The 115343-nt window shown below is 36.9% G+C and carries 115 protein-coding genes, 1 other RNA gene, 1 pseudogene and 1 riboswitch (1 of these 118 running past the window's edge); of the genes and pseudogenes, 63 read left to right on the top strand and 54 right to left on the bottom strand.

The genetic code is table 11. The features are described 5' to 3' along the window. A protein-coding gene (locus ODQ17_RS10070) for an aminotransferase-like domain-containing protein (protein ID WP_322903359.1) crosses the window boundary here: on the bottom strand, positions 1-933 show its 5' portion. It extends 459 nt beyond the left edge of the window; the window shows 933 of its 1392 coding nt (coding positions 1-933); the start codon lies at positions 931-933; the stop codon falls past the left edge of the window. A gap of 123 nt (positions 934-1056) precedes the next feature. Between ODQ17_RS10070 and ODQ17_RS10065 the strand changes: the two genes are divergently transcribed. After that, positions 1057-1920, top strand: coding sequence for a DMT family transporter (locus ODQ17_RS10065; protein ID WP_322903306.1), 864 nt, complete (start codon positions 1057-1059; stop codon positions 1918-1920). A 2-nt stretch (positions 1921-1922) separates the two neighbouring features. Here the strand turns inward: ODQ17_RS10065 and ODQ17_RS10060 are convergent, their stop codons facing one another. From ODQ17_RS10060 to tusD, 4 genes are read right to left on the bottom strand one after another with little or no spacing between them, the layout of a single operon-like run. Then, entirely contained in the window at positions 1923-2234 is a 312-nt protein-coding gene (locus tag ODQ17_RS10060) for a TusE/DsrC/DsvC family sulfur relay protein (protein WP_005306315.1), read from the bottom strand. 18 nt (positions 2235-2252) lie between these two features. Continuing rightward, complete coding sequence (locus ODQ17_RS10055; RefSeq protein WP_322903303.1) at positions 2253-2537, bottom strand: DsrH like protein; 285 nt, start codon at positions 2535-2537, stop codon at positions 2253-2255. Between the two features lie 17 nt (positions 2538-2554). Beyond that, a complete protein-coding gene (locus tag ODQ17_RS10050; protein ID WP_322903301.1) occupies positions 2555-2905 on the bottom strand; it encodes a hypothetical protein in 351 nt (116 codons plus the stop codon). A 44-nt stretch (positions 2906-2949) separates the two neighbouring features. Next, positions 2950-3318 carry a sulfurtransferase complex subunit TusD gene (gene tusD / locus ODQ17_RS10045; RefSeq protein ID WP_004791822.1) on the bottom strand — a complete coding sequence of 123 codons (369 nt, stop codon included), beginning with the start codon at positions 3316-3318 and terminating at the stop codon, positions 2950-2952. Positions 3319-3383: 65 nt separating this feature from the next. Here tusD and galE point away from each other — a divergent pair, with 65 nt between their 5' ends. The 7 genes from galE to ODQ17_RS10010 all read left to right on the top strand — a co-directional run bounded on the left by galE (position 3384) and on the right by ODQ17_RS10010 (position 10378). After that, complete coding sequence (gene galE, locus ODQ17_RS10040; protein ID WP_151821505.1) at positions 3384-4391, top strand: UDP-glucose 4-epimerase GalE; 1008 nt, start codon at positions 3384-3386, stop codon at positions 4389-4391. Between the two features lie 117 nt (positions 4392-4508). Then, positions 4509-5903, top strand: a complete 1395-nt coding sequence (fumC, locus tag ODQ17_RS10035; RefSeq protein ID WP_322903297.1) for a class II fumarate hydratase — start codon at positions 4509-4511, stop codon at positions 5901-5903. 203 nt (positions 5904-6106) lie between these two features. Beyond that, the gene (locus ODQ17_RS10030) at positions 6107-6424 is read left to right on the top strand and encodes a hypothetical protein (RefSeq protein WP_322903296.1); all 318 of its coding nucleotides are present in this window, start codon (positions 6107-6109) and stop codon (positions 6422-6424) included. A 416-nt stretch (positions 6425-6840) separates the two neighbouring features. Then, positions 6841-7071: a hypothetical protein gene (locus tag ODQ17_RS10025; RefSeq protein WP_199943991.1), complete on the top strand. Its 231-nt coding sequence runs from the start codon at positions 6841-6843 to the stop codon at positions 7069-7071. A 292-nt stretch (positions 7072-7363) separates the two neighbouring features. Next, entirely contained in the window at positions 7364-7915 is a 552-nt protein-coding gene (locus tag ODQ17_RS10020; protein ID WP_322903294.1) for a cysteine hydrolase family protein, read from the top strand. A 312-nt stretch (positions 7916-8227) separates the two neighbouring features. Beyond that, positions 8228-8719 carry a hypothetical protein gene (locus ODQ17_RS10015; RefSeq protein WP_009390283.1) on the top strand — a complete coding sequence of 164 codons (492 nt, stop codon included), beginning with the start codon at positions 8228-8230 and terminating at the stop codon, positions 8717-8719. 151 nt (positions 8720-8870) lie between these two features. Continuing rightward, a riboswitch (glycine riboswitch) is annotated at positions 8871-8958 on the top strand. A gap of 175 nt (positions 8959-9133) precedes the next feature. Beyond that, a complete protein-coding gene (locus tag ODQ17_RS10010; RefSeq protein ID WP_049836894.1) occupies positions 9134-10378 on the top strand; it encodes a D-amino acid dehydrogenase in 1245 nt (414 codons plus the stop codon). Positions 10379-10421: 43 nt separating this feature from the next. Here the strand turns inward: ODQ17_RS10010 and ODQ17_RS10005 are convergent, their stop codons facing one another. Next, on the bottom strand, positions 10422-11066 hold the full coding sequence (locus tag ODQ17_RS10005; RefSeq protein WP_199944479.1) for an A1S_1983 family putative colistin resistance protein: 645 nt from the start codon (positions 11064-11066) through the stop codon (positions 10422-10424). A 99-nt stretch (positions 11067-11165) separates the two neighbouring features. Here ODQ17_RS10005 and ispF point away from each other — a divergent pair, with 99 nt between their 5' ends. After that, the gene (gene ispF, locus ODQ17_RS10000; protein WP_004791837.1) at positions 11166-11657 is read left to right on the top strand and encodes a 2-C-methyl-D-erythritol 2,4-cyclodiphosphate synthase; all 492 of its coding nucleotides are present in this window, start codon (positions 11166-11168) and stop codon (positions 11655-11657) included. Here ispF and ODQ17_RS09995 read toward each other — a convergent pair. The 5 genes from ODQ17_RS09995 to glnL all read right to left on the bottom strand — a co-directional run bounded on the left by ODQ17_RS09995 (position 11645) and on the right by glnL (position 16901). Then, positions 11645-12169 carry a protein tyrosine phosphatase family protein gene (locus ODQ17_RS09995; protein WP_174743713.1) on the bottom strand — a complete coding sequence of 175 codons (525 nt, stop codon included), beginning with the start codon at positions 12167-12169 and terminating at the stop codon, positions 11645-11647. The two genes, ispF and ODQ17_RS09995, sit on opposite strands and share 13 nt — an antisense overlap. A 193-nt stretch (positions 12170-12362) precedes the next feature. Next, on the bottom strand, positions 12363-13280 hold the full coding sequence (gene argF, locus ODQ17_RS09990; protein ID WP_005306284.1) for an ornithine carbamoyltransferase: 918 nt from the start codon (positions 13278-13280) through the stop codon (positions 12363-12365). A 112-nt stretch (positions 13281-13392) separates the two neighbouring features. Continuing rightward, a complete protein-coding gene (locus ODQ17_RS09985; protein ID WP_192453979.1) occupies positions 13393-14046 on the bottom strand; it encodes a TetR/AcrR family transcriptional regulator in 654 nt (217 codons plus the stop codon). Between the two features lie 265 nt (positions 14047-14311). Next, positions 14312-15805 (bottom strand): nitrogen regulation protein NR(I), encoded by a 1494-nt coding sequence (gene glnG / locus ODQ17_RS09980; RefSeq protein WP_004791845.1) that lies wholly within the window; start codon positions 15803-15805, stop codon positions 14312-14314. Beyond that, the gene (glnL, locus tag ODQ17_RS09975; RefSeq protein ID WP_004791847.1) at positions 15792-16901 is read right to left on the bottom strand and encodes a nitrogen regulation protein NR(II); all 1110 of its coding nucleotides are present in this window, start codon (positions 16899-16901) and stop codon (positions 15792-15794) included. Before glnL ends, glnG begins: the two co-directional genes overlap by 14 nt. A gap of 342 nt (positions 16902-17243) precedes the next feature. On the opposite strand from glnL, the gene rimO reads away from it, so the two are divergent. From rimO to lpxA, 12 genes are all read left to right on the top strand, one after another. Further along, positions 17244-18587, top strand: coding sequence for a 30S ribosomal protein S12 methylthiotransferase RimO (gene rimO, locus ODQ17_RS09965; RefSeq protein ID WP_004791849.1), 1344 nt, complete (start codon positions 17244-17246; stop codon positions 18585-18587). A gap of 50 nt (positions 18588-18637) precedes the next feature. Then, the gene (gene pyrH / locus ODQ17_RS09960; protein ID WP_004791851.1) at positions 18638-19366 is read left to right on the top strand and encodes a UMP kinase; all 729 of its coding nucleotides are present in this window, start codon (positions 18638-18640) and stop codon (positions 19364-19366) included. An 85-nt stretch (positions 19367-19451) separates the two neighbouring features. Next, positions 19452-20006 (top strand): ribosome recycling factor, encoded by a 555-nt coding sequence (gene frr, locus ODQ17_RS09955; protein ID WP_004791853.1) that lies wholly within the window; start codon positions 19452-19454, stop codon positions 20004-20006. Positions 20007-20011: 5 nt separating this feature from the next. Next, positions 20012-20764, top strand: a complete 753-nt coding sequence (gene uppS, locus ODQ17_RS09950) for a polyprenyl diphosphate synthase (protein ID WP_004791854.1) — start codon at positions 20012-20014, stop codon at positions 20762-20764. After that, entirely contained in the window at positions 20764-21588 is an 825-nt protein-coding gene (locus tag ODQ17_RS09945) for a phosphatidate cytidylyltransferase (protein ID WP_004791856.1), read from the top strand. The genes uppS and ODQ17_RS09945 overlap by 1 nt, the downstream gene beginning before the upstream one ends. Next, positions 21589-22785 (top strand): 1-deoxy-D-xylulose-5-phosphate reductoisomerase, encoded by a 1197-nt coding sequence (ispC, locus tag ODQ17_RS09940; RefSeq protein ID WP_199943988.1) that lies wholly within the window; start codon positions 21589-21591, stop codon positions 22783-22785. A 1-nt stretch (position 22786) separates the two neighbouring features. Next, positions 22787-24142 (top strand): RIP metalloprotease RseP, encoded by a 1356-nt coding sequence (rseP, locus tag ODQ17_RS09935; protein WP_322903284.1) that lies wholly within the window; start codon positions 22787-22789, stop codon positions 24140-24142. Between the two features lie 36 nt (positions 24143-24178). Beyond that, entirely contained in the window at positions 24179-26701 is a 2523-nt protein-coding gene (gene bamA / locus ODQ17_RS09930) for an outer membrane protein assembly factor BamA (protein WP_322903281.1), read from the top strand. A gap of 40 nt (positions 26702-26741) precedes the next feature. Then, entirely contained in the window at positions 26742-27242 is a 501-nt protein-coding gene (locus ODQ17_RS09925; protein WP_322903279.1) for an OmpH family outer membrane protein, read from the top strand. Positions 27243-27246: 4 nt separating this feature from the next. Next, complete coding sequence (gene lpxD / locus ODQ17_RS09920) at positions 27247-28317, top strand: UDP-3-O-(3-hydroxymyristoyl)glucosamine N-acyltransferase (RefSeq protein ID WP_049836884.1); 1071 nt, start codon at positions 27247-27249, stop codon at positions 28315-28317. A gap of 6 nt (positions 28318-28323) precedes the next feature. Then, positions 28324-28809: a 3-hydroxyacyl-ACP dehydratase FabZ gene (fabZ, locus tag ODQ17_RS09915; protein WP_003652176.1), complete on the top strand. Its 486-nt coding sequence runs from the start codon at positions 28324-28326 to the stop codon at positions 28807-28809. Then, the gene (lpxA, locus tag ODQ17_RS09910; RefSeq protein ID WP_003652175.1) at positions 28806-29594 is read left to right on the top strand and encodes an acyl-ACP--UDP-N-acetylglucosamine O-acyltransferase; all 789 of its coding nucleotides are present in this window, start codon (positions 28806-28808) and stop codon (positions 29592-29594) included. Before fabZ ends, lpxA begins: the two co-directional genes overlap by 4 nt. Positions 29595-29650: 56 nt before the next feature. Here the strand turns inward: lpxA and ODQ17_RS09905 are convergent, their stop codons facing one another. Beyond that, positions 29651-30514 carry a YbgF trimerization domain-containing protein gene (locus tag ODQ17_RS09905; protein WP_322903275.1) on the bottom strand — a complete coding sequence of 288 codons (864 nt, stop codon included), beginning with the start codon at positions 30512-30514 and terminating at the stop codon, positions 29651-29653. A 317-nt stretch (positions 30515-30831) separates the two neighbouring features. Here ODQ17_RS09905 and ffs point away from each other — a divergent pair. Then, positions 30832-30928: signal recognition particle sRNA small type (gene ffs, locus ODQ17_RS09900), an RNA gene on the top strand. 14 nt (positions 30929-30942) lie between these two features. Here ffs and ODQ17_RS09895 read toward each other — a convergent pair. The 4 genes from ODQ17_RS09895 to ODQ17_RS09880 all read right to left on the bottom strand — a co-directional run bounded on the left by ODQ17_RS09895 (position 30943) and on the right by ODQ17_RS09880 (position 33775). Continuing rightward, entirely contained in the window at positions 30943-31425 is a 483-nt protein-coding gene (locus tag ODQ17_RS09895) for a regulatory protein RecX (protein ID WP_322903273.1), read from the bottom strand. Between the two features lie 59 nt (positions 31426-31484). Next, positions 31485-32531: a recombinase RecA gene (gene recA, locus ODQ17_RS09890; protein WP_049836882.1), complete on the bottom strand. Its 1047-nt coding sequence runs from the start codon at positions 32529-32531 to the stop codon at positions 31485-31487. Positions 32532-32676: 145 nt separating this feature from the next. After that, positions 32677-33105: an RNA-binding S4 domain-containing protein gene (locus ODQ17_RS09885; RefSeq protein WP_005306259.1), complete on the bottom strand. Its 429-nt coding sequence runs from the start codon at positions 33103-33105 to the stop codon at positions 32677-32679. Then, on the bottom strand, positions 33089-33775 hold the full coding sequence (locus ODQ17_RS09880) for an HAD-IA family hydrolase (protein WP_322903269.1): 687 nt from the start codon (positions 33773-33775) through the stop codon (positions 33089-33091). Before ODQ17_RS09880 ends, ODQ17_RS09885 begins: the two co-directional genes overlap by 17 nt. Positions 33776-34176: 401 nt before the next feature. Between ODQ17_RS09880 and ODQ17_RS09875 the strand changes: the two genes are divergently transcribed. Continuing rightward, positions 34177-34470, top strand: coding sequence for a hypothetical protein (locus tag ODQ17_RS09875; RefSeq protein ID WP_013197614.1), 294 nt, complete (start codon positions 34177-34179; stop codon positions 34468-34470). Here the strand turns inward: ODQ17_RS09875 and ODQ17_RS09870 are convergent. Both ODQ17_RS09870 and gigD read right to left on the bottom strand, forming a co-directional pair. Then, positions 34452-34991 carry a GNAT family N-acetyltransferase gene (locus tag ODQ17_RS09870; protein ID WP_322903265.1) on the bottom strand — a complete coding sequence of 180 codons (540 nt, stop codon included), beginning with the start codon at positions 34989-34991 and terminating at the stop codon, positions 34452-34454. The two genes, ODQ17_RS09875 and ODQ17_RS09870, sit on opposite strands and share 19 nt — an antisense overlap. 29 nt (positions 34992-35020) lie before the next feature. Continuing rightward, positions 35021-35470 carry an Lrp/AsnC family transcriptional regulator GigD gene (gigD, locus tag ODQ17_RS09865; RefSeq protein ID WP_004791887.1) on the bottom strand — a complete coding sequence of 150 codons (450 nt, stop codon included), beginning with the start codon at positions 35468-35470 and terminating at the stop codon, positions 35021-35023. Positions 35471-35617: 147 nt separating this feature from the next. On the opposite strand from gigD, the gene kynU reads away from it, so the two are divergent. From kynU to ODQ17_RS09835, 6 genes and pseudogenes are all read left to right on the top strand, one after another. After that, complete coding sequence (gene kynU / locus ODQ17_RS09860) at positions 35618-36868, top strand: kynureninase (protein ID WP_322903261.1); 1251 nt, start codon at positions 35618-35620, stop codon at positions 36866-36868. A gap of 40 nt (positions 36869-36908) precedes the next feature. After that, positions 36909-38315 (top strand): amino acid permease, encoded by a 1407-nt coding sequence (locus ODQ17_RS09855; protein WP_322903259.1) that lies wholly within the window; start codon positions 36909-36911, stop codon positions 38313-38315. 7 nt (positions 38316-38322) lie between these two features. Beyond that, positions 38323-39069, top strand: coding sequence for an alpha/beta hydrolase (locus ODQ17_RS09850; RefSeq protein ID WP_322903257.1), 747 nt, complete (start codon positions 38323-38325; stop codon positions 39067-39069). A gap of 561 nt (positions 39070-39630) precedes the next feature. Beyond that, complete coding sequence (locus tag ODQ17_RS09845; protein ID WP_174766655.1) at positions 39631-39915, top strand: DUF6527 family protein; 285 nt, start codon at positions 39631-39633, stop codon at positions 39913-39915. 194 nt (positions 39916-40109) lie between these two features. Beyond that, complete coding sequence (locus ODQ17_RS09840) at positions 40110-40223, top strand: hypothetical protein (protein ID WP_225623321.1); 114 nt, start codon at positions 40110-40112, stop codon at positions 40221-40223. A 239-nt stretch (positions 40224-40462) separates the two neighbouring features. Beyond that, positions 40463-40588, top strand: a pseudogene (locus ODQ17_RS09835) (S8 family peptidase); the annotation flags it as partial. 46 nt (positions 40589-40634) lie between these two features. On the opposite strand, the gene ODQ17_RS09830 reads toward ODQ17_RS09835, so the two are convergent. Both ODQ17_RS09830 and ODQ17_RS09825 read right to left on the bottom strand, forming a co-directional pair. Next, positions 40635-42089 carry a SulP family inorganic anion transporter gene (locus tag ODQ17_RS09830; RefSeq protein WP_322903254.1) on the bottom strand — a complete coding sequence of 485 codons (1455 nt, stop codon included), beginning with the start codon at positions 42087-42089 and terminating at the stop codon, positions 40635-40637. Between the two features lie 225 nt (positions 42090-42314). After that, positions 42315-42947, bottom strand: coding sequence for an SOS response-associated peptidase family protein (locus ODQ17_RS09825; protein WP_322903253.1), 633 nt, complete (start codon positions 42945-42947; stop codon positions 42315-42317). A gap of 393 nt (positions 42948-43340) precedes the next feature. Here ODQ17_RS09825 and ODQ17_RS09820 point away from each other — a divergent pair, with 393 nt between their 5' ends. Then, entirely contained in the window at positions 43341-44780 is a 1440-nt protein-coding gene (locus ODQ17_RS09820; protein ID WP_322903250.1) for a glucose/sorbosone family PQQ-dependent dehydrogenase, read from the top strand. Between the two features lie 56 nt (positions 44781-44836). Here ODQ17_RS09820 and ODQ17_RS09815 read toward each other — a convergent pair whose 3' ends face one another. From ODQ17_RS09815 to ODQ17_RS09780, 8 genes are all read right to left on the bottom strand, one after another. Continuing rightward, positions 44837-45280, bottom strand: a complete 444-nt coding sequence (locus ODQ17_RS09815; RefSeq protein ID WP_005046644.1) for a universal stress protein — start codon at positions 45278-45280, stop codon at positions 44837-44839. A gap of 140 nt (positions 45281-45420) precedes the next feature. Next, entirely contained in the window at positions 45421-47517 is a 2097-nt protein-coding gene (locus ODQ17_RS09810) for a sensor domain-containing protein (protein ID WP_322903248.1), read from the bottom strand. 601 nt (positions 47518-48118) lie between these two features. Further along, positions 48119-48334, bottom strand: a complete 216-nt coding sequence (locus ODQ17_RS09805; protein ID WP_003652142.1) for a hypothetical protein — start codon at positions 48332-48334, stop codon at positions 48119-48121. Between the two features lie 180 nt (positions 48335-48514). Beyond that, a complete protein-coding gene (locus tag ODQ17_RS09800; protein WP_004791909.1) occupies positions 48515-48979 on the bottom strand; it encodes a MarR family winged helix-turn-helix transcriptional regulator in 465 nt (154 codons plus the stop codon). Positions 48980-49831: 852 nt separating this feature from the next. Beyond that, positions 49832-51550 carry a fructose-specific PTS transporter subunit EIIC gene (locus tag ODQ17_RS09795; RefSeq protein WP_322903245.1) on the bottom strand — a complete coding sequence of 573 codons (1719 nt, stop codon included), beginning with the start codon at positions 51548-51550 and terminating at the stop codon, positions 49832-49834. Continuing rightward, positions 51537-52484, bottom strand: a complete 948-nt coding sequence (gene pfkB, locus ODQ17_RS09790; RefSeq protein WP_322903243.1) for a 1-phosphofructokinase — start codon at positions 52482-52484, stop codon at positions 51537-51539. The genes ODQ17_RS09795 and pfkB overlap by 14 nt, the downstream gene beginning before the upstream one ends. Positions 52485-52499: 15 nt before the next feature. Then, positions 52500-55352 (bottom strand): phosphoenolpyruvate--protein phosphotransferase, encoded by a 2853-nt coding sequence (ptsP, locus tag ODQ17_RS09785; protein ID WP_322903241.1) that lies wholly within the window; start codon positions 55350-55352, stop codon positions 52500-52502. Between the two features lie 322 nt (positions 55353-55674). Beyond that, positions 55675-56532, bottom strand: a complete 858-nt coding sequence (locus ODQ17_RS09780) for an alpha/beta hydrolase family protein (protein ID WP_322903239.1) — start codon at positions 56530-56532, stop codon at positions 55675-55677. A 140-nt stretch (positions 56533-56672) separates the two neighbouring features. Between ODQ17_RS09780 and ODQ17_RS09775 the strand changes: the two genes are divergently transcribed. Next, positions 56673-57128, top strand: coding sequence for a hypothetical protein (locus ODQ17_RS09775; RefSeq protein WP_322903237.1), 456 nt, complete (start codon positions 56673-56675; stop codon positions 57126-57128). A 25-nt stretch (positions 57129-57153) separates the two neighbouring features. On the opposite strand, the gene ODQ17_RS09770 is transcribed toward ODQ17_RS09775, so the two are convergent. The 3 genes from ODQ17_RS09770 to brnQ form a co-directional block, all read right to left on the bottom strand. Next, complete coding sequence (locus ODQ17_RS09770; protein WP_004791919.1) at positions 57154-57408, bottom strand: hypothetical protein; 255 nt, start codon at positions 57406-57408, stop codon at positions 57154-57156. Between the two features lie 273 nt (positions 57409-57681). Next, positions 57682-58095 (bottom strand): GlcG/HbpS family heme-binding protein, encoded by a 414-nt coding sequence (locus tag ODQ17_RS09765; RefSeq protein ID WP_151827509.1) that lies wholly within the window; start codon positions 58093-58095, stop codon positions 57682-57684. Between the two features lie 190 nt (positions 58096-58285). Then, positions 58286-59587 (bottom strand): branched-chain amino acid transport system II carrier protein, encoded by a 1302-nt coding sequence (gene brnQ / locus ODQ17_RS09760; RefSeq protein WP_322903234.1) that lies wholly within the window; start codon positions 59585-59587, stop codon positions 58286-58288. A 363-nt stretch (positions 59588-59950) separates the two neighbouring features. Here brnQ and map point away from each other — a divergent pair, with 363 nt between their 5' ends. Next, positions 59951-60745 (top strand): type I methionyl aminopeptidase, encoded by a 795-nt coding sequence (gene map, locus ODQ17_RS09755; RefSeq protein WP_013197635.1) that lies wholly within the window; start codon positions 59951-59953, stop codon positions 60743-60745. 42 nt (positions 60746-60787) lie between these two features. Here map and ODQ17_RS09750 read toward each other — a convergent pair whose 3' ends face one another. Continuing rightward, on the bottom strand, positions 60788-61687 hold the full coding sequence (locus ODQ17_RS09750) for a LysR family transcriptional regulator (RefSeq protein WP_005306196.1): 900 nt from the start codon (positions 61685-61687) through the stop codon (positions 60788-60790). A 243-nt stretch (positions 61688-61930) separates the two neighbouring features. Between ODQ17_RS09750 and ODQ17_RS09745 the strand changes: the two genes are divergently transcribed. After that, complete coding sequence (locus ODQ17_RS09745; RefSeq protein ID WP_322903355.1) at positions 61931-62254, top strand: hypothetical protein; 324 nt, start codon at positions 61931-61933, stop codon at positions 62252-62254. 47 nt (positions 62255-62301) lie between these two features. Here the strand turns inward: ODQ17_RS09745 and grxD are convergent, their stop codons facing one another. Next, the gene (gene grxD, locus ODQ17_RS09740; RefSeq protein WP_004643080.1) at positions 62302-62643 is read right to left on the bottom strand and encodes a Grx4 family monothiol glutaredoxin; all 342 of its coding nucleotides are present in this window, start codon (positions 62641-62643) and stop codon (positions 62302-62304) included. 227 nt (positions 62644-62870) lie between these two features. Here grxD and ODQ17_RS09735 point away from each other — a divergent pair, with 227 nt between their 5' ends. Continuing rightward, positions 62871-64079 (top strand): aspartate aminotransferase family protein, encoded by a 1209-nt coding sequence (locus ODQ17_RS09735; protein WP_322903231.1) that lies wholly within the window; start codon positions 62871-62873, stop codon positions 64077-64079. A gap of 51 nt (positions 64080-64130) precedes the next feature. Here ODQ17_RS09735 and ODQ17_RS09730 read toward each other — a convergent pair whose 3' ends face one another. The 3 genes from ODQ17_RS09730 to ODQ17_RS09720 all read right to left on the bottom strand — a co-directional run bounded on the left by ODQ17_RS09730 (position 64131) and on the right by ODQ17_RS09720 (position 65732). Next, on the bottom strand, positions 64131-64562 hold the full coding sequence (locus tag ODQ17_RS09730) for a CBS domain-containing protein (RefSeq protein ID WP_004791938.1): 432 nt from the start codon (positions 64560-64562) through the stop codon (positions 64131-64133). Positions 64563-64706: 144 nt separating this feature from the next. After that, positions 64707-65081 carry a DUF2750 domain-containing protein gene (locus ODQ17_RS09725; RefSeq protein WP_322903229.1) on the bottom strand — a complete coding sequence of 125 codons (375 nt, stop codon included), beginning with the start codon at positions 65079-65081 and terminating at the stop codon, positions 64707-64709. A 417-nt stretch (positions 65082-65498) separates the two neighbouring features. Beyond that, a complete protein-coding gene (locus ODQ17_RS09720) occupies positions 65499-65732 on the bottom strand; it encodes a hypothetical protein (RefSeq protein WP_002121063.1) in 234 nt (77 codons plus the stop codon). 217 nt (positions 65733-65949) lie between these two features. Here ODQ17_RS09720 and ODQ17_RS09715 point away from each other — a divergent pair, with 217 nt between their 5' ends. The 6 genes from ODQ17_RS09715 (at position 65950) to ODQ17_RS09690 (ending at position 70252) form a co-directional block, all read left to right on the top strand. Continuing rightward, positions 65950-66309, top strand: a complete 360-nt coding sequence (locus ODQ17_RS09715; RefSeq protein ID WP_322903227.1) for a hypothetical protein — start codon at positions 65950-65952, stop codon at positions 66307-66309. Positions 66310-66413: 104 nt separating this feature from the next. Continuing rightward, the gene (locus tag ODQ17_RS09710; protein ID WP_005306180.1) at positions 66414-66740 is read left to right on the top strand and encodes a hypothetical protein; all 327 of its coding nucleotides are present in this window, start codon (positions 66414-66416) and stop codon (positions 66738-66740) included. A 120-nt stretch (positions 66741-66860) separates the two neighbouring features. Further along, the gene (ftsY, locus tag ODQ17_RS09705) at positions 66861-67973 is read left to right on the top strand and encodes a signal recognition particle-docking protein FtsY (RefSeq protein WP_322903224.1); all 1113 of its coding nucleotides are present in this window, start codon (positions 66861-66863) and stop codon (positions 67971-67973) included. Between the two features lie 188 nt (positions 67974-68161). Continuing rightward, entirely contained in the window at positions 68162-68758 is a 597-nt protein-coding gene (locus tag ODQ17_RS09700) for a nitroreductase family protein (protein ID WP_009392698.1), read from the top strand. 219 nt (positions 68759-68977) lie between these two features. Further along, entirely contained in the window at positions 68978-69649 is a 672-nt protein-coding gene (locus tag ODQ17_RS09695) for a YccT family protein (protein ID WP_322903220.1), read from the top strand. Between the two features lie 78 nt (positions 69650-69727). Beyond that, complete coding sequence (locus ODQ17_RS09690) at positions 69728-70252, top strand: GNAT family N-acetyltransferase (RefSeq protein WP_322903219.1); 525 nt, start codon at positions 69728-69730, stop codon at positions 70250-70252. 12 nt (positions 70253-70264) lie between these two features. Here the strand turns inward: ODQ17_RS09690 and ODQ17_RS09685 are convergent, their stop codons facing one another. The 8 genes from ODQ17_RS09685 to ODQ17_RS09650 form a co-directional block, all read right to left on the bottom strand. Next, entirely contained in the window at positions 70265-70564 is a 300-nt protein-coding gene (locus ODQ17_RS09685; RefSeq protein WP_004791954.1) for a cyd operon YbgE family protein, read from the bottom strand. Next, entirely contained in the window at positions 70565-70666 is a 102-nt protein-coding gene (cydX, locus tag ODQ17_RS09680; RefSeq protein ID WP_000270276.1) for a cytochrome bd-I oxidase subunit CydX, read from the bottom strand. A 10-nt stretch (positions 70667-70676) separates the two neighbouring features. Next, a complete protein-coding gene (gene cydB, locus ODQ17_RS09675) occupies positions 70677-71822 on the bottom strand; it encodes a cytochrome d ubiquinol oxidase subunit II (protein WP_322903217.1) in 1146 nt (381 codons plus the stop codon). Further along, positions 71819-73405 carry a cytochrome ubiquinol oxidase subunit I gene (locus ODQ17_RS09670; protein WP_005306160.1) on the bottom strand — a complete coding sequence of 529 codons (1587 nt, stop codon included), beginning with the start codon at positions 73403-73405 and terminating at the stop codon, positions 71819-71821. The genes cydB and ODQ17_RS09670 overlap by 4 nt, the downstream gene beginning before the upstream one ends. Beyond that, complete coding sequence (gene cydP / locus ODQ17_RS09665; RefSeq protein WP_005306157.1) at positions 73405-73599, bottom strand: cytochrome oxidase putative small subunit CydP; 195 nt, start codon at positions 73597-73599, stop codon at positions 73405-73407. Before cydP ends, ODQ17_RS09670 begins: the two co-directional genes overlap by 1 nt. 378 nt (positions 73600-73977) lie before the next feature. After that, positions 73978-74586 carry an OB-fold-containig protein gene (locus ODQ17_RS09660; protein ID WP_005306154.1) on the bottom strand — a complete coding sequence of 203 codons (609 nt, stop codon included), beginning with the start codon at positions 74584-74586 and terminating at the stop codon, positions 73978-73980. A 25-nt stretch (positions 74587-74611) separates the two neighbouring features. Then, positions 74612-74920, bottom strand: a complete 309-nt coding sequence (locus ODQ17_RS09655) for a Rieske (2Fe-2S) protein (RefSeq protein WP_003652095.1) — start codon at positions 74918-74920, stop codon at positions 74612-74614. Between the two features lie 16 nt (positions 74921-74936). Then, positions 74937-75941 (bottom strand): adenosine kinase, encoded by a 1005-nt coding sequence (locus ODQ17_RS09650; protein WP_322903214.1) that lies wholly within the window; start codon positions 75939-75941, stop codon positions 74937-74939. Positions 75942-76178: 237 nt separating this feature from the next. Between ODQ17_RS09650 and ODQ17_RS09645 the strand changes: the two genes are divergently transcribed. The 3 genes from ODQ17_RS09645 (at position 76179) to ODQ17_RS09635 (ending at position 82635) form a co-directional block, all read left to right on the top strand. Continuing rightward, on the top strand, positions 76179-78272 hold the full coding sequence (locus ODQ17_RS09645; protein ID WP_322903212.1) for a TonB-dependent receptor: 2094 nt from the start codon (positions 76179-76181) through the stop codon (positions 78270-78272). A 251-nt stretch (positions 78273-78523) separates the two neighbouring features. Then, positions 78524-81463, top strand: a complete 2940-nt coding sequence (locus ODQ17_RS09640) for an insulinase family protein (protein ID WP_322903210.1) — start codon at positions 78524-78526, stop codon at positions 81461-81463. Between the two features lie 20 nt (positions 81464-81483). Next, the gene (locus ODQ17_RS09635; protein ID WP_322903208.1) at positions 81484-82635 is read left to right on the top strand and encodes a phospholipase A; all 1152 of its coding nucleotides are present in this window, start codon (positions 81484-81486) and stop codon (positions 82633-82635) included. Positions 82636-82677: 42 nt separating this feature from the next. Here the strand turns inward: ODQ17_RS09635 and ODQ17_RS09630 are convergent, their stop codons facing one another. The 3 genes from ODQ17_RS09630 to ilvA all read right to left on the bottom strand — a co-directional run bounded on the left by ODQ17_RS09630 (position 82678) and on the right by ilvA (position 86376). Next, the gene (locus ODQ17_RS09630) at positions 82678-84015 is read right to left on the bottom strand and encodes a TrkH family potassium uptake protein (protein WP_005306138.1); all 1338 of its coding nucleotides are present in this window, start codon (positions 84013-84015) and stop codon (positions 82678-82680) included. Positions 84016-84032: 17 nt separating this feature from the next. Then, entirely contained in the window at positions 84033-84683 is a 651-nt protein-coding gene (locus tag ODQ17_RS09625; protein WP_322903206.1) for a potassium channel family protein, read from the bottom strand. A 145-nt stretch (positions 84684-84828) separates the two neighbouring features. Next, positions 84829-86376 (bottom strand): threonine ammonia-lyase, biosynthetic, encoded by a 1548-nt coding sequence (gene ilvA, locus ODQ17_RS09620; protein WP_171056849.1) that lies wholly within the window; start codon positions 86374-86376, stop codon positions 84829-84831. Between the two features lie 101 nt (positions 86377-86477). Here ilvA and rpiA point away from each other — a divergent pair, with 101 nt between their 5' ends. Further along, a complete protein-coding gene (gene rpiA / locus ODQ17_RS09615; RefSeq protein WP_049836852.1) occupies positions 86478-87149 on the top strand; it encodes a ribose-5-phosphate isomerase RpiA in 672 nt (223 codons plus the stop codon). After that, on the top strand, positions 87149-87829 hold the full coding sequence (locus ODQ17_RS09610; RefSeq protein ID WP_322903203.1) for a YgjP family zinc-dependent metalloprotease: 681 nt from the start codon (positions 87149-87151) through the stop codon (positions 87827-87829). Before rpiA ends, ODQ17_RS09610 begins: the two co-directional genes overlap by 1 nt. Here the strand turns inward: ODQ17_RS09610 and ODQ17_RS09605 are convergent. Further along, positions 87826-89343 (bottom strand): hypothetical protein, encoded by a 1518-nt coding sequence (locus ODQ17_RS09605; RefSeq protein WP_322903201.1) that lies wholly within the window; start codon positions 89341-89343, stop codon positions 87826-87828. The genes ODQ17_RS09610 and ODQ17_RS09605 overlap by 4 nt on opposite strands. A gap of 184 nt (positions 89344-89527) precedes the next feature. Between ODQ17_RS09605 and argC the strand changes: the two genes are divergently transcribed. The 6 genes from argC to ODQ17_RS09575 all read left to right on the top strand — a co-directional run bounded on the left by argC (position 89528) and on the right by ODQ17_RS09575 (position 95972). Next, positions 89528-90583 carry an N-acetyl-gamma-glutamyl-phosphate reductase gene (argC, locus tag ODQ17_RS09600; RefSeq protein ID WP_322903198.1) on the top strand — a complete coding sequence of 352 codons (1056 nt, stop codon included), beginning with the start codon at positions 89528-89530 and terminating at the stop codon, positions 90581-90583. A gap of 75 nt (positions 90584-90658) precedes the next feature. Further along, positions 90659-91417, top strand: a complete 759-nt coding sequence (locus ODQ17_RS09595) for a DUF6776 family protein (RefSeq protein WP_080645537.1) — start codon at positions 90659-90661, stop codon at positions 91415-91417. A gap of 9 nt (positions 91418-91426) precedes the next feature. Next, positions 91427-91840 (top strand): ATP-dependent Clp protease adapter ClpS, encoded by a 414-nt coding sequence (clpS, locus tag ODQ17_RS09590; protein ID WP_002121129.1) that lies wholly within the window; start codon positions 91427-91429, stop codon positions 91838-91840. A gap of 9 nt (positions 91841-91849) precedes the next feature. Then, complete coding sequence (gene clpA / locus ODQ17_RS09585) at positions 91850-94126, top strand: ATP-dependent Clp protease ATP-binding subunit ClpA (protein ID WP_005306114.1); 2277 nt, start codon at positions 91850-91852, stop codon at positions 94124-94126. Between the two features lie 3 nt (positions 94127-94129). Continuing rightward, positions 94130-94492 carry a YnfA family protein gene (locus tag ODQ17_RS09580; protein ID WP_322903196.1) on the top strand — a complete coding sequence of 121 codons (363 nt, stop codon included), beginning with the start codon at positions 94130-94132 and terminating at the stop codon, positions 94490-94492. 424 nt (positions 94493-94916) lie between these two features. Then, complete coding sequence (locus ODQ17_RS09575) at positions 94917-95972, top strand: 3-deoxy-7-phosphoheptulonate synthase (protein WP_322903194.1); 1056 nt, start codon at positions 94917-94919, stop codon at positions 95970-95972. A gap of 46 nt (positions 95973-96018) precedes the next feature. Here ODQ17_RS09575 and ODQ17_RS09570 read toward each other — a convergent pair whose 3' ends face one another. Together ODQ17_RS09570 and ODQ17_RS09565 are read right to left on the bottom strand one after the other, a co-directional pair. Continuing rightward, positions 96019-96936, bottom strand: a complete 918-nt coding sequence (locus tag ODQ17_RS09570) for an alpha/beta fold hydrolase (protein WP_005306106.1) — start codon at positions 96934-96936, stop codon at positions 96019-96021. Between the two features lie 2 nt (positions 96937-96938). Beyond that, positions 96939-97499, bottom strand: coding sequence for a PadR family transcriptional regulator (locus tag ODQ17_RS09565; RefSeq protein ID WP_322903192.1), 561 nt, complete (start codon positions 97497-97499; stop codon positions 96939-96941). 135 nt (positions 97500-97634) lie between these two features. On the opposite strand from ODQ17_RS09565, the gene ODQ17_RS09560 reads away from it, so the two are divergent. The 4 genes from ODQ17_RS09560 to ODQ17_RS09545 all read left to right on the top strand — a co-directional run bounded on the left by ODQ17_RS09560 (position 97635) and on the right by ODQ17_RS09545 (position 102006). After that, positions 97635-99659, top strand: a complete 2025-nt coding sequence (locus tag ODQ17_RS09560) for an NADPH-dependent 2,4-dienoyl-CoA reductase (protein ID WP_192834579.1) — start codon at positions 97635-97637, stop codon at positions 99657-99659. Positions 99660-99729: 70 nt separating this feature from the next. After that, complete coding sequence (locus ODQ17_RS09555) at positions 99730-100137, top strand: nuclear transport factor 2 family protein (protein ID WP_013197653.1); 408 nt, start codon at positions 99730-99732, stop codon at positions 100135-100137. A gap of 38 nt (positions 100138-100175) precedes the next feature. Next, positions 100176-100892, top strand: a complete 717-nt coding sequence (locus ODQ17_RS09550) for an SGNH/GDSL hydrolase family protein (protein ID WP_322903190.1) — start codon at positions 100176-100178, stop codon at positions 100890-100892. 19 nt (positions 100893-100911) lie between these two features. After that, on the top strand, positions 100912-102006 hold the full coding sequence (locus ODQ17_RS09545; protein ID WP_252059355.1) for a YheT family hydrolase: 1095 nt from the start codon (positions 100912-100914) through the stop codon (positions 102004-102006). A gap of 63 nt (positions 102007-102069) precedes the next feature. Here the strand turns inward: ODQ17_RS09545 and ODQ17_RS09540 are convergent, their stop codons facing one another. Together ODQ17_RS09540 and ODQ17_RS09535 are read right to left on the bottom strand one after the other, a co-directional pair. Then, positions 102070-102915, bottom strand: a complete 846-nt coding sequence (locus ODQ17_RS09540) for a metal-dependent hydrolase (RefSeq protein WP_322903187.1) — start codon at positions 102913-102915, stop codon at positions 102070-102072. Between the two features lie 244 nt (positions 102916-103159). Further along, the gene (locus tag ODQ17_RS09535) at positions 103160-103633 is read right to left on the bottom strand and encodes an internalin (protein WP_322903184.1); all 474 of its coding nucleotides are present in this window, start codon (positions 103631-103633) and stop codon (positions 103160-103162) included. A gap of 223 nt (positions 103634-103856) precedes the next feature. Here ODQ17_RS09535 and ODQ17_RS09530 point away from each other — a divergent pair, with 223 nt between their 5' ends. The 3 genes from ODQ17_RS09530 (at position 103857) to eno (ending at position 107733) form a co-directional block, all read left to right on the top strand. Then, positions 103857-105494, top strand: coding sequence for a CTP synthase (locus ODQ17_RS09530; RefSeq protein ID WP_004792002.1), 1638 nt, complete (start codon positions 103857-103859; stop codon positions 105492-105494). 30 nt (positions 105495-105524) lie between these two features. Further along, a complete protein-coding gene (gene kdsA, locus ODQ17_RS09525) occupies positions 105525-106382 on the top strand; it encodes a 3-deoxy-8-phosphooctulonate synthase (RefSeq protein ID WP_003652054.1) in 858 nt (285 codons plus the stop codon). 61 nt (positions 106383-106443) lie between these two features. Beyond that, a complete protein-coding gene (gene eno, locus ODQ17_RS09520) occupies positions 106444-107733 on the top strand; it encodes a phosphopyruvate hydratase (protein WP_322903182.1) in 1290 nt (429 codons plus the stop codon). Between the two features lie 75 nt (positions 107734-107808). On the opposite strand, the gene ODQ17_RS09515 is transcribed toward eno, so the two are convergent. After that, positions 107809-108486 carry a DUF421 domain-containing protein gene (locus ODQ17_RS09515; RefSeq protein WP_322903351.1) on the bottom strand — a complete coding sequence of 226 codons (678 nt, stop codon included), beginning with the start codon at positions 108484-108486 and terminating at the stop codon, positions 107809-107811. Positions 108487-108825: 339 nt separating this feature from the next. Between ODQ17_RS09515 and ODQ17_RS09510 the strand changes: the two genes are divergently transcribed. Continuing rightward, positions 108826-109203 carry a hypothetical protein gene (locus ODQ17_RS09510; protein ID WP_322903349.1) on the top strand — a complete coding sequence of 126 codons (378 nt, stop codon included), beginning with the start codon at positions 108826-108828 and terminating at the stop codon, positions 109201-109203. Positions 109204-109226: 23 nt separating this feature from the next. Here the strand turns inward: ODQ17_RS09510 and ODQ17_RS09505 are convergent, their stop codons facing one another. Then, positions 109227-109907 carry a hypothetical protein gene (locus tag ODQ17_RS09505; RefSeq protein WP_322903180.1) on the bottom strand — a complete coding sequence of 227 codons (681 nt, stop codon included), beginning with the start codon at positions 109905-109907 and terminating at the stop codon, positions 109227-109229. Positions 109908-110331: 424 nt separating this feature from the next. Between ODQ17_RS09505 and ODQ17_RS09500 the strand changes: the two genes are divergently transcribed. The 4 genes from ODQ17_RS09500 to ispD all read left to right on the top strand — a co-directional run bounded on the left by ODQ17_RS09500 (position 110332) and on the right by ispD (position 114948). Then, the gene (locus tag ODQ17_RS09500; protein WP_336624781.1) at positions 110332-112509 is read left to right on the top strand and encodes a TonB-dependent siderophore receptor; all 2178 of its coding nucleotides are present in this window, start codon (positions 110332-110334) and stop codon (positions 112507-112509) included. Between the two features lie 146 nt (positions 112510-112655). Further along, positions 112656-113609: a bifunctional helix-turn-helix transcriptional regulator/GNAT family N-acetyltransferase gene (locus ODQ17_RS09495; protein WP_322903345.1), complete on the top strand. Its 954-nt coding sequence runs from the start codon at positions 112656-112658 to the stop codon at positions 113607-113609. 267 nt (positions 113610-113876) lie between these two features. Next, on the top strand, positions 113877-114266 hold the full coding sequence (ftsB, locus tag ODQ17_RS09490) for a cell division protein FtsB (RefSeq protein ID WP_004643028.1): 390 nt from the start codon (positions 113877-113879) through the stop codon (positions 114264-114266). After that, positions 114232-114948 (top strand): 2-C-methyl-D-erythritol 4-phosphate cytidylyltransferase, encoded by a 717-nt coding sequence (ispD, locus tag ODQ17_RS09485; protein WP_322903177.1) that lies wholly within the window; start codon positions 114232-114234, stop codon positions 114946-114948. The genes ftsB and ispD overlap by 35 nt, the downstream gene beginning before the upstream one ends. The last annotated feature ends 395 nt before the right edge of the window (positions 114949-115343 follow it).

The following is a 115343-nucleotide window of genomic DNA, read 5'->3' as shown; positions in this document are numbered from 1 at the left end:
CGTTTTAGAAAAACTTCCAATAAAAATTACACGTGACAGATTATCCAAAGCCGCAAGCCGAGGAGCAGCGTTATATTCAAAATCTGAAAAAATATCATCTTCAACGACAATCAAATTGGATTGTTCAATCAGTTTTAATAGTTGATGTGCTGTAGAAAGAGACAGCGTCGCACCAGTTGGGTTGTGAATTCCTGAGTTGGTGATATAAAGACGTGGATTGTAAGTCTCAATTGCTTCTTTAAATGCTTCTAAGTCAGGACCTGTTGGTGTGTAGGGAATACCAATAACTTTGACTTGATGGACTTTAAGTAATGCATGAAAGTTGAAATAACAAGGATCATCAATCAAAACAACATCATCGGGCTTTAATAAAAATCGGCAAACCAAATCAATCGCTTGAGTTCCCGAATCAGTTAAAAGTACCTGATTAAGATTCGCCTCTATACCTTTTGCTTGAGCACGTCTTGCCAGTAAATCACGTAGAGCTGGTAATCCCAATGGTGTTGAATAACCCATTAAACAATCATCTGGGCTTTTCGCGGCCGTCCTTAAAGCTTTACGAATACTGTCTAATGGCATCCAGTCATCAGGTAGCCAACCGCAACCGGGCTTAAAAACATCTGCTTTCGCTTCCAAAGATTGACGTGAAATCCATAATGGATCAACTGAACGATCTAATTTAGGGCCTAATTCACTTAAAGCTAAAGGTGCGAGCGGACCAACAATATAAAAACCAGATCCAGTTCTTGATTCGATTTTGCCTAAAGCAATTAATCTTTCATACGCTTCTACAACTGTTGATACTGAAAAGCCTAGATCATTTGCTAATTTACGAACAGAAGGCAAGCGTGCTCCCGGCATTAATGACCGATTTTTTATTTGTTGCTCAATTTCTGAAATGACAATTTCAATTTTTGTTTTGCTCTGGTTCACGCGCTCAAAATCCCAACTGTACTGGTTGTTAGTGCATAACAGTTCTTTTAAATTGTACTGCTCTGTATCTGGTTTAATCACCTTAGCACAGCTTAAATTCTTCGTATAGTGACGGAGAAAATTATGAATAGGTTTATGAATGGCTGGGTGAATGGTTTTATTGGCGTAGCTATTTTTGCGGGGTCATTACCAGCAACACGTGTAGCTGTAATGGGGTTTGAACCGGGCTTTCTAACCGCGGCACGAGCTGCGATAGCTGGTATTTTAGGGCTTATTCTTATATTAGTTTTAAAACAAAAGAAACCAGCCAAACAAGATTGGTGGCCTCTTGCCATTGTTGCTGTGGGGGTGGTGATTGGTTTTCCGTTGTTTACAGCACTTGCTTTGCAATACATGAATGCAGCGCATTCAATTGTCTTTGTTAGTCTTTTGCCGCTTGCAACTGCAATATTTGCTGTACTAAGGGGTGGAGAAAAACCGAATCATTTTTTCTGGATATTTGCAGTATTGGGGAGTGCGGTTGTTTTTACCTATATGTTCTTCCTTTCTGGTGATACATCACTTGGAATAGGGGACTTTTATATGTTAATGGCAATTATTTTCTGTGGCTTTGGCTATGCAGAAGGCGGTGTACTTTCAAGAAAAATAGGTGGGTGGCAGGTCATTTGTTGGGCGCTCATTTTGTCTTTGCCTTTTATGTTGTTGCTTACTATTTTCTATATGCCAGCTTCATTCCAAAGTGTGTCTCCATCTGCTTTAGTTGGTCTTATTTATGTGTCTTTGTTTAGTATGCTCATTGGCTTTTTCTTTTGGTACAAAGGACTGGCACAAGGCGGTATTGCTGCCATAAGCCAACTACAACTTTTACAGCCTTTAATGGGGCTAGCTATTGCAGCGGCTTTATTGCACGAACATGTGAGCTGGTCAATGTTAGTGGTCACAGCAGCAACTATTTTATGTGTCGCTGCTGCTAAAAAGTTTACTTAACTTTATAAACAATTTGCTGGTTTAGGAACACCTGCCAAACGACTTAAATGACGGGCAACTAAACCAGTATTAAATTGTTGCTGTAAAACAGCATTATTAATCTCTGGACTTACCGTTTTCATTAGAAACTTAATGAGAGGGCGAGTCGCAGGAGAGTGCCCAAACTGTTGATAAAACTGACGCACAGCAGCTAAAACTTCGAAATGCCACTCGGTCAATTCAATATCAAGTGACTTGGCAAGCTCTTGTGCAACTTCAGGATTCCAGATTGTATAATCAACCAAATGACCATCTTGGTCTAATTCTAAATTCATGAAACCAGCCTAAATATATTATTTAAAAGAAATACAGCGATTAAATGTTAAAACAAGATCTGCAAATTGATCATATTCCAATACATTTATCTGAGCTAAAGTATCCGCATCGATTAAATCTTTTTCGATGCTTAAGCATGAAACACTTCCAAACTGTTGAATCATTTCAGCTGAAAGTCGTGCAACAGAATCACCCATAAAAATAATCTGGTCACCTTTCTGATAAAGGTTACCTAATTCATCAATAACACTCGGTGTATTGTAATAAGTAGATTGCACGAGATAAAGTGTTGATGGATTCATTAAAATTACACCTTCATCTACCAATATAAGACATGGTCAAAAGACTGAATGAACTCATTATTCAACTCAATGAATTCGAGCTCTTGTTCAGTTTGCTGAACAAAAGGATTTTGCTGATTTTTGCTTTCGATCAGAATTGGGCTTAAGTCATAAAATTCAAAGCTTTCGACCATATTTGATGCGACTTTGAAAGCATGATGAAGTTGGCTAAAGCTTAAGTCATTTTGTAAAAGGCTAAGCGCAGCATCTTTCAATAATACTTTGACTGGTGAGCCAAAGGTTGCTAAAACCATAGTAGCGGAAAGGCTTTCATTGATTTGCAGATTGGTTAAGTTGGCTTGGCTTAAAATGACGAGTACAGATTTCACACAATATACCTTTTAAAAGCAACAATCTAAGCAAACAAAGTAACTTAAAATTGAATAAGACGAGATGCTGACTGTACCGCATCAGCAAGTTCACCTAACCCGACCAGTTGAAAGTCTTTGGCAAGGTTGTGATGAGTAAGGTGATGGCGACTGGCATTTTCTGCATCGGTAATACCACGAGCGAGGGCAGCACTCACACATACAGGAAGTCGAATCGCAAGCTTTTGCCATTCATGCGTTAAATTACGCTGGTCGTCAGGAACCCATTGAAAATCATTAGCAACCTGCACGCCATCTTGGTAAAAGAATACACGAAAGTCTTCATTTTTACTTTTGAGTGCCTGAGCAAGTCCTAAAGCATGCCAAGCATGAATGGAAGTAGGAGCAGAGGTAATTAGTAGTAATGTACTCATTGAGAATTCACTATGGTCATACGTCTAAATGGGCGTAGATGCATTAAGAGAAAGGTAAGTATACAATGATTTTAGTGACAGGTGGTTTAGGCTTTATCGGTTCACACATTGCGTTGAGTCTTATGGCTCAGGGTCAAGAAGTGGTAATTGTCGATAATTTGGCTAATTCAACCTTGCAAACGCTGGAACGCCTAGAATTTATTTCTGGCATGTACGTTCCATTTGTTAAACTTGATGTACGTAATACACCAGCATTGAATAAGGTCTTCGAGCAATATTCAATTGATGCGGTTATTCATACTGCTGGGTTTAAATCAATTGAAGAATCTAATCTTAAACCTCTTGAATATTATAATGATAATGTCAGTTGCATCATGAGTTTACTACGTGCCATGCAACGCACAGGTGTTCGTCACTTTATTCATTTGTCTAGCCTTGCAGCATATGGAAAATCTGGTCTGCAATTAAGCGAAACAGACGAATTCAATTATGCTTATCCTAATCCCTATATTAAGTCTCAACAGATGATTGAAGAAATTATCCGTGATACTTATAAAATTGATCATGAGTGGAAAATTGCGATCTTACGCTTATCTAATATCGTAGGTGCATTTGAACATGGGGTGCTCGGAGAGTATGTCGCACAGCTTCCTAAAAATATTGTACCGCTTGCCATGCAAGTCGCAGCAATGCAACGTGATTTGATTGAATTACAAGATCAAGCTGAAACATCGGACCATACAACTGAACGCAGTTTTCTACACGTTTTAGATGTGTGTGAAGCTGTAACTGCCAGCTTACATTGGCTACGTGATCAAACACATTGTTGTGAGGCATTTAATATTGCCCATGACCAAGTTCACTCTGTGCGTCAATTACTAGATGAAATTTCACAGGTAACGCAATCTGAAATTCCGACTCAACCTGCGATTTACAAACATGTTGAATTAAGTCAGGTTGCAGCAGACATAACGAAAGCAAAAACATTATTGAATTGGACACCTAAACGTCCGTTAAAACAAATGATTGAAGATGAATGGCGTTTTTATCAAAATACATTAAATGGAAGATAAGATAATGATTCTTATTTACAATAATGGGAATGCTTGAGTACGATACTAAAAATTAACTAGCCAGAGCAAATAATTGCTTCAGCCCGTAAGTTCTTTAACCAGACAACTGAGGTTTCTATGCAAACACGAATTGAACATGACACTATGGGTGAGATTGAAGTTCCAAATGAAGTATTGTGGGGGGCGCAGACTCAACGCAGCTTACAGAACTTTAAAATCGGGCAAGAACGATTACCCCGTGCCATGATTCGAGCAATGGGGCTGGTGAAAAAGGCTGCTGCAATAACTAATGCTGAACTTGAACAGTTACCACAAGATTTGAGCCAATATATTGTGGGCGCGGCTGAAGAAGTCATTGATGGTAAATGGGATTCACAGTTTCCTTTAGTGGTCTGGCAGACAGGTTCTGGTACGCAAAGTAACATGAACTGTAATGAAGTGATTGCCAATATTGCTAACCAAAAATTAGGTCAAGCATTGGGTGCGCAAAAACCTGTACATCCAAATGATCATGTCAACCGTGCTCAATCAACGAACGATTCATTTCCAACCGCTATTCACGTAGCAGCAAGTTTGCAAATTAATGAATTGCTTATTCCTGCGGTAGAACAGCTTAAAGCGACTTTGCAAAAAAAATCAGATGAGTTTCAGTCTATTGTTAAAATTGGTCGTACCCATTTACAAGATGCAACTCCATTAACACTAGGTCAAGAATTTAGTGGCTATGTGTCTCAGCTTGAGCATGGATTAGTTCGTTTGCAACAGGCATTGACAGGTTTATATGAATTACCATTAGGTGGTACTGCGGTAGGAACAGGGCTAAATGCACATCCTGACTATGCAGTGAAAGCAGCTGCTCAACTTGCATTGCTTACAGGCTTACCGTTTGTGACTGCTCCAAACAAATTTGAAGCACTTGCAGGACGTGATGCTGCTGTTTTTGCTTCTGGTGCATTAAAAACGCTTGCAGTTAGTTTAAATAAAATTGCGAATGATATTCGTTGGTTGGCCAGTGGCCCACGTTGTGGTTTCGGTGAAATCCGTATTCCAGAAAATGAACCTGGTTCAAGCATCATGCCGGGTAAAGTAAACCCGACACAAAGTGAAGCAATGACCATGGTTGTTGCGCAAGTGCTTGGAAATGATACGACCATTAATGTGGCTGGTGCGTCAGGTAACTTTGAATTAAACGTATTTATGCCTGTGATTGCTTATAATTTATTGCAATCTATTCAATTGCTTGGTGATGCATGTAATAGTTTTAATGATCACTGTGCGGTAGGAATTGAGCCTAATCAGGATAAAATTGATCACTTCTTACATAACTCTCTCATGTTGGTCACTGCTTTAAACCCGGTGATTGGCTACGAAAATTCTGCAAAGGTTGCCAAGACTGCCTATAAGGAAAATAAAACTTTGAAGCAGGTTGCCGTTGAGCTTGGTTTAGTTACAGCAGAGCAATTTGATGAAGTGGTTAAACCTGAAAAAATGGTTTCACCAAATAGTAAATAATCTCTCCTAATGGGCTTTTTTATTCTTAAATACTTCTGTAATATCCGCGAGTTGCTAAGTACAACAAAAGTCCTGAATGATCAGCGCAAAAAATCATAAGGGGAAGGCCTACTTGAAAAAGTAGGCTTTTTTTATACTTTGAAATATAAATGTCATATCTAGACTTTATTTTTGCTACGTTATTTTATTTTAAGTTCAAATAAATGAAAAAGACTAAATCAATAACTGTTTTAGCAGTAATAGCTTGTACCTTGTCGGGTTGTCTACAAATGTTTCCACCTACTGTAGCTGAGGTGAATCCTGGGGTTTATCAACTTCATGCTCAAAGTAATGCATTTGGTTCGAGAGAAGCCTTGAGGGCAAAGTTAATCAGTAAAGCAGAAGAAATATGTAAAGATAAGGGTTTTGATGAGTTGGATAGTAATAACAAAATCGTAAATCATCATACTGTTTATAATTCAGGAATGCTTATTCCCGTGAATACCAAAGCAGCTGTTTTAAAAGTTAAGTGTAAAGATTAATTTAAATAGTAGTGAACTCCATTCGAGAGTTAATTTTGTTAGACATATAGCAGTACAAGAAACCCGACTAACTATCGACTAATGGCGGGGTTTTTTATTATTAAGTATTTCTGTAATATCAGTATATAAGTTTAGCGCTGACTGATTGGTGTTAGAAATCAAAAGAAGGGGTAGATCTTTTCAAATTAGCATAAATTTATATTTTTTTGGTTTTAAATATTTGAATTATTTTATTTTTAATTCGATTTATATTGATGGAGTTTAGGTGTTATCAAATTGGAAAGTGACTGTATACATCTTTCCAATTCTAGTTTTAAGCAACTTTTTCGTTAGGCTTATTTTTGGGTGAAAAGAGAAAGCAGCCTTTTTTATTAATTAAGAAAAAACATAATTTTTTAGATGGAATTTAAATGGTGATGTATACAATTAGATATGTTCATCGGAACAATACTTACTATATCGCTTCGAATATCGAAGGAAATTTTATTATTCTTGAATCAATGGGTTCGGAATTTCGTATGGGTCATCAAATTTCTTATGATGGTGAGAAGGTATTTAACCTTACTTTGAATGATGAAACTGATGCAGTCATTAAATTAGAGAGTAATGAAAAAACAGCATACGAATACTTACTTTCAATTAAATAAATTAGTTTTTTATGATGAATTATTTCTTTAAGAACTAGGTACGCTTAAAAGATATTTCATACAATAAAAAGTTTTGTTTTTATTGAAAAAGCTATGGTATGGTTATTTAAGCTTTAATTTTGGGCAGTTAAAACAAATGAACTGTTTATTGAATAAAATCACTACTACCACGACCTATAAAGAAGGCTGTGTGTGATTTTTATTAAAGTGAATTAATAAGATAACTAAACCCAGCCAATAATGGCTGGGTTAATTTTTCTCTGTTCATTATTGGTTTTTACAGAGAGAAATTATGGAAAAACTCAATAGCAATTCAAAATCGGCTTTACTGGTCATTGATATGCAAAATGGCCTATTTAACGGCCAGTCTAAGCCACATAATGCTCAACTCGTACTTTCAAATATTCTTAGTCTTATTGAATATTACCGCTTGAATGAGAGACCAATTATCTTTATTCGGCATGTTAGTGAGAAAGGCACCCCATTAGATCCGAGTGGACTGAACACTCAGCTAATCACTGAGTTAGCTCTTAATCCACATAAAGATAGAGTCATTGAAAAAATGTACCCAAGTGGCTTTAAAAATACTATTTTAAAAGAATTGTTAGAGAAGCTTGATGTTGATGAAATCATCATTACTGGGATGAAAACTGAGTATTGCATTGATACTACTGTTAGGGCTGCCTCTGAGTACGGATATAAATTGATATTAATTTCAGATGCACATACAACAACTGATTCAGTAACTTTAAATGCTCAGCAAGCAATTGATCATCATAACCAAATTTTAAGTAATGCTTTTGCTAAGTTAAAAACGACAGAAGAGTTCATTTCTCAAATTTAATTTAGAAATGAACCGACAACTTTATTCAAAAAGTCTTATTAGCTGTATCACTAAAACATAAGAAAATCTTTTGATGACTAGTGGTTGCTCTGTTTTTAGCGGTAGCAAGAATTGAACTTGTATCAACAAAGAGCTCTTTTCGGAGGGCTTTTTATCAAGAGGGTATAAGTTTCACTAATTAATGGCGAATTAGCGTTGAATAAGCTGTCATAATTGTTAAAATGCCCACCTTGTCCTGTTTTTATTTTGCCTTTATTTTACGAGATTGAAGATAAAGTAATTGAAAACAGAAGCTTAGCTAAGGATTTTTGAATGCTCTCTATTTATTTGACAGATACTCAACAACATGTGCAATTTAATGATTATCCCGGTGATCAGCCTGTTAAGTTTCTGTTAAATCTTAAAAAGATTTTCCCAAGTACAGGTGACCTGTTATTGCCAGTTTTACCTGATGATAATGATTTAGAAAATGTAACATGGGAATCAACTTCAGAAGATTTTGATGTCTTTAAAAAGCTATTAGCTGGATGGGGTGTTATTGAACTCCGTTTAAATGCAATTACGGCTTATAAAGATAAAAACTTTGCGAATGAGTTAGTGAAACAAGCTCAAGCGAAACGTAAGAAAACAGCACAAAAAAATCATCAGCTCTCTTTGGTTGCACTTGATTATATTTTTATGCACGAAGTTCACGCATTGATTGATGCGGAATTGGTCACTATTGGTGAGAAATTTTATTTACCAACCTTGCGTGAGCAATGGAAGGGTATAGTTTCAGACCCAGTGCTCAATGGAAAATTCTAATTAAACACAAAAGGTGAATTAATAAAAAATTCACCTTTTTTATTTTTATAATTAAATTAATGATTTATAACTTGATAATTGCTGGTACAAAAGTTTACAAGAAAAGAATGCGTTTTTTCTAAAGTGGCAGATACATTGCTTATATAAATACAAAATTATTGCGGGAGAGAGGTTCGAAAGAACCCGCCGAAGGAGCAACAAGCCCGGAAACTCTCAGGCAGAAGGACTGTAATAATTAAAAAATCTGGAGAGAAGCTTAGATTTATAAGAATTGAAAATAATAACTTATAAATTATAAACTCACCGAAGGGGAAGATCTAAACGTTAAAAGGTAACGTTGGGGTCGAAACTCTCAGGTACCAATGACAGATGGGCTGTACTGATGAAATGTTTTGCATTTCTGAGGAGTCTGTTATGCCACATGTTATTGTGATAGGTGCGGGAATCACAGGGGTTACCTCTGCTTATGAATTATCGCAACTGGGTTATAAAGTCACAGTGATTGATCGACATCTATATCCTGCAATGGAAACATCATTTGCCAATGGAGGGCAATTATCGGCTTGTAATGCCGAAGTATGGAACCAAAAAGCCACTGTAGTTAAAGGCTTTAAGTGGATGAGGCAAAAAGACGCACCGCTACTGCTGAATCCTTCATTTAGTTTGCATAAATATAGCTGGCTAGTTGAGTTTTTATCCCATATTAAAAACTATGAAGCAAACACGATTGAGACGGTCCGTTTGGCATTACTTGCTCGTAAGCGTTTGTTTGAGGTTGCTGAAAAAGAGCAGCTCGAGTTTGATTTGGAGAAACGTGGAATTCTCCATATGTATCATAGTAAGGCTGACTACGAGATTGCTAAACAAGTAAACAATGTATTGAACAAAGGTACATTAGAGCGCTATTCAGTTTCACCTGATGAGATGAAAACCATAGAACCATCATTAACAGGTGAATATTTTGGTGGTTATTACACACCAAGTGATGCAACGGGGGATATTCATAAATATTCAACTTCTTTGGCTGAAAAGACTAAACAATACGGTGTTGAGTATAAATTCGGTTTGGAAGTTACAGATATTAAGTGTCATCCAGACAAAGTAATCGTAAGTTGTCAGCCAAGCGCAGAGCATCCTTATCTTGTTGAATCCGATAGTATCCAAATCGAAGGTGATGTGCTTGTAGTTTGCGGTGGTGTAGGAAGTTATCAACTCGCCGATATGATTGGAGAGCGAGTAAATGTCTACCCAGTAAAAGGTTATTCAATTACCGTGCAATTAAAAGATGAGCAAAGTGTAAAGAATGCGCCGTGGGTTAGTTTACTAGATGAGAGCGCCAAAATTGTCACTTCTCGTTTAGGTAAAGATCGGTTGCGCGTGGCGGGAACTGCTGAATTTAATGGTTACAACCGCGATATACGGGCTGATCGTATTCAACCTTTAGTAAATTGGGTAAACCGTAACTTTGATATTTCAACTGAGCATGTCGTACCTTGGGCTGGGTTAAGACCGATGATGCCTAATATGCTGCCTGTGGTGAAGCAATCTAGACAGCCTCGTATTTTTTACAATACAGGACATGGGCACTTAGGGTGGACTTTGTCTGCGGCAACAGCGGTTTTAGTTGGTCAGGATATTGCTCAAAAATATCCGATTTAGAAAGTAAAAAGCCAGTGTTCAACACTGGCTTTTATTTAACGCACTAATCATATAATCGGTAGATTCCGCTAAAACGTTCACAGCCTTTTTGCTGGGTTTTTACATTTAGTAAAGCTTTTTGGAAATTAAACTGATATTTACAGTTATGCTCATTGTCTAAGATTTCATTTTTTTGTTCAGGTGAACTATAGGCCATCAAAGAAATCGTTTGAGTTTCTTTACGGTTATTTGGATTTCGGTATGCTATTCCTTCAATCTTGATTTTATCCTTTGCGAGCTGATGGACCTGAATGTGAACAGGCTGTGCTGCTAGATGTCCATTCTCAAACTTAAGATAATGTTGGGTAAGCGTTTGCTTAAGTGATGCATAAAAATTTAGGTCGTCAGTTCGTAAATCAAACTGTTGTTGAAAGCATGAATTACTCTTGCATTGCTGAGTATGTTTAGACCATAACTTTTGTGTATCCTGCAAAAGCTGTAAGGGGGCATCAGTAACTAAATATGCAGAAAGATATTTATTATTGAGTTGCTTTCTCGATTCACTAAATGTTTTTGAACAGATTTTAAGCTCAGCTCCACGATTGGAACAGTCTATTGGTTCTGCAAAAACATGAGATGAACATAAACAACTCAGTGTCACGGCAAAACTTAATCTTTTCAATTGATTCATATCAGTATTAGACAGCATGATCGCTTATACTTTCAGTCTACTTTGCTAGGTGTACTATAGCGAAACAGAAAGGCTGAATACAAGATTTCTTAAGTTTTTATGGAAGGTAATAGTTATATGGTTGCTCAAATTCGCATTGGACAAGGAATGGATGTGCATGCCTTTGAAGAAGGGAACTTCGTTACATTAGCTGGCATTCAAATTCCACATACGCATGGCTTGAAAGCGCACTCTGATGGTGATGTTGTACTCCATGCTTTGTGTGATGCTTTGTTAGGTACTTTGGCACTTGGAGATATAGGGCAACATTTTCCTGACACTGACCCAGAATTTAAGGGTGCGGACAGTCGAGTACTATTAAAGCATGTTTACCAGTTAATCTTAGATCGCGGTTATCAGTTAAATAATGCGGATATTACGGTGGCTTGTGAGCGTCCAAAATTAGCTAAACATAATTTGGAAATGCGTCAAAGTATTGCTGATGTTTTAAATGTAGATGTTAATCAAATCAGTATTAAAGCAACGACAACCGAAAAACTTGGGTTTACCGGTCGTCAAGAAGGGATTTTAGCTACAGCAACTGTTTTAGTCTCTCATCACACCAAGTGATCTGCTTGTTGCAAAGACTGCTGAAGCTCAAGAGTTGCCTTACGGCCTTGTAGCTGTAAGGTAATACTATGAATAAGCCCTGTCCAAGTTTCATTGGGTTCCCAAATTTCATGAAGTAAATCTTGAGAAGTAGGCATATCCATATTCATATAAAACTGTCTATAGACATACATCAGGCAACTAGAGCGATCATTTTTAGAACAGTGAATCCAGATAATTTCATTCTGGACTAAATGATCAATAAGATCGAGTACCAATAAACATTGCTCGGCCGATGGAGTTTCCCAGTCAATTGGAATATGGATGTAATTTAAACCGAGGTCTAAACAAATACGATCTTCATTTTCAATATGATTTGGTGCGTTACTTAAAGCGAGATTAATGACTGTACTACAACCATATTCTTTAATTAGTTTCAGTTGTTCAGCAGAAGGCTGTGCTGAACTAAATAAATGTTCATGAATAATTGAAAATGCGGGAATTTGAGATAATGATTGTTCAAGGGTGGTCATGATCGCACTCTACGAGAGTAGGCTTGGCTTATTGTGTAGAATGTTATACACGATTCTAGGGAATAGTTGAAATACAGCCTGCTTATATATTCGACAACGTTATCAAAACTTTAAAAATAATTAACTGGAAAAGTACAAGTTTTATAAAATAAAAAAACAGCATCATAAAGATGCTGTTTTTTTGTCTAAATAATTATGATTTTAGATTTTCATTCAATAAAAATTCTACTAAAGCTTTTTGAGCATGAAGACGATTTTCTGCTTCATCCCAAACCACTGCATTTTTATGATCAAGCATAGTTTCAGAAATTTCTTCGCCACGATGAGCAGGTAAGCAGTGCATGAATAAACATTCAGGATGAGCAAGTCCCATTAATTTTTCATTGACTTGAAAAGCTGCAAAAGCTCTTTCACGAAGCTTCTGTTCTTCTTCTTGTCCCATGCTTGCCCATACATCTGTCACAATGAGATCAGCATTTACGGCAGCATCTTCTGCATTGTCAAAAACTTCAACACAATGACCAAACTCTGCTAAAAATTCAGGTTTAGGCTCATATCCTTTTGGCGATGCAATTTTAAGTTTAAAGCCCATCATGTGTGCAGCTTCAATATATGAGTTACACATATTATTGCCATCACCAATCCAAGCAACGGTTTTACCTTTAATGCTACCGCGGTGTTCATTATAAGTCTGTAAATCTGCAAGTAACTGACAAGGATGATGGTCATCTGTCAAACCGTTAATCACAGGAACTTTTGAATATGATGCAAAACGTTCAACAATGTCATGACCAAAAGTACGAATCATCACAATATCAAGCATACTAGAAATTACACGTGCTGAGTCTTCAATTGGTTCGCCGCGGCCTAATTGTGTGTCTCGAGGTGATAGGAAAATCGCGCTACCACCAAATTGGTTAATGCCTGCTTCAAAAGAGATACGTGTACGCGTGCTTGATTTCTCAAAAATCATTCCCAATACTTTACCAACAAAAGGTTGATATACCTTATTGTCATGCTGCATTTTTTTAAGTTCGCTTGCGCGTTCTAAAATGCGATTAAGTTCTAGAGTGGATAGATCACGTAAAGTCAGGAAATGTCTTAGAGCCATGTAGCTACTCCATAATAATCGTTATGAAATACAACAATTATCTGTTGTTGGCTGGGTGGAGGAGGGAAAAAAGAAGTCTACTATACTATAAGCATTTTAAAATGCAAAAGAATTAGACTTTATGATGGCCCTTTAAGAAAATATCTACGCAATATTCAATATAATCAGTGGCTTCCTGCTCATCTGGTAGGGCTGGCATACCCATAATCATGCGCCATTCAATATCGCGCAAAATCCCAAAATACATGAGTGAAGAATAATAAGGAGAAGGGCATGTAATTTCGCCTGATTTGTCTGCAAATTCTAATGCTTGGGTAAGTGTATTCTGTAAATTATGTACCCATTTGTCATATAGATATTGTATAAGGACCGTATTACACTCGGTCTGTTCAATAATTAGTCGTAAAAATGCAACATGCTCGGGTTGAATGATGTGAACATAAACACGATTGAGCGTTTGAATTAAGTATTCTCTTAAAGTAGTTTTCTCTGGTTGAAATGGAATGCAAACGTCCTTAAAAAACATTTCACGTTTATAGTCGCAAATTGCGGTAAACAAGCCTTCTTTATTACCAAAATATTTATAAATAGAAGTTTTTGAACCTCCAGCATGGTTAACAATGTCATCAAGAGAAACCGCATCATATCCTTTATCCAAAAACAGCTCGGTTGCACTTAGCAATAGAGCTAGGCGACGTTCTATACCTCTGCGTGTTTGTGGTTTTTCACATACTGAATGATGTGGGTCAAGGACGGAATCATGCATAAAATTTCATAACAACAGTTAACTTTGCTTATTTAGTATAGCAAAACTATCTTTAAGGATGGTCATCGCTATTTTTTTAGATCATCTGCTGAACAGTGAGTAGAAATTTTAAAAAATAAAAGAATAGAAAATATAAGCTTAGAGTGAGTTTTGAAATGATTTAATGATGTAACCTGATGTTCAATTTTAAATTTAATAAGAAATCTAATCAAAAATAAAGCGGCTAAGACACTCTTAGCCGCTTCTGATTTAGGCACTACACTTTTTAGGCCTCGGTTTGGCTAACCTTATGTTCATCTTCTTCATCATCGTCAGCAGAATCCATTCCAAGTTCTTTTAACTTGCGAGTTAAGGTGTTGCGTCCCCAACCTAGTAATTCTGCCGCATGGCGTTTGCGTCCACGTGTTTGTTGTAAAGCAGCGTTAATTAAGGTGCGTTCAAACATTGGTGTGGCAATATCCAAAATCTTCATTTCACCATTCTTAAGCTTTTGAATTGCCCATTGATTTAGTAACTCATCCCAATGGTGTAGAGAAATGCGTTCAAATGAAGGGGCAGGTTGCCCAGAATCACTATTCTTTTGCAATGGAACTTGTTTAAGTTCAGAAGGTAAATCTTCTGGATAAACTTCACGTCCAGTGATCATCACAGTTAACCAGCGACACGTGTTTTCAAGTTGTCGAACATTACCGGGCCACGGTAACTGTTGCATATAGTCTGTTGTTTCCGTACGTAAGATTTTTGGACTCACGCCAAGTTCTTTACCGGCACGTGCAAGAAAATGCTGAGCCAGCATTGGTATATCTTCGCTACGATGGGCAAGTTTAGGAATGTGAATACGAATTACATTTAAACGGTGATATAAGTCTTCGCGGAATCGGCCTTCATTCACCAGTTTTTCTAAATCCTGATGCGTTGCTGCCACAATTCGAACATCAACTTTAACTGGAATATGTCCACCTACACGATAAAATTCACCGTCGGCGAGCACACGAAGTAGTCGGGTCTGTGTTTCAAATGGCATGTCTCCAATTTCATCAAGGAATAGAGTTCCACCATTTGCTTGCTCAAAGCGACCTTGATGTTGAGTGTTTGCACCTGTAAATGCACCTTTCTCATGACCAAATAACTCGGTTTCAATCAAGTCTTTTGGAATTGCCGCCATATTTAAAGCAATAAAAGGCTTCGCACGGCGTGGTGAGTGCTTGTGTAAAGCATGCGCAACTAATTCTTTACCTGTACCAGATTCACCATTAATTAAAACAGTAATATGAGATTGAGATAAACGACCAATAGCGCGGAAAACCTCTTGCATGGCAGGAGATTCACCAATAATTTCTGTTGATTGAAGTGGTGAAGCTGTTTTTGTAGCTTCTTGTTGTTGTAGTTTATTGATATGCAGAATTGCACGATTGACTAAAGCTAAAGCTTCATCAATATCAAAAGGTTTTGGTAAATACTCAAATGCACCTGTTTGATAACTTGATACAGCAGACTCTAAGTCAGAGTGTGCTGTCATAATAATGACAGGTAAATCCGGATGGGTGTTTTTGACTTTAGATAAAAAAGTTAAACCATCAATTCCAGGCATTCGAATGTCAGTTAAGATGACATCGGGAGCATCATGATGCAAACGTTCAAGCGCAGTTTGAGCTTCTTCAAAATTGGTAACGTCAAAGCCTTCTTCTTTAAAGGTCTTTTCCAATACCCATCGCATGGCGCGATCATCATCAATAACCCATATTTTATTTCGCGACACGGTCTGACTCCCAAGGTAAATATAAGCTAAAAATAGTTTTTCCAGGAACAGATTGGCATTCAATCATTCCGTTATGTTGATGCATAATATTCTGTGCAATACTCAGGCCAAGCCCAGTACCTTTTGCTCGTCCAGTAACCAATGGGTAAAATACGGACTCTAAAATACTCTCAGGTATACCTGGCCCATTGTCTTCAATATCAACCCGCACGGTAGATCGATTCAGCACACCATTAATTGTGACAAGTCGTTGTATGCGAGTACGTAGAATTAGCTCTGGTTCATGATCGATAAAGAATGCTTTATTCTCTGTTATGGCTTGAATTGCATTTACACTAATGTTGAGCATGACTTGGATTAACTGATCACGATCGGCATTCACATCAGGTAAAGACAAATCATAGTCACGTATAATTTTAATTTTTTTCTTTGTTTGATTCGCAATAAGAGAGCGTACTCGTTCTAAAGGTTCGTGTACGTTAACATTTTCATAGCTTGGTAATTGTCTGGAACCTAACATGGTGTCAGCCAAGTTAGTTAAACGATCCACTTCATTAATGATGACATCGGTGAATTCAGCATAAGTCTTATCATTTAAACTGCGAGCGAGTAACTGGGTTGCTCCCCGAATACCTGCAAGTGGATTTTTAATTTCATGCGCAACGCCACGCACAAGCTGTCTAGCGACCTGATGTTGTTGAACAAGATTTTCTTCTTTTGAAATCTTTAACATACGGTCAATTGGGTTGAGCTCAATCAACAATAATGGATGATAGCTTTTACCGGCATTTAATTGAGAAACTGTGTAGTCCACATGTAGGTCTTTAAAGTTAACATTAATGACAGCTTCTCGACGTGTATAAGGTTGTCCGGTTTTTATGGTGTTTAATAAAGCTTCATGGGTATTAAAAGTATCATCTGGCGCATGAAGTAAATTTAAAACAGGCTGTCCTGAAGCACGGAGCAAACTAATGTCAAATAGTGCTTCACAGGCTGAATTTAAGTAAAAAATATTTAAGTTACTATCGATTAATAAAATCGCAGTAGTTAAATTGTCTACCAATAGGCGATAGTCGATAGGGTTGTGTTGATCCATTAGCGAATCGTTCCTGTCTTAAAATAGCGCAATGGCATCTTCATTGGTTATCGGATTTTCACCGTTATAGAACATGAACGATGCAAAATATACGCCAACTTTGTTTATGGGTTATTTTAAAGTTTTAAGGTACTTAAAAACGCGCTGAAATCGTTCTTTATATCTTTTGATCAAAACAGATAGCTCAAGTTTAGATAATAACATGATCTAAATTGGTGCAAAGGTGAGTTTTGGTGCAAATGTTGGTTGTATTTTGGTGCATTACACAAAGAGTAGGCTTTCCACCTATGCTTGAGACAAGAAAAGACATACAATACGCGCATTCAAGTGGAGCGCAGATTCATGAAGACCCCCAAAGTCGGTTTTGTTTCTTTAGGTTGTCCTAAGGCATTGGTAGATTCTGAACGAATTTTAACTCAGTTAAAGACTGAAGGTTATCAAGTTGCATCAGATTATGATGGTGCTGATTTAGTAGTTGTTAATACCTGTGGTTTTATTGAATCTGCGGTACAAGAGTCGCTAGATGCAATTGGCGAGGCCATGAGTGAAAATGGTCGAGTAATCGTTACAGGATGCTTAGGTAAAGACGAAGATAAAATTCGTCAAATGCATCCGAACGTTTTAAAGGTTACTGGTGCGGCAGCTTATCAAGATGTAATGGAAGCTGTACATGAATATGTACCAGCACCACCTAAACATAATCCGTTTATTGATTTGGTTCCTGAACAGGGAATTCGCTTAACACCAAAGCATTATGCCTATTTAAAAATATCTGAAGGATGCAACCATCGTTGTACCTTCTGTATTATCCCAAGTATGCGTGGTGACTTGGTTTCTCGTCCAGTTGGTAGTGTATTAGAAGAAGCTGCGGCACTTAAAAGAGCGGGTGTTAAAGAAATCTTGGTTATTTCTCAAGATACATCGGCTTATGGCGTAGACACCAAGTACAAACTTGACTTCTGGAATGGTCAGCCTGTTAAGACAAAATTCTTCGACATGTGTGAAGCACTAGGCCAATTGGGCATCTGGGTGCGTCTACACTATGTATATCCATATCCACATGTTGATGCAGTTATCGATTTAATGGCTCAAGGTAAAATCCTGCCATATCTTGATATTCCTTTCCAACATGCAAGCCCACGTGTTCTTAAACTAATGAAGCGTCCGGCACATAGTGAAAATACACTAGAAAAAATTAAGTTGTGGCGTGAGAAATGCCCTGATCTTGTGATCCGTTCTACTTTTGTGGTTGGTTTTCCAGGCGAAACTGAAGAAGACTTCCAGATTTTGTTAGATTGGTTAGTTGAAGCTCAACTTGATCGCGTAGGCTGCTTTACCTATTCACCAGTAGAAGGCGCTACGGCAAATGATTTACCCGATCATGTGCCAGAAGAAATTAAGCAAGAGCGTTACGAGCGCTTTATGCAAGTGCAGCAGCAAATATCTGCTGCCAAATTACAAAAACGTATTGGTCAAACGATGACTGTATTAGTCGATGGTTTAGAAGACGAATATCCTGTTGCCGTTGCACGTTCTTATGCAGATGCTCCGGAAATTGACGGTAATGTGTTTGTAGAAGATATCGATAAGAGCACTATTCAACCGGGCGATATATTGGAAGTCGAAATTACCGATGCAGATGAATACGATTTATTTGCAAAGTTAATTAAAATTAAATCGGTTTAATCGAAATATATTTAAAGAGCATTCAGTTTAAGAGGTTTTGGAGCAAAGTCATGGCGGAAACAATTAGCCCACGTTATTCACGTATTCTATTAAAATTATCTGGTGAGGCATTGTCAGGTAATAAAGATATGGGTATTGATGCCCAAGTTTTAGATCATATGTCACTTTCAATTGCGCATTTGGTTGGTTTGGGTGTGCAAGTGGGTATCGTTGTGGGTGGCGGTAATTTGTACCGTGGTAGTCAGTTGCAAAAAGATGGCTTGGTTGGTCGTGTAACAGGCGATCAAATGGGTATGCTTGCAACTGTGATGAATGGCTTAGCTATGCGTGATGCTCTAGTTCGCCGTAATATCAGAACTCGTCTTATGTCTGCATTACCAATTGGTACAGTGGTAGAGTCTTATTCAAGTCGTGATGCGATTCGTCATTTGAGTCAAGGTGAAGTTTGTGTTTTCGTTGCGGGTACAGGAAATCCATTTTTCACGACGGATACAGCAGCATGTTTACGCGGTATTGAAATTGAAGCGAATTTGATTTTAAAAGCGACTAAAGTTGATGGCGTTTATAATAAAGATCCAAGTAAATATGATGATGCTGTTAAATACGATCATTTAACTTTTGACCAAGTATTAGATGAAAAGCTTGGTGTTATGGATTTGACTGCTATTTGCTTATGTCGTGACCATAATGTGCCATTGCAAGTTTTTGATATGAATAAATCAGGTGCATTATTGTCAGTAGTAATGGGTGAAAAAGAAGGGACGCGCGTTACTAAGTAATGTACGTGTTACCGAAAGCTCTTTATACTAGCGCTAAATTAAATTTGTTAAATATATCTTTGAATAAATAAGTAAGGTAGATCATATGATTAACGATCTGAAAAAAGACAGCGAACAGCGTATGTTAAAAACTCTAGAGTCTTTAGAACTCGGGTTTGCTAAAGTTCGTACCGGCCGTGCACACCCATCAATCTTAAATGGTGTAATGGTTCCTTACTACGGTTCTGATGTGCCATTAAATCAAGTAGCAAACGTGGGTATTGAAGACTCTCGTACACTTATTGTTCAGCCATTTGAGCGTACAATGGTTTCAGCTATTGATAAGGCAATCCGTGAAAGTGATCTTGGTTTAAACCCGATTACAGCAGATGCAATTCGTGTACCTTTACCAGCATTAACTGAAGAAACACGTCGTGATATGCAAAAAGTTGCGCGTAACGAAGCTGAAAATGCAAAAGTTGCGATTCGCAATATTCGTCGTGACGTTTTAGGTGATATCAAAGCATTGTTGAAGGAAAAAGAGATTTCTGAAGATGATGAGCGCCGTGCAGGTGATGATATTCAGAAAATTACTGACAAATATGTTGCAGAAGTAGACAAGCGTCTTGCAGCGAAAGAAGCAGAATTGATGAAGGTCTAATTTTTATGACCGATTCTGAAGAGTATCATCTTCCCAAGCATGTTGCCATCATTATGGATGGCAACAACCGCTTTGCAAAAAAAAATCAAATGCAAAAAGGTGATGGGCATCGGGAAGGTAAAAATGTTCTTGATCCTATCGTTGAACATTGTAAAAAAACTGGTATTCGTGCTTTAACTGTTTTTGCATTTTCAAGTGAAAATTGGAATCGACCGCAGTATGAAGTCGATCTGCTTATGAAGCTTCTGGAAGAAAGTATTCATGAGCAAATACCTCGCATGAAGAAATTTAATATTGCTTTGCGTTTTATTGGTGATCGTTCTCGATTATCCTCACACTTAGTTGCCTTAATGGAAGATGCAGAGCAACAAACAGCACACCATGACACTATGACCTTAACCATTGCAATAAGCTATGGTGGGATGTGGGACATTGCTAATGCAGCAAAACAGGTTGCAGAGGCCGTTTCCCGTGGTGAATTTAGTGCTGATCAAATAAATGTTGATTTGTTCGAAAAATATGTCAGTCTAAACGATCTGCCAGCTGTGGACTTGCTAATCCGCACAGGCGGAGATTATCGCATATCTAATTTCTTGTTGTGGCAAGCAGCTTATGCGGAACTGTATTTTACCGAAGCGTTATGGCCAGAATTTACAGTAAAAGAGTTCGATCATGCATTGAATGTTTTTTCAGGGCGTGAACGTCGTTTTGGCAAAACATCTGAACAAATTCAGCAAGAGAAAATAGAGAATTTATAATGTTAGAGCGGATTGTTACCGCATTGGTACTTGTTGCAGTTGTTTTAGGCTGTATGTTTGCTACGCAATCACATTATCCAATGTTGGTTCTTATGATTGTTGCGGCAGGGGTAGCGGGGTATGAGTGGTATAAGTTAATGCCTCGCGAAACTGCAAATGCTGTAAAACCTAAAGCTTGGTGTTACGGTCTGCTTGTTGCATTTGTTTCAGGTGTCGCCCTATTTTTCCATGATATTGCATTACTTTTGTGGTCTGCTTCAATTTTGACTTGGATTGTCAGTGTATATTGGGTTAAGTCATTTCCTGAATTTGATGGTTGGTATAATGCAACCTTGTATGTGATTGGCATAATTTTAGTCTGCGCTGCGGTAACATCAATTTTTGTAGTGTGGCAAAGTTCACCATGGTGGTTAATGTATCTGTTCTTGCTCGTTTGGGGCGCGGATAGTGGTGCTTACTTTGTTGGTCGTAAATTTGGAAAAAGAAAACTAGCTCCGACTGTAAGCCCTAATAAATCAGTGGAAGGTTTGTATGGTGGTATTATTACGACCGTAGTAATAATGGTGGTTGTGCAATATCATTATCTAAATTTAACTTTAATTCAGCAAATTCTGTTTCTTATATTGTCATTAATTACGGTATTTGGTTCAGTTTTAGGTGACTTATTTGAATCAATGATTAAACGTCGTGCCGGTATTAAAGATTCTGGTCGTGTTTTACCAGGTCATGGTGGTGTGTTAGATCGTATTGATTCTTTACTTGCAGCAGCCCCGATTTTTGCAACGGGAATGTATATATTAAAACTTATTGGTGTAGATTTATAGATGACACAATCTGTTTGCATATTAGGTGTAACCGGTTCCATTGGTCAAAGTACCTTAAAAATTTTAAATCAACATCCTGATAAGTATTCAGTGTTTGCGGTTTCAGCTCATAGTCGAATTTCTGAGTTGGTTGAAATTTGCAAACATTTCCAACCAAAAGTTGTGGTCGTTCCTGAGCAGAAAGTTGCCGAATTAACAGCTCTATTTGCATATAATAAATTACAAAATATTGAAATTTTGGTTGGTGAGGAAGGCCTGATAAGCATTGCTTCACATCCAGATGTTGATATTGTTATGGCTGCAATTGTTGGTGCTGCAGGTTTGTTGCCAACTCTAGCTGCGGTGAAAGCTGGTAAACGCGTATTGCTTGCTAATAAAGAAGCTTTGGTTATGTCTGGTGAAATCATGATGCAAGCAGCACGTGATCATCAGGCATTATTATTACCGGTAGATTCAGAACACAACGCTATTTTTCAGTCATTGCCTCATAACTATTTAGAAGCTGAAAGAAATGGACAACCGCAACAGGGTGTATCAAGAATCTTATTGACAGCTTCAGGTGGACCATTTTTAAACCATTCGTTAGAACAATTAGAAAAAGTTACTCCTGCACAGGCTTGTAAGCATCCCAACTGGTCTATGGGACAGAAAATCTCAGTTGACTCAGCTACTTTGATGAACAAAGGGTTGGAGTTGATCGAGGCATGTCATTTGTTTTCAATATCTGAACATTTTGTTACAGTTGTTGTTCATCCACAAAGTATTATTCATTCTATGGTGCAATATGTGGATGGTTCAACGTTGGCGCAAATGGGTAACCCAGATATGTGTACGCCAATTGCACATGCTTTAGCATGGCCTGAGCGGTTACAGACGAGTGTTCCCGCTTTGGATTTGTTTGAATATTCTCAGCTTAATTTCCAAGCGCCAGATATTCAGAAATTCCCAGCACTTGATTTGGCTCGTCAGGCAATGCGTGCGGGAGGTTTGGCACCTACTATTTTAAATGCTGCAAATGAAGTTGCTGTTGCTGCATTTTTAAAGGAACAGATTGGATTTACAAATATCCCACAAGTGGTAGAGCATACTTTGCAAAAATTGGAAAATTCAGTTGCTGAAAATATTGAGTGTATTTTAGCTAAAGATGAAATAGCACGACATGTAGCACAGCAATATATATCAAGTATAGGAGGCTGAAATGAGTGCATTATTTATGATTGCAGCAGCGGCTCTTTTACTTGGTCCTTTAATTGCAATTCATGAGTTTGGTCATTATTGGGTAGCACGAAAACTGGGTGTTAAAGTTTTAGTGTATTCCATTGGTTTTGGGCCTACATTACTCAAGTGGACATCAAAAAAATCTGGAATCAAATATCAACTTTCAGCTTTACCATTAGGCGGCTATGTAAAAATGCTTGATGAGCGTGAAGGTAATGTTGCAGAGCAAGATTTACCATATGCATTTAACCGCCAAAAGCCATGGAAGCGTATAGCAATTGTTGCAGCTGGTCCATTAATTAATCTGATTTTTGCTGTCTTACTTTTCTGGATCTTATTTTTACCTGCACAAGAACAACTGAACACTAGAGTCGGTAAAGTCATACCAAACTCACCAGCAGCAATTGCACAAATGCAAGTCGGCGACAAGATTATTGCTGTTGATGGAAAAGAAACGCAAACTTGGGAAAAGCTTAACTTTGCTTTAATTGATCGTGTAGGTGAAACTGGCAGTGTAAATGTTGATGTGGACCGCGCAGGTACTGAAAAGAATATTGTTTTACCAATTAAAGACTTCTTAAAAAACCAGAATGAATCAGCTTTAGATGTGTTAGGTTTTTTACCATATCGTCCTGTTATTCCTGCTGTTGTTACTGAATTGACTCAAGATGGAGCTGCAATTCGTCAAGGAATGAAAGTAGGTGATCGTATTGTTTCAATTAATGGTCAAGCAATGAAAGACTGGTTTGATGTTGTCGAGGTCGTACAACATTCTCCAGAAAAATTACTCAATATTGATGTTTTGCGTAATAGTCAATTAGTCCATTTGCAAGTTATGCCTCAAGGGAAACGAGATAACATGGGGCAAGTGAGTGGTGTTTTGGGTGTGAAAAGTGATGCAGGAAAAATTACAATTCCTGACGAATATAAGCAAACAATTCAATATACTCCAATACAAGCTTTCGAGATGTCACTAGAGAAAACTGGTCAAATCTCTAGCATGATATTGAGTTCGATAGTAAAAATGGTTAAGGGATTAATTGGTTTAGAGAATCTTTCTGGACCAATTACAATCGCGAAAGTAGCGGGACAAAGTGCAGAAATGGGATGGAAGACTTTTATCTCATTTATGGCTTTAATGAGTGTAAGTCTTGGAATTTTAAATTTATTGCCAATTCCAATGCTAGATGGTGGACATCTCGTTTATTACATTATTGAAGCTATTCGTGGTAAGCCTGTTTCTGAACAAATACAAATGTTTGGTCTAAAAATTGGTATGGTACTGCTCGGTAGTATGATGCTTTTAGCTTTATTTAACGATTTTATGCGTTTGTAAACGTATATGGATTTATAACTTACTGGAAAAACTGGCATGCGGCACACACATTTTTTAATGCCTTTGGCACTTGTTAGCGCTATGGCAGCGGTACAACAAGCATATGCAGCTGATGATTTCGTCGTTCGAGATATTCGTGTAGATGGTTTAGTCCGTCTTACTCCTGCAAATGTTTCTACCATGTTGCCAATCAACAGTGGCGATCGCGTTAATGAACCGATGATCGCAGAAGCAATTCGAACATTGTATGCCACTGGACTTTTTGACGATATTAAAGCATCAAGAGACAACGATACTTTAGTTTTTAATGTCGTAGAGCGCCCAATTATTTCAAAACTTGAATTTAAGGGTAACAAACTTATTCCTAAAGAGGCTTTAGAGCAAGGCCTCAAAAAAATGGGCATTGCTGAAGGCGAAGTTTTTAAGAAGTCAGCTTTACAAACAATTGAAACTGAATTAGAGCAGCAATATACTCAGCAAGGCCGTTATGATGCTGATGTAACTGTTGATACGATAGCTCGCCCAAATAACCGTGTTGAACTTAAATTAAATTTTAATGAAGGTACGGCGGCTAAAGTTTTTAATATCAATATTATTGGTAATACTGTTTTTAAAGACAGCGAAATTAAACAAGCTTTCGCAGTTAAAGAAAGCGGTTGGGCTTCAGTTGTAACTCGTAATGACCGTTATGCTAGAGAGAAAATGGCAGCAAGCCTTGAAGCTTTGCGTGCGATGTATCTGAATAAGGGTTATATTAACTTTCATATCAATAATTCACAGCTTAATATTAGTGAAGATAAGAAGAACATCTTTATTGAAGTTGCTGTAGAGGAAGGTAGTCAATTTAAATTTGGACAAACCAAATTTTTAGGTGATGCACTTTATAAACCAGAAGAGTTACAAGCTTTAAAAATCTATAAAGATGGTGACACTTATTCGCAAGAAAAAGTAAATGCCGTTAAGCAATTATTATTGCGTAAATATGGTAATGCTGGTTATTACTTTGCAGATGTAAATATTGTTCCGCAAATTAATAATGAAACAGGTATTGTTGACTTAAATTACTATATAAACCCAGGTCAGCAAGTTACTGTGCGTCGTATTAATTTTACTGGTAACAGTAAAACTGCCGATGAAGTATTACGTCGTGAAATGCGTCAAATGGAAGGCGCTTTAGCGAGTAATGAAAAAATTGATTTGTCTAAGGTTCGTTTAGAGCGTACAGGATTCTTCAAAACAGTTGATATTAAGCCAGCTCGTATTCCAAACTCACCAGATCAGGTTGATTTAAACGTAAATGTTGAGGAGCAACACTCGGGAACTACTACATTAGCTGTAGGTTACTCACAAAGTGGTGGTATCACGTTCCAGGCAGGTTTGAGTCAAACTAACTTTATGGGAACGGGTAATCGTGTTGCGATCGATTTATCTCGTTCTGAAACTCAAGATTACTATAACTTAAGTGTTACCGACCCTTACTTTACAATTGATGGGGTAAGCCGAGGTTATAACGTTTACTACCGTAAAACCAAACTCAATGAGGACTATAACGTTAATAACTACGTTACCGATAGTTTCGGTGGTAGTTTAAGTTTTGGTTATCCAATTGATGAAAATCAAAGTTTAAGTGCGTCTGTCGGTATTGATAATACTAAAGTAACGACAGGTGCATATGTATCTACTTATGTACGTGACTACTTGAAGGCAAATGGTGGTAAAGCAACAAGTAAGGGTTCATATTGCCCATTACTAGATGGTAAATCTCAAATTGATAGTACAACTGGGGAATGTTCGGTAACCCCAGAAACATATGATAATGCGTTTGAAGGTGAATTCTTTACCTATAATCTGAATTTAGGTTGGTCATATAACACGTTAAATAGACCAATTTTCCCAACTTCAGGTATGTCACATCGTGTAGGCCTAGAAATTGGCTTGCCAGGTAGTGATGTTGATTATCAAAAAGTAACTTATGATGCTCAAGCGTTCTGGCCTATTAAAGACACAGGTTTTGTACTTCGTGGTTATGGTAAGTTGGGTTATGGTAATGATTTACCATTCTATAAAAACTTTTATGCGGGTGGTTATGGTTCAGTTCGAGGATACGATAACAGTACCTTGGGGCCTAAATATGCAAGCGTAAATTTACAAGAAACTCAATCTAATGATCCTTCACCAGAAGACGTTGGTGGTAATGCTTTAGTTCAGTTTGGTACAGAACTCGCTTTACCATTGCCATTCAAAGGAGATTGGACTCGCCAAGTACGTCCAGTTTTATTTGCTGAGGGTGGTCAAGTTTTTGATACTAAGTGTGACATTAATAACACTGCCTACGGTAAGAAAGGCATGATGATTAATGGTCAGCAAATTGATGATGTTAGAAAATACTGTGAAGATAACTATGGTTTTGATTTAGGGAACATACGTTATAGCGTAGGGGTTGGCTTCACATGGATCACTATGATTGGACCATTATCTCTTAGCTATGCATTCCCTCTAAATGATAAGCCTGGTGATGAAACTAAAGAGATCCAGTTTGAAATCGGTCGTACTTTCTAAGTACGACTTGACTAAACATGAAATAAGGACACAAATTTAAATGAAAAAATTAAATATATTAATGTTAGGACTAGGTCTGACAGTTTCTGCAATGACTAATGCTGCCGGTTATGGTGTCATTGATCTTGCTAAAGTTGTTGAAAGCAGTACTTATTTGAAACAACAAAACGCAAGTTTAAATCAATCAGTTAAGCCAACCACAACTCGTCTTGAGCAGTTAGGTAAAGAATTAGAAGGTCTTCAACGTCAAGCCCAAACTCAAGGGCAAAAAATGAAAGAAGATGATATCAAAAAGCTTCAGGCGCAATATCAAACAAAACTCAATGAATTTAATTCTACTCAACAAGGTTTGCAGTCTAAAGTTCAAACTAGTTTGCAAGGAATGAACTCAAATTTTGAGACTCGTGTGAAGCAAGCAGCTGAACAATTACGAAAAGAAAATAATCTTGACTTCATTTTGAATAAAAATTCAACTGTTGCCTATGACGCTAAATATGATTTAACTGATAAAATGATACAAAAGGTTAATTCAATGAAATAAATTAATGAAAGTGCAACATTATCGTTTAGATGAACTAGCTCACCTAGTAAATGGTGAGCTAGTAGGTACGGGTAGTCTTCAATTTATAAACTTAGCAAGTTTAGAAAATGCTGAAACTCATCAAATTGCTTTCGTGAATGGCGAAAAGTATATTGATCAAGCAAAGGCTAGCCGTGCGGGTGCGTACATTGTTACAAGCCTTATTAAAGAACAGCTTCCTGACAAACAAAATTTTATTATTGTTGATAATCCATATTTAGCATTTGCCATACTTACGCATGTTTTCGATAAAAAAATCACATCGGTAGGTATAGAAAGTACTGCTCAAATTCATCCTTCTGCGATCATTTCTGAAACAGCATATATTGGTCATTACGTCGTCATTGGCGAAAATTGTGTAGTTGGTGATAACACAATTATTCAGTCTCATACTCGACTGGATGATAATGTGGAAGTTGGAAAAGATTGTTTTATTGATGCTCATGTCACTATTACTGGTGGATCTAAATTATTTGATCGTGTGCGAGTTCATGCAAGCACTGTAATTGGTAGTGAAGGTTTTGGCTTTGCGCCATATCAAGGAAAGTGGCATCGTATTGCTCAATTGGGTTCAGTTGTTATTGGTAATGATGTTCGCATTGGTTCAAATTGTAGTATTGATCGAGGTGCACTCGACAACACCATTTTGGAAGATGGAGTAATTATTGATAACCTTGTGCAAATCGCGCATAACGTTCATATTGGTTCAAATACAGCTATCGCTGCTAAATGCGGAATTGCTGGTAGTGTTAAAATTGGCAAAAACTGTATTCTAGCTGGGGCTTGCGGTGTATCAGGCCACCTTTCTATTACCGATAACGTGACTTTGACCGGAATGTCAATGGTCACAAAAAATATTTCTGAACCTGGTACTTACTCTTCGGGAATTGGATTATTTGAAAATAGCCATTGGAAAAAGACAATTGTACGCTTGCGACAATTAGCAGATGTGCCATTGACCCAAATCACTAAACGACTTGATCATATACAAGCTCAAATAGAGTCTCTTGAATCAACCTTTAATTTGCGTAAATAGAATATTATGACCGAGTCAACTACACCTAAATTTGCCATCCCTGAATTACCAATGCAGATTCAAACGATTCGTCAATATTTGCCGCATCGTTATCCTTTCTTATTGGTTGATCGTGTGACTGAAGTTACTGACAATAGTATTGTTGGTTATAAAAATGTTTCTATCAATGAAGAGTTCTTACAGGGACATTTCCCAGAATATCCAATTATGCCTGGTGTTCTAATTGTAGAAGCATTAGCTCAAGTTTCAGGTGTTCTAGGGTTTATTATGAACAATGAAACGCCAAAACCTGGTTCTTTATTCCTTTTTGCTGGTGCGGAAAGAGTTAGATTTAAAAAACAAGTAGTTGCTGGTGACCAACTTGTATTAAAATCTGAATTAGTAATGCAAAAACGCGGTATCTACAAATATAACTGTACGGCTACCGTGGATGGTATTGTAGCAACAACCGCTGAAATTATGATTTCACACCAAAAAACAGAGCAGGCATGAGCAATCACGACTTAATTCATTCTACGGCCATTATTGATCCATCTGCAGTGATTGCTCCAGATGTCCAGATAGGACCTTATTGCGTTATCGGTCCAAATGTGACGATTGGTGCGGGTACTAAACTTCATTCTCATGTAGTAGTGGGTGGTTTTACCAAAATTGGTCAAAATAATGAGATTTTCCAGTTCGCAAGTGTTGGTGAGGTTTGCCAAGATTTGAAATATCAAGGTGAAGAAACTTGGTTAGAGATTGGTGATCATAATTTAATTCGTGAACATTGCAGTTTACATAGAGGAACTGTGCAAGATAATGCTTTAACTAAAATAGGAAGTCATAACCTATTGATGGTTAATACACATATTGCACATGATTGTATTGTTGGTGATCACAATATCTTCGCGAATAACGTTGGTGTTGCTGGGCACGTACACATAGGTGATCACATCATTATTGGTGGTAATTCTGGCATTCATCAATTCTGTAAAATTGATTCTTACAGTATGGTGGGTGGAGCATCACTAATTTTAAAAGATGTGCCAGCTTACGTTATGGCTTCTGGTAATCCAGCTCATGCATTCGGTATTAATATCGAAGGAATGCGTAGAAAGGGTTGGTCTAAGAATACAATTCAAGGTCTCAGAGAGGCTTATAAATTAATTTTTAAATCAGGTCTTACTTCTGTTCAAGCTGTTGAGCAGATTAAAAATGATATTCTTCCGAATGTTCCTGAAGCTCAATTACTAATTGACTCTGTTGAACAGTCAGAACGTGGTATTGTGCGTTAAGAAAATATATTAAAAAAAGACACTGCATTTGCAGTGTCTTTTTTTTCTTAAAATTATTATTTATTAAAAAATTTGGCTTCTTCAGATTTTGGATACTGACTTAAAATTTTAGTTTTATATTGGTTTGCTAAAGCTGTATTTTTATCGACATCTTTAGCAATGCTATAGAGCTGATAAAGGGCGCGAGGAGCTTTACTCGAATTTGGATATCGAGTTGCTACTACATTGTAGTTCTTTTTAGCTTCATTATAATTCACCGGATCAGTTGCTAAATTAAACTCAGCTAACCAAAAATATGCATTCCCTGTATAGACGCTATTAGGATGATTTTTGATAAAGTTCTGCATTGGAGCAATAGCTTTTTTTGCGCCACCTTGTTTATAGGCATCTAAAGCAACAGTGTAAGCTGCCTTTTCAAGCTCTATAGGATTTGATTGGTTTTGTGAAGGTGGTTGTGAGGCTTCCGGTTGAGGTGGAGGAGTAGTGGGTGGGGTGCTTGTTGGAGCAGTATTCACTACTTTGTTTTCAACTGCAGGAGTTTCTGTGCTTGCCGTAGCAGGAGTATCACTGTTTGTTGGATTATCTGATTGTGCACTTTCAGGATCAACTTTCTGATTAAGGAGTTCTAGGCGTTGATCTAGGTCTGTGTAGCGATTAGATAGATCTTTTTTTAATTGTTCAATATCATTTGATTGTTCTTCTAATTGCCCACGTAGGGTACGTATATCATTTTCTAATTGTTGATTTTTTTGCATTAATTCCCAGTTTAAATTACTAGGTACTGAAACATTATTAGAAGAAGAATTAGTTGCGCTACCACCGCTTTGGCTTAAACCGCGAGACTCAATTGGAATGTTGGCATAGAGAGAGGTAGTGCTCATTAAGGCAATAAATAAGAAAGAATGCTTCATCAATCGCATGAGTATAGGTCCATAATTTTATGTAAAAGCCAACTTAAAAAAGGAATATATAAACTATTCACTTAACTATCTAACTAAGATTTTAATTGGTCAATGCAATTAAAACAGCTAACAATATAAATGCAAGAATAGTTTACAATCTTCAAGCATATTTTATCCAAAATTAGATACAAGAAAAAATATAGGGGAGAGAAGTATAGGAGTTTAAGGCTTTTTGCTGATGAATTAATCAATTGAAACATAAACTTGCTTAAAACCGTGAAGAAGGCTTGCAACTATTTTAAAAATCTCTATACTCTGTTTTGCAATGGTAGCCCCGCTGGTGGCTTCGCAATTGTACTCTGTGAACCCCGCCAGGACCGGAAGGTAGCAACGGTAGCAGATCTATGATGTGCCGAAGTTTTGCTAGTGGGGCTGCCACCATTCTTTTAATCCACTCTCCGTTGGATTGCTTTCATAATTACATCTAAATCAAATCCTCTATATTGTAAGAACCTCATCTGTTTTGCTTTTAGTTTAGGATCTTTTTCTACTTCTTCACCGAATTTCTTCACTTTCAGTTGATAAGCCTGTTCTGCCCAATCAATATTATGAATTTCGTCTGCAATTAAATCATTTTCAATTTGTTTTGTTTTTAAAACTTGCTTAATACGTTTTGGACCTTTTCCTTTACGAATTTGGCTAGCTAATGTTAATTCTGCAACACGTTGATCACTTTGATAGTTTTGTTCAGATAGTTCTTCAACAAGTCGCTTAACCTCTTCGAGGTTTTGTGCATAACGAGTTAGTTTTTCGGTAAGCTCTGCTTTGGAGTAATCTCGACGAGTCAATAAAGCAAAAGCATAAGAGCGTAAACGTTGACCTGTAAGCAAAGCTCTTTGTTGAGACTGTTCTTCAGTTCTTTTGAACATAGTATTAGGGTTCCCTTGTAAAAAAACGCCCCGAAGGGCGTTTTAAGGCTCATGAATAATTAAGATTCTAGTAGAAGATCAGCTTCTTCTTCATCTTCAACTTGAGCAGTATTAGTACCTGTTGTTAACAACTGTTCACGGATATTACGTTCAATCTCTCCAGCCATTTGAGGATTTTCTTCAAAGTGGCGAATAACATTGTTCTTACCTTGACCAATTTTATTACCTTGATATGAATACCAAGCACCTGCTTTTTGTACGATATCTTGTTGTACAGCTAAATCTACAAGTTCGCCTAGCTGGTTTGTGCCTTTACCATATAGGATTTGGAAAATAGCCTCTCTGAAAGGAGGGGCCATTTTGTTTTTAACCACTTTAACTCGGGTTTCAGAGCCGACGATTTCATCACCTTCTTTTACTTGGCCAATACGGCGGATATCTAAACGTACAGAAGCGTAGAACTTCAATGCGTTACCACCAGTTGTAGTTTCCGGACTACCAAACATTACCCCAATCTTCATACGGATCTGGTTAATGAAGATAACCATACAGTTTGAACGTTTAGCATTACCCGTAATTTTACGAAGTGCCTGACTCATTAAACGAGCTTGCAAGCCCATATGAGAGTCACCCATCTCACCTTCAATTTCTGCTTTAGGAGTAAGTGCAGCGACTGAGTCGACAACGATTAAGTCAATTGCACCAGAACGAACGAGCATATCTGCAATTTCGAGTGCTTGTTCACCGTTATCAGGTTGCGATACAAGCAGATTATCAATGTCCACACCAAGCTTACGTGCATATTGTGGATCTAATGCGTGCTCTGCATCGATAAATGCGCAAGTACCACCAGTTTTTTGACATTGTGCAATTGCTTGTAGAGTCATTGTGGTTTTACCAGAAGATTCTGGACCATAAATCTCGACAATACGACCTTTTGGTAAACCGCCAATCCCTAATGCAATATCTAAAGTCAAAGAGCCTGTAGATACAGCTTCAACAGCTTGAACAGTGTTGTCACCGAGACGCATCACCGTATTTTTGCCAAATTGTTTCTCAATTTGACTTAGCGCGGCTTGTAATGCTTTGCTTTTATTCTCATCCATCTCAAAAACCTCAATACTCTATGTTCATCACGTTTAACCCAAGTGGATGCATTGAATCTCAACTTGTTTCACTAGGGTAATAGTGACAGATTTTTTCTATAGCTTCTATGTGTTGTATGTGTGTGTGCGACACAACTCGACGTTTTTATTCATCACCGTATGACCAATTTTGATCATTCTCCTGTTTAAACCGAATAATTTGACGACGATCCTTTTTACCTGGTCTATGGTCAGGTCGAGCTAGATTATGCAATTTTCGTTGGGATGCAATCAACTCCCGTCTAGCAATACTTACTTCGGTTTCTTCATAAAGTTGCTGTGCGATTGGAGCTGGACCACGTGTGTTCGAAAGAGCTTTTATCACAACAGTTTTTTTATCAAACCCTTGCTGAATAACAAGTTCCATTCCAACTCGAATTTCTTTGGAAACTTTTACCCGCTCATTATTGTGATGTACTTTACCTCCTTCAATCGCTCCTTTAGCAATTGAACGAGTTTTAAAAAAACGAGCAACCCATAACCATTTGTCGACACGCATGGTCTCTACAGCATCGTTTTCAGGCAATTTTGACATCATTATCCTTTCTATCAATTTCATTCAATATAGACAGCAATTCAGTAAGCCGATCTAGTGCTTTAAATTCTAAATCTTGATGCTGCTTTATATCCTTTAGACTTGAGGGCTGCGAGATAGTAAACAAGTGTTGAATACCAAATTTTTCTGCTGTCTTTAATACGGGAGCCGTATCATCAATAAAAATCGTTTCATCTGGATTGAATGGATGTAATCTTTGGAGTTCTTGCCAAAAATTAATATCTTCTTTGGCATAACCTACTTGTTCACTTGATATGATGACATCGAAGAAATGTTCAATTGCAATATTATCTAGTTTTAAACGTAAGCTCGCGCGGTCAGCATTTGTAACTAACCAACACGTGTATCCTTGCTCTTTAAGTTGTTGCAAAATCTCAATACAGCCAGAACGAGCTTGAATCTTAGATTGAAATTCTTGTTGTAATTTGAGTACATCAAGGCCTACAGTTTTAGTCCAATAGGTTGATGAATACCAAACAAGCGTATGGCGATGTGATTGATAAAATTGATATAGCTTTTCTTTGCTCTTGGAGAGGGGAAGTTGATGTATTTTTGCATGTCGTTCAGGAAGACATTCATTCCATATGAAATCATCAAAAGCGAGATCTAAGAGTGTTCCGTCCATGTCAAACATTATGGTTTTAGACATTTTTTTTAAGATCTCCAAAATCATTTAAATCAAAATTTTTAAAACACATCTACCATATAACCTTTTAAAATCATAAATTAAATAAACTTATAAATACTCAAACTAATTTAAAGCTCCATCCAATAATTTTCTAAAATTTACATAGCTTCATAGGATGGATAGGAGAGATCAATGGTTTGAAATTATAACGTGGAATTTGGTAAAACAAAAAATAGTAATGAGATAGTTTTAGTAGAAAATTTCTCTCTTAAATTAAAAATATTTAAAATTTATTTAAGGTTTTTAGCCGCTAGGATTAAGTTTGCTTACATAGGATACGTATTGACAAACATTTTATAAATTGAAGGATACTTATTTAAAGTTATATTTAAAATTATTCCTATAAGAACCTAGAGAAAGCAATGAAAATTGGATTTATTGGTGGAACCAATGACGGTATCGTAATCAATGCTGCTGATGGCCTTGATACTTATAAACTTGAGTGGCACTACAAAGCAGAAAAACATTGTGAGTCACAACTTAACTTAGGGCTGAATGGACCAGAGTATGATTATTACAATTTATTAATTCTAAGAAAAAATAAAGAGGCTAAACTTTTTTATGTGCTTACCACTATGGAAAAAGAAGAAATAGCAGATAAACTTAATGAATATTGGGAATGTTCAACCTCTGTCGGCTATGATTTTGATGAGTAAACATTCGTGATTTCATATAGCACATGTTCTCTTAATTCGTGATGAAGAGGAACTTTAGGATGTTCGAAGTTTTTAACTTTTTGCATTCCAAGTTTTTTCATGACAGCTTGAGAGGGTGTATTAATCGTAGCGGTAAATGAAACGATTTTATCTAAATTCAATATATTAAAACCATAATCTAAAACTGCTTTTGCACCTTCTGTTGCATAACCTTGTTTCCAAAATTCTTTTGCAAGTCGCCACCCAATTTCCACACATGGAGAAAAGTCAAATTGTTCAGGTTGGCTGTGTAGACCAATAAACCCGATAAATTGATGGGTTTCTTTTAATTCTACTGCCCAAAAGCCCCAACCTTTTTCTTGGATGAGAGATGAAATTTTTTGGATTAAATTAAGGCTTTCTTGAGGGGTTAAGAGATTTGGGAAAAATTGCATAACATCTTGATCTAAGCCCATTGTTATAAATGACTCAAAATCACTTTCTTTCCACTGTCTTAAAATTAAACGCTTTGTTTCGATCATGAGATGACTCTTTAATTAAAAATGAGGTGTCAAAGTGGTTTTTGCACAATCTTCTGTAAAATGATCTTGGAATTGATGCTCACTACACCTTTTATTTTATTTAAGGTGTTAATGACGAAATGAGAAAAAGAACTCAAATCTTTGGTCGCAACGTGTAAAACATAATTAGATTCACCAGTAATAATATATGCATTAATGACTTCATCAAAATTTTTGATCTGACTTAAAAAGAAGTTGTGATCATTTTCTGTTAGCTGGGCAAGTTTTATTTCGACGATTGCCTCAATTTTTATGCCTAATTTTTCATAATTAACTTTCGCTTGATATTTTTCAATTACACCATTGCTTTCTAAAATTTTAACACGCCGATGACAAGCTGAAGCCGAAAGGTTAACGAGATCGGCCAGTTCTTGGTTACTTAACCGAGCATTATCTTGTAAATACTTCAGAATTTTTAGGTCGATTGCATCCACATTCATTTTCGAATTTCATCCATGTTTTTTAATTTTAATTCGAATTTTATACGAAAATAGCAAGTTTTAATCAAATATTATCGAATAAATCGAAAGAATTGGCGTGATAAAATTCAAATACAAAGGAAATGTTGAAAATAGGTGAAATAACAAATGATTACTCGCGAACAATGCCTCTATTGGGATCAGGAAGATGAACTCAAAAAGTTTAAAGATGAATTTGCACTGCCAAAAAATGTCATTTATTTAGATGGTAATTCTTTAGGTGCAAGACCAAAGAAATCATTAGAGGTTGCTCAGCATATTATTTCAAAAGAGTGGGGTGAGGACCTCATTAATAGTTGGAATAAAGCAGATTGGTGGGGGCTACCAACTAGACTCGGAGATAAAGTCGCGCAGCTTATCAGTGCCGAAAAAGGGGAAGTCATTATTTCAGATTCAACGACCTTAAATTTATTCAAAGTTTTATCGGCAGCGGTAAAAATTCAAGCCGAAAAATTTCCGGAACGTAAAATTATTGTTGCAGAAAAAGATGCTTTCCCAACCGATATTTATATTATTGAAGGCTTTATAGACTTGATTAATCAAGGTTATCAAGTTGAGTTGATTGATGGGGCCGATGATTTGCATCGTGTTTTGGCAAAAGATGTGGCTGTAGTTGTTCTTTCTCATGTGAATTATCGGACTGGATATTTCTATGATATGGAATCTATTAATCAACAAATTCACTCTAAAGATGCTTTGATTATTTGGGATTTATGTCACTCGGTTGGTGCGGTGCCTATGGATCTTAATCAGAGCAATAGTGATTTTGCGATTGGCTGTACTTATAAATATTTAAATGGCGGCCCAGGTTCTCCAGCATTGTTATGGGTAAATCGAAAGCATCGTGATCAGTTCTGGCAACCTTTATCAGGCTGGTGGGGGCACAAAAAACCATTTGATATGGCTCAGCACTATGAACCTGCTAACAGTATTCGTCGTTATTTATGTGGAACTCAACCTATCATTTCGATGAGTCTAATCGAATGTGGTATCGATATTTTCTTACAAGCTGATATGCAACAAATACGCGAGAAATCCCTCAAATTAACTGATTTGTTTATTCAACTTGTTCAACAAGAATGTCCTCAGTTTGGTTTTGAGCTGATTACACCTTTAAACCATAAATATCGTGGCAGTCATGTCAGTTATAGACATGAGTTTGGTTATGAAATTATTCAGGCGCTTATTGCTCGTGGTGTGATTGGGGATTATCGAGAGCCGGAAGTATTACGTTTTGGAATTACACCTTTATATCTAGGTTTTGAAGATATCTGGAATGCTGTACAGCAACTTAAGCAAATTATGCTGAATAGTGAATGGAAAAATGAGCGTTATCTGGTACGTAGCGAAGTGACCTGATCGTTAAAGGTTAATATCAGAATAATGGCTAGGAGGGCCTATGAGCAGTTTTGATGAAATACAAAATCGAGAAGCGGGTTTACATAAGAAATTATCCGCAAAACAGATGGGAATGATTGCAATTGGTGGTGCGATTGGTACAGGACTGTTCATGGGAAGCAAGTTTGCAATTAGCTTTGCTGGCCCCGCTGTCATCGTGAGCTATGCCATTGGCGGCTTAATTGCATTTGCTATTATGGCTTGTTTGGCTGAGATGACAGTTCAACATCCTACGTCAGGCTCATTTGGAGCATATGCTGAGCATTATGTAAGTCCTCTTGCTGGGTTTTTAGTCCGTTATTGTTATTGGGCATGTATTGTATTAGCGGTCGGTACAGAAATTACAGCAGTTGCTGACTATATGAAATTATGGTTTCCAGATGTAGGCTCTTGGGTCTGGATCGCTTTTTTCTCGCTGACTTTGCTTGTGGTTAATGCATATAGCGTTAAAGCTTTTGGATTTGTTGAATATTGGTTTTCGACAATAAAAGTCTTTGCAATTATTGTATTTATTCTTTTAGCAATTGGCATTCTGACTCAAAGTCATGGAGGAACAGAACAGGTTCTCTCTAATTTAACCGAGCATGGTGGCTTTTTTCCTCATGGTTTTAGTGGGGTCTGGATCGGGGTAATCATTTCAATATTTAGTTATTTAAGTATTGAAATGATCGCTGTTGCAGCTGGTGAGGCTAAAGATCCGGAAAGAGCCGTTAAGAAAGCGTTTAAAAGTACTGCAATTCGCTTAATCCTATTTTATTTACTGTCTTTATTTCTCATTGTGGCGCTTGTTCCATGGACAACTTTAATTGGGGCCGAGGCGACCAGCCCATTTGTGATGGTAATGAAAATTGTAGGTATTCCATATGCAGACAGCATTTTAAATTTTATTGTAATTGTCGCGGCTTTATCAGCCATGAATAGTATGTTGTATATCTCAACACGTATGCTATTTAGCTTGTCACGCGCAGGTGATGCACCGAAACTATTTGGTCGTATTAGTCATAATGGCGTACCAATTAACGCGTTGCTATTGTCAGCGGTCGGTATTGGTATAGCAAGTATTGTTTATACGATTAACCCAGCTTCTGCTTTTCCGATCATGATTGCTTTATCTATGTTTGGTGCGTTGTTCACTTGGGGCAGTATTTTTGTTACGCATATGTTTTTTAGACGGAAAATGGCACAACAAGGTCAGCAGTTAAAGTTTAAGGTTCCAGCGAGCCAGTTAATTTCACTGTTGGGGTTAATCGCAATTTTAAGTATCACAGTCACCACATGGTTTACCAATGAATTCAAGTCAACTTTACAATTTGGAGTTCCATTAGTTGTTGTTCTTACGGTTTTCTACTATTTAAAGCGATCATCAAGCAAGCTTGCTTTAAATGCTCATGAAGAATCGTTGAAGTGAGAGACCTATGAGACTCTATGACAATGCTAGAACTGTGGCTAATGAACATGAGCTATTGGCAGAATTTCAAAGAAGCAGCTTGGCGGCCTATCAACAATGCACTCATATTGCAGATATTCAATATGGTCCGCACCCAAGGTCAACTTTAGATTTATTCCCATTAGAGCAAGCTAAAAAGACTGTTATTTTTATTCATGGCGGCTATTGGCAATGGTGTGATAAATCAGATTTTGGATTCATCGTACCGTATGTTCTAGCAAAAGGAGCCCAGTGTGTTCTTTTAGAATATGATCTAGCCCCACAAAGCAAAATTTCAGATATTGCTTCTCAAATTAATCAAGCTCTCGATTTTATTCGAGAGCAAGACTGGAGAACCGATGAGGTGGTTTTGGTTGGGCATTCAGCAGGGGCGCATCTGGCTGCTTTGTCATTAGGCCATCCATTCATATCTGAGATGGCGTTGCTAAGTGGAATTTATGACTTAAGGCCTATACAAAGCACTCATTTAAACCATGCTCTCTATCTTTCAAGCGAAGATATCTTAAAATATAGTCCTGTTCATCAGTTAAATCGAGTCACTATTCCATGTTCAATTTTCTGCGGTGAACTTGAGCTCGAAGAATTGAAATGGCAAAGCCAAAATTATTTTGATAATAAAAAAGAGCAAGATCAGGATTTTGTTTCTTTTAAGCTTATTCCTAAAATTAATCATTATTCTATTTTAGAACACTATTTTAAGTCGATATTAGTTTAAACAGTCGAATTACAATATATGCAATGTGATTGTATGAGTAGTTAATTTTATAAAAAGATAAAGTGTGAGGTGAATCACATCTTAACCTGTTTTTTTATAGAAATTATTTATTGTTGTTGACCTAACAGTGGAACTTAATTAGATTAAAAAGATAGTGCTTTCTCACTAGACAATAAATTGTTTAGCTGTTGTTTAGTTGAGTTTTTAAGTCCGTAGCTTCCCAAGATGCGGACTTTTTTATTTGACTTTTAAAAACAATAAGATAAAGGGTGATATAGCTATAATATCTATCCAAAGATTAATATGAATGAATAAGATAGACCTGTCATAAATAAGAAATAAACTAGGATTTTTTTAATGATTTAACTCGAATTATCATTTAATAAGTAGATTAATTAAAATATAAGCTGACTTATCATTCATGAATTTGTCATATAGGCTTGATAAATTATAAGAAAATAAAAAGCTATAAATAATAATTAAATAATATATATAGCATTTGAAAGTAATTAATTTAGTCGGCTCTCATGAGTTGATTTTTTTATTTATAAAGGAGCCTTTATGAAAGTACAATATTTTGAAGGTGGTATGTATAAACATATGTGCCCAGGTTGCGGGTATCTTCACTATATTCCTGTACTTTATCCTTTTTCTAATGGTAACCAATGGACTTTTAATAATAATTTGGAAAAACCAACTTTTGATCAGCTCATAATTATGTATGGGCATTGTAATTACTTTATTAAAGGTGGATTTATTGAATATAGCGTTAACTGTAGACATCATTTAGCCGGATGTACGGTTGAGTTGCCAGAACTAAAATTAAAAAATTATAGGTTTTATTAATTTTAGTTTTTGTCATATATATTTAAGATCATTTAAAAATTTATAGAATCGGTAAGTAATAGAGACTCTAGAAATATATCTTTACATATTTAATACTGAATATGTATAGTTAAAGAAATTGTAAATTTATTTTGGTTGAAGCTAGGATTGAAATTTGCAAAAATTTATATAACTCAACGTTTTATATTTTATTTATTGATATCTGGAAATTTTTAAGAAGTTTTAACACCATTGGAACATATCTCATTATTTCTACATTTATATTGTTTTTAATGATTATATATTTTTACATTATACATCCTAGCTAATCTAAATTATCAATAGAGTAAAATAATCTTCCATTTTTTAATTTATTTGAATTGGTTCTCACTTTTAATAGAAAAAGATAAGAGTATTGTATAGATCCAAGTTTTATGAAAATATGACTTGGTTATAATACATGGAGAATATAATAAAAATTCCTTTCTAAAAAATTTTAACCTCTAAATATAAAGACTGTACTGATCATAACAACGATGTCTGAAGTAAAAATATGGAGATTTTTTATGAAATGTTGAGTACACCTACAGCCACACCTGAGACAATCTCAATTAATCTTTTAAATAAAGCAAGTAGTAATGTGGTAAAAAATCCTTCTGGTAGCCCAAATCGATTGTTATATAAATCACCTTAATAAGAAGTATGTCTTGAAATTGGAAAAGGTCCCGAAGGACCCTTTTTTAGATTTTTGCATGAGTACCATATTTATCAATCATGATTGAACTGGCTTCATTTAAACCTCGAACCGTTACCTTAATACCGTTCTTTTGAAATTTATTTACTACTGAATCTAGCATGGCAACTGAAGTCACATCCCAAATATGAGAGTGCGTAAGATCAATAATGACCTCTTTAATTTCTTCTTTAAAGTTAAAACTTTGCATAAATTTTTCAGATGAACTGAAAAATATTTGACCTCTTAATTCATATAGACGAGCTTGATTCTCGAATGAAGTTTTTATACGAATATCATTTTCAAGTTTATTTGCTAAGAAAAGTGCCGAAAGTAATACACCCGTTAACACACCTAGCGCTAAGTTATGGGTAGCAACCACTACAATAACGGTAGCGATCATAACGACATTACTACTTTTAGGATTATTTTTAAATTGAGTTAGAGAGTTCCACTCAAAAGTACTGATCGATACCATAATCATGACTGCAACTAGAGCAGCCATAGGAATCACTTTTAACCAATCACTTAAAAATACAACTAAAATAAGTAAGAATATACCTGCACAGAAGGTGGATAAACGTGTACGACCACCCGATTTTACATTAATCATTGATTGACCAATCATGGCGCAACCAGCCATGCCGCCCATAAAACCTGAAGCAATATTTGCTATACCTTGACCTTTACATTCTTGAAATTTATCACTAGATGTATCTGTCATTTCATCAACGATTGTTGCAGTCATCATTGATTCAAGTAAGCCAACCGCGGCAAGGGCTAAAGAATATGGAAGAATAATAAGAAGGGTTTCTAAATTAAAAGGAATATCGGGAATTAGAAATATAGGTAAGGTATCTGGTAATGATCCCATATCACCCACTGTTCGAACGTCAAATCCTAAAAAAATAGTGAGTAATGTGACTACTACAATACAAATAAGAGGTGAGGGAAAGAACTTTCCAATTTTTGGAATATAGGGGAATAGATAAATAATTCCTAAGCCGATTGCTACTAATAAGTAGACATGCCACGTCACATTTACCAATTCTGGTAATTGAGCCATAAAGATGAGTATGGCGAGGGCATTAACGAATCCAATAACCACCGATTTAGAAACAAAACGCATGAGTTTGGCGAGTTTGAAATATCCTGCCAAAATCTGTAAGACGCCAGTTAATACTGTTGCTGCAAATAGGTATTGAAGCCCATGGTCCTTTACGAGCGTTGTCATAACCAAAGCCATTGCGCCTGTAGCCGCCGAAATCATAGCAGGACGACCACCTACGAAAGAAATAATAACGGCAATACAAAAGGATGCATATAAACCAATTTTTGGATCTACGCCTGCAATAATTGAAAATGCAATTGCTTCTGGAATTAAAGCAAGACCCACAACAAGACCGGAAAGAATATCTGCGTGGATATTAGAGAACCATTGTTCTCGGACATTCGATAACATGAGAAATAGCCTAAGTTCTAAATTTTGAAAGGCTAGTGATGTGATATACCAACACAAGCGACTACACCACATCACTAAACAGTGATGAGTTATTTACAATAGATACGGGTAAATAAACTTAAGGTGGCGTAAGTGTCATAGGTATAGAGAGTTTGAGGCATTTAAAAGTGCCCGAAGAATAGCATAAGTTTTTAAGGCTGACTAACCTAAGTCGACTAAACCGATTTAATCATAATTTTTCATTTCAGCTTTTGGCATTGAGGCAAATTCATTCGCAGGCATATCTAAGAAAAAGTCTTTTGCTTCAGAATGAGTGCAGTTGAGCCAATTATTTCTAAGATCATCCGGTATCACAATAACTGAGCGTTTTTCATCATCCGGTTTATGAAATTGTTTCATAAAAGGGTGATGATCAGCATTGATTGTTAATAGCGACATTGATCTCACTTTCTGTTCTTCAATAAGTGTTTCCTCAAAGATCGCAGCCAGTGTAAAAGGTTGCCCATCTTTCCGGAAAATACCATACCAATGTGCTTTTCCATTGATATATTTAGGTTCATAAATGGCTTCAACAGGAATAAGCGCAAATTGGTCATTTAACCAAGCATGTTTAAAAGAGCGCTTTTGTTGTACTGTCTCTGTTCTGGCATTATACGTTGCATATTTGAATGCAATTTCTTTGGCATAAGGGGGAAGCATTCCAAATTTAGCTTTTCGCCACTCAAGCTCATTTTCATTCGATAAAATGAGTGGGCAATCATCACTTGGAAAAATATCCATCTTATATTCAAAAGTGGGTTCAAATAACTCTAATTGATTGGCATGTGTTTTCTTAATAGGTTTAAAGTTTGCACACATAAGGCACCTTCGTTGTAGAAATAGCTCTCAATTACAGCTTCTAACTTTTAGTCTTTAGTGATGTATATTTTTATAATTAGAATTGTCTCTTTGAGTATTAATTTTTAACTATCAATTACTTCGTTAATAAATATTTATTTAAATAATGGCCATTTCAAAAAAGTTTCAGATATAAAATGAATAGAATAGATAAATCGTATAGTTAAGCTGCTCATCTTAAAGAGAGTTTGTTCATTTTTGATAGCTACTTTTATGCAACAGAGCCTTTCAGAAATTTAGATTTTAATAGATTCGTTATTCATCATAATACAAATCATATAGAGAACTCGTACAAACCCTTTATTAGAGGTTTAAAAATTCTCGGAAAATTTTGACAATTTATAAGGTGGACACATGAATAAACATTTATTGGCTAAAATTGCTTTATTTGGCGCTGCTCAGCTAGTTACACTCTCAGCATTTGCTGATGTTCCTCTAACTCCATCTCAATTTGCTAAAGCGAAATCAGAAAACTTTGACAAGAAAGTTATTCTATCTAATTTAAATAAACCACATGCTTTGTTGTGGGGACCTGATAATCAAATTTGGTTAACAGAGCGCGCAACAGGTAAGATTCTAAGAGTGAATCCGGAATCGGGCAGTGTAAAAAAAGTTTTTCAGGTGCCTGAGATTGTAAATGATGCTGATGGACAAAATGGTTTATTAGGCTTTGCTTTCCATCCTGATTTTAAAAATAATCCTTATATCTATATTTCAGGTACATTTAAAAATCCGAAATCTACAGATAGAGAACTCCCGAACCAAACGATTATTCGTCGATATACCTATAACAAGTCAACTGATACACTTGAGAAGCCTGTCGATTTATTAGCAGGATTACCTTCATCGAAAGACCATCAATCCGGTCGTCTTGTCATTGGTCCAGACCAAAAGATTTACTATACGATTGGTGACCAAGGTCGTAACCAGCTTGCTTATTTATTCTTGCCAAATCAGGCACAACATACGCCGACTCAACAAGAAGTGAGTAGCAAAGACTATCATACCTATATGGGTAAAGTACTACGCTTAAATCTTGATGGAAGTATTCCAAAAGATAATCCAAGTTTTAACGGGGTGGTTAGCCATATTTATACGCTCGGACACCGTAATCCACAGGGCTTAGCATTTACTCCAAATGGTAAATTGTTGCAATCTGAACAAGGTCCAAACTCTGACGATGAAATTAACCTCATAGTTAAAGGTGGTAACTATGGTTGGCCAAATGTAGCGGGTTACAAAGATGATAGTGGCTATGCCTATGCAAATTATTCAGCAGCAACCAATAAGTCACAAATTAAAGATTTAGGGCAAAACGGAGTAAAAGTAGCGGCAGGTGTACCTGTGACGAAAGAGTCTGAATGGACTGGTAAAAACTTTGTACCGCCGTTAAAAACTTTATATACCGTGCAGGATACCTATAACTATAATGACCCAACTTGTGGGGATATGACCTACATTTGCTGGCCAACCGTTGCGCCGTCATCTGCTTATGTCTATAAGGGCGGCAAAAAAGCAATTGCTGGTTGGGAAAATACATTGTTGGTTCCATCTTTAAAACGTGGTGTTATTTTCCGTATTAAGTTAGATCCAACGTATAGTGCGACTTATGATGATGCGGTACCAATGTTTAAAAGCAACAACCGTTATCGTGACGTGATTGCAAGTCCAGATGGAAATGTTTTGTACGTGTTGACTGATACAGCCGGAAATGTCCAAAAAGATGATGGCTCTGTAACGAACACATTAGAAAACCCTGGGTCTCTGATTAAATTTACATATAAAGCTCAGTAACCCAGGCCATTAAAAAACCGATCTACATAAGATCGGTTTTTTTAGCTTAATAAAAATTATTCAGTTACGACTAATACCGGTAAATGAATTTCTCCTAAAAGAGCTTGAGTCACACTTCCTAAGAAGAACTTTTTAAACCCTTTTCGACCATGAGAACCAATCACCAATAGGTCTGCTTTGAGTTCAGTAGCGGCTTTAATAATTTCTGTGTGAATTGTTTGACCTTCAACAATTTTTGTTTCAACAGAAATTCCATGTTGGCTAAATTGTTCTTTCGCTTGGTCTAAAATACCCTGAATAGATGCTCTAGCTTTATTAAAGTAATCCTGTGCTAATTCTGTACTATCAATGAATTCTACAGAAATAAAAGGATCTATAGTAAGCGCATATACTAGAGTCACTTTACTACCAAAGGCCTTAGCAAGTGCTGCTGCATGATTGACAGCAATGAGTGAGGTAGGAGAACCATCGACTGGAACCAAGATATGGTGATAACTCATATATTGCTCCTTATTGTCCTGTGACAATGTATGGTGCCAAAACACCGATTTATTATCTTTATGCTTATATTATGAACAATTTTTGAAAGATTATTGTTTATTTTTAGTATGGAGAAAGATGAGAGATTTTATTATAAATTTTATCTTAAAGCATGATAATGACTTTCTAAGTAGGGTTGATTCTGCTTAAGTATTGAAATGACTTGATTGGCATCTATAGCAGATTCAAACAAGAATCCTTGGCCTATACTATATCCAAATTGTCGAAGTAGTTCTTCTTGTTCAGGGGTTTCAATACCTTCTGCAATAAGCCCCAGTGATAAATTTGGAGCGAGTAACCCAATTGCTTGAACAATCGCATAAATTGATGGGTCATGCTGCATCTTTTGAATAAAACTACAGTCTACTTTTAAACTGTCAATTGGATAGTCACGAATATGGGTAAGTGATGAAAAACCTGTACCAAAATCATCTAGAGCAATATGTACGCCATGTTGTTTTAATTTATTAAGTGCACGGATCACATACTCTGAACCTCGATCGCCCAACATATGTTCAGTGACTTCTACTTCAATATAATGTGTTGGAATTTGAAATTGATTGATCTTTTTCAAAAGCCGTTCAGCATAGTTGTCTCTTAAAAACTCAACTGGAGCAGCATTGAGTGAAACAGGAAGGGGTTTAATACCAAGATCTATCCATTTTGCAATATCACGTAAAACTTGATGTTGCATCGTTTCACCGATTTTACTCGCTAAATTATAATCTTTAAAAGCTTCTGCAATTTGAGAAGGATAGCCTCTTTGAGCGGAAGTTGTATGCCATCGCAATAAAGCTTCAAAACCTACAACACGATGAGTTTTTAAATCTACTTTAGGTTGATAGTAGGGCTGAATAGTATGATGACGAATAAGCTGACGTGCTAAATTAAGCTGAGAAGCGACTGTTTCGGTCATTTGCATCATGCATGGATCATACATGCGAATACCACCACGACCACGTGCTTTTAAATCATGCAATGCCATATCTGCACAACTGAGTAAACCTGATTGGTCGACGGCATCTTGAGGATAAATCGCACAACCAATACTCATACCACCATTTAGAACATTGCCTAAATAGGTAATAGGTTGATTTAGCTGCTGAAGTAAAATTGCGGCTAGGTCACGCACATCGCTTTCAGATTTAAGGTTATTAATAATAACCGCAAATTCATCTCCACCCAGTCGTGCGACAAAGCATCTTTCATCATCAACACAATGACTAAAACGTTTGGATAAAACTTTTAAAAGATGGTCGCCTGCGCTATGCCCTAATGTGTCATTAATATGCTTAAAATGATCAAGGTCAATTAATAGCAACCCCACACTTGTTTGGCTATCTTTTGAATATGCAAGAGTCCGTTTAAGCTGAAATTTAAATGAACGCCGATTACATAATCCGGTCAGCTCATCTCTTTCACTCATATTTCTAAGTTGATTTTCTGTCAGATGCTGTTGAGTCACGTTACGAGATACACACAGTATTTGTATGATTTCACCATTTTCCCGATGAATCGGGGTCAACATATTATCCCAATATTCGGGGTCCTGATCTGGTAAACAGCTCATTCCAGCGAATCTTGCAATTTTGCCTTGAAGGGCTTTTTTTAAAGCGACACGTCCACGTTTACGAATATGAGGTGGCAATAGCTCAAGCCATTTCATTCCAAATTTTGTTTCATCAACAGGAACACCTAAAGCGAGGCATCCTGATTTATTCATATGAGAAACTGTGCCGTCTACATTCAACACTTTAATGCAATCTACACTGATGTCTAACATTTGATTTTGTATTTCAATATTCTTTTGCAAGTTTTGTTGCTCTTGAATATCGTGATCAATATCTAAAAAGCTGACATACCATTCGCTGGCTAGAGACGAGCCGCGATATTTGGATGCTTGAATGGAAAGTTTGCACCATCTATATTGATTGCCACTTTGTAAAAGTCGGCATTTTAATTCTATTCTTTTTTGCAGGCGAATTGCTTCGAGCCATCTATTTTTGACTTCGTCTAAATCGACAGGAGATATAAAATCTAACCATTGCTGAGGTAATGGAGAAAAAGTATCCTGCCAATATTCTGTACACTCTGCATTGCAATATAATATCAAGCCATTTTCATCACTGACCCAAGTCGGTAGTGGAATCTGCTCAACAATAAAATGCTTTTGGGTGTTGTTCGACATTGAAGTCATAACATGCCTAGAAAGATTGTATGGGCGGGTAATCTAATTATTAGTCGTTATTGTAATCTTTCTGTAGTAATCAAAACAGTAATAAATAAATTTCAATTGACTTTTTTTTGAACTAAAATTGAGATCTTAAATAAATTATATACTTAATATTTAATTTATGTTTTTGTTATTTATTAATTTTTATCTGTCTTAAGTTAAAAAAAGATTTATGCTTATTTTTGTAAAAAACTTATTAAAACAGAAGCTTATATTTGTCTCTGAAGAACTATTTTAATAAAAGCCATCAAAATAAATTATAAAAATGAGAAGGATTAAATTGCGAGAATTAAAATCTTAATAAGCCAAAATTTAACCATGATATATAAAGACGGAGAGGTTTTTAAAAGTCTAAACAAATACAATAACCACTACTAAGTTTACAAAAGTAATATAAAATAAAGGCTTATATTATCGTAAAATTCTTTCCATCAAGAAGGATATATATTTCCTTTTTGTGCATTTTATAGCCTACATTTTCCCCAAGATGTAGGTTTTTTTTATTCTTAATTTTTGTCCATATAATCTTTAAATATTAAAAATAAAAAAAAGCCAAATGGCTTTTTTATACAGTTTCAGGTTTTTTCAACTCTTGTTGAATATAAAGATTCATATAATATTGTTCAATATAATCATCAGCATAGTTGTTTGCTAAGGTCTTTGTTGCCACTTGTTCATGTTTTAAATAGCAGTTTGATTCAAGGTCTTTTTCAAGTACCCACCATTGACGGTTAATACGACGCACTTGAAACTTGTCACTTTTGTATTTTCTTTTAGCCATTTTCAAAAATTTGCTATGCAGTTGTTGAAAGAGAATTTCTACTGGAGTTAAGGACTCAAGTCAACAGATGAGAAGTTAATTGCTTATTTTATGTGAAGTGTTGTTTCTATCAATACCCAGACGAGAGCTTAAAATAGAAAAGCTCTCCTAAGAGAGCTTAATAATATGTCTATCCTATTTTTAACGAGAAAGATTCTTTAAAAGTAATTTCAAACTTTCCATCATTTTTTCTAATTGCAAAGGGGTGATACCTTCGAATGATTGTTCGAGTACTACGCTGGTTAGGTCATTAATCTTATTGATCATTTCAGTACCTTTGTCTGTAAGTACTACGCGGGTGATTCGACCATCGGTCTGACAAGAATAAGTCTCAACCAAACCTTCATCTTTTAAACGGTAAACAATCTTGGTAGTCGTCGACATTTTTGAAATAATCATATCTGAAAGTTCAGAAACACTCGCATGAGGCTTACTACTTAAAGCCAACATAATGCGTCGACGTGAGTTATCTAAACCATATTTTTTTAAAGCATTATCAATGTTTTGTACATACTGAGCATGTACTTGAGTAATCCAATAATATGGAAAATCTTCAAGAGTAAAAGATTCTGTTGTAGGTAAAAAACGCGCATACTTCTTTGTCATTGACTTTTCCCCATACCTTGGTGAATCGCATTTCTGGTGAACTATCTTTAATAGTTGAAAAATATAGTTTCATCAAGCAAGTTATATCAGGACTTTACTTGGTGAGCAAAATTTATATAGCTAAATTTAACAATGACATGGTTTAAAGGACCTTGTCTTGATAAGTTTTCCTATACTTTGCACAAACTAAAAATACTCTTCTACTATGGTCAAAGTTTGTTGAAAGTTAATGTGACTTGATAAGTCATAGCCATTAATTCCTTAAAATCTTTGAACAGATATACAAGATTGCATCTAGGCTTGATTGATCGTTAATTGAACGATATTGGCTTATAAGCGCATCGTAGAAAAAAAATTATGATTTGAACGTGGCATTGAACGAGAAAGTTTTTGTCTCTAAAGTCATAACTATGAAAAATTAAGATATTTAAATAAAAAATATTTATAAATATCAATTACTTGTATTGTTTTGGTGTTGGCGAAATTTACCATACATTTAACATGAAACATCTATTATTTAGTAAAATAAAATTCGATTTCTATATTAAATAACTGATTTTTATTAATAAATTAAAAAATTATTTTAGATAATAAGCTATTTGAAATAGAGGTATTTTTGTCTATAAATTATATTTTTAAGAGTTTTTGCTCATGTTGCATGCTACTCATCTTCTAAATCTCAGATAGGTTCACTTTAACAATAAAGTTGGAGAAGGGAGTGCTAGCGCAGCTTATAGCAACAGTTATTTAGATTAAATTATGCGAGGCGTAAAGCGGGTAATTGAAGAGTTTTATTTGTTGAAACATATGAAATCTAAAAAAAAGGGAGAATTTATATTCTCCCTTTTTTAATTATGCAGTGGTCACAATTTTTTCTTCTATCTTTTTCTTAACAATCGCATAGCTTATGCCTGTAACGATACTACCTGCTGCTATGGCAGCGAGATATAACCAAGCATGGTTAATTGCATTTGGAATTAAAAGAACAAATACGCCGCCGTGAGGAGTAACTAATTCACAATGGAATAATGCAACAAGTGCTCCAGTCACAGCTCCACCTAAAATGCAGGTTGGAATAACACGCATTGGGTCTTTAGCTGCAAAGGGAATAGCACCCTCGGAAATAAAACATAAACCTAATACGAAAGCAGCTTTTCCAGCATCTTTCTCTCCTGTACTAAATTTATTTTTAGCAATGAAAGTCGCGATAGCCATACCAATTGCAGGGACCATACCGCCGGCCATTGTTGCTGCCATTGGCATATAGGTATTTGTTGTCAACAATCCGACAGTAAAAGCGTAGGCTGCCTTATTGATTGGACCGCCTAAATCTATACACATCATGCTGGCTAATATAATTCCCATTAACACAGCATTTGTTGTACCCATGTTATTTAAGAAGTCTTTCATTAGCTCGAAAATATGTGCTACAGGTTGTCCAACCACGTAGAACATAATGAGACCAACAAATAATGTACCTAATAATGGAATAATTAAAATTGGTTTAAGTGCTTCTAAACTTGTAGGGAGTTTAAGTTTTTTAGCAATAAATAGTGCGATATAACCCGCAAGAAAACCTGAAACAATACCGCCTAAAAAACCTGCTTGTAGCTGAGAGGCGAGTAAGCCCCCAATTAAACCAGGTGCAAGACCAGGGCGATCAGCAATTGAGTAGGCAATATAGCCCGATAACATCGGGACCATGAGCATAAATGCCGCAGCACCAATTTGTTTTAATATGGCTGGTAAACTTCCAGCTTGCTCAGCAGCATTTAAGCCAAAGCATAAGGAGAGAGCAATTAACAGACCTCCAGCCACCACCATAGGCAGCATAAAAGAAACACCAGTTAAGAGATGTTTATATACGCCAACTTTTTCGGTTTTATCTTTATTTTCTGTCGATGCTTGTTGCTTACCTTGTTCTAAAACTTGCGCATTGCTGATTGCTTCAGCAAAGGCTTTATTTGTTTGCTTTAGAGCAAAACCTGTACCACACCGATAAACACGCTTACCTACAAAACGGTCTGTGTTAACTTCAATGTCAGTGGCAAGAATCACAATGTCTGCTTTAGCAATAGCTTGAGCTGATAAAATATTTTTTGCACCAACAGAACCTTGTGTTTCTACTTCAATCTCATACCCAAGCTTTTCTGCACCTTGTTGTAAAGCTTCGGCAGCCATAAAAGTATGGGCAACACCCGTAGGACACGCAGTGATTGCTACAAACTTTTTAGTAGTAGTTACTGCCAAGCTATTATCACTTATCCAATCTTGAGCTGGCTTAAAATGGTCTAAGGCAGTTTGGAAAGCTGTGTGAACATCATTTTTTATCTCTTCAATGCTAATGAAAGATAATGGATATGTACCAAAACTATTAAGATCTTTCGGGCGTTGTCCAACAACAATGACTTGATCAAAGTTTTCACTTATTTCAAATTCATCAAGCGAGATAATGTTGTTTGGATAACCCTGTTGAGATGCGACTTGTGCAAGTTTCCGAGCTAAAATCAAAGCATTGACTTGCTGTTGCGGACTATTAATGACAAATAATAAATGTTTAGCAGTTAGCATCAGATTCACTCAATGAATTGATTGTGGTTTGGGCTTTTAATTGGTTTAGCGTTTCAGCATTAGGAATACGAAAGCCAATTTGTGTGACAGCATGGCTTGCGATTGCGGTAGCAGTTTTTAATGTTTCTTCATCAGAGAAGTCATTTATTAAGCCATGAATCATGCCTGCTAAAAGAGAGTCACCTGCACCAACAGTACTTTTAACTACTACTTTAGGGGCTTTGGCATGAAGTGGGTGAGTGTTGTGTAGCCAGTTTACACCGTCTTCGCCCATTGAAATAACGACATGCTCAATTTTAGCTAAGTTTTCAAAAAGCTTTTTTTGTTCAGCATAAGTCGCGGCAGGAAGCTGATAACTTTCTACTAACTCATCTGTATTTGGTTTAATCATCCATGGTTGACATTCAATTGCAGCGACCAATGCTTTACCACTTGTATCAAGTGCAACTTTTTTCCCTTGCTGTTGAATGAGCTTAATAAGTTGCTGTAATTCATCAATACTAAAACCTTGTGGAAGGCTCCCGGCAATGGCAACTACATCTACTTGTGGCAAAATCATTTCGATTTTTTGAAAGAGGTTCTTTTTATCTAGTTCAGAAACTAGGAAACCTTTTCCATTTAAATCAGTCATACGCCCAGAATGTTCAGCAATTTTTATATTTTGACGAGTCTCGCCCTCAATATAAATAAACTCAGGTTGGAATTGAGCTTCTTTAAAATGATCATCAAAAATTTGTTTGTTCGTTGTTCCTAGAAAGCCAGAAACGATAACTTCATGCCCCAAATCTTTTAAAACTTGTGCAATATTTAATCCTTTGCCTGCTGCATGTATTTCTACAGATTCTTGGCGATTTACCTCGCCAACCTGTAACTCATTGAGTTGTATCGTTACATCAATTGCAGGATTTAAAGTAATTGTTAAAACTTTAGCCATTACTGTTCCTAATCTTTAGATTTCTTGTTCGGATAACTGACGTACAGCAGTGGCGCTTTCACATTCTAGTGCGCGTTTTGCAAGCGCTTGAGCTTGGCTGTAGTTAAGTGTACGAATTTGGGCTTTTACTAAAGGAATACTATTTGGAGACATGCTGAGCTCATCTACGCCTAATCCCATAATAATCGGTACAGCTTTTGGATCAGCTGCGAGTTCTCCGCATATACCCACCCATTTGCCATGTTTGTGTGCAGCTTTTACAGTGTGATCAATCAATTGCAAAATACTTGGGTGGAGGCCGTCTGCTTCAGCCGAGAGGATAGGGTGACCACGGTCAATAGCTAAAGTATATTGGGTTAAGTCATTTGTTCCTATGCTAAAAAAGTCCACTTCTTGAGCAAGAATAGGCGCAAGTAAAGCAGCAGAAGGAACTTCTATCATAATACCAACTTGTAAGTCAGCGCATGGATGTGCAGCTTTAACTTCATCAAGAATAGCTTTGGCAGCACGCCATTCTTCCACACGGCCAATCATTGGAAACATGATTCTTAAAGGACGATCATCTGCAGCTTTAAGCAAAGCGATAAGTTGTTGACGTAACAGCTCTGGCTGTCTTAGTGTCAAACGAATACCTCTTAAGCCTAAAAATGGATTTTCTTCTTCAGCAATTGGTAAGTAAGGAAGTGGTTTGTCACCACCTACATCAAGAGTACGTACTACAAGTGGGCGACCAGCGAGGGCATCTAGCACAACACGATAATCTGCTTCTTGGGTAGCTTCACTTGGAGCACTGCTATGAGCCATAAAAACAAGCTCTGTTCTAAGTAAGCCAATTGCTTCTGCGCCACATTCTACCGCGTGGGCTGTAGCTTGAACTTTTCCTAAATTTGCAGCAACTTCAATTTGATGTTGATCTAGGGTAATCGCAGGTTCTTGGCTGTGATGTTCAGCCTCTTCACGAATTTTTTGTTGAAGCTCTCGTTCTTGTTTTGCTTGTTCGATTTGCTGAGTGTTCGGGTTTAATACAAAAGTTCCTGTATCTCCATTAATTAAAAGAGAACTCTTTTGTTCAATCTCTAGTACTTGATTACCAGCACCAACAATTGCAGGAATACCTAAAGCACGAGCAACAATAGCGCTATGTGCACTTGCGCCGCCTACAGCTGTCAAAATACCTGCTACTCGATCTTTATTGAGGCGAGCCACATCACTAGGGCCCACATCATACATGATCAAAATATAAGGTTCTTTAGGCTCTTCGATAATAACTTCACCACAGAGCTGTGCTAAAACCCGATCGCCAATATCACGTAAGTCTGTAGCACGCTCAGCCAATAAGCGGTCTGGTAAAGCTGCTTGCTCTTTAGCTGCTGCTTCAATATGTTCATGCCAAGCAGCAGGAGCAGAAAGGTTTAAGTTGATCTTTTGATAAACACCATTGATAAGATCTGGGTCGTCTAGCATTTCCAAATGTGCTTGGAAAATTTGCTTAATTTCAGCTACTTCAGATTTTGCAATAACTTGGTGAATATTGTTTTTAACTGCGTGAAGAGCAATATCAAGTTTCTCTTTTTCTGCTTTAACGCTTAAACCCATACGTTCATATTGGTAAACCTTAGGTTTGATGACATGTACGGGGCCAAAAGCTAGACCACTAGAAGCTGGAATACCTGTATTTGTACTCAATGTTTTCGGCAATGACTTGACTGTTTGAGGCGATTGAGCTTGGGTATCTGAAGATTGAATAGGTTCAACTTCTTCTCCTAAGCCTTGTTGCACGGCCTGAATAACTTTATCTAAAGCTTCAACAGCATCTGTTTCTGGCTCGGCAATAAAACGTAAAGTTTGACCACGTTTACATCCTAAAGCCAAGAGGCGCGTCAAACTTTTGGCCGAAACAAAATTACCATCGTCCACCGCGACCTGAATATCACCTTGAAAACTTTTAGTTAAGTTCACCAAATGAGTCGCTGGTCGAGCATGTAATCCATGGGCATTGGCTAATACAACCGAACGATGAGGCCAATCTGGAATAACATCTGCACCAATAATTTTAGCAATTTCATTTGGTGCTTGTGTTTGATCTAGCTGTGCGACTTGTTCTGGGTTAAATAAAATATCAATAAGTCGGTTAAATCTTTGACTATCTAACTGCTCATTAGCAGCAATACAGACGAGAGTATTTAGTTTTTGTCCATTTACATCTAAAGCATGGCGTGGTTTTACAATACTGATTGCTGGCTGTTGAACAAACTTACTGCTAGAAATAGACCAGATCTGGTCTTGTAACTGGATAACTTGATCTGGCTCAAGTGAGCTTAAAAAACCACATTTTACGAAATTATGTTTTTTGAGAATTTGAGAGGCTGACCACAATAAGTCTTCGATATCTTGAGATTCAATTTCAGTTTGAATTAAATTTTCATGCAGTGTTAAGGATAGGGGTTGAGCTTGTAATAGTTCAATAATTTGCTCAGGTTGTGTCGCATTTTTTACTTGTTCACTTACATCCTGCATTAACGCTCTAGTTAATATTTGTAGTACTTGTAAATGCTCATCAGATTTTGCTGCAATAACAACAGCTAAATAAATCGTGTTTTCCTCATCCCAGACTATTCCTTCAGGAAAGTGAGCTAACCGAATACCTGTTTCTAAAATAAATTCACGAGATTGTGGCGTACCATGCGGAATAGCAATACCTTGGCCTAAATAGGTAGCGCTTTGTTGTTCACGATTGATGAGTCCTGTTATATATTCAGGCGTAACTAACCCATCTTTTACTAATATATCTACTAGACACTGTAATGCATGCTTTTTATCAACAGCATGTTGATTCATATGAATATGTCGAGGCTCGAGTGCTAGCATACTTATCCTTGAACAATTTCTTAGGTTTTAACTAAAACAGAAAAAAAGAAGCTGTTTGTATTAAAATAGGTTGGTTTACCTGTTTTTAAACAACAGCTTCAGACAAATTACCATAGCAGAACTTTAAGTTTATATCGACGTATTTACGTAAATAATGCTTATTAAAAATACAAAGGAATCACGACTTAATATATTTTAGTTTCTTATGGTAACTATAAATTTAATAAAGTTATTTTATAAAAAGGGGACTGCTAATAATAAAAAAACCTCTACACCGGATTACGGGCATAGAGGCAAAAACTAAATGATAGAATTTAAATTACTATTGAATTTCTTGCTCTAAGACTGACCACAGCTTTTGATGTGATTTTTTAAACATTAACATATGCCCAATTGATTTATAGCCGAGTTTTGTTGGATTCAATTCTAGCATTTTAGTAGATGCATTCGGATATAAACTTAATAAATCTGCAACGTTGTGTTGAGTGGCAATTTCATCATCACTTGCCCAAATAGAAGTAATAGGGCAAATAATTTCAGTGTGAAAGTCATGAAAAATAGTTTTACCAATAGCATTTTTCACATAGCCTGGGTGACTACAAAACTCTCTCCACTGTTGTGCGACTTTCTTAGGCAAATTTTCACCCATTCCAATAAATTGAGTAGCACCATAGCCTTTTAAAGTACTCGAAATTGGAAAGATAACGTTAAACATGACGGGGGCTAGAAATTTTGTTTTACCTTTAAGTCCTTTTACATGGCCTGTAGAACCTGCTACTGCAACAACTTTTGCGACTTTATGAAAATTTGGCACAATCCCTAGCAGTTGCCCACCCGCACTATGGCCAAGAAGAGTAACTTTTTCTGCTTCGGCTTTTTCTAATAAAGTTTCAATTGCGCAAGGGATATCAAGCGTTCCCCAATCATTAATACTCGCTGTACTTTGCTTTAACGGCCCATGCAATGAATCTCCAATTCCACGGAAATCAAAGCTTAATACATCATAGCCTTGCTGACTTAACCATGTAGCAAAAGAATGATAAAAGTTTTTGGTGATACCTGTTGCTGGACAAATCAAAACAGGATGTACCGATTTCTTTGATTGAGTTGGATAAAATTGTGCAGCAAGTTGATAACCATCTTCGCAGGTCATCCAAAATGATTCAAAAGTGTTATCCATGATATTACGTAATGATTAGCTTTTAATGACTTTAATTTACATGAGTTCCAAAACGATACTTGATTAAAATGTGACTATAAAGTCAAGATTTATGCTATACAGCTCATTAAATTTTAATAAAACGAATAATTGGAAAAAAGATGGATTTACCGAAAGCTGTACAGTTAGCAATTGTGTTTAGTGGCATATTTTTATGGGTAGGAATGTTCACAGGTGTGTGGAAGTATTGGCAAATACGCCGTTCAGAGTTACATCGTGCCCACTATTATGTTGACATTGCTCATCGCAGTAGCTTGCTATATGCGGCTGCTAGTCTCATTCTTGCTGTATTGAGCTATTTTACTGTTTTAAATGAAAATGTTGCTTTGTGGTGTGTGTTAGCGAATATTTTCTTTTTTAGCTTTTCAATATTGGTTTATATCATACATGGATGTTTACAGGACACGACAAATCAATTCAAAACTCCCCATCGATTGGGTAGATTTAATTTACCAACGTGGATGATGTCTTTAATGATGGTGGGATTAATTGTGACTGAATTATTGGCTACAGCTATTTTAGTTATTGGAACAATTTTTTTATTTGTAGGTGTATAAAAATGGATGATTACTCATCCATTTTTTAAGAATTCAAATTTTGTTGACTAAGACGTCTTTTAGCTAGTTTTCGCATCTTATGATCGACAAAGGCCCACACACAAAATATGAAAGAAACGACCATCGCATACATAAAGTATTCGGGCTTCAGATTTCCTTTAATCATACCTTGAAACAGTAAAGTCAGCATAAGAGCAAGCGGTGTTACTCCATAAACAACTGAATCTTTGCTGTTCAGAGTGTTAATGAAGACTTGTTTGTTGAAATGTAATGATAACATCTCCATCCCTCCTTGTGGTTGCGCTAAAACCTAATGTTTTAGTCAAGAATAAGTTTTAAGTTTAATGTTGTACTGCTATTTTTGATTCAGTTCAATAGCAAATAGAAAATTTTTTGAGCAGTTTTATAAAAACCTCTATATTTATAAAGGTTTAAGGTATTAAAAAAGTAAATGTTTAATATTTTTGTATGAAATACTTATTTTTTTAGAAAAGAGAAATTATTTAAATGAAAAGTGTATTAATTTCTCTTTCCTGTGGTTTTGCTTTAGCTATTATATTTTTTTTAAAAAACTATCGATCGCATGTTGAGCAATTTCTGCATCTTCAAAAGATTGAACACCAGATACACCAATAGCACCTAAAATTTCACCTTCATAAATAATCGGTATTCCACCTTCTAACATCCCTTGAGCACTAGGCATACTTAAGAAACCAAGACGCCCACTTTTTAGAAGTTCTTCGTAAAATTTTGACGGTCTACCTGATATTGAAGCGCATTTTGCTTTTTCTAGGCATAGATGTGTAGTGAGAGGAGAAGCACCATCTAATCGTTTCATGAATAATAGAGAGCTTGTTTCATCAACAATCGCAATGCTGACTTTAAAGTTGTGTTCAATTGCATATTTTTGAGCTTCTTCCATTAAAAACTCTGCATCTGCTAATGTTAGGTAATATTTAGTTTTCATTGTTGCTCTTCTTTCCTGAGTAGCTAAAAATTATTTTAGTGTAATTTTACAGTAAAAATTAATTATATCTATAGTTGATTTGTCATTAAAAACTAGCGGGGAAATAAAATGCTGGTTGGGTAAACACAGCATTCTATTCAATATATAAAATCATGTTTGGATAAAACTCGATTTCAAAAAAGTCACTAGATTAAATGCTTTTGAATTTAACTTTGTCGATAATTACGGTAACTGCAAGAACAACTAAAGATGGGATCAACCAAGCTAAGTTTTGTTCATTTAATGGTAAATGCTGAAGGAATTCAGGTAAATAATTGCTGAAGCCTGCAACTTTAAGACCATCGATAATACCAAAAATTAAAGCAATACTTGTTACTGAGCCGACAATGAAAGAAGGCTTATGCCAAAATTTCCAGAAGAAGCTCAGCATAATCACCACAATTGCTGGTGGATAGATTGCACTTAAGACAGGTACTGAAATAGCAATCAGTTTAGTTAGGCCAAGATTCGAAATAATGAAAGAGAAACCAACTAAAATAAATACTAAAAGCTTATATGGCAATTTCGTTAACTGAGCAAAGTACTCACCACACGCACAAGTTAAGCCAATTGCTGTAACCATACATGCTAAAAAGATTAGTCCAGTTAAGAATAATGAACCCATATTTCCAAAAGCATGTTGTACATATGCATGTAAAATTACTGCGCCATTTGCTGCATTTGGTGCTACTTCATGGCTACCTAAACCTAATTTGAATAAGCTTAAATAAACTAAAGTAAGGCCAACACCTGAAATGAGACTGGCAATAATTGCATATTTGGTGACTAACTTTTTATCAGTAACGCCGCGAGAGTAAATCGCTTGAATAATAACGATACCAAATACTAGTGCACCTAACGTATCCATAGTGAGATAACCGTTTACGAAGCCCTCTGAAACCGGAGATGTGACGTAATGGTTGATCGGAGCTGGTACGTAACCTGCTGGAATCATCACTGCTGCAATACCTAAAATTGCTAAAGCAATAATTTTTAGTGGAGCAAGTACATGTCCTACAGTATCCAATAACTTGTTTGGATAAAGTGAAACTACAGTTACAAATGAAAAATAAATTGCGCTATAGATTAAAAGACTGCTACTTGAGGTTCCAAAATAAGAAGAAAAACCAATTTCATAAGAAACAGTAGCTGTACGGGGGGTAGCAAATAGAGGGCCGACTGATAAATAACAAACAACAGTTAAAATCAGACTTGCTACTCGACCTAAGGGAGAGCTAATAATTTCAATGGAACCCTGCATACGAGAGAGTGCCATGATGGTAATTACAGGTAAGCCGACGGCCGTAATTAAGAAGCCTATTGCAGCTAACCATACATGCTCACCAGCTTGTTGAGCAACGATGGGAGGAAAGATAATATTGCCAGCCCCAATAAAAAGGGCAAAGGTCATAAAACCTAAGGCAATAATATCTCCAGTACGAAGATGTTGCATAAATTAAAGTTAATAAAAAAAGAAGGAATTTTAGAGCAAAAGTAATCATGATCAAGGGCTAATTTAAGTGAAAAAGCTTTTTTTCAGGTGGTTAAAACCATATATAGTGTTATAAGCGTTTGTTTGGTTAAAGTATGTACTTGAAAAGCCATAAAAAGGAGAAAAGAACTTCTTTTTAAGTTCTGACTTTTTATAAAAAATATGTAAGAATAAAAACATAAATTTTTATTGTGAATGCCGAATATTTAAGCATTTTAAGCATTTTAGGCTTTTGGTCTGACTTATATTCATCCTAAAATATTTTGAATTACCTTAGGTTTTTGTAGGGAAGGGCATGTTTCTTGTCTGCGAGGATAGAATTGAATGAGAGCTTCTACTGTTACCATTAAAACTGAACAAGATCTGGAAAAGTTAAGAGTTTCTGGACGCTTGGCTGCACAAGTTTTAGAAATGATAGAGGCCTATATAAAACCGGGCGTATCTACTGAGTATTTAGATAACCTCTGTAATGACTATATTGTAAATAATTTAAAAGTTATTCCTGCTAATGTGGGATATCACGGTTTTACAAAAACGATATGTACTTCAGTCAATGAAGTTGTTTGCCATGGCATACCATCGCCGAATAAAATTTTAAAAGATGGCGATATTATTAATATTGATGTCGCAATTATTAAAGATGGTTATTTTGGTGATACGAGTCGCATGTATTTTGTGGGTAATGTAAATCCACAAGCAAAAAAATTAGTTGATACAACTTATGAAGCGATGGTTGCAGGTATTCACACTGTTAAGCCAGGAGCTACATTAGGTGATATTGGTTATGCTATTCAGTCGGTTGCTCATCGAGAAGGCTATAGTATTGTTCGAGAATATTGTGGACATGGGATTGGTAAGGTCTATCATGAACAACCTAATGTTTTGCATTATGGGCAGCGTGGGCAAGGTTTGGTCTTAAAGAAAGGAATGGTTTTTACCATTGAGCCAATGGTAAATGCAGGTCGACCGCAAGTGAAAGAGTTAAATGATGGATGGACTGTCATTACTCAAGATCATTCATTATCTGCTCAATGGGAACATATGGTTGCAGTAACAGAAACTGGTTTTGAACTATTGACCCCATGGCCTGAAGGTGTGGGAAGCTATCCTGCAATTTGAAAAATATAAAAAAAGTTCGATAAATTATCGAACTTTTTTATTTTAACGCTCAGAAAGATTTTCTACTAAATAATCAATAAATACTCGAACAGCAGGTAGTAATCCTCGGCGTGATGGATATACGGCATGGAATATACCGTGAGCTGCTTTCCAATCTGGCAAGATTTGTACAAGCTGCCCCGATTTCACAAAATCTTCAGCCGCTGTGTCAGGTAACAATGCAATACCACAATTTTGACTCGCAAGTTGGGCGAGCATATAGATATTTGTTCCCATTACTGTTGGGCTAACTTTCACTTTTTTCTGTTGATTGTCAGGTCCATGCAGGATGAATTGTTGATCGAGATGCTCTTCAGACAAACTTAAAATACGGTGTTCACTGAGTTGCTCAGGATTTTTTATATCCCCAAACTCATTTAAATAGGCCTGACTTGCGAATAGGCTTTGTTCTATAAGCGCAAACTGTCTAAGAACTAAACTTGGATCGTCATCCAGTTTTGAGCGAACTCGTAACGCGATATCAATCCCTTCATTAATTACATCTACTCGACGGTTACTGACCATCAGTTGCAAACGAATTTCTGGATATTTTTTTAAGAAAGCAGGTAGGATTTTTGGAAGTTGATTTTGAGCAATATCAACAGGAACGCTAACCTTCACTACACCTCTAGGTTGAATACTTAAGTGATCAACCAAATCATGGGCAGCTTGAGCAGCATTCATCATGACTTGAGCATGTCTGTAAATATCCATCCCAATATCTGTAACAGCAAAATGACGAGAACTACGTTGGATTAAGCGGACCCCCAAGTTTTCCTCTAAGCTGTAAACGCGGCGACTTAATTTTGATTTTGGTATATCCGTGACACGCTCAGCAGCACTAAAGCCACCATGCTCAACAACAAGAGCAAAACAATAAAAATCATCAAGATCGGTGAGCATTAAAATATCCTATTTCTGCAACAACCATGATTTTACATTATTATTTTTGCAACGATAATTCTTATACTAAATTTTTTGTAAGTGGGGGGTAAATTCATTACTCATTGCTAGAAATGGCTTTTGAAATTGTATTGTAATTACGTTGTAATTTTAATGTATGCATTTCAAGTAGCTTTAGATATTGTCTATAGAAGTGTTCATCATTTTCTTCTACACTATATCTTTCTCTACTTTTCAAATCTAATGCCTTATCAACTGATAGAACTTAACGATGCCTCTGCAAATATTGAGTGTCCATTTTGCAAACAAGCGATAATTGACTGGGCACAAGAGCAATATGTTCAACCATGTGAACATACTTTATTTATTGCGATGGATTTGGGGTTCGAATTTGTTGCAGATCGATTTGAAGAGTGCATGAACCAGAGTGCGGATGAGTTACACGAAGATCCAAACATGAATATTTTTGAAGCTTTGACTACAACAGGTTATGAAAATTTGATTGTTCTAAAATCTGATTTAGGTGTGGAAGGTTTATTTCGCTATGTTGGGGTAAGCGATCTTTAAAATTAAGAGCATAAAAAAGCCAATCTATTGATTGGCTTTTTTATTATTTACGCTTCTGGTGCAGCGCTATATTGTTCAACTAATGGTTTTAATTCACCATTTTGGAACATTTCTAGCATAATATCGCTACCGCCAATAAGTTCGCCATTTACCCAAAGTTGCGGGAATGTAGGCCAATTCGCAATTGCTGGTAAGATTGCACGAATATCAGGATTTTCCAGAATATTTACATATGCAAATGGACGACCAATTTGACTGAGCGCCTCTACAGCACGTGCAGAGAAACCACATTGTGGAAACTGTGGAGTGCCTTTCATGTAAAGTAAAACGGGATGCTTCGCAATTTGATCGCGGATTAACGCTTCAGTATCACGTGCTTGTTCAGTCATAAATAGATCCTCAACTAATCTAGCAGCATTATAGGGGGTGTTTATGTTGCTTTGCAAACCACCTTAATGCTTAAAGTTGCATTGAATATTCAATATTTTATTGTATAAACCGAAGTGATAGCGAAAAGCGGACGAAATTTTAGATAAATGATTGATGAGACTTTTCATCAGAGCCAGTTTTTGTTTATATAAACCCTTCTAAAAACCTCATACAGACAGAGTTCGTTATGACTGATATTACCCTAGCTCCAATACAACCTGATCAACCATCACACTTAATGGCTACTTATGGTCGCCAAGCGATCAGTTTTGTACGAGGCCGAGGGGCATATCTATATACTGAGGATGGTACAGAATATCTAGATGCTTTAACGGGTATTGCTGTATGTGGTTTAGGTCATGCACACCCAGTTATTGCAGAAGCAATTGCTGAACAAGCTGCAACCCTTGTGCATACAAGTAATCTATTTGAAATTCCTTGGCAAACTGCTGCTGCTCAGAAGCTTGCAGAGGTTTCTGGTATGGAAGAAATCTTCTTTTCAAATAGTGGTGCTGAGTCAAATGAAGGTGCGATTAAAATTGCTCGTAAATTTGGTACTCAACAAGGCGTACGTTTACCAAAGATTATTGTGGCAGAACAATCTTTTCATGGTCGTACTTTAGCAACACTTTCAGCAACTGGTAATAAGAAAGTACAAGATGGTTTTGCTCCTTTAACCAATGATTTTATTCGTGTGCCATTTGGTGATGTAGAAGCAATTCAAGAAGCTGCATTGCAGCATCCAGATATTGTTGCAATTTTGATTGAACCAATTCAAGGTGAGGGTGGTATCAATACTGCTCCTCAAGGCTTTAGCTATCTTGAAGAAGTTCGTAATATTTGTAATCAGCACAACTGGCTAATGATGTTGGATGAAATTCAAACAGGTAATGGTCGTACAGGTAAATATTTTGCATATCAGCATACCAACATTGTGCCTGATGTTTTGACGACTGCGAAAGGACTTGGAAATGGCTTTCCAGTAGGAGCAGTAATGACACAAGGTAAAGCTGTTGGCTTATTAGGACCTGGTAGTCATGGTTCTACCTATGGCGGTACTGTATTAGGTTCTCGTGTGGTTTATACGGTAATCGATACAATTCAAAAAGAAAATGCTGTAGAAAATGCGGCAATAGTAGGGCGCTATATTGTTGATCAACTTCGCACACAGTTAGCTGACAAGAATGTTCAGGTGCGTGGTTTTGGTATGATGATTGGTATTCAATTACCTAAAGACTGTGCTGAACTCGTTGCTATTGCTCGTGATCAACACAAGCTTATTATCAACGTTACAGCAGGTTCTGTAGTTCGTCTTTTACCACCTATTAATATGACTCAAGCACAGGCTGATGACTTATTAGAACGTTTAGTCGCTTTGATTAATAATTATCTTTAAGTTTCAGTATTAAAAATGGGCATCTATATGCCCATTTTTTATTTCGAATGATTAACCAGAAATATACTGCTTTAACTGTTCAATTAAATTTTTCTGGTCTTCCATTGCTGCTTTTACCAAGTCGCCAATAGAGATAAAACCAACTAATTTTTCATTGTCTAATACAGGTAAGTGACGTAAGTGGCGATCTGTCATAAGCTGTAAGCACTCTTCAACTGTGTTGTTTAGACTTACTGTAAGCACCTTAGATGTCATAATTTCAGCAACTGTAGTGCTGTATGAAGAACGTTCCATCAGTGTCACTTTTCGCGTGTAGTCACGTTCAGATAAAATTCCGACAACTTTTTCACCTTCAGCTACCACTAACGCACCAATTCCTTTATCAGCCATGATCTTAATCGCTTCAAGGACAGTGGCTTCAGGAGAAATTGTAAAAATATCTTGCTCTGATTTGTTTTTGATTACTTGTGCAACGATTGTCATTTCTTCTGTCCTGTGTTTTATCATTTTGTTTTAAATTAGCTTGATTTTATAAAAATGCAAAGACTTGATAGTCATTCAAATACAAGTTTTACACTCAAGCGTTCAAAAAGCATTCTAATAGAGATTAAGAACCTAAAGAAAACTTTAGACTCCTTGCCAGTGCGGATGTTTAAAAAAGAAATGTTGCATTTGTTGTGTAGATAATTTCAATTTGCGATGAGAAGAATTAAACAAAGCTGGTGTAACGTTGAGTCGAGTTAAGGTTGGTAATAAAGACTCGTGAAAATCTTTAGGAGTAATTCTTCTCGGTTTGTAATGTGGCCAATGTTCTTTAGCGTAGCGGTGAGCTTGCAATCCATTGAGCCAAAAAGGAAAAATAAAGTCTTCTTGATCTGATTTAATTGCCCAGCCCTGATGAAATAATCCCCAGAGAACTCCGCAATACATCATCGTTCTTAAAATATAAATTTTAATCATCAAGTCTTTTGAAACCGGTTGCAGATTGCTTAAACTATTCATTGTAAATTTAATGGTTCTTAACTTATCTTGCTTATTATAGAAAAATCAGATGACATTTCAGTTTAAACAGGTATCAAATCGTAAACAAATATTCCCAGCTATAAAAATACCACTTAAAAACGTCAAAAAGATTAGGACTTTGACATTAGCGTTAGACAAAAGAAAAGAAGTGCGTAGTAAATTATATTTATAGAATGTTTTTACGGATATAAAAAAACGCCACCTGAGCAAGACAAAGCGACTAAAGCTTTGGTGAAGCGCAAGAAAAGATAAGGGATGAATTGGTTTATATCAAATTTTTACAGACATAAAAAAATGCCACCTGAGCCATGACTGAAGTGGCGAAGTAAGGCTTTAGATAAATTGATAACTTTGGGTCTTTACGGGTACAAAAAACGCCACCTAAGTGACGTCTCTTTATGCTTGCATTGTGGCTAACTTTTGCCAATATTGTGCTTTAAGTGAGTCACGTTCAACACGGAAACCTTGATAATACAATTCTGCTAAGAATAGAGCGGCTTTACCATGCCCAGCGCGAGCAACTTCTTCTAACTGTGCCACCGCATCTTGGAAATTCATTTGAGAGTGAATTGTGTTTACTGCAGTTGCATATACATGTTCTAAATCATGATGAGAGATACGTTGAATCATATAAAACTCCTTATTGTAATTATGATTACTTTTTTCTAAAGGCCACTGCCTTTAAATTAATTTAACTTAGAATTATTAAACTAATATTACAAATTGATGGATTTGTCAACTATTTGCGCATTTCACTTAGTTCACTATTAGGATACATGATTAAACATTATTCACAAATAATTTTGATTAAAATCAATATGAGAATAAAAGACAAGGAGAATAAAATATGACAAATACAATCGACGGCTTTGTTTTTGATACGCCTCCTAAAGAGGAACAAATCATAGAACTGGCCCATTATCACCGTAAATTATTAGATGAAGCTATCTTTCATGAGGAAATCCATTTAGGGGATTACTGTCTAGCACAGCGTAAAAGGGTGTTTGATTTTGCTGGTCATTTGGAACCCGCCCAAAAAAACTGGTTTTATCAAGTTTATGATGGGGAGCTTCGAAAAATTGCTGATGAAGATGAATTGCATCCAGCAGATGCAGAAGAAGGGTTAAGTATTTTTGCTATGTTTTTAGTCTTGGTGATTATTGCGGCAATTTTATACTTTTCCGTCATTCGTTCACTAATAGGTTAAGCAAACTCATACTATCCAGTAAGGTATGATTATTAACCTTACTGGATGTTTGATCTTGTACTTATGAGTATTGAACCCTACACTACACTAATTCGAGGTAGGTCATGCTCATATTCAAACAAAATTTTCTTAAATTAAAGTCTGAGTTAAAAGTTGATCAATGTTTTAACCTGTTTGTGGTTATTGTCATTGGCTGTATTTTTGTGCTGTCATATTTAGCATTACTTCGGCCTATTAGTCCGGATCAATATCAACGAATTATACAACTTTCTCATCAGGCTACTTATCCAAGAACTCAAGACATGGCTGAGTTGCTTATAGCTCAGTCAGAAATTCATCGGGCAGATTATTTAAAGTTAATGCATGCTTACCAATTTGAGGGTGCTCATATTAAGCAATATCCAGCACTCGCTCAGGAAGATACGCAGTAAATGGGTTAATCAGGCTAAATCTTGGTTTCCAAAGCTTTTTGAGCACTATTGTGGCAGGCAAAATTTTGAATTTATGCTAAACTTTATCTTTTTAAACGCGCTGCTTTTCAAGGAATCCGCATGGAGCAACAATCGAATATGCAAAATAAATTCTTGATAGATGCTGAGATCGGTGATGACGATGTCACATTACCTAATTTACCTGCTATCGATGTTCCCATCGTTGAATCTCCTGTTAAATCGCAAGAAAATATGGAAGCAGCCAAAGTTGAATTAGCTTCTACAGAAACTGCGGTTGAACAACCAAAAACTGGTTTTTTTGGCCGGATGAAAGAAGGGTTAACCAAAACTCGTCGTAATTTCGCTGATGGTATGGTCAATATCTTGATTGGCGGAAAAGAAATTGACGATGAGTTACTCGAAGAAGTAGAAGAGCAATTATTGGTTGCAGATATTGGTGTTGAAGCTACTAAAACGATCATTACCAATTTAACAGAGCGTACAGCTCGTGGTGATTTGATCTATTCCCACTCTTTATATAAAGCGTTGCAAGAAGAGTTGGTTGCTTTGTTGGCCCCACGTGTTAAACCTTTACATATTGACCCTAACAAATCGCCTTATGTAATTTTAATGGTTGGGGTAAATGGTGTTGGTAAAACCACAACTATTGGTAAATTAGCGAAACGTTTGCAAGGTGAAGGTAAAAAAGTGATGTTGGCTGCTGGGGATACGTTCCGTGCTGCAGCGACAGAACAATTACAGATCTGGGGTGAACGTAATGATATCTCTGTGGTAGCTCAAGGTCACGGAGCTGATAGTGCTTCTGTTATTTTTGATGCTTTTGAAAGTGCTCGTGCTAAAGGAATTGACGTATTAATCGCAGATACGGCAGGTCGTTTACATAATAAGAGTAACTTGATGGAAGAACTCAAAAAAGTTAAACGTGTGATGCAAAAAATTGATGCAACTGCACCTCATGAAATTATGTTGGTAGTAGATGCGGGTACAGGGCAAAACGCGATTAACCAAGTGCAAGAGTTTGACCAAGCTGTGGGTTTAACTGGTATTACTATTACCAAACTGGATGGGACTGCGAAAGGTGGCGTGCTCTTTAATATTGCAAGTCGTACCCATGTGCCAATTCGTTTTATTGGTGTTGGTGAAAAAATTGATGATTTAAGACCATTCTCGGCGAAATCATTTGTTGCTGCACTGTTTGAAACTGATAAGTAAAACGGTTGTTAGCATTCAAAAGCTTCACTAAAACGTGAAGCTTTTTTTATATGTATATCTTTTTTTATTGTTGCGAAAATAAAACGAACTGTCATATTTTTAATGCTGATTATGAAAAATGACTTTAATACACTGTATTCATTCCCAAACAACGGCCCTTGGTCAATCAATAGGTAGGAAATAACAAAATGTCTACTTTCTTAGATAAAATTAAAAATCGTCGTACTATTTATGCAATTGGTAAAAATGTTGCATTAGATCGCACAAAAATCGAAGAAACTATTCGTGAAGCGGTTAAACATAGTCCTTCAGCTTTTAACTCGCAATCTTCACGTGTGGTGACACTATACGGTGAATCACATGCTAAATTCTGGAATTTGGTTCGTGAAGCATTACGTAAAATTGTTCCTGCTGAAGCTTTTGCTGGTACAAACACAAAAATTGATAGCTTTGTAGCTGGCGTTGGTACGGTTTTATTTTATGAAGACCAAGCTGTTGTTAAAAGCTTACAAGAGCAATTCGAATTATATGCAGATAACTTCCCAGTATGGTCTGAACATTCAAGTGCGATTGCTCAATTCGCAACTTGGACTGCGCTTTCAGAGCTTGGTTTAGGTGCATCTTTACAGCACTATAACCCGATTGTTGATGCTGAAGCTGCTGAAGCTTTTGATGTTCCTGCAACTTGGAAACTACGTGCTCAATTAGTATTTGGTTCAGTTGAAGCACCAGCAGGCGAAAAAGCATTTATTAATGATGCTGATCGTTTCAAAACTTTCAACTAATTGAAAGTTAAAAAAGAGTACCTATTTAGGTACTCTTTTTTTATGTGTTTTTTGAATTAATAAAAAGGTTAAATCAACACAAATTGATAAAATTCAAATGTATATTTAATAATAATAAATCGAAAAATTAATGGGTCACTGCACTGTCATAAAATAGTCACAATCATATTGCATATTGCTCATGATTTCATAGCTTATCAAATATAGAGAAAGAGACAGATGACTTTAAGATTAGGTGTTGCTGCAATTGGTTTATTACTCAGTAGTTCGGTATTTTCAGCAGTTACAATTACAGCGCCAGAGGAAATTGTAATCCTTGCTGTGAATGGTCAAGAAGTCAATTCTGGGTTATTTCGTTCATCTAAAAATAATTATAAAGTTGATGCGGGTGAAACTAGCTTAAGCGTGCGCTATCAAGAATATTTTGAACATTTAAATGGTGAGCATGACATTGTTAAATCGGGTGTAGTCACAATTCAAACGCCTGCATTGCAAGATGGGAAAACTTATAAGCTTTCGATGGTAGATGTACCTAAAGATTATGAAAATGCGAAAAAATATGCTGAACAACCAACAGTTGCTTTATACAGTGCAAATAATGAATTAATTGTGAAACAAACGGGCGCAAACAATGAAGCAAAGCCATGGTTTGCAACCAGCTTGTTGGGTAAAGTAACTGACTTTACAACTAAATCATCTAAGCCACAGCCTGAAGCAGTGTATGCATCGGCTAAACCTGCTTCTGCTCAAGTTGTTGTCCCAACTGTAACGTCTATGGCAGTAACAGGTGGAGCACAAACGAATGATCAACGTTTAGTTGAAACTTGGCAGAAGGCTTCTAAAGTCGAGCGTCAAAAATTCATGGCGTGGTTAGCTGAACAATCAAATTAATTAATTGCTATTTAAAATAAAGCCGATTTAATATCGGCTTTATTTTTATAATTTTTATAAATAGCCTAAGTATACTTTATGAATAATTTAAAATTTCGTTTATTTTCATTTGCCGATATTCCACAGCTTGTAGATTTAATTAATAAGTCTTATCGGGAACAGCAGGGTCGAAGTTGGACAACAGAGCTAGAGTGGGTAAAAGGACTACGTATTACAGAGCATCAATTAGAAGAACAACTACAACTTAGGAATTCAACATTATTGATAGCGGAAACTGAATTTTCTAAAATTGTTGCGTGTATTGGGCTCACATTTGAAAATAGTCAGGTTGAGATTGGAACATTCTGTACGGATCCCCAAGTTCAAAATATGAGAGTAGGTCGGTCTGTTTTAGAATATGCAGAGCAATATGCATTGAAAGAAGATCCACATCTGACCAACGCTGTAATGTATGTACTTGATGTCCGTTCTGAGTTGATAGCTTATTATGAAAGACGTGGATATGTGAAAACGGGAAATGAACAGTCATATCCAGTTGATGCAAATGTAGGTGTGCCAAGGGTGCCTATTAAGTTGGTTGAAATGAAAAAAGACCTCATTTGAGGTCTTTTTGATTTAGGTTAGAAACCAGATGTAATAGCCTAAAAGCATGAGAGGCCAAGCCACCCATGGGCTAAATAGCCATTTCCATAGCCAGAAGTTGGGTACGAAACCCACTCCATAAATAAAGCCACCAGAAATACCAATCATCACCAGCATAAGCTGGCTATGATTGTAGTGTCCATTAGCATCTAGCATGAGTGAAGGATAAACCAACAAAATTGCAGCAAGAGGCAATGCCAACAGAAAAGAAAGGGCCATTGCAAATGCTTGAGCTTTTCGATGATTTGATGCTGTCATTGCTTTTGCCATCATTTATTCCTCATCTAAGTTTTGATGATGTTCGATATAAAGTGCACTGAGTACACCCGCAAAACATGCCATCAAAATGCCTAGGATCCATGCGAAATACCACATTGTGTTCTCCTTAATACAAGCTATGCGAGTTTGACTCGATGTGTTTGTTGGTAATGACTCCCCACATTTTGTAATAAGACCAACTGGTATAGATCAAAATAAGAGGAACAAAAATGCAGGCAGCAACCGTCATAACGCCTAAAGTAAGGTGACTTGAGACAGCATCCCACATCGTCAAGCTCGAGTTGGGATTAATACTAGATGGAAGCAGGAACGGAAATAAGGCAAAGCCAGCAGTTAAAATTGCTCCAACAATCATTAAACTTGTGCCAGTAAAACTTAAGCCCGCTTTTGCTTTTGAAGATGCAAAAATTGCAATGATGGCGCCTAATATTGCAAGAACTGGAGCAACTTTAGTCACTGGATAGGTGCTGTAATTATTCATCCAACCAAGATTGCTATTAGTCACCACTTCTTTAGCTAAAGGGTTGAGTGCAGCATTTGGATCTATGGCAACAGCATAGCTATAACCAGGAACTTGCCCGAAATAGAGCCACGCTCCAATCACAAGGAAACAAATTAAAAATATAATTGCCATAATTTGAGTAGCTTTGGCAGAGCGTTGTTTTAAAGCTTCATCTGTGCGCAACATGAGCCATGCACCACCATGTGCACAAAGCATAGATAAACTCACAACACCACAAACTAGGGCAAATGGGTTCAGAAGAGCAAAAAAGCTACCAGTATATTCAGAGCGTAAAGTATCGTCTAACCCGAATGGTAGTCCTAGAAATAAGTTGCCGAACGCTACACCAAACACAAGCGCTGGAACGGCACCACCAATGCACAGGCCCCAATCCCAAGAATTACGCCACTTTGTATTATCTAGTTTAGAACGATAATCGAAGCCGACTGGTCTTAGGAAAAGTGCGAATAAAACTAATAACAGTGCCCAGTACATTCCAGAGAAGGCAACTGAATAGACCATTGGCCAAGCAGCAAATAGTGCACCGCCCGCCGTAATAAACCAGACCTGATTCCCATCCCAGTGTGGTGCAATCGTGTTGATTGCAGCACGGCGTTCGCTATCGGTTTTTCCAACGAAAGGCATGAGAGCCATAGAACCCATATCGAAGCCATCAGTCAGAGCGAAGCCGATCAGAAGTACGCCAACTAACACCCACCAAATGATTTTTAATAATTCATATTCAATCATGATAAGGCCTCCCCATTAACAGCTGTTTTCGGTTCTTGCTTTTCAAAATGATATTTGCCAGTGTGCAGAGAACTTGGCCCTAAACGAGCAAACTTGATCATTAAATACATTTCAATAATTAAAAGAGCTGTATAGAACGCTGCTAAGGCAAGAATCGAACCCCATACGTCACCAGTACTTAAACTAGAAGTAGATAGGTGGGTTGGTAAGATTTCACCAATTGACCATGGTTGACGACCGCCTTCAGCTACATACCAACCAGTTTGTGCAGCAATCCAAGGAAGCGGCAGAGCAAACAATGCATATTTAAGTAACCAAGGTTTGTTTTCAGCATTTCTTTTTGCTACCGCCCAAGTCGCTAAAATGAAAAGTAATAGCATTAAGAAGCCAGAGGCAACCATGGCGCGGAAAGAGAAAAATAGCGCTGTAACATTTGGAACAGTATCTTTTACAGCAGCTTTAATATTTTGCTCGCTTGCATCAACTACATTTGGTGCATATTTCTTAAGAAGTAGGCCATAACCTAGATCTTTTTGATTTTTCTCAAAAGAAGCCAATAACTCTGGTGAGCGATCTCCTGCACGTAATTTTTCAAGTTCAGCATAGGCAAGCATACCGTTACGAATACGAACTTCATGTTGTTGCATGAGGTCTTTAAGACCAGTAACTTCTTTGGTTGTTGAGCGAGTTGCAATTAAACCTAATGCATATGGAATTTTAACTGCATAATCTGTCCGCATTTCTTCATGATTTGGTACGCCAAACAAGGTAAACGGAGCAGGAGCAGGGTGAGTATCCCATTCGGCTTCAATCGCAGCGAGTTTAGTTTTTTGAACATCACCTAGCTCATAGCCAGATTCATCGCCTAACAAAATCACTGAAAGTGTAGATGCAAGACCGAAAATTGCAGCAATTGCAAATGAACGACGTGCGAAAGGTAGATCACGTTTTTTAAGCAAGTAGTAGCTTGAGATAGCAAGAACAAAAATTGCACCAGTTACATAACCCGCAGATACAGTGTGGACGAATTTAACCTGAGCTACAGGGTTAAAGATAAGCGCGCCGAAATCAACTAATTCCATACGCATCGTTTCAAAGTTAAATGCAGCACCTACTGGGTTTTGCATCCAACCATTCGCCACTAAAATCCAGAGCGCTGACATGTTAGAACCTAGAGCGACTAACCACGTTACGCCTAGATGTTGAACCTTAGTTAACCGGTCCCATCCAAAGAAAAATAGACCTATAAATGTCGATTCAAGAAAGAATGCCATAAGGCCTTCAATTGCTAATGGTGCACCGAAAATATCACCTACATAGTGTGAGTAATAAGCCCAGTTTGTTCCAAACTGGAACTCCATTGTTAAGCCAGTCGTAACCCCTAAAGCAAAGTTAATACCAAATAATTTTCCCCAAAATTTAGTCATATCTTTGTAAATTTCTTTACCAGAAATGACATAAGTGGTTTCCATGATGGCAAGAATAAATGCCAAACCTAAAGTTAAAGGGACGAAAAGAAAGTGATACATTGCGGTCATTGCAAATTGAAACCGCGAAAGATCAACCACGCTTTCAGAAATCATCAACGTGTCTCCTTAATGTTGGAAATGTTATCGCCAGCAATATGCTCAGCGACCTGATTGTCGAAATTTTTGGGGATGGTGGGAGCATCAAACCAAATATGTTTAATCGTTAAAAGAAGCACTATTTTTATTATTAGAATAATAGTGATTTCTTTAATTAAACGACTATTAAGATTTTTAAAATAAAGGCTCATATATTAAACCTCATTTGATAATAATTTTATTATTAATCAAAACATAATAAAAATAAACATTAAATATATTTAAAATGAATATTTAAATAATTTTTTTATATAAAACAATGATTTATTGTTTTAAAATAAATATCATACTAAAATAGTTTGAATTAATTATTAATTCCTACTAAAACACTTGTAAATAAAAATATAAAGTTTATTAAAATAGTTTGTTTTAATTTAATACCAACTAAAATGGTTGTATATAATATTTATTAAATTTATTTCCAACTAAAGTGCTCGGGATAATAAATATTAATTAAGAAAGAAAATAACAAAATGCAGGCGTAATGAAGCCTGCAAAAAGTGATAAGAAACTACACGAATAATTAAGAGTTAATCGGGTGCAAAAAGATCGTTGGATACAGAAATTTTCTTAGCTACATAATGGCTTTTATGCACTCTGACAAGAATAACTTGAGAGTATAATTCGAGTTCGCCGTACTCTGGTTCTACTTGAACGTAGTGTAGCTGACCAAATTCATCACGCACGCGAGCTTGGGCAGAAAATCCAGGTCTGGCATTACCACTAGAAATGGTTGCTAATCGGCCTAAAAGGTTATAGTTAGTATGAGTGAGCTTTGGTTTAATCACTTGGTCAAGGCAGTGAATCATGAACACAGTAAAAAAGATTGCGATCACAAGTGCAGGGACGATTAAATAAAATGGGGAAATAAAATAATGTTGTATTGCGAAGAAAGAGAGTTGTAAAAAGTAGCCTGCATAACTGAAATTGATGAGTAAAAAAACGAAAATTAGAGCTTTAGAAAATTTAACATTAAGTAGCGGTGAATTAGAAAGCCAATCGGGTGCAATTTTTTTGAGTAATTGGCTTGGACGGAGTCCAATATACATACCAATGGTTTCTACCACGCTGAGCAATATCAAAGCCACTACACTTAAGTGAAATGGCATAAGATAATAATTGAAAAAGAAATCAGCCATGGCAGAAACTCTAATGTTTATAGCTTCAGTCTACGATATAGATACCGCCATCTGAATGAACTTTAAGCTCAACTTTATTCAAAAAATCGCCTAAACATGGTCCAGAAATACATTCACCTGTTTCCACGGTAAATAAAGCACCATGAGTAGAGCATTGGATGTACTCTTGATCTTGGTCAAGAAATTGATTTTCTAAATACTCAAGCTCAGTTTGCAAATGAGGGCATAAATTCTGATAAGCATAGAATGCGCCGTCACGTTGCGTAACGAAAATAGTCGTTCCTTGTAAAGTGTCAAAAGCTCTAGCTTCACGCTCAGGAACTTCTTCCGTCATACAGATCCTTTCCATTTCAAGCACATTCCTTCTGAAAATTTTCAAGAAGTTTAGCATAATCATTAATTGCTAAACGTGGACCAAATTGAGAAACAACCTCACTCGAAATTAAGACAGCTAACTGTGCAGCAGCATTTAAATCTTGATGATGGTTGAGGGCATAAAGGAATGCGCCTGCAAATGCATCACCTGCACCATTTGTATCAACTGCTTCTACATGTCGTCCTGCAACGTGGAAATGTTGGGTAGGGTTAGAAACTAAAGCACCTTTAGCACTTTGTGTAATGACTACTGTATGATTTTTAAAACGTAATTGAGCAAGAGCCTCTTCTACAGATGTTGTATTTGTATACATTAAGGCTTCTTGTTCATTACAAAATAGTAAATCTACGCCATCATCCATAAGTTCTTCCAAGCCTTCGCGAGCGTATTGCACCATCGCAGGATCTGAAAGAGACAGGGCAATTTTAACACCATTTGCTTTTGCAATTTCTCTTGCTTGTTTTACAGCTTTACGCGCTGTTTCACTTGTAGAAAGATAACCTTCAATATAAAGCCATTTTGCTGTTTTTAATGGTTCAAAATCAATTTGATCTTGAGAGAGTTCAGCAGTGATACCTAAATAGGTGTGCATCGTACGTTCAGAGTCCGGGCTAATGAGTACCATGCAAGTACCTGTCACACCTTCACTGATCGATTTTGGAGTAGTCTTAATGCCAGCTTCATTTAGACCTTGCAGATAAATTGAACCTAAATCATCGTTACCAACACGGCAACCATAGAAAGCAGTTCCACCTAATGCACTGAAAGCCACGGTCGTATTTGCTGCTGAACCACCACTCGCTTGACCTTTGTAGTCTTGGTGCTGTCTTAACTCTGCATAAAGAGCAGATTGAGTGTCACCATCGGACAACTGCATTGTGCCTTTTTGCAAGCCTTGTTGATTCAGAAAATCATCAGACACTTTAAATTCTTGGTCGATTAATGCATTACCAATTGCAAAAAGATCTACAGTTGCCATATGTGTTGTCACAAATAAAAAAATCAGGTTGCTAAGTTTACACCATTGCTTGGATTTGCTGTAGTTTGTTGAATAAAATTCAGTTAATTCAGAGATTAATGGAAAATTATTGTTTAACTAAGCTATTGAAATGCTACTTTTAATAAATATTATCAATTAATAATGATTCTTGCTAATATTTACAAATATAGTGTATTTCATTGAAACTTCGCATGAAATTTTTCGTAGCGAACTTACATGAAGCGTTCTATTTTATTTATTTCATCAGTTGGGGTTATGACGAGCCATGTATATGCCGTCGAGGCAGAGCAACAGGCTGTAACCAATCTTCCAACAATTTCAGTAAAAGCTGAAAAGGAACAAAGCTTAAAACAAGAAGTGGGACAAGCATCAACTGCAACTAAAGGACTTATGCAATTAAAAGATGTTCCTCAGATCGTAAATGTGGTGCCTAAACAAGTTTTAAGAGAACAAACTGTAACTTCAATGCAAGGTGCTTTGCAAAACGTTGCTGGTCTAAGCTTTAGTGTGGGTGATGGACAACGTGATCAGGTCATGATTCGTGGTTTCTCTGCAATCACAGATAACTATGTAGATGGTATTCGTGACGATGCATTGTATTTTCGCGACATGTCGAATGTTGAACGTATTGAAGTATTAAAAGGGCCTGCTTCTGTATTATATGGACGTGGTTCTGCGGGTGGATTAGTTAATAAAATTAATAAGAAACCAATGGACGAATCTTTGCGCGAAGTCAGTCTTATTGGTGGTACAACAGGGCAACGTCGTGCAGAAGTCGATGTGAATGAAAAAGTAGCAGAGAATGTTAAGGTTCGTTTAACTGGAGCAGTTGAAGATTCAGATGGTTATCGTGATCAGGCCTTTTTAAAACGCCAAGCGGTTGCTCCATCTTTACAATGGGATATTTCAGACAAGACGAAGCTTTTAATTCAGGCTGATTATTTGCATGATGACCGTTTAGCAGATCAAGGTTTTCCGACAGATCCAATTACAGGTAAACCAGTTAAAACAAACCCAAAAACTTTTTATGGTGCGTTAAACGGTAAAGAGGTTGGTGATGTTGATACTGAAATTTCAAGCCAAACCATAAGTTTAGATCATGAGTTTAACGATAATCTAAAATATCATGGCGCAGTTCGTCACTATAACTATTCATTAGACCGCCAATATAGTGTTGATTCACATCAAAAATTACCAGCTGATAAAATCCAATTGACTCAAAATAAACGTTTGCGTAATGAAGATGGCGTATATGTTCAGCAAGAATTAAGTAGCTTATTTAATACTGGTTTCTTAAAGCACAATACCTTAATTGGTGCGGAGTATAGTAAGCAGCACAAAGATGAAATACTTTGGCAAGGTGCTAAAACAATCACTGATTTGTATAACCCTAAATTAGAATATTGGGCGCCTATTAATACAGGGACAACAGTTGCAAGTAATAATAATAGTAATACCTTTGAAAACTACGGTATCTATTTACAAGACTTAATGACAGTTACAGATCAGCTGAAAGTTTTAGTTGGTCTGCGCTATGATAATTTGTCACAAGATCGCAATGATAAAGTGAAGTCTCAAATATTAAATAGAACTGACAACACCTATTCTCCAAGAATCGGGGTGGTTTATCAGCCAGTAAGCAATATTTCACTCTATACTTCTTATAATCGGTCTTTCCAGCCTTTGGCTGATTCATTTGTTTTATATAAAAACAGTGATGATTTGAGTCCAACAAAAACCGAAAATATTGAGGTTGGTGCAAAGTGGGATGTAAATGATCAATTGAATGTAACTTTGGCTTTGTTTGAAATGAGCCAAACAAATATTCAAAATCAAGACCCTACAGATTCAACACTAGCAGTATTAGCAGGTGAGCAAAAAACCAAGGGTGTTGAGCTTTCATTAACAGGACAATTAACTGATCAATTATCAGTATTAGCTGGCTATTCTTATATGGATGGTAAGATTGAAAAATCCGCTATTGGACTGACAGGCAATCGTTCTGCGCTTACGCCAAACAATACTGCTAACCTATGGTTAAAATATCAAATTAATGATCATTGGTATGCGGCTGTAGGCGGACGCGGTGAATCATCACGTTTTAGTGCGCCAGATAACAAGAATGTTTTACCAGGTTATGCTGTTGTAAATGCAGCATTAGGTTATCAAAGTGAACGTTACGATGTGAACTTCAACTTAAATAACCTGTTTGATCGCGATTACTTTGTTTCGGGGCATAGCGGAGCCAATGATTCAAACATGATGGGTGATCCACTGAATGCCCAAATTGCACTTCGTTATCGATTTTAAGTAAAAGTTTTTCTAAAAGCTCATCGACTTGATGGGCTTTTTTATTTATTGGTTAATATATAAATAGAATTAAAAGCTTTTGTTCTGGTAGGATAAAACACTCATGGCTATGTGCTTGATATCAAAGCCTTGCCAATGAAAACTAATACTCAACAAAAACATAGTATTTTACTTGGCTTTTGTTCGCCAATCTCAAGCTGACTCAGGCTATAATGAGACTTATTCACTTATCCGATATGTTAGGAGATCACATGACTGTAGATGTCACTGAAACCATTTCTCAAACTGTTCACCCTGCGTTTCAGTTGCTACGTCAGCACCATGTAGAAGCATTAGATATTTTAGTGTCTGAATATAAGCATAAAGTCACAGGTGCGGTGCATTATCACTTGGCAACTGACTATGATGAAAATGTATTTCTTGTTGCTTTTAGAACCCAGCCTATGGACTCTAAAGGCACGGCACATATTTTAGAACATACCGCTTTGTGTGGATCTGAAAAGTTTCCGGTACGTGATCCGTTCTTTTTAATGATTCGCCGTTCTTTAAATACGTTCATGAACGCATTTACAGCAGCAGATTGGACTGCGTATCCATTTGCTACTCAAAACAAAAAAGATTTCCAAAACTTACTCTCTGTTTATCTTGATGCGGCATTTGCTGCTAATTTGAATCCGCTTGATTTTGCTCAAGAAGGTATTCGTATTGAACTAGAAAATGGGCAACCTGTTTATAAGGGTGTTGTTTTTAATGAAATGAAAGGTGCGATGAGTGCACCGTCTGACCAACTTTATCATCAGTTGGCTCATCATTTATTTCCTGAAACGACCTATCATTACAACTCAGGCGGTGACCCGAAAGATATTCCTGATTTAACGTATGAGCAATTAGTCGATTTTTATAAAGTACATTACCATCCAAGTAATGCTGTATTCATGACCTTTGGTAATCAAACAGCATATGAGCTGCAAGAGCAATTTGAAAAACTAGCTCTACATAAGTTTTCTGCTGGAACAACTCTTTATTCTAAGCCCGAAAAACGTTTAGCAGCGCCAATTGAAGTAACAGAAAACTATGGTGTTGATAGTGATGATTTAAAAGATAAAACTTATCATGTTCTATCTTGGTTGTTACCAGAAGCAAATGATGTGAAATTGCGTTTGGGAATGCGTTTGGTTGAAGGAATTTTGTTAGAAAATTCAGCTTCACCATTGCGTCATTACCTAGAAACTTGTGGTTATGCTCAATCAACAGGTCCATTAATGGGCGTAGACGATAGCAATTTTGAAATGACTTTCTACTGCGGTGTTCAAGGTTCAAATCCTGAACATGCACAAAGCTTTAGAGAGGGTGTTTTAAATATTCTGCGTGATGTTGCTGCAAAACCAATTGATAGTAATTTAGTCGATGCAATCTTGCATCAGATTGAGTTGCATCAGCGTGAAATTAATGGTGACGGTACACCTTATGGCTTAAGTTTAATTTTAAATGGCTTAAGTGGTGCGATTCACCATAATGACCCAATTCAAATTTGGGATGTTGACAGCGCAATTGCACAAGTTAAAGAAGAATTGAAAGACCCAATGTGGTTATCAAATCTGATTCAAACACATTTGCTCGACAACCCACATCGTGTGCAAATGACTCTAGTTCCAGACCCAACTAAGTCTGTAAAAGAGCAAGAAGCAGAAAAAGCACGTTTAGCTGCTATTGGTGAAAAGTTAACAGATACTGATAAGGCTGAAATTATCGCTAATACCAAGGCGCTAGAGGAACGTCAGGATACTCCAGACAACCTTGAACTATTACCAAAAGTAGGTTTGGAAGATGTACCTGCTGACTTGCATATTGTGCAGGGGCAGTTACGCGAAATTCTTTGTAATCGTATGGATACGCCGTTGAATTTGTACCATGCTGGTACGAACGGTATTTACTATCAACAAGTACTCATTCAGATTCCTGATGATATTGTGAAGTCACCTTACTTCAATTTGCTTTCTATCTTAATGGGGGAAGTAGGTGCAGGTGAATATGACTATCTTGAACTACAAAACTTACAAACAGCTGTAAGTGGTGGTTTAGGAATGGGCGCTTCATTACGTAGTAAAGTTGATGACAAAGATAAAATTAGTGCGTGGCTAACGTTAACGACTAAATCGTTGACTCAGAAGTTTGATGCAATTCATTTATTAAAATTAGCATTTGAACAGCTTCGATTTGATGAGAAAGAGCGAATTATTGAGTTATTGCAACAACGTAAAACACGTTGGCAATCTCGCTTATCTGGAGCAGGCCATAGCTACGCAATGCAAATCGCGTCACGTAATATGAGTGCATTGGCTCAACGCGACTATCAAAACACTGGTTTAGGTGCATTAAACTGGTTAGGCGAGCTTGTTACTAAGATTACTCAAGACTCTGCTGCATATGATGATCTGATTGCAGAATTAAAGCGTATTCATCGTAAATTATTGCAAGCACCTAAACAGTTCTTGCTTGTATGTGAAGAACATCAGTCTGAACGTTTGGTTGAAGAAATCCAAAATGTTTGGGATAAACTAAACGTTGATGTAACTGCAACAGAATTAACTCACGTAGAACAGGCAAATGACAATAATCATGAAGCATGGTTAATTCAGGCAAATGTTCAGTTCTGTGCTTCAGCTTATCAGGCGGTGGACGTGTCGCATCCAGATGCAGCTCCGTTAATGGTATTGGCAGCTTATTTACGTAATGGGTTCTTACACAGTGCCATTCGTGAGAAAGGCGGTGCGTACGGTGGTGGAGCAAGTTATGATGGGAATGCATGTTCATTCCGTTTCTATAGTTACCGTGACCCACGTTTAGCAGAAACTTTTAAAGACTTTGAAGCAAGTGTGCAATGGTTATTAAATACGGAACAACAGCCTCATCAGCTTGAAGAAGCGATTCTTGGGTTAGTTGCAAGTATGGATAAGCCAGGTTCACCAGCGGGTGAGGCGATTACTGCATGTTATGCATTATTGCATGCAAGAACACCAGCTTTCCGCCGTCTCTTGCGTGAGAGATTGTTGCATGTAACTTTAGATGATTTACAACGTGTTGCTCTTCAATATTTGGTTGAGCAAACTCCTGTAAAAGCTGTAGTTGCACCATTTGCCAAACGTGATGAATTGCAGCAGTTAGGTTTTACCATTCAACAAGTTAATTAAAATAAAAATTGGAGATGAACATGGCGTTCAGACAATTTGAACGCACATCTTTACAGCTAAGCATGGGAATTGTGCTTAGCTGTTTGTGTGCGTCTGTGACATATGCTGACACCTTGGCACCTGTAACCCCCGCGACAGTAGATGCATGTGTTGCTCTTGCTTCGAATGCCGATCGTCTGGCTTGTTATGACTCTGTATTTAAGCCATCAGCTTTACCAGTTGTTCAAGCGGCGGCTGTACCAGAGCCTGTTCAAAAAATTGATGCACCTGCTGTTCCACCTGAAACTTTTAAAGAGAAGGTGGTAGATACAGTGAGTAATATCAAAATAATTGGCAAAGCCCCAAAACTTCAACCTACTACCTCTTTGCTCGATCAACGTTGGGAGCTATCTGAAGAGAGTAAATTAGGGGTTTGGAATATTCGTGCTTATCAGCCTGTCTATTTACTACCTGTATTCTGGACCAGTGATAAAAATGAATTACCTACTAGCCCAAATCCAAACAATGTAGAACATACAGCCCAAAATCTGAAATCAACAGAAAGTAAATTTCAGATTTCTTTAAAGACCAAAGCTTGGGAAAATATTTTTGGCAATAATGGTGATTTGTGGGTAGGTTATACCCAATCTTCACGTTGGCAGACATTTAATGCTGAAGAGTCTCGTCCTTTCCGTGAAACGAATTATGAGCCTGAAGCAAGTTTAATGTTTAGAACAAACTATGAATTGCTTGGTTTAGATGGTCGTCTGCTTGGGGTTACTTTAAACCACCAATCAAATGGTCGTTCAGATCCATTATCTCGTAGCTGGAACCGTGTGATTTTTAACGTTGGATTAGAGCGCGGTAACTTTGCTGTAATGCTTCGTCCATGGATTCGTCTGGAAGAAGACAGCAAAGATGATAATAACCCGGATATTGAAGATTACGTTGGACGTGGTGATTTAACAGCATTTTATAAGTGGAAGCAGAATGATTTCTCTTTAATGCTGCGTCATTCATTGAAGGGCGGTGATGATTCTCATGGCGCAGTTCAATTTGATTGGGCTTTTCCAATCAGTGGCAAACTGCGTGGACACTTCCAGTTGTTTAATGGTTACGGTGAAAGCTTAATTGACTATAACCACCGAGCAACCTACGCGGGCTTGGGTGTTTCACTCATGAACTGGTACTAAGTTTTTACTTGTAAAAAAGCCGCTTTAAAAGCGGCTTTTTTATTATCCAATTTGAATGTTGGCTTGGGGATGCTTGAGCCGACTTTTTTTCGGTGTAGCAATTAAATAAGCCAGTGTTAATGGACCGAGTCGCCCAGCAAACATGAGCAGGCTTAAAATGAATAAACTACCATTATGCAGCTCTGGCGTGATTCCACGAGAAAGCCCCACTGTACAAGCTGCGGAAACAACCTCAAAAAGCAAGTTCATAAAGTCTGCTTTAGGCTCTAAAAGCAAAATAATAAAGAATCCCATGAAAATGAGTATGCTTGTAATTGCAGTTACAGCTAATGCTTTATACGTCGTTTCGTGTGCGACTGAATGATTAAATATTCGGATTTCATCTGTGCGACGTAAAAAAGAAATTACACTGAGCACTAAAATGACAAAGGTCCCAACTTTAATTCCACCCGCTGTACTAAGCGAACCACCACCAATAAACATAAGCAACATCATGAGTAACGAGCTGCTGTTGGTCATTGCGCCTGTATCAATAGTATTAAACCCTGACGAGCGCGGAACAGTGGCTTGAAACCAAGCATTTAATGCTTGATCACCTACACTGAGCATTCCTAGGGTATGAGGATTTTGAGCTTCTAAAGCCCAAATTAAAATAAAGGCAATCAGGTTAATCACTGTAATAGTTGTAAGAATCAGCTTGCTATTCGGGGTGAGTTTTTTCCATTTTTTATTTTGCTTAATGTCCATGAGAACTAAAAAGCCAAGGCCACCCAAGGTGTAAAGTATGCTAACAGTTATACAAATCATATAATTGCTTTGAAAACTGATTAAGCTGTTAGAAAATAATGAAAAACCAGCATTGTTGAATGACGAAATGCTGTAAAAAACTGCATAGTACAATCCACGTGCAAAGCCGTAAGTCGGTGTAAAAGCAGTAGTGAGAATAATTGTACCAATAAGCTCAAAAATAAGAGTGTAAGTAACAACTCCTTTAGCAACAAACGTAACTTTTGATAGGCTGGTTTGACCTAAACTATCTTGTGCCATCATTTGCTGTTTAAGGCCAACTTTGGGTGACAAACTTAATGCAGCCAATATGGCAAAAGTCATGAAACCCAAACCACCCGATTGAATCAGCAATAGAATAATGGTCTGTCCGAACAGGGTGAAAGACTCATGAATATTTAAAACAGATAAACCAGTAATTGTGACCGCTGAGGTGGCTGTAAAGAGTGCATCCATCCAGCTCACATGACCTGTATTGGCAAATGGCAGTTTTAATAATAAAGTGCCAAAAATAATAAAGCCCAAAAAACCCAGTGCCAAGAGTGAAGGCGGGCTTAAATTTAATGTTTTATTAGGCTTGGGATATATAGACATATTCTAGATTTCGCCTCTTATGTGAAGCAATGAGAAAGTTTCTTTAACTGCGGTAAATGACCTTCTAAAATAAGAATGTCATGTGTTTGCAAGGTGAAATTTTCTTCGGTCTCAAATAAAATTTGCTGCTGTCTTTTTACGAGCAATGTTTTAACCTGTGGTGCTTGCTGCATAATCCCATATAAGTTAATGCCATTAAGCTTGTCAGGAATTTCAATTTTTATAATGTAGTGATCGTCTTCTAAAGACATATAGCGACTAACCATTGGATAGTTCAGTGCTTGGGCAACTCGTACCCCCATATCTTCTTCTGGATGAATAATTTTATTGATATTGAGGTGCGACAAAATGGTGTGATGTGCTTTGGTTTTTGCCTTTACCCAAATCTTATCTATACCTAAATTTTTTAAATTGAGTACACATAAGATACTTGCTTCAATATCTTCACCAATTGCGACTACAACTGCATCACAATTTTGAATGTTAAGTTCATCAAGTACGTGTTCGTCAGTCGCATCGGCAATGACGGCATGAGTTAAAATGTCGGCAAGATTTTCAACATTCTTTTTTACCGTATCAATGCCAATAACATCATGATTTAATTTTGTGAGTTCTTGAGCAACAGTTGCTCCAAAACTTCCTAAGCCAATGACTGCAAACTGTGCCATATTGATCCTTGTTTCCTGATTAGACGTTTATTTTTAAGGATATTTTCTTTGAGATAAAGAGAGGCAATGTAAATATGATGGGAATATTAAAAGAATTATATGAATAAGCCGACAAATTTGTCGGCTTATTCATCAAAATTGAAAATTATTTCAAGAAACGTTTGTAGCCAACATTATTCGTAATTTCTGCATACGGATAACTAATCTGCTCAAGAGTTTCAATTAGACCATCAGGGTTCTGTTTCGCATCGGTTGCTTGTAAACCGACTAAAACACGTCCTTCTGCTGCGCCATGATTGCGGTAATGGAACAACGTAATATTATGGGTTGGGCCTAAACGAGTTAAGAAGGTTAAGAGGGCGCCCGGACGTTCTGGGAACTCAACACGGAATAATCTTTCATCATCTATATTTGCATGACCACCAATTAAATAACGAATATGCAGTTTGGCAACCTCATCATCAGAGAGGTCATCTACTACATAATTTTGTTGCTTTAATTGCTCTAAAATTTCATGACGCTCTGCATCACCACCTTTTAAGCTAATACCGACAAATACTTGCGCTTCATCTGTATTGTTTGCTCGGTAGTTAAACTCGGTAATATTACGACCTTGTAAAGCACGGCAGAAGCCTAGGAATGCGCCTTTTTCTTCAGATAAGGTCACAGCATAGATCGCTTCGCGTTGCTCACCTAACTCAGTACGTTCAGCAATATAACGTAGGCGGTCAAAGTTCATATTGGCACCGCATACAATCGATACCATATTTTTATTGCTGATTTTATGTTCAGTAATGTATTTCTTGATCCCAGCAAGAGCCATTGCACCAGATGGTTCAACAATGCTGCGGTTTTCGTCAAATGTATCTTTAATGGCAGCACAGATTTCATCTGTATTTACCGTCACAATATCTGGATCAACAATTGGGCCTGAGTTATCAGATTTGCGCAGACGAATAATATCAAATGGTAAAGCGCCAATTTGTGCAACAGCTGTACCATCTGCAAACAATCCTACATGTGGCAAGATTACGCGCTCATTGGCTTCTAAGGCTGCTTTTAAACATGCAGACTCTTCATATTCAACGCCAATAATTTTAACATGGGGTGCAACTTCACCAAGGTAAGCTGCTACGCCTGAAATTAGGCCACCGCCACCAACAGCAACAAACACATATTCTACATCACGCCATTGACGTAAGATTTCATTTGCAATTGTGCCTTGACCAGCAATAACAAGTTCATCGTCGTAGGGTGGAATGAATACAAGGCCTTCAACTTCGGCACGTTGTTGTGCATATTTATTTGCTACATCAAAACTATCACCATGTAATACAACTTGACCACCCAAGCGTTTAACGGCTTGAACTTTAATGTCAGGAGTTGTACTTGGCATAACAATAATTGCTGGAATTCCTAAGCGTTGACCAGACAATGCTACACCTTGAGCATGGTTGCCAGCAGAGGCACAAATTACCCCACGTTCGAGTTGTTCTTTAGGTAACTGGCTAATACGGTTATAGGCACCACGTAATTTAAAAGAAAAAACAGGCTGTAAATCTTCGCGCTTAAAACGAATTGTATTATTTAATTTTTGACTAATTCGTGGAGCTGCTTCGAGAGGCGTTTCAATTGCAACATCATAAACCGTTGCTTGTAAAATTTGTCGTACCACACGAGACAGCATGTTCATCTTCCCTATAACAGTTTAAAATAGGAAATTATTGTAGCAAACCCTTGTGCATTTGCGCCGATTATTGGTGCATAAATGTCAAAAAATAGTTGAGTGATGTCATGAGTCTATATGCAACCCAAGATGAAAAGAAACAAGCTGCTGCGAAAGCTGCTTTAAAACACTTGCCCAAAGGCGGCATTTTGGGGGTTGGGACTGGAAGTACCGTAAATTTTCTAATTGATTTATTGCCTGAATTACAATTAGAAGCAGCTGTGGCAAGTTCTCAAGCAACTGCTGATCGTCTTAAAAAATTAGGCATTGAAGTTGTAGATATGAACCATGTGGGTGGTTTAGATGCCTATGTTGATGGTGCAGATGAAATTGACCGTCATATGCATATGATTAAAGGTGGCGGTGCTGCATTAACACGTGAAAAAATTGTAGCTTCAATTGCTAAGAAATTTGTTTGTATTGTTGATGATTCAAAATGGGTTGATCAACTCGGACGTGATTTTCCACTTCCAGTAGAAGTTATTCCAATGGCTCGTTCTGCTGTGGCGCGTAAGTTGGTGAGTTTAGGTGGTGACCCAGTTTATCGTGAAGGTGTAGTAACAGATAACGGGAATGTGATTTTAGATGTATTTAATCTTAATATTTTAAATGCACTTGATTTAGAAAAAACCATTAACAATATTCCGGGTGTTGTGACTAATGGTATTTTCGCTTTAAACCCAGCAACAATTGCAATTGTTGCAACAAATAATGGTATTGAAGAGCGTACTGCACAGTAATGTCTGTGGAAATGCCAGAAATTAAAATCGTTCGACACGTAAGAGCAAGAAAATTGCGCTTACGTGTTGAGCCTACTTCAATCCGTCTCACGGTTCCTTTATTTTGTAGTAAAAAACAAATTCAGCAGTTTTTGGCTCAATCTGAACAATGGTTGACTGAGACGTGGAATAAGCAACAAAATGTTCAATCGGCATCGATTGAAATTCCTTCCGAGATTTATTTTTTTAATAAAGACCAACCGTTTCAGGTCATTGTTCAAAAGCAGCATCGAGTTTTTCAATTCGATTGGGAAAGAAGTTGTTTATTTCTTAAAGACACGCAGCCATATTTGGCATTACAAAGTGCAGTGATTGCCTTTGCAAAACAAGAATTGCCAAAACTTTTAAAAGAGTTAAGTGAACACACTCATTTGGCTTATAGAGAATGTACAATTCGCCGTCCGAAAACTCGTTGGGGAAGTTGTAGTAGTCAGCATAATATTATGCTACATGCAGGATTAGTATTGATGCCACACGAGATTGCTCGTTATGTGGCTATTCATGAATTAGCTCATACTAAACATTTTGACCATAGCCCAGCTTTTTGGGCTGAAGTTGAAAAATACGATCCATATTTTCAAAAACACCGCAGACAACTTAAATCAAATCCGTTGCCTGCATGGTGGCATATTTCGGATTAACTAAAATGACATTCTAGTTGTGGTGTTTGTAAGTTATCTGGTGCTTTTCGGCTGTCTAAACCTGCTTTAGCACTCACGATTTTATTTGCTTTAATTGATAATTGTATAAAGTTGTATTGCTGCGTTGAGTTATTTGGTTCGGCGGAACTTGAGTTGAGTAAATAACTTGAGCTTGCAGCATCTGTTTGCAATAAATTATCTGTACTATCCGCACTTAACGCAGAGCGATAAGTCTGTGATCCTTTAATAAGGTCGATTTGACCATTCGCACGAAAATTAAGCTGGCAACCTGTTGCGGTGTCTTCGTAATGACCCACTAAATAATCTGTAGCAGGTAGTTTTGGGTCGGAAAGATTAATGCTGGTCAAGCCTTGTTTGCAAGGATATACAGAACCGTTGCAGGTGGCTGTAATGCCGCTAAAACCTACAGCACGACGATAATCACCAGCACCATCTATGCGGAAAAAGTCAGCCGTATTCCCGATAGGCACGATCCCTGAATATTGTTTTTTATCCAGTAGATTATAACTCGTCTGATCTAAACTCTGGCTATTTGCCAATTTTAAAGTAGCGGCTTTTAAATTGGCTGCAAAATTATCGCGTATAGCTTTTTGATTGGCTGCGATATCTAACAGTGTATTTTTGACTGGATCAATATTATCTGGAGCAGAATTGAAAATAGGGGTAAATGTTGTTTGATCACCTTGAAGTTTTTTCCCATCTAAGAAGCCATCTTTTAAATCGGTTGCCAAACTTTTAATCAACTCTTGATATGTAGTTGGTCCGCTGTGAATTGTTGACCAATATTGTAAGTAGCCAAAGCTAAGATAACTATCCACATATGTAGTAGGTTTTCTGGTTGAGTACTGTAATGAGGTTAAAGCAGTGACGAGGGAGTTGGCTGGACTTAAAATTGGGATGTCAGCATCTTTGAACGCGTTAAGAAGCGATCTATAAACATCTTGAGAAGCTAAATCCACATGCAATTGCTCAATGCGGGTTGGGTCAATCGTATCTTGAGGAAGTTGTCCTGAGCGTATAGCAGCTCGTTGGTAAATCGCTTCACTGCTTGGGCTGATGAATAGGGTTCTGTTACTTACACTGTTTGGTGTAATAAACGAATGATAAACGCCAGAGAAATTTTGGTATGTTGAAGTAATCGGATCAAATACTTGAGATGAATTTTGAGTCGTAATTTCTACAAGATATAAGTGATTTAACTTAGCAGTAGGAATTTTGACATTAAAGCTGTTTAAACTCGCAATTGAAGTATCTACTAAAACAGAATTGGTGGTGTTGTCATATACTTTGAATTGGATATTACGAATTTCTACAGGGGATTTAACAGTAACATCCGTTGTTGCTTCAGGAGTAGGATCAACAGGTGTTGGAGTACTCGGAGAATTACCACTACTGCTGCCGCCACCTCCGCAACCTACAAGTGCAGCACTTAAAATTAATGTGCTTAAACCAAGGTAAGTGCGTAATTTTGTTTCTTTTGATTGATGAAGCATCCTAGCTCTCCAAAATTAAATCTGATATTTATTTGCTGATATTTGTTTAGTTCTGACAGTTGAATAAGTGCTGTCTAATTGTCGCTAAAATTAAAAAAATTAAAATTACCAAGCATGAAATGGTTTTGTAAGCTTGGACATCCTGTCATACTACAACACAAGTATAGATTCAAAAATTGAGGTAATGCACGTGATTTCTGTCGGAATTGTTGGTGGAACGGGTTATACAGGCGTTGAACTATTACGTATTTTATTACGACATCCTAAAGCGCAGGTTCGAGTTCTTACTTCGCGTACAGAAGCGGGCAAACCAGTTGCAGATATGTTCCCTAATTTACGTGGACATACTGATCTTCAATTTTCTGATTTAAATGTTGATGATTTAAAAAAATGTGATGTTGTATTTTTTGCTACACCTCATGGTGTTGCGATGCAGCATGCAAAAGAATTGATTGCGGCTGGTACTAAAGTTATTGATTTGGCTGCTGATTTTCGTTTGCAAAATCTTGAACAGTTTGAAAAATGGTATGGCATGGAGCATGCTTGCCCAGACGTTCTAGAAAACTCAGTATATGGTTTGGCTGAATTAAACCGCGAAAAAATTAAACAGGCGCAAGTTATTGGTAACCCTGGTTGCTACCCGACTACCGTTCAATTAGGTTTGGCGCCACTTTTGAAATCAGCGCAAGCATTGATTGAAACAAAAAATATTATTATTGATGCGAAGTCAGGTGTTTCTGGTGCTGGTCGTAAAGCAAGCTTAGGCATGATCTATAGTGAAAATGCTGATAACTTCAAGGCTTATGGCGTTGCGGGTCACCGTCATCATCCAGAAATTGTTGAAGCATTAGAAAATATTTCTGGGCAAAAAGGTGGCTTTGAAGGGCTCTTATTTGTTCCTCATTTAGTTCCAATGATTCGCGGTATGCTCAGCACAATTTATGTCGATTTGACAGAAACTGGAAAACAAACTGATATTCAGGCATTGTATGAACAATTTTACGCAAATGAAAAATTTGTTGATGTGATGCCTGCTAACAGTTCGCCTGAAACACGTAGTGTGCGCGGTGCGAATGAGCTTCGTATTGCTTTATATAAGCCGCAGCCGAATAAACTTATTATTCTTGCGGTACAAGATAACCTTGTGAAGGGTGCATCTGGTCAAGCTGTACAAAATATGAACCTTATGTTCGGCTTTGATGAAGATGAAGGCTTACAAGGGATTGGTTTATTACCATAAAAAACTCTTTTTTGCTTCACACACATTTAAATTTCGATTTAAATGTGTGTCTTGACTCTGATCTTAAACACTGAGATGACGATGCAAAACTCTGGACAGACGACTTCAGCAGAAAGTTCGTTGCAAAAGAAAAATTTTTTAAATACTAATAAACCTTTGTTTATTGGTGCGGCTATTTTAATGAGTGGTTGTCTTGCGCTCGGCTATACAATTGGACACCGTCAAGGTTTAACTGTTGTAGGTTACGATGCAGATGCAGAGCAATTGGTTGAAGTGGTGCAAAAGCAGAAAACAGCTTTAGATGCGGTTAATAAAAGCCTGAACGCTGCGGTACAAGAGCGTGATGTTGCTGTAACAAATGCAAATGATCTGTTTGAAGCTCTTAATCAGGCCAACGCTGATAAAACGCAGCAAGAAGGTATGAGTAATATCTACCGAGATATCTTGAGGCAGCGAGGTGGTTTAAGTTTGACCATTCAAAATTTGGCAATCAAACCTTTGCCTGAAAATGCTTATGAATATCAGTTGGATCTAGTACAGGTAAGCCCAAGTAAGCGCCGTGCTTCAGGATCAATTGAGATAAGACTCATTAAAGATACAGAAGTTTTAGTTGTACCACTTGAAGCTAAAAGCTTTAATTTTACTGACTTCGAGCGCTTAACAGGTCGTTGGACGATGCCTAAAGGTTTTACACCTCAATTTATTGAGGTACGTTTAACAGGCGGCTCTGATACACCAGTTATTAAACGTTTTAGTTGGCAGCGCGGTAAACCTGTCGAAACATCTTCTGCTTTCGTGGCAGAAATTCCTCAAGCTGAAGCAAATTCACAATAGTAACATCCTATGCGAACAAATAAGCGTCAAACAAACTTAAAAGATATTAAGGCTTCTTTTCAGCAGTCTGGTTATGTCGATTGGCACTTCCATCCACGCTTAAGTGATTCGCAAAACGAAGATCATGACGGAGAGGTTGTTGTACAAACAGCACCTCCTGAACTCAAGCGTCCGCCATTGTATGCAGTCGTATTAATGAATGACGATTACACGCCGATGGACTTTGTAATTGAAATTTTACAACAATACTTTGCAATGAATCTTGACCAAGCAACTCAAGTAATGCTAACAGTACACTATGAAGGTAAAGGTATTGCTGGGGTATATCCAAGAGACATCGCGGAGACCAAAGCAAACCTTGTTAATAATTACGCTCGATCGCAAGGTCATCCATTACTTTGCCAGATTGAGCCTAAAGCATAAGGGGGTTACATGCTCAGTCGTCAATTAGAAGTATCATTACGTTTGGCTGTTAGCATGGCTCGTCAAAAGAGACATGAGTTTCTTACAGTTGAACATTTATTATTAGCACTACTCGACAACGATTCGGCCGTGAATGCTTTAAAAGCATGTGGGGCTGATATAGTTTCTTTACGTAAAGAATTAGAAGAATATGTAGAACAACATACTCCTAAGCTTGGCGAAAATAGCGAGCAAGCGCCTCATCCAACAGAAAGTTTCGACCGCATTTTGCAACGTGCTATTTTCCACGTGCAATCAAGTGGCGGCGATCGTACTGTTGAAGGTGCAGATGTTTTGGTCGCAATGTATTCAGAGCGTGATTCTTTTGCTGTGTATTTGCTTAAACGTCATCAAATCAATCGATTAACATTGACTCAATACTTGTCTCATGGGACACGTAAAGATGAAGTGCAAGTTGAAGAAGAAGTTGAAGATATTGAGGGTGAAACTAGCGCGGGCAATGCAGGACCATTAGAGCTTTATACGCTGAACTTAAATGTTGAAGCGCAAAAAGGCAAAACTGATCCACTTATTGGCCGTGAAAAAGAAATTGAACGTACAGCTCAAATTCTGTGCCGCCGTCGCAAAAATAACCCATTGCTTGTCGGTGATCCGGGCGTTGGTAAAACCTCGATTGCTGAAGGTTTAGCATGGTTAATTGTGAATGGTAAGGCACCTAAACCTTTAAGTCAGGCTGAAGTCTATAGCTTAGATATTGGTGCATTAGTTGCTGGGACCAAATATCGCGGTGACTTTGAAAAACGTTTAAAACAATTGCTTAATGCTTTGAAGAAAAATCCAAATGCGATTTTATTCATTGATGAAATTCATATGATCATTGGCGCAGGCTCAAGTATGGGCAGCACAATGGATGCTTCGAATTTGATCAAACCGGCTTTGGCTAATGGTACTTTACGTTGTATCGGTTCAACGACGTTCCAAGAATATCGTCAGGTTTTTGAAAAAGATCATGCGTTATCACGTCGTTTCCAGAAAATTGACGTCAATGAGCCAAGTATTGCTGAAACAATTGATATTTTGCGTGGTTTAAAATCTAAATTTGAAGATTTCCACCACGTACAATATGACGATAAGGCATTGGTATCAGCTGTAGAGCTTTCTGCTAAATTCATTAATGATCGTTTCTTGCCAGATAAGGCAATTGATGTGATTGACGAAGCTGGTGCTCAGCGTCGTTTGAAAGCTGAAAGCGATGATAGTTTGATTACGGTAGAGAATATCGAAGATATCGTTTCTAAGATTGCTCGTATTCCGCCTAAAACTGTTTCTAAAGACGATAAGTCAGTGCTTGAAAATCTTGAGCGTGATTTAAAACGCGTTGTGTTTGGTCAAGACGAGGCGATTACCGCTTTAGGCTCAGCGATCAAGTTGTCTCGTGCTGGGTTGAAATCACCAGATAAGCCTGTGGGTAGTTTTGTTTTTGCTGGACCAACAGGTGTCGGTAAAACCGAAGTGACTAAGCAACTTGCGAAGCTGTTAGGTGTTGAGCTTGTGCGTTTCGATATGTCTGAATATATGGAACGTCATGCAGTTTCACGTTTGATTGGTGCACCTCCGGGTTATGTGGGTTATGACCAAGGTGGGCTATTAACTGATGCGATTCACAAGAACCCACACTGTGTTTTATTGCTAGATGAAATTGAGAAAGCACATCCAGATGTGTTTAATCTGTTGCTACAAATCATGGATCATGGTGCTTTAACGGATAACAACGGACGTAAGTCAGACTTTAGAAACGTTATTATTGTCCTGACTACGAATATTGGAGCAGAAAGCATTTCTCGTGCGAGTATTGGTTTTACTGAACAAGATCATAGTTCTGATAACCAAGAAGCAATGAAACGTGCTTTCTCACCAGAGTTCCGTAACCGTCTAGATAGTGTTATCCAATTCAAGTCATTACCAACAACTGTGATTGAGTCTGTGGTTGATAAATTCTTAACAGAATTACAAGCACAACTAGATGACAAACAAGTTGTACTTGATGTGGATCAAAGTGCTCGTGATTGGTTGGCAACAAATGGTTATGACCGCTTGATGGGCGCACGTCCAATGCAACGCCTCATTCAAGAACACTTGAAGAAACCACTAGCTGAAATGATTCTGTTTGGCGAACTTGCAGATCATGGTGGTAATGTGGCTGTATCAGTGAAAAATGAAGATGGCAAAGCTGTCGGCTTAAAACTTGAAGTTTTTGAAGATCATCATACGGCAGAACCAGCGTAACTTATGTTAATTGATAGTCTTGCTATAACCCGAATACTGAGCGTATTCGGGTTATTTATTGTCACAGCAATTGCTGAAATTCTTGGTTGTTATTTCCCTTATCTGATTTTAAGAGAAGGCAAGTCTGCTTGGCTGTGGCTACCTACAGCTTTAAGTCTGGCTGTCTTTGTATGGCTGCTGACTTTACATCCAGCGGCTTCTGGGCGCATTTATGCTGCATATGGCGGTATTTATATTTTTACTGCTCTCATGTGGTTGCGTTTTGTGGATCAGGTCGGATTAACAAGATGGGATATATTGGGTGGTCTAATCGTGCTTTGTGGAGCTGGCTTAATTATTTTACAACCTCAAGGGCTGATTCGTTAATACAATGAGTGAATCAAATCTTAAGCGTGAAAATAAGAAGTTTTTTCTAAAAAAAGACTTGTCAAAGCTCTCAACAATGCGTATTTTAGATTTAAGGAACATTTTTTAATATTTGAGATAAAGATGTTAAATCTATCTGTGAACACTAACGCTTATTATTACTTTTGGCAATTTAGATAGTTGCCTGAGCGTATTCGGGCATGAGAAAGTTGCCCATCACAGTTAATACCTGATCGGCAACCCCGATCAGGTTTTTTTATGCTTTATCTTTTTTGATTTGAGGAACTTAAAATGAACAACATGACTTATTCGTACTTTAGCAACTTTTATTGGTTTTACTTTTGCTTACCTTTACCAACGAATAGATCCAAAACGCTCAAATAAATGATCGGACTGAATAGATTGCAGTCCCAAGGAAAAACCAATGAATGCCCTAAATACTTTATTGACACAAAGCAATACAAAAGAAACACCAGTTAGTTTACCTGTCCAGTTAAAAGCAAAATATCCGCTTGCACACTCTTTCGTGCGTCAAATTGCCGAACATCGCCAAACTATTCAAAATATTCTTAACGGCAACGATCCTCGGTTAATGGTAATAACAGGGCCTTGTTCAATTCATGATCCGGTTGCAGTACTTGAATACGCTGAAAGATTGCAAAGATTACAAGAAAAAGTAAAAGATCAGATTTTTATCGTGATGCGTGCATACATTGAAAAACCTCGTACAACTGTGGGTTGGAAAGGTTTCATGTACGATCCAAATTTAGATGGTTCATCAAATTTACAACTTGGTTTAGAAAAGTCTCGCGAACTTTACCTACAAATTATTGAAAAGGGTTTGCCCATTGCGAGTGAAATTTTAAGCCCAATGGCAACTGGTTATTTTGATGATTTATTGGCTTGGGGCGCAATTGGTGCTCGTACCAGCGAGTCTCAGATTCACCGTGAAATCTCAAGCCACATGCTATATAGCATTGGTTTCAAGAATGGTACGGATGGTTCAATTCAGATTGCATTAGATGCAATTCAGTCAGCACAAAATGAGCATCAATTTTTAGGAATGAATCAACAAGGCTTACCTTCAGTGATTCAGAGCGCTGGTAATCCATTACCCCACTTGATTTTGCGCGGAGCAAATCATGGACCAAATTACGATTTAGCTTCAATTCAGGCAATACGAGAAAAACACAAACAAAATCTTCCTGCATTAGTCATTGACTGTAGTCATGGTAACAGCAGTAAAGATCCGTTGCGTCAGCCAGAAGTTTTACAGCAAATCGTTGCTGAACGTTTAAAAACCCAAGTAAAGGGTGTCATGATTGAAAGTCATTTGGTTGATGGTAGCCAAAAGATTTCTTGTGATATGACTTATGGGCAGTCAGTAACTGATGGTTGTTTAGGTTGGGAAAAAACTGAGCAACTTTTGTTAAGTGTTTCTGAGCAACTAAAAGTGAAAGAGTTAGCTCATTCTGCTTAATCATTTTTCGACTATAAAGGGATCTACGAATAGATCCCTTTATTTTTTAAGAAGCATGTTTTAGTTCTGATAAGAATGTAGTGATTTCATGCCCAAATTTTTTCGGCTCGGTTAATAAGGGGGTATGGCCTGAGCGCTCAAAATATATTGCTTTTGCGTGTTCAACACTATGGGCAATAAGTGTCTGTCCGGTTTCTGGATAAAGCGTCGAGTTGCGACCAATAAAGAAGGTGGTTGGGCATTGTAACTGTTGAATGGCTTCACGATAATCTTCATTGTGATAAAGATAATTTTCGACATACCAAAACAAGTAATCTAGACGTTGAATTGGTAATAAATATTTTTGTAAAAAAGGCTGTTTGAGCGCTGTTTTAAAAACTAAAGGGCTAAATGGATTGCTACTTTGTAACTCAATAAAATCTACCCAAAGACGAACCAGTTCTTGTCGATCAGGAAGCGATAATTCATAAAGATATTTAGCATTTTTGTGCTTTGATAATAATTGATAGATATCATTTAATAATTGTTTGAACTGGGGATGTAGAGGGCCGAATAGGCCATATTCCCATGTTGAATCCACAGATATTTTTGGTGTTTGATCGATATGCAAATAGGCTTTTAATTGCTGCGCCAGATGAGCATGCTTCATACCATGCATGGCCGTTGTAGCACCCATTGAATAACCCATCAAGATAAAGTTATCGAGTTTTAATTGTTCTATTAAATGGGCGACATCTTGCCAGTGACTAGAAATTGCATCTTGTTCAGGGATTGCACAGTTCTTTGACCCCCCAAAACCACGCCAATCTGGAATGATAAACTCATAATCTTTACGGTTTGCATAAATAAAAGGAAGCCATTGCCAGCTTTGCATGCCAAGACCAGATAAAACCAAAACTGGTTCACCACGACCAACACGACGAACAAATAAATTTTCCCGATCGGGCATGGTGTAATATGGCATGACTATTCTCCGGTTACGCTATTTTGGGCAAAGCGTTTTAATTGAGGGATGACTTGTTCCAACCATTTAATCCATTCACTTTCCATCGTAATCCCAAGTTCTAAGATCATTTTGTGAATGTATAACACACGGTTATCTAGATCATCGTTGTCTTTAAAATCCTTATCATAAATACTTTGATAAAGTTTCAGTTTCTCTTGATGTAAACCAAGATGTCTTAACAGCTCAGGTAATATCTGATTATTGCTCAATTGTGCTTCAGCACGCAATCTAACCATTAAATCATCACGAAGCTGTGCGGGTTCACTTTGTTGTGTCATCCATGAAGCTAGTTCAATACGCCCCAATTGTTCAACTTGATAGGTTTTTTTTCGACTATTTTCCATTTCATTTTCTAACGTTGAAACCCAACCTTTTTTTAGCATGTGGTTGAGTTCACGATAAATTTGCTGATGGGTAGCATTCCAGAAAAAACCAATTGAACGATCAAACCGGCGGGCAAGTTCGAACCCTGTACTTGGTCGTTCAAGCAAACTGGTTAATAAAACATGAGGAAGTGACATGGCAATCCGGTTTGTAAGCAAAAGTAAAGTGTGACTGATGAGATTATGCAACATGTTGCATAAAAGTCAAAATTTGATTATAAATTAATGCAACAAGTTGCATTAGCAAGCTTATTGCTAGCCAAAGGAGAAAATATGTCAGCTTATCCGCATTTATTGAAGCCACTTGATTTAGGCTTTACTACTTTAAAAAACCGTGTGCTTATGGGGTCTATGCATATTGGTTTAGAAGAAGCACCACAGGGATATGAACGCATGGCTGCGTTTTATGCTGAGCGTGCAAAAGGTGATGTGGGGCTGATTGTAACTGGCGGTGTTTCTCCGAATGATGATGGTGTTGTATTTAGCCATGGTACGAAGTTGGATACAGTTGAAGAAGCTGAAAAACATAAAGTGATTACCCAAGCTGTTCATGAAGCTGGGGGTAAAATTGCTATGCAGATTTTACATACTGGGCGTTATTCTTATCAGGCAAATAACGTTGCTCCTTCAGCAATTCAAGCACCAATTAACCCAATTAAGCCAAAAGCTTTAAGTTCTGCCGAAGTGCAGCAGACCATTGATGACTTTGCAAACTGCGCCAAACTTGCTCAGTATGCGGGTTATGATGGTGTGGAAATCATGGGTTCTGAAGGTTATTTAATTAATGAGTTCATTGCCGCACGTACGAATCATCGTGATGATGAATGGGGCGGTAGTTACGAAAACCGCATTCGTTTTCCTATTGAAATCGTAAAACGTACACGTGCTTTAGTGGGTGAAAACTTTATCATTATTTATCGTCTATCGATGCTTGATTTAGTTGAAGGTGGTTCAAGCATTGAAGAAGTGATTCAGCTTGCAAAAGAAATTGAAAAAGCAGGTGCAACTATTATTAATACAGGGATTGGCTGGCATGAGGCTCGCATCCCAACAATTGCGACCAAAGTTCCTCGTGCTGCATTTACGTGGGTTACTGAAAAACTTAAAGGTGAAGTCTCTATCCCTTTAGTTACTTCTAACCGAATTAATACTCCAGAAATGGCTGAACATGTATTGGCATCAGGTCATGCTGATATGGTGTCTATGGCACGCCCAATGCTAGCGGATGCTGAGTTTGTTTTAAAAGCAAGTGAAGGCCGTAGTGATGAAATTAATACATGTATTGGCTGTAACCAAGCATGTTTAGATCACATTTTCTCAATGAAAATTGCAACTTGTTTAGTGAACCCGCGTGCATGTTATGAAACTGAACTTATTTTTAAAGATGCACAAGTTCAAAAGAATATTGCTGTTATTGGTGCAGGGCCTGCCGGCTTAAGTTTTGCTGTATATGCAGCTGACCGTGGACATCAAGTTAAAATTTTTGAGGCTAGTCATCAAATTGGTGGCCAATTTAATATTGCAAAGACTGTTCCTGGAAAAGAAGAGTTTTATGAAACCTTACGCTACTTTGCTCGCCAAATTGAGTTACGACCAAACATTGAATTAATTTTGAATCATAAAGCAACTTATGAAGAGTTGAGCCAAGCAAATTTTGATGAAATTGTGGTTGCAACTGGTGTAACGCCTCGTCAATTACAATTTGAAGGTATTGATCATCCTAAAGTTCTCAGCTATTTACAAGTTTTAAAAGAACGTGTGCCAGTGGGACAACGTGTAGCCATTATTGGGGCAGGTGGTATTGGTTTTGATACGGCTGAATATCTCACTCACGAAGGTGAAAGTGGCAGTTTAAACCCAGAAAAGTTTTATGAAGAATGGGGAATTGACACTCAATATGAGCATGTAGGTGGTTTAAAACAGCCAAAAGTTGAGACTTCTGAACGAGAAATCTATTTACTGCAACGTAAGACTGCTGTTGTCGGTGCAGGTTTAGGTAAAACTACAGGATGGATTCATCGTGCAGGCCTTAAAAATCGCCAAGTTAAAATGCTTGCAGGCGTTCAATACAACAAAGTAGATGATCAGGGCTTACATATCACTATAGATGGGCAACCGAGTGTGCTTGAAGTTGATCATGTTGTGATTTGTGCGGGTCAAGAATCTTTCACTGCAATGTATGACCAATTAAAAACAGAAGGTAAAAATGTTCATTTAATTGGTGGTGCTAAAGAGGCTGGAGAATTAGATGCAAAACGTGCAATCCGTCAAGGTGCTGAACTAGCAGCAGTACTATAAGTTTTGTGGGGGCATTTTTTATACAGAAATGCCCCTAACTTTATTGGTTAAATTACAGGATAAAATAACAATGACACTTGAAACTACAAAACAGTCTTTAGAAAAATGGCATCACATGATTCAGGCAGGTAACTTGTCTGATCTAAATGATTTACTGGCAGATGACGTAGTTTTTCGTTCACCGGTTGCCTATAAACCTTACGAAGGAAAGCAGGTCGTTTTCTTCATTCTTACCAATGTCATCCAAGTGTTCGAAAACTTTACATATCATCGTGAGTTTTATACAGAAGATGGCGAGAATGTAGTGCTTGAGTTCAGCGCTAATGTCAGTGGTAAATCATTAAAAGGTATTGATATGATTCGTTTTAATGAACAAGGAAAAATTGTTGATTTTGAAGTAATGATTCGTCCAATGAGTGGCTTAGCTGCGCTGGCTGAACAAATGGGTATAAGAATTGCCAAGTTTCAACCACAATAATTTTAGTAAATAGCCTAAGTAAGATAGAGACTAATAGAATGTGGTTAAAACTTTCAACTTTAGCATTGTTGCCTGTACTTTTTGTGCAGGGAACAAAGGTTCGTAAGAATACACCACGCTTGCTAGAAGCCAGTGGTGAAAGAGAAGGCATGGTTGGCAAGGGCAGACCATTGTCTCTGCTTATTTTAGGAGACTCTGCCGCAGCGGGAGTTGGCGTTGAAACACAACAAGACGCTTTATCAGGCGCAATTATTTCTGAGTTACAAGATCAATATTTGATAAATTGGAAACTTCATGCAAAAACAGGTGATACTACTAAGCAGGTTTTTCAAGCTTTACAGTATTTAGAGCCGCAAAATTATGATGTTGTTGTTACATCTATTGGCGTTAATGATGTGACAAAATTAACGTCAGCAAATTCATGGATAAAACAACAAAAGCAATTATTTGAATATATACAAGCACGTTTTCAGCCTAAACTCATTATTGTTTCAGGCGTTCCGCCCATGCAACATTTTCCAGCTTTACCCAATCCATTGGCTTGGTTGTTTGGAAAATACGCGGAACAAATGAATCAAGTGTTATATAACTGGGTAGAAGCACAAAACCAATTTAGATTCATTCAATATGATATTAAAAGTTTTCAAGCTTTGAATCTGCCTATGGCAAGTGATGGCTTTCATCCAAGCAAAGAAATTTATGCAATTTGGGGACAGCAGGTTGCAGCATTAGTGCGGCAATCATTTAACTCATAATCAGAGGTCGTGATTGGATATGGGCATATCTACTTTAAATAAAATTAAAGCTTTCGGTTCAGAATTGTTTGACTCAGTACTCGGTGCTGAACAGCCAAAAATCTATTATGACCCACAAGGGAAAATTAAAGATGTTTTGGATAAGTTGCCCCAACTTAAGCAGAAATACCGTCCTACACCATGGTTAACTAACAATCATGTCCATCTTTTATATTTCGATATTATTAGAAAAAAAACCATCAAGCTTGAATATGACCGTATTGAGCAACTCAGTATGAAAGATGGGGGCGTAACTGCAATTGCATGGTATGGCTATAATCTTCCGAAAGATACTCCTACAGTGGTTATCATGCACACCATTACAGGAACACCTGAAAGTATGCGTGAATTGGTGAGAGATATTCATCAATATACAGGATGGAGAATAGCACTATGCTTACGCCGTGGGCATGCGGGTTTACCTATGCCTGTACCACAGATTTCTCTTTTCGGATCGACCAGTGATCTTAAAGAGCAGCTTACACATATTCAAAGTTTGTTTCCTGAATCGGATTTGTACGCAGTCGGGTCTTCTGCTGGCACAGGATTGTTAGTTCGTTATTTGGGTGAGCAAGGCTCTGACACACCATTTAAAGCGGCTTTTGCAATGTGTCCAGGCTACAACACGGAGATTGGCTTTAAAAATGTTCATCCGTTTTATAGCAAAATGATGACCAAAAAGTTATTTAAATATTTTATTCATCCTTATCAAAGTACATGGAATCAGATTGCTTCTTTAGAAAAAGTTCTTGCAACGACGAGTCTCGAAGAGTTTGAAAAAGAATACTTTGAAATGGCAGGCTTTCAGGACTATCAAAGTTATTGTCAGGCAATTAATCCAATTTATGTATTTGAAAATGTCAAAATTCCATTAATGATTCTTAATGCTGAAGATGATCCAGTATGCTCTATTAAAAATTTAGAGCCTTATAAAGAAACTATTCAGCAAATGAGTAATATTGCAGTGGTAACCACTAAAAAGGGAAGTCATTGTGGTTTTTACGAAGGTTGGAAAAGTACTTCATGGGCAGCCAAATTAATATCGAATTATTTTATGGTTGATCATAAAAAGTGACGGTATTGCCGTAATTGATTACATAAAGCCCATTCAATAGATGGGCTTTATGGTTTTATTGGATCAGGATAAAAGCAATTTCGGATCTTTCAGTTCAATTTTGATTTTGGTACTAGCAACGAGGTCTTTCTCGTCAGTTTGGTTGGGATGAAAATCAAATCGATAATAGTCAAAAAATTTAGGAATCAATGTTCTATATTGCTTATTAGCAAAACTAAAGAACTTACGCCAAGATTTAAAATTAAGTAGTTGGCGATCTCGGTTCATAAGAACGAATTGATAGACTGTTGAGAAGCCAGTAATTAAAAATAAACTTAAAGTGAAGACGGTAATACGTGGCAGATATGCGCTTAGCCCACTTCCATACAAGTGTTCATAAAGATCAAAGGCCACAGCTTTATGCTCAGTTTCTTCAATACTATGCCATAACCATAAGTTACGAATAGTTGTGTCTGTCATCAGTTCATTAACAGACTGCATCATGCTTACTACAAGTACAGCGGTGTAGTGTTCAAGGCCTACTGTTACAAGCAGGTTCCATTTTTTACTAAAAACTTTTTCAATACTCTTTAAAACAATACCAGTTACTTTTTCTAAAGATTCTGGATCTAAACCATGTTGTTGTGCACTCACATGAAAAGCATGATGTTCTTTAGAATGCATTGCTTCTTGACCAATAAAAGCACTAATTTCACGATCTAAAAGTTCATTCGACTTTGCTTTTGCGCGTAATGCTCTAACTGAACGAACAAAATATGATTCACCTTCGGGGAACAATGTAGATAAACCCGTAAAATAATGTGTAAAAGTGGGTTCGTTATTACACCAATAGCGAGGTACATTTTCAAAATTATAGTCCATACGACGGACTGGAAATGAGGCAGGCACGCGATTCGATACGGTATTCATTTTAAGCTCCAATCTTCTTTTAATTAGAGTTCCAAAAAGGAACTTGATTAAAAATTACATCTCAGAATAGGGAACGTCAATGCTTTTTCAAGTGAAAGGGGTAGGTTGTCCTAAATTGATATCTAGAAAAACTTTAAAGACAAATTGGAATAAAAAAAGTAAAACTGATGAGTGAGTTGATAATTTTAATAATAATTAAAAAGCCCAAATCAAGTGTTTAATTTGGGCATATTCATACGAGAACTTAGTTTTTAAGCGCTGGTGTAGCAGCAGCAATTGCAGCGGCAACAGCATCATCTTCAGTTTGAGATGGTTCTGCTGGCTTAGCAGGTTTAGACTGAGCTTTCTCAGGCTTAGGTTCTGCTTTTGGCTCAGGTTTAGGTTCTGGCTTAGGCTTCGGCTCTGCTTTAGGTTGTTCAGAAACAGTTGTTTGTGAATTTTGCTCAGAATGGGCAGGACGAGTTTCACGGCGAATTTCAGTTGTAGTATTCGCTGTTTCTTCGTGATGAACTTCGACTTGCGTTGGTTCCTGAGTTTGAGCTTCTTCAGTTTTAACACTTTCTAAAGACTCAAATTTTGCAGGTTCATCAGGTTTAGGTTCCGAAACAGCTGTTTCAACCTTTTCTTGCTCTTCTTCTGGTGTTTCTTTTTTGACGCATGCGGTTAACAATAGTCCAGCCGCAATAGCAGCACAGATTAAAAGTTTTTTATTTGCCATTGTCCTAAACAACATTTAATTGAGGAGCTCGCATTATAACAGCAAAAGAGAATGAAAAAATCATGTGAGATTGACCTAATTTTTTATTAAAAATGCTGATAGAATAGCCAGTTGTTTAATGATCTTTGAATTGGTGCGGTTTGACTTTGCTTTATAGGGGCAGAGTACAGTAAAATTGCCCAACATTGTAGGCCGATTTCGGCTTGATTGTACGAGAAACTTAATGACCCATTTTATTTTTGTTACTGGTGGTGTGGTTTCATCGCTAGGTAAAGGTATTTCTGCTGCTTCAGTTGCTGCACTTTTGGAAGCCCGTGGCTTAAAAGTCACAATGGTTAAAATGGATCCTTACATTAATGTCGATCCGGGGACAATGAGTCCTTTCCAACATGGTGAAGTTTTTGTCACAGAGGATGGTGCCGAAACTGATCTAGACTTGGGTTATTACGAACGTTTCTTACGTCGTGCGAAAATGACCAAATTGAATAACTTTACTAGTGGCCGTGTTTATCAAGATGTTTTAAATAAAGAACGTCGTGGTGACTACTTAGGCGGTACGGTTCAAGTTATTCCACATATTACTGACAATATTAAAGAACGCGTACTTCGCGCAGGTGAAGGTTACGACGTTGCAATCGTTGAGATTGGCGGTACGGTTGGTGATATCGAATCACTTCCATTTATGGAATCAGTTCGTCAGTTAATGGTTGAGCTTGGTCATAAACGTACCATGCTTATGCATTTAACTTTGTTGCCATATATTAAATCGGCAGCAGAGCTTAAGACGAAACCAACTCAGCATTCTGTAAAAGAATTACTTTCAATTGGTATTCAGCCAGATATCTTAATCTGCCGTACTGAATATGATGTAGATGTTGATACTAAACGCAAAATTGCATTGTTCACTAACGTGGAAGCGCGTGCCGTTGTGGTATGTAAAGATGCGAAAACGATTTATCAAATTCCACGTACGTTCTATGAACAAAACGTTGATGACTTGATCTGTGAGCGTTTTGGATTTAATGATCTTCCAGAAGCAAACCTAGAAGATTGGGACAATGTAGTCGAAGCATTACTCAATCCTGAATACACTTTACGTGTAGCTATGGTTGGTAAATATGTTGAATTACCAGATGCTTATAAATCTGTTAATGAAGCATTATTGCATGCAGGCATCAAAAACCGTGTGAAAGTACAGATTGACTATGTCAATGCTGAAGAGCTTGAAAGCCAAGACGTTTCTATTTTGCAAACTGCTGACGCAATCTTAGTCCCAGGTGGCTTTGGTGAACGTGGTACTGAAGGCAAAATGAAAGCTATTCAATATGCACGTGAAAACAAAGTTCCATTCTTAGGTATTTGTTTAGGCATGCAATTGGCTGTAATCGAATATGCACGCCATGTTGCTGCAATGCCAGAAGCATCTTCTACAGAGTTTAACCGTTCTACCAAGTATCCATTGATTGGTTTAATTACTGAATGGTTAGATGAGCGTGGCGAGTTACAACAACGCAGCGTAGAGTCTGATTTAGGTGGAACTATGCGTTTGGGTGCACAAAAATCTGAATTGGTTGAAGGCACTAAAACACGTGAAGTTTATGGTAAAGCAGAAATTACTGAGCGTCATCGTCACCGTTATGAAATGAATAACCGTTTCATTGAGGCGATTGAACAAGCTGGTATGAAGATTTCTGGTTACTCTTCTGCCCAACATTTGGTTGAAACTGTAGAAATTCCTGAACATCCTTGGTTTATTGCTGTACAATTCCACCCGGAATTTACAAGTTCACCACGTGATGGACATCCATTATTTGCTAGTTTTATTGACGCTGCGAAAACACAGCATCAAAAAAGTAAATAATGCGATTTTAAATAAACTGGGAAAGTTTAAATGTCACAATTAAAACCACAAGAAGTTGTACGTTTAGGCGATATACAAATGGCAAATCATTTGCCATTTGTATTATTTGGCGGAATGAACGTACTTGAATCAAAAGACTTAGCTTTCGAAATTGCAGAAACTTATGTTGATATCTGCAAACGCTTAGATATTCCTTATGTATTTAAAGCGAGTTTCGATAAAGCAAATCGTTCTAGTCTGCATTCGTTCCGTGGTCCTGGACTTGAAAAAGGTATTGAATGGTTAGGCGATATTAAAAAACATTTTAATGTTCCTATCATTACCGATGTTCATGAGCCACACCAAGCTGAAGCAGTTGCAGAAGTAGCTGATATTATTCAGTTACCGGCTTTCTTAAGTCGCCAAACTGATCTTGTTGAAGCGATGGCAAAAACACAGGCTATTATTAACATTAAGAAAGCTCAGTTTTTGGCACCTCATGAAATGCGTCATATCCTGAATAAATGTTTAGAAGCAGGAAACGATAAACTAATTCTTTGTGAACGTGGTTCAGCATTTGGCTATAACAACCTCGTTGTAGACATGCTTGGCTTTGACATCATGAAAGAAATGAATGTTCCTGTTTTCTTCGATGTAACACATGCGTTGCAAACTCCTGGTGGTCGTGCTGACTCGGCAGGTGGTCGTCGTGCTCAAATTACAACTTTAGCACGCGCTGGAATGGCAACAGGCTTGGCTGGATTGTTCTTGGAAGGTCATCCAGACCCAGAACATGCAAAATGCGATGGACCTTGTGCATTACGCATGTCGCAGCTTGAGCCATTCTTGGCACAAATAAAAGAATTGGATACTTTGGTTAAAGGATTCAAAAAGTTAGACACCCATTGAGTTTTTACTCATTTACGCTGCTTTAATCGCAGCTCATATTCATTCAACAGAGGAATTGTTCATGAGCCAAATCGTTGACATCCGTGCACGTGAAATTTTGGACTCTCGTGGTAACCCAACCATCGAAGCAGACGTAATTTTAGAATCTGGGGTTGTTGGTCGTGCATGTGCACCATCTGGTGCTTCAACTGGTTCTCGTGAAGCTTTAGAACTACGTGACGGTGATAAATCACGTTACTTAGGTAAAGGTGTTAAAACTGCGGTTAACAACGTAAACACGATTATCCGTGACGCTTTAGTGGGCAAATCAGTATTTGAACAAAAAGACATCGATAATGCGATGATCGAACTTGATGGTACTGAAAATAAAGAAAAATTGGGTGCAAATGCAACTTTGGCTGTGTCACTAGCTGTTGCACGCGCTGCTGCTGATGAAAAGAAAATTCCTCTTTTCCAATACATCGCTGACTTACGTGGTCAAACGATTTTGACTATGCCTGTACCAATGATGAACATCATCAATGGTGGTTCACATGCAGACAACAACGTTGATATTCAAGAGTTTATGATTGAGCCAGTAGGCTTCACTTCATTTGCTGAAGCATTACGTGCTGGTGCTGAAATCTTCCATTCACTAAAATCAGTTTTAAACAAAAAGGGTTTAAACACTGCTGTAGGTGATGAAGGTGGTTTTGCACCAAACTTGCGTTCAAATGAAGAAGCAATCACTGTTATTCTTGAAGCTATCGGTCAAACTGGTTACAAAGCTGGTTCTGATATTATGTTAGCGCTTGACTGTGCATCTTCAGAATTCTACAAAAATGGTCAATATGTTCTTGCGGGTGAAGGCAATAAAGCATTCACAAGCAACCAGTTCTCTGACTATTTAGCAGGCCTTGTAAATCAATATCCAATTATCTCAATTGAAGATGGTTTAGATGAATCAGATTGGGAAGGTTGGTCTTACTTGACATCTATCCTTGGTGACAAAATCCAATTAGTTGGTGATGACTTGTTCGTTACAAACCCTAAGATTTTACAACGTGGTATTAATGAGAAAGTAGGTAACTCTATCTTAATCAAATACAACCAAATTGGTACGTTGACTGAAACTCTTGATGCAATTTACCTTGCTAAAGAAAATGGTTATACAACTGTAATTTCTCATCGTTCTGGTGAAACTGAAGATTCAACTATTGCTGACTTAGCAGTAGGTACAGCAGCTGGTCAAATTAAGACTGGTTCACTTTGCCGTTCTGACCGTGTTTCTAAGTACAACCAATTACTTCGTATTGAAGAATTGACTAAAGCTGCTTACCGCGGTAAAGCTGAGTTTAAAGGTTTAAACTAATCTTTAAATAAAAAGTTAAAATTAGTTTTTAACATTTTAAGGTGCTATTTTTAATAAAAAATAGCACCTTTTTTATTATCCTAGACGACGAGTTTTTAACGACTTAGCCCAACTATGGTGTTTGCAACGAGAACATTCTTGATCGAGTGTATTTATAATTTTCGTTTCACCACATTTCATACATGAATAAAAAGTATTAATTTTAAGTACGTCAGCTTTGCAATAAGCATCTGGGAATAGGGGGAGTCCCCATTTTACCTCTTCATCTTCATAGTAAAGTAAACTCAAGATACCGTCAGACTCTAATAAGGCTGTTCTCACTTGGCCTAGATGTTCAACATTTTGTTGGCGCATCTCTGAGAAAAACTCATCATGTGAATATGATTGTTTCTGGAAATCTTTGTAAACTAAAAGTCCATCTTTGACTACGCAGAGAGCTCTTCCTTCTAATAGGTCTTCAATTTTCTTATGTTTCACCATCGCCCAAGTTACAAGGCGGTAAAGAAAAAGAATAACGATAAATGCGACAAAAGCATGTGCGATAGGTAAATCCTTAGTAAACATTGGATCGCCAGCTGCGGAACCTAAGCATAAAATAATTGCGAGTTCAAAAAGGGAAAGTTGGCGAATACCACGCTTACCTGATAGTCTTAAAAAACTAATAATAATGATAAACATGAAGAAACATCGAACCAAAATTTCCAAAATAAAGGGCCAAGTTGTGTCACCTATGAAAATATTAAAAAAATCCATTTTTTTCTCCCTTTTAATAGGTGGATGAGGTCTTTCTAAAATTCTTAGCAAATTAAAAATAGAAAAAATATATTTTTTAAGTAGTTGTTGGTTAAAAATTCGAACTTTATGTGTTTTTGTATAAATTCTACTATTAAAAATATTCATTAAAATAAACATATGGTTGAAGCTTCAATCTTAGAAGTAACACTAAGAAAAAAATGATTGTTAAAGTTATTAAATAAAATAAAAAATTTAATCTGTATTGGCTAAATTTAGCCTCTCAATTTTTATAATGTTTGGTCTTAATATGTATATGATATATTTTAATATTATTGTATTTTAAGTGAATTTTATATGATGAGAAAGCAATATCATTTTAGAAAAGTTGAAAATGATACTTATATTTGGGATGTAGATAATTTAGTAGTATTAACTAGAAGTTTTAAAGTAAAAGAAATTTTGCTATCAGAAATAAAAGAATTAAATGAACCCTACTGGTATCCAGATTCTCATCCCACTACTCAAGATATCATTGATCATATGATATTAATTCAAGAAGCAGATTTATCTTATCCAATAATACTATGTTCACAAGGGAGAATAATGGATGGTATGCATAGGGTAGGAAAAGCGAAAATTTTAGGTGAGGTTAAAATACGTGCTGTACAATTTGATAAAGACCCTCAACCAGATTATATCAATGTTGATGAGGATGAACTGAGCTACGATGATTAGTTATAAATAATTGCGAATATGACTCAGTGGCAATCAGGACTGTAGGGAATAGCGTCTAAACGTTTTTGAAAAACATTTGGATTCAGTATATTTTCATACATTTGTTGATATGTTCGTTTATGATCTTCAATGTGATGATAGTCAACGATTTCTTGAAGTTTATCTTTATATTCTATATGACCCGCATGAAACATCGCTGCATAATGGCCCCACAGTGCATATTGATATCGTATGGCTGCCTTTGGAATTAAATTTATTTCGTTTAAATAGCTATGAGCTGTTTTTTCGTAACATGCTTTTATTTCATGAGCATCTTTTTTCATTTTTCTTAAGAAAATACATTGCATCTCTTGTAGTTGTGAACTATCTGTTTTATTTAAAATTTTTTCGGTAACTATATATGCGTCTTTAAGGCAACCTAAGTGAATAAGTACCTTGCGTTTGGTTTTTAAAATATCTAAATTATTATCATTAGAGGGAATTTTTTTTAATAAGTTCTTAAATTTTATATGGGAAGTATCTTGGGGCTGTCCAGCTTTTAGACTGTAAACAATATCATTATATTCAAATATATAAGGGGTAGCAGGTGTATATTGTTTATGATTGCTCTCCATATTAATTATTTTTGAAGGGCTATCATCAGTAGGGTGATCACAAGCGCTTAAACCTAAGCTTACTAAAGAAAACGCTAAAATTTTGTGCACTACAGTTTATACCTTTATTCTCTTTCATGAGATTTATGAAGAATAATAAAATATAAAAGAAAATACTGTGTAGTTTTTTATTTCTCATGTTCATGAGCAGTTCAACAGTCAATTTGAATTTGAAAATTGGTTTATATATTTTTGAATCAATAATATAAAACCATGGTTTCAGCACTATGATTGAGCAAGATCAATATTTAATCTGTTAGAAATCCAAATTTTGATGTGTGGATAGCGATTCTTTAATGCAATGATGGATTAGCAATTTAAATTAAACAAATAAGAATAATTATTAACTTAAAGTTGATAACAATTATCATTCGTGTTAATTTTTGTGCCGAACTTTTACTACTGTGTAACAAGGAACAAGGTAGTGGAAGGCTAAAAATATGGTTCAGCACATTGGTTATTATGGAATTTTCTTATGTACAATTCGCCCTTTAGAAAAGCATTTAGAGTTCATCCTTTAGCAATTTCTATGGCTTTAACGGTACCTTCATTTGTTTATGCAGAACAAACCGAAACAACCACTTTAGCAACGATAAAAGTACAAGCAGAACAAGAAAATCCGGCCGTTACTGAAGGTTCCGGGAGCTATACAGCAAAAAGCACAAATACTTCTACAAAATTAAATTTATCTCTTCGTGAAACTCCTCAATCGGTCAAAGTTTTAACCCGTGAATATTTAGATGATCGAAAAATCGATTCCTTTCAAGATTTAATGAATAATATTACGGGTGTTTCAACCTCACGTACCGATGAACGTCAAAGAGTTTATGCACGTGGTTTTGAGGTGGATTATTACTTAATTGATGGAATACCTAGTACTACAAACTTAGGCACTGGAGATTTAGATTTAGATATTTATGATCGTGTCGAAGTTGTAAAGGGTGCCAATGGACTAACCACAGGTGCGGGAAACCCAGCGATGGCCCTGAACATGATTCGGAAACATGCAAATTCAAAAGAACTCACTGGTAATGTCAGCACATCTTTAGGCTCGTGGAACTCTTGGAGTAGCTCAGCAGATGTTTCCACGCCACTTAATGCAGATGGATCATTGCGTGGCCGAATGTTTGTAAAACATTCTGATGAAAAATCATTTATGGATTTCTATGAGAAAGAACGCAATGTATTTTATGGTGCGGTTGATTATGACTTAAGTGATAAAACAAGCATGTCGCTTGGTGCAACTTATCAAGAGTTACATCGTGATGGTATTCGTTGGGGCGGTACACCTGCTTTTTACACTGATGGGACTCGTACCAATTTTTCCAGAAGCTTAACAGTAAGTGCACCTTGGACTTATTGGGATGTGAATACAACGGCAGTATTTGCAAATTTAAAACAGAATTTATTTAATGACGTTAATTTAAATATTGCTTATACCTTCCGTAAAGAAGATACAGCTTCTATGTTGCTATATACAGCTGGAAAAGTAGACAAGGCAACTAATACCAGTCCATTAAAAAATGAAGAGGGTAAGGATAATGTCTCAGTATATGGCGCAAAAGCTGCAAATGAAGAAAACAATATTGATGTTTTTATCAATGCTCCATTTACGCTATTTAATCGTCCGCAAGAAATCATTATTGGTGGATCGTGGAATAAGAATGAAAAGACAAAAGATATTTTTGGTGGATCTAACACAAACCAAGACATTGAAAAATATTTAGGTGGACCACTTAATTATAATGATATGGCTCAAGAGTTGCTTCAGCCTGTTGTTTTAAACGGTAAAAATGCGCTAAATGAAACCACACAAACTGCCGCTTATATTGCTGGTAAATTCCAGATTCTGGATCCTTTGAAAATTATTGCTGGTGCACGTTTATCTAACTGGGAATATAAGTCTGAAAATGATAAAGGTAACCGTGAATTTAACAATGAATTAGCACCATATGTTGGCGCTATTTATGATTTTGCCCAAGATCATTCTGTGTATGCGAGTTATACAGAAATTTTTAAACCTCAAGAACGTAAAGATATAAATGATCAATATATAGATCCGATTACTGGTAAGAGTTATGAGGCTGGTTTAAAGAGTGAATGGTTTGGAGGGCGTTTAAATACAGCATTGTCAGTATTCCGAATAGAACAATCTAATTTTGCTGAATCGATACCGGGAGTATTTATTGTCCGTAATGGTACACAAACTACAGAGCAGGCCTATCGCGCTGTAGATGGGGTTAAAAGTAAAGGTTTTGAGTTTGAAGCTGACGGTGAGATTAATGACAATTGGGGTATTAACTTTGGTATTGCTAATTTTGAAGCAAAAGATGCACAAGGCACAAAGGTTAATACGACAAACTCTCGAACAACCTCGAATCTATTTGTTAAGTACAAACTTGATCAATGGAGTGCAGGGCTTGGTTTAAATTATAAGAGTAAATACTATACGGGAAGTGGAAGCTCTCGTATTGAGCAAGATGCATATGTTTTAGCAAGTGCGATGCTTGGCTATCAAGTGGATAAAAATATCAAACTTCAATTGAATATCGATAATATTTTTGATGAAAAATATTATGAAGGTATTGGTGCTAACTCGATGAATTGGGGCACACCACGAAATGCAACGTTGAGTGTTCGTCATAATTTCTGATTCAAAATCACATAAATAACTGATTTATAAAAGTCCTTGAAAGAGGGCTTTTATTCTTTTTAAGCTCGTTTTAAAAGAGAAGAAAATCTTGACTTCTTTTTTATAAATATGGTTGTATTGTGCAACTATATGTTGAGTGTGCAGTGATGATTGATCAAAAAATTATTGATGAAATCCGTAGTTCATCTCGAATCATGGTTCGTGAATTAGGTTTTATGAGTTCAACTCTTGCTGCCACTGATTATTCTCCGTCAGCTGTTCATTCTTTACTTGAACTTGAAAATAGAGGTTCTTTAACCGCTGTACAATTAGGACAGCTTTTAGGCTTAGAGAAATCGAGTGTGAGTAGAATGTTGCTTAAACTCATTAAGGCTGGTGAGATTAAAGAGGAGCAAGATAAGAGTGATGCCAGACTAAAAGTGATTAAACTCACACCGAAAGGAGTGGATACTGTAAGAAAAATTAATAATTATGGAGAAATGCGAGTTATTCAAGCTATTGAAAAATTAAACTCCTCTAAACAACTTGTTATTGCTCAAGGTTTGACAACCTATGCTGAATCTTTAGTAGACTGTCGAGATAATAAAGATCTTATAGATAACAATACTATTGAAATTGTGAGTGGCTACCGCGCAGGTATGATTGGCAGAATCGCAGAAATGCATGGTACTTATTATTATGAAAATTATAATTTTGGACCTTTTTTTGAAGGAAAAGTGGCTACCAATTTAGCTGAGTTCTCTAACCGTCTTTATAAAGACTCTAATAATATTTGGTTGGCAATAAAAAATAATAAAATTGTGGGTTCTGTTGCGATTGATGGTGAAGATTTAGGGAATAACGAGGCTCATCTTCGGTGGTTTATTTTAAGTGACGATTGTCGAGGACAGGGCATCGGCAAAAAGCTATTAAAAGAAGCAATAAACTTTTGTGATCAAAAGCAATTCTCTACTGTTCAATTATGGACATTTAGTGGCCTTAGCGCCGCAAGAAAACTTTATGAAACTTTTGGTTTTAAACTTACGAATGAATGGGAGGGAGACCAATGGGGCAACACCATGTTAGAGCAACAATTTACACGGGTAAATAATGGAAATTAACCATAAGCTTTTCTCAACATAAATTTCTCATACTTAGAATGATTTTTTGTGGGTAGATTGATTTATAAACAGTTGTACTTATAAATATTATTTCCCTTTCAAATTCTATTCATTTTTGACAAAATGAAACATGTCACAATGGTCAATTAAAGTAATATGCCCATTAATAATTTTGCTTAAATTTTTGCAGGAATTGCGCATGCTACTTGTTAATTACTATACAATACAATCTCTTAACGAAAGTTTTTAATTAAAAATCTTAATGATATGTTAGAAGTATTTCGATCCACTTCAAGCAAACTGATATTGCTACTTGTTATTGTTTTAGTAGCTATCCTGCAATATCAATTTTGGTTAGGTGAGGGTGGCTATATCCCTCATCAAGCTCTCATGCAACAAATTCAGCAACAAGCTGAGGTAAATGAAGAGCTTAAAGAACGAAACCGTATTTTGGCAGCAGAGGTTTTTGACCTGAAAAATGGTACAGAAGCAATAGAAGAACATGCCCGCCTTGATCTTGGTTTGGTTAAACCTCACGAGACATTTGTTCAAATGAGTACGATCAGTACCCATTACAAACCTATTTATATTGACCCGAACGCTAAAGTTGATTTGGAAACGAATGAGACACCTGCATCCCCAGATATCCCAGACTAAATTGTGGGCAGTGATTCCAGCTGCAGGATCAGGAAGTCGTTTTTCTAAAACTGAATTGAAGCAGTATCAATATATTCAGAATAGGACTGTTTTAGAACATACGATTGGCCGTATAAGCCAACTTCCATTAAATGGTTATGTTTTGGCAATTGGTTCACAAGATACCTTTGCTCAGACTCTAGTATTTCAAAATATAGATAAGGCGCATTTTTGCATTGGTGGAGCTGAGCGAGTCCATTCAGTTTTAAATGCGTTAAATCATCTTTTAAATTTTGCCGATGAAAATGATTGGGTTCTTGTGCATGATGCGGCTCGCCCTTGTGTAACCATTGATTGTTTAAATGCACTTGTGGCAAATGCAATTGAATCAAATGAGAGTGCTATTTTAGCAATTCCTGTTCGTGACACTTTAAAGCAGGTTAATTCAGCCAATCAAATTGATAAAACAGTCAGTCGAGATTTATTATGGCAAGCTCAAACGCCTCAAATTACTAAAATCGGTAAACTAAAAAAAGCAATTGAACATGCTTTAGAAAATGATGTCACTATTACCGATGAGGCAAGTGCACTCGAGTATATGGGTGAAACTGTACAGGTCGTAATGGGTCGTTCGGATAATATAAAAATTACCTATCCCGATGATTTAGAACTTGCACGTTTGATTCTACAATCTCAGTCTTAATTCTTTTATTTTTAACTTGCTTGGATGATTTGCCCATCTCAGCAAGTTTTCTACATATCTATTTATAACCACCCATATTCTTTTACATTGATAAGTTTTAGGATTTATCAAGATCGGACAACTATACTAGATAATGTTCGATCATCGAACAAAAAATATTTATACCGAACAAAACCATGGTTTGATAACTAGATCAAATTACAAAAATTATCAAGAATGTTTAAAAGGAAATCTAAGGGAAACACTCGGGATTGAGTGAAATATCTATCTGTTCATTCTGCCTCTGTGTGCCTAAATCTCTTATCTATTCCTTCCTGAATGAGCACAATGGAGTTGTCTAATGATTGACAAAAGTAAGTCCTCTCTTAGCGAGGTACTATCGCAGATTAAAGATG

Origin of the sequence: Acinetobacter sp. IRS14, from assembly GCF_034650275.1 — a bacterium.
GTDB classification, from domain to species: Bacteria; Pseudomonadota; Gammaproteobacteria; order Pseudomonadales; family Moraxellaceae; genus Acinetobacter; species Acinetobacter oleivorans.
This window is presented reverse-complemented; position numbering and strand designations above follow the sequence as displayed.

Excerpts from the sequence above, each read along its gene's own strand:
- ODQ17_RS10065 (WP_322903306.1), top strand. The coding sequence starts at position 1,057 with ATGAATAGGTTTATGAATGGCTGGGTGAATGGTTTTATTGGCGTAGCT.
- ODQ17_RS10060 (WP_005306315.1), bottom strand. The coding sequence starts at position 2,234 with ATGAATTTAGAATTAGACCAAGATGGTCATTTGGTTGATTATACAATC.
- ODQ17_RS10055 (WP_322903303.1), bottom strand. The coding sequence starts at position 2,537 with ATGAATCCATCAACACTTTATCTCGTGCAATCTACTTATTACAATACA.
- tusD (WP_004791822.1), bottom strand. The coding sequence starts at position 3,318 with ATGAGTACATTACTACTAATTACCTCTGCTCCTACTTCCATTCATGCT.
- galE (WP_151821505.1), top strand. The coding sequence starts at position 3,384 with ATGATTTTAGTGACAGGTGGTTTAGGCTTTATCGGTTCACACATTGCG.
- fumC (WP_322903297.1), top strand. The coding sequence starts at position 4,509 with ATGCAAACACGAATTGAACATGACACTATGGGTGAGATTGAAGTTCCA.
- ODQ17_RS10030 (WP_322903296.1), top strand. The coding sequence starts at position 6,107 with ATGAAAAAGACTAAATCAATAACTGTTTTAGCAGTAATAGCTTGTACC.
- ODQ17_RS10025 (WP_199943991.1), top strand. The coding sequence starts at position 6,841 with ATGTATACAATTAGATATGTTCATCGGAACAATACTTACTATATCGCT.
- ODQ17_RS10020 (WP_322903294.1), top strand. The coding sequence starts at position 7,364 with ATGGAAAAACTCAATAGCAATTCAAAATCGGCTTTACTGGTCATTGAT.
- ODQ17_RS10015 (WP_009390283.1), top strand. The coding sequence starts at position 8,228 with ATGCTCTCTATTTATTTGACAGATACTCAACAACATGTGCAATTTAAT.
- ODQ17_RS10010 (WP_049836894.1), top strand. The coding sequence starts at position 9,134 with ATGCCACATGTTATTGTGATAGGTGCGGGAATCACAGGGGTTACCTCT.
- ODQ17_RS10005 (WP_199944479.1), bottom strand. The coding sequence starts at position 11,066 with ATGCTGTCTAATACTGATATGAATCAATTGAAAAGATTAAGTTTTGCC.
- ispF (WP_004791837.1), top strand. The coding sequence starts at position 11,166 with ATGGTTGCTCAAATTCGCATTGGACAAGGAATGGATGTGCATGCCTTT.
- ODQ17_RS09995 (WP_174743713.1), bottom strand. The coding sequence starts at position 12,169 with ATGACCACCCTTGAACAATCATTATCTCAAATTCCCGCATTTTCAATT.
- argF (WP_005306284.1), bottom strand. The coding sequence starts at position 13,280 with ATGGCTCTAAGACATTTCCTGACTTTACGTGATCTATCCACTCTAGAA.
- ODQ17_RS09985 (WP_192453979.1), bottom strand. The coding sequence starts at position 14,046 with ATGCATGATTCCGTCCTTGACCCACATCATTCAGTATGTGAAAAACCA.
- glnL (WP_004791847.1), bottom strand. The coding sequence starts at position 16,901 with ATGGATCAACACAACCCTATCGACTATCGCCTATTGGTAGACAATTTA.
- rimO (WP_004791849.1), top strand. The coding sequence starts at position 17,244 with ATGAAGACCCCCAAAGTCGGTTTTGTTTCTTTAGGTTGTCCTAAGGCA.
- pyrH (WP_004791851.1), top strand. The coding sequence starts at position 18,638 with ATGGCGGAAACAATTAGCCCACGTTATTCACGTATTCTATTAAAATTA.
- frr (WP_004791853.1), top strand. The coding sequence starts at position 19,452 with ATGATTAACGATCTGAAAAAAGACAGCGAACAGCGTATGTTAAAAACT.
- uppS (WP_004791854.1), top strand. The coding sequence starts at position 20,012 with ATGACCGATTCTGAAGAGTATCATCTTCCCAAGCATGTTGCCATCATT.
- ODQ17_RS09945 (WP_004791856.1), top strand. The coding sequence starts at position 20,764 with ATGTTAGAGCGGATTGTTACCGCATTGGTACTTGTTGCAGTTGTTTTA.
- ispC (WP_199943988.1), top strand. The coding sequence starts at position 21,589 with ATGACACAATCTGTTTGCATATTAGGTGTAACCGGTTCCATTGGTCAA.
- rseP (WP_322903284.1), top strand. The coding sequence starts at position 22,787 with ATGAGTGCATTATTTATGATTGCAGCAGCGGCTCTTTTACTTGGTCCT.
- bamA (WP_322903281.1), top strand. The coding sequence starts at position 24,179 with ATGCGGCACACACATTTTTTAATGCCTTTGGCACTTGTTAGCGCTATG.
- ODQ17_RS09925 (WP_322903279.1), top strand. The coding sequence starts at position 26,742 with ATGAAAAAATTAAATATATTAATGTTAGGACTAGGTCTGACAGTTTCT.
- lpxD (WP_049836884.1), top strand. The coding sequence starts at position 27,247 with ATGAAAGTGCAACATTATCGTTTAGATGAACTAGCTCACCTAGTAAAT.
- fabZ (WP_003652176.1), top strand. The coding sequence starts at position 28,324 with ATGACCGAGTCAACTACACCTAAATTTGCCATCCCTGAATTACCAATG.
- lpxA (WP_003652175.1), top strand. The coding sequence starts at position 28,806 with ATGAGCAATCACGACTTAATTCATTCTACGGCCATTATTGATCCATCT.
- ODQ17_RS09905 (WP_322903275.1), bottom strand. The coding sequence starts at position 30,514 with ATGCGATTGATGAAGCATTCTTTCTTATTTATTGCCTTAATGAGCACT.
- ODQ17_RS09895 (WP_322903273.1), bottom strand. The coding sequence starts at position 31,425 with ATGTTCAAAAGAACTGAAGAACAGTCTCAACAAAGAGCTTTGCTTACA.
- recA (WP_049836882.1), bottom strand. The coding sequence starts at position 32,531 with ATGGATGAGAATAAAAGCAAAGCATTACAAGCCGCGCTAAGTCAAATT.
- ODQ17_RS09885 (WP_005306259.1), bottom strand. The coding sequence starts at position 33,105 with ATGTCAAAATTGCCTGAAAACGATGCTGTAGAGACCATGCGTGTCGAC.
- ODQ17_RS09880 (WP_322903269.1), bottom strand. The coding sequence starts at position 33,775 with ATGTCTAAAACCATAATGTTTGACATGGACGGAACACTCTTAGATCTC.
- ODQ17_RS09875 (WP_013197614.1), top strand. The coding sequence starts at position 34,177 with ATGAAAATTGGATTTATTGGTGGAACCAATGACGGTATCGTAATCAAT.
- ODQ17_RS09870 (WP_322903265.1), bottom strand. The coding sequence starts at position 34,991 with ATGATCGAAACAAAGCGTTTAATTTTAAGACAGTGGAAAGAAAGTGAT.
- gigD (WP_004791887.1), bottom strand. The coding sequence starts at position 35,470 with ATGAATGTGGATGCAATCGACCTAAAAATTCTGAAGTATTTACAAGAT.
- kynU (WP_322903261.1), top strand. The coding sequence starts at position 35,618 with ATGATTACTCGCGAACAATGCCTCTATTGGGATCAGGAAGATGAACTC.
- ODQ17_RS09855 (WP_322903259.1), top strand. The coding sequence starts at position 36,909 with ATGAGCAGTTTTGATGAAATACAAAATCGAGAAGCGGGTTTACATAAG.
- ODQ17_RS09850 (WP_322903257.1), top strand. The coding sequence starts at position 38,323 with ATGAGACTCTATGACAATGCTAGAACTGTGGCTAATGAACATGAGCTA.
- ODQ17_RS09845 (WP_174766655.1), top strand. The coding sequence starts at position 39,631 with ATGAAAGTACAATATTTTGAAGGTGGTATGTATAAACATATGTGCCCA.
- ODQ17_RS09830 (WP_322903254.1), bottom strand. The coding sequence starts at position 42,089 with ATGTTATCGAATGTCCGAGAACAATGGTTCTCTAATATCCACGCAGAT.
- ODQ17_RS09825 (WP_322903253.1), bottom strand. The coding sequence starts at position 42,947 with ATGTGTGCAAACTTTAAACCTATTAAGAAAACACATGCCAATCAATTA.
- ODQ17_RS09820 (WP_322903250.1), top strand. The coding sequence starts at position 43,341 with ATGAATAAACATTTATTGGCTAAAATTGCTTTATTTGGCGCTGCTCAG.
- ODQ17_RS09815 (WP_005046644.1), bottom strand. The coding sequence starts at position 45,280 with ATGAGTTATCACCATATCTTGGTTCCAGTCGATGGTTCTCCTACCTCA.
- ODQ17_RS09810 (WP_322903248.1), bottom strand. The coding sequence starts at position 47,517 with ATGACTTCAATGTCGAACAACACCCAAAAGCATTTTATTGTTGAGCAG.
- ODQ17_RS09805 (WP_003652142.1), bottom strand. The coding sequence starts at position 48,334 with ATGGCTAAAAGAAAATACAAAAGTGACAAGTTTCAAGTGCGTCGTATT.
- ODQ17_RS09800 (WP_004791909.1), bottom strand. The coding sequence starts at position 48,979 with ATGACAAAGAAGTATGCGCGTTTTTTACCTACAACAGAATCTTTTACT.
- ODQ17_RS09795 (WP_322903245.1), bottom strand. The coding sequence starts at position 51,550 with ATGCTAACTGCTAAACATTTATTATTTGTCATTAATAGTCCGCAACAG.
- pfkB (WP_322903243.1), bottom strand. The coding sequence starts at position 52,484 with ATGGCTAAAGTTTTAACAATTACTTTAAATCCTGCAATTGATGTAACG.
- ptsP (WP_322903241.1), bottom strand. The coding sequence starts at position 55,352 with ATGCTAGCACTCGAGCCTCGACATATTCATATGAATCAACATGCTGTT.
- ODQ17_RS09780 (WP_322903239.1), bottom strand. The coding sequence starts at position 56,532 with ATGGATAACACTTTTGAATCATTTTGGATGACCTGCGAAGATGGTTAT.
- ODQ17_RS09775 (WP_322903237.1), top strand. The coding sequence starts at position 56,673 with ATGGATTTACCGAAAGCTGTACAGTTAGCAATTGTGTTTAGTGGCATA.
- ODQ17_RS09770 (WP_004791919.1), bottom strand. The coding sequence starts at position 57,408 with ATGTTATCATTACATTTCAACAAACAAGTCTTCATTAACACTCTGAAC.
- ODQ17_RS09765 (WP_151827509.1), bottom strand. The coding sequence starts at position 58,095 with ATGAAAACTAAATATTACCTAACATTAGCAGATGCAGAGTTTTTAATG.
- brnQ (WP_322903234.1), bottom strand. The coding sequence starts at position 59,587 with ATGCAACATCTTCGTACTGGAGATATTATTGCCTTAGGTTTTATGACC.
- map (WP_013197635.1), top strand. The coding sequence starts at position 59,951 with ATGAGAGCTTCTACTGTTACCATTAAAACTGAACAAGATCTGGAAAAG.
- ODQ17_RS09750 (WP_005306196.1), bottom strand. The coding sequence starts at position 61,687 with ATGCTCACCGATCTTGATGATTTTTATTGTTTTGCTCTTGTTGTTGAG.
- ODQ17_RS09745 (WP_322903355.1), top strand. The coding sequence starts at position 61,931 with ATGCCTTATCAACTGATAGAACTTAACGATGCCTCTGCAAATATTGAG.
- grxD (WP_004643080.1), bottom strand. The coding sequence starts at position 62,643 with ATGACTGAACAAGCACGTGATACTGAAGCGTTAATCCGCGATCAAATT.
- ODQ17_RS09735 (WP_322903231.1), top strand. The coding sequence starts at position 62,871 with ATGACTGATATTACCCTAGCTCCAATACAACCTGATCAACCATCACAC.
- ODQ17_RS09730 (WP_004791938.1), bottom strand. The coding sequence starts at position 64,562 with ATGACAATCGTTGCACAAGTAATCAAAAACAAATCAGAGCAAGATATT.
- ODQ17_RS09725 (WP_322903229.1), bottom strand. The coding sequence starts at position 65,081 with ATGAATAGTTTAAGCAATCTGCAACCGGTTTCAAAAGACTTGATGATT.
- ODQ17_RS09720 (WP_002121063.1), bottom strand. The coding sequence starts at position 65,732 with ATGATTCAACGTATCTCTCATCATGATTTAGAACATGTATATGCAACT.
- ODQ17_RS09715 (WP_322903227.1), top strand. The coding sequence starts at position 65,950 with ATGACAAATACAATCGACGGCTTTGTTTTTGATACGCCTCCTAAAGAG.
- ODQ17_RS09710 (WP_005306180.1), top strand. The coding sequence starts at position 66,414 with ATGCTCATATTCAAACAAAATTTTCTTAAATTAAAGTCTGAGTTAAAA.
- ftsY (WP_322903224.1), top strand. The coding sequence starts at position 66,861 with ATGGAGCAACAATCGAATATGCAAAATAAATTCTTGATAGATGCTGAG.
- ODQ17_RS09700 (WP_009392698.1), top strand. The coding sequence starts at position 68,162 with ATGTCTACTTTCTTAGATAAAATTAAAAATCGTCGTACTATTTATGCA.
- ODQ17_RS09695 (WP_322903220.1), top strand. The coding sequence starts at position 68,978 with ATGACTTTAAGATTAGGTGTTGCTGCAATTGGTTTATTACTCAGTAGT.
- ODQ17_RS09690 (WP_322903219.1), top strand. The coding sequence starts at position 69,728 with ATGAATAATTTAAAATTTCGTTTATTTTCATTTGCCGATATTCCACAG.
- ODQ17_RS09685 (WP_004791954.1), bottom strand. The coding sequence starts at position 70,564 with ATGATGGCAAAAGCAATGACAGCATCAAATCATCGAAAAGCTCAAGCA.
- cydX (WP_000270276.1), bottom strand. The coding sequence starts at position 70,666 with ATGTGGTATTTCGCATGGATCCTAGGCATTTTGATGGCATGTTTTGCG.
- cydB (WP_322903217.1), bottom strand. The coding sequence starts at position 71,822 with ATGATTGAATATGAATTATTAAAAATCATTTGGTGGGTGTTAGTTGGC.
- ODQ17_RS09670 (WP_005306160.1), bottom strand. The coding sequence starts at position 73,405 with ATGATTTCTGAAAGCGTGGTTGATCTTTCGCGGTTTCAATTTGCAATG.
- cydP (WP_005306157.1), bottom strand. The coding sequence starts at position 73,599 with ATGAGCCTTTATTTTAAAAATCTTAATAGTCGTTTAATTAAAGAAATC.
- ODQ17_RS09660 (WP_005306154.1), bottom strand. The coding sequence starts at position 74,586 with ATGGCTGATTTCTTTTTCAATTATTATCTTATGCCATTTCACTTAAGT.
- ODQ17_RS09655 (WP_003652095.1), bottom strand. The coding sequence starts at position 74,920 with ATGACGGAAGAAGTTCCTGAGCGTGAAGCTAGAGCTTTTGACACTTTA.
- ODQ17_RS09650 (WP_322903214.1), bottom strand. The coding sequence starts at position 75,941 with ATGGCAACTGTAGATCTTTTTGCAATTGGTAATGCATTAATCGACCAA.
- ODQ17_RS09645 (WP_322903212.1), top strand. The coding sequence starts at position 76,179 with ATGAAGCGTTCTATTTTATTTATTTCATCAGTTGGGGTTATGACGAGC.
- ODQ17_RS09640 (WP_322903210.1), top strand. The coding sequence starts at position 78,524 with ATGACTGTAGATGTCACTGAAACCATTTCTCAAACTGTTCACCCTGCG.
- ODQ17_RS09635 (WP_322903208.1), top strand. The coding sequence starts at position 81,484 with ATGGCGTTCAGACAATTTGAACGCACATCTTTACAGCTAAGCATGGGA.
- ODQ17_RS09630 (WP_005306138.1), bottom strand. The coding sequence starts at position 84,015 with ATGTCTATATATCCCAAGCCTAATAAAACATTAAATTTAAGCCCGCCT.
- ODQ17_RS09625 (WP_322903206.1), bottom strand. The coding sequence starts at position 84,683 with ATGGCACAGTTTGCAGTCATTGGCTTAGGAAGTTTTGGAGCAACTGTT.
- ilvA (WP_171056849.1), bottom strand. The coding sequence starts at position 86,376 with ATGAACATGCTGTCTCGTGTGGTACGACAAATTTTACAAGCAACGGTT.
- rpiA (WP_049836852.1), top strand. The coding sequence starts at position 86,478 with ATGAGTCTATATGCAACCCAAGATGAAAAGAAACAAGCTGCTGCGAAA.
- ODQ17_RS09610 (WP_322903203.1), top strand. The coding sequence starts at position 87,149 with ATGTCTGTGGAAATGCCAGAAATTAAAATCGTTCGACACGTAAGAGCA.
- ODQ17_RS09605 (WP_322903201.1), bottom strand. The coding sequence starts at position 89,343 with ATGCTTCATCAATCAAAAGAAACAAAATTACGCACTTACCTTGGTTTA.
- argC (WP_322903198.1), top strand. The coding sequence starts at position 89,528 with ATGCACGTGATTTCTGTCGGAATTGTTGGTGGAACGGGTTATACAGGC.
- ODQ17_RS09595 (WP_080645537.1), top strand. The coding sequence starts at position 90,659 with ATGACGATGCAAAACTCTGGACAGACGACTTCAGCAGAAAGTTCGTTG.
- clpS (WP_002121129.1), top strand. The coding sequence starts at position 91,427 with ATGCGAACAAATAAGCGTCAAACAAACTTAAAAGATATTAAGGCTTCT.
- clpA (WP_005306114.1), top strand. The coding sequence starts at position 91,850 with ATGCTCAGTCGTCAATTAGAAGTATCATTACGTTTGGCTGTTAGCATG.
- ODQ17_RS09580 (WP_322903196.1), top strand. The coding sequence starts at position 94,130 with ATGTTAATTGATAGTCTTGCTATAACCCGAATACTGAGCGTATTCGGG.
- ODQ17_RS09575 (WP_322903194.1), top strand. The coding sequence starts at position 94,917 with ATGAATGCCCTAAATACTTTATTGACACAAAGCAATACAAAAGAAACA.
- ODQ17_RS09570 (WP_005306106.1), bottom strand. The coding sequence starts at position 96,936 with ATGCCATATTACACCATGCCCGATCGGGAAAATTTATTTGTTCGTCGT.
- ODQ17_RS09565 (WP_322903192.1), bottom strand. The coding sequence starts at position 97,499 with ATGTCACTTCCTCATGTTTTATTAACCAGTTTGCTTGAACGACCAAGT.
- ODQ17_RS09560 (WP_192834579.1), top strand. The coding sequence starts at position 97,635 with ATGTCAGCTTATCCGCATTTATTGAAGCCACTTGATTTAGGCTTTACT.
- ODQ17_RS09555 (WP_013197653.1), top strand. The coding sequence starts at position 99,730 with ATGACACTTGAAACTACAAAACAGTCTTTAGAAAAATGGCATCACATG.
- ODQ17_RS09550 (WP_322903190.1), top strand. The coding sequence starts at position 100,176 with ATGTGGTTAAAACTTTCAACTTTAGCATTGTTGCCTGTACTTTTTGTG.
- ODQ17_RS09545 (WP_252059355.1), top strand. The coding sequence starts at position 100,912 with ATGGGCATATCTACTTTAAATAAAATTAAAGCTTTCGGTTCAGAATTG.
- ODQ17_RS09540 (WP_322903187.1), bottom strand. The coding sequence starts at position 102,915 with ATGAATACCGTATCGAATCGCGTGCCTGCCTCATTTCCAGTCCGTCGT.
- ODQ17_RS09535 (WP_322903184.1), bottom strand. The coding sequence starts at position 103,633 with ATGGCAAATAAAAAACTTTTAATCTGTGCTGCTATTGCGGCTGGACTA.
- ODQ17_RS09530 (WP_004792002.1), top strand. The coding sequence starts at position 103,857 with ATGACCCATTTTATTTTTGTTACTGGTGGTGTGGTTTCATCGCTAGGT.
- kdsA (WP_003652054.1), top strand. The coding sequence starts at position 105,525 with ATGTCACAATTAAAACCACAAGAAGTTGTACGTTTAGGCGATATACAA.
- eno (WP_322903182.1), top strand. The coding sequence starts at position 106,444 with ATGAGCCAAATCGTTGACATCCGTGCACGTGAAATTTTGGACTCTCGT.
- ODQ17_RS09515 (WP_322903351.1), bottom strand. The coding sequence starts at position 108,486 with ATGGATTTTTTTAATATTTTCATAGGTGACACAACTTGGCCCTTTATT.
- ODQ17_RS09510 (WP_322903349.1), top strand. The coding sequence starts at position 108,826 with ATGAGAAAGCAATATCATTTTAGAAAAGTTGAAAATGATACTTATATT.
- ODQ17_RS09500 (WP_336624781.1), top strand. The coding sequence starts at position 110,332 with ATGTACAATTCGCCCTTTAGAAAAGCATTTAGAGTTCATCCTTTAGCA.
- ODQ17_RS09495 (WP_322903345.1), top strand. The coding sequence starts at position 112,656 with ATGATTGATCAAAAAATTATTGATGAAATCCGTAGTTCATCTCGAATC.
- ftsB (WP_004643028.1), top strand. The coding sequence starts at position 113,877 with ATGTTAGAAGTATTTCGATCCACTTCAAGCAAACTGATATTGCTACTT.
- ispD (WP_322903177.1), top strand. The coding sequence starts at position 114,232 with ATGAGACACCTGCATCCCCAGATATCCCAGACTAAATTGTGGGCAGTG.